Below are 115,343 nucleotides of genomic sequence, written 5' to 3' on the forward strand. Positions count from 1 at the left end.
AGGTCCCGACGGCAGGTCGGGCAGAGCCCGACGCCGGGCTCGACCACCGCGTCGCACCCGCCGCACGGGGCGGGCAGCAGCAGGTCGACGAGGGCCCGGGCGAGTGCGGTGATCACCTCCCCGATGCTGCGCAGCCGCGGACCGGACCGCCACGACGGGCACCCGGCCTGTGGACGGAGGGGCGCCTGGGGACGGACCGCTGGGCCGGACGGCTCAGCCGGGGTAGGAGGGCACCGACGAGTTCGACCCGCCCGGCACCGAGCTCCACACGTCCCCGCCGCTCGCGGGCAGCGACCACAGCCCGCCCTGGTCGACGACCAGCACCGGGCGCTCGGAGGCCGCGGCGACCGCCGTCACCGGCGGGGTGAGGTTCGTCGTGGTGGGGCTGTCGAGCTCGAGCCCGTCCACGGAGGCGGTCTGGACGGGCAGGCCCGGGGCCGTGCCGACGGCCACGAGGCGGTCGGTCTGCGCCCAGGCCACGTCGAGCACGCCCCCGAGCGCCTCCCCGACCGGCCCGGGCCGCAGGACGCGCACCGACCCGAGCCGGGCGCCGCCGCCGGGGTCGCGGACGACGGTGGCGATGACGACCCGGCCGTCGGAGACGAGCGCGACCTTCGTGCCGTCCGGGGAGAGCCGCAGGGCGGTCGGCGGCCCCAGCCCGGTCAGCGGGGTGGTGTCGAGCGCGACCGGGGTCACCGTGCCGCTCGAGTCGGGCCCGCGGACGGCACGGACCGGGACGCCGTCGACGACCGTCCAGACCTCGGTCCCGTCCGGCGACCACGACGGCTGACCGACGGCACGTCCGACGACGGTGGTCGGGGTGACGGCGGCCCCCGACCGTCCGACGAACAGCCGCATGACGCCGTTCTCGAACCCGACGACGGCGACGTCGCGACCGTCCGGCGAGAGGCTCGCGCTGCGCGCGTCGTCGACGCCGGTGACGAGGTCGGGGCTGCTCTCGCGGGTCGTGGTGGTGCCGGCCGACTCCGGGACCGTCAGCACCCGACCGCCGGTGGTGACGACCGCGGGGGACGGGGCCGGGGCGGGGGTGGCCGGGCCGTCGCCCGGGAGGTCGCGCCGCTCCCGGATCGAGGGCGGGAGCCCGGCGAGGACGTCGGCCACCCCGAGCTCGCCGCGCCCCTCGAGCAGGGGTTCGCCGTCCACGGTCAGCGCCACGCGGTCGACGCCGACCCCGGCGAGGGTGAGCACGATCTGCTGGGCGATCTCGGTGCGCCGGGCGGCGTCCAGCGCCTCGACGGGCCCGACGCGCGTGAGGTCGACCGTCGTCACGCCGTCCGGGGTGGTGCCGACCGCCGAGCGCAGGAGCGCCCCGGGCGGCAGCGCGGACAGGGCGGCGCCGCGCAGGTCGTCCGACGGGCCGGAGAGCAGCTCGTCGAGCACGCGCGAGGACACCGAGCGCGCCGGGCTCGTGGCGAGGTAGCGGGTCTCGCTCACCGGCGCGCCGCCGACCGGGGCGAGGAACCAGATCCGCACCGGGCGGGTGTTCGCGCGCAGGTCCGCGCGCCGCACGATCGTCCCGGGCGGGAGCCCGGAGATGCGCCAGACCCCGTTCGTCGCGGTGAGCCGCACCGTCAGGTCCACCAGGCCCGGGGCGGCCACGAACGCGCCGTCCGGGCGCAGGGTGCCGAGCTTGTCGGCCCGGATCCGCACCACGGCCTCCTCGGACTGGCCGTTGCCCTGCTCGAACACGGTGTCCACGCGATCGGACACCACGGTCGGCGAGGCCCCGTCGTCCCACCCGCCGGCGGCGGCCGGGCCGAGGAAGGCGCGGGCCGCGCTGTGCCGCTCCGCGGTCGCGCCGGAGGCGAGGATCCAGCCGCGCACGATCTCCAACGGCCCCGCGCCCCGGGCCGGTCCGGACGGCGCGCTCGGCTCCGCGGGGTCGCCCACCCGGCGCAGCACCGAGACGTCCGACGACCCCGGCACGGTGGCGCAGCCGACCAGCAGCAGCGCGATCAGCCCGAGGACGGCGGCGAGGCGCGAACGGCTCACCGCGGGTCCTCCCCCGGGTCGTCCCTGTCGTCCCGGTCGTCCCGGTCGTCCGGGACCGCGACCGGGAACTCCCCGGTCTCCGGCGGCGGCAGGGCCGTCCCCGTGGTGCCCGCGGCCTCGTGGATGCCCGGCTCGGCCTCCGCGGGCGCGGCGGAGACCGGGATCAACGGCAGGGGGCTGGTCCGCAGCAGGGCGCCGTGGACCCGCGGGAGGGTCAGCCGGAACACCGCGCCGTGGTCGGTCTCGCCCCAGGCCTGCAACCAGCCGCCCTGCAGCCGCGCGTCCTCCAGGCTGATCGCGAGCCCGAGCCCCGTGCCGCCGCTGCGCCGCTGGCGGGACGGGTCGGCGCGCCAGAACCGGTTGAACACCAGCCCGGCCTCGCCCGGCTTCAGCCCGACCCCGTGGTCGCGCACGACCACCGCCACCGCGTGCTCGTCCGCGGCGACCCGCACCTCGACCGGGCGGCTCTCCCCGTGGTCGATCGCGTTGGCCAGCAGGTTGCGCAGGATCCGCTCCACCCGCCGGGGGTCGACCTCGGCGACGGCGGGCTCGGTGAGGTCGAGCAGCAGCGGTGTGGCGGTCTCGTCGACGAGGTGGCGCACGGTCTCGGCGGAGCGGCGCACCACGTCCCGCACGTCGACCTGCTCCAGCGCCAGCTCCGCCATCCCCGCGTCGAGCCGGCTGATCTCGAGCAGGTCCGCGAGCAGCGACTCGAACCGGTCGAGCTCGTCGACCAGCAGCTGAGCGGACCGGCGGGCCACGAGGTCCATGTCCTCGGCCTGCGCGTGCAGCACCTCGGCCGCCATGCGCACCGTCGTCAAGGGGGTGCGCAGCTCGTGGCTGACGTCGGAGGTGAAGCGCCGCTGCAGCCCGCCGAACTCCTCGAGCTGGTGGATCTGCTGCTGGATGCTCGCGGCCATCTCGTTGTAGGACTCCGCGAGGCGTGCCACCTCGTCGTCGCCGTAGACCGGCATCCGCTCGTCGAGGTGGCCGTCGGCGAACCGCTCCGCGACGTCGGCGGCCTGGCGCACCGGGCGCACGACCTGCCGCGTCACGATGCTCGAGATCGCCGCGAGCAGCCCGAGCAGGGCCAGCCCGGCCAGCGCGAGCGTCGACTGGATCAGCGCCAGGGTCCGCTGCTCGGCCGAGAGCGGGAAGATGAGGTAGAGCTGCAGGTTCCGCCCGGCGGTGCGCACGGGCTGCCCGACGACCAGCGCGGGGACGTCCGGCCGGCCCGCCTGCGCCACCGTGACGTACTTCGTCGCGAGGAAGCCCTTGAGCACCGGGTCGCGCAGCTGCGGCGGCACGACGTCCGCCGGTCCCGACGACGGGTCGATCGCCTCCGGGTCCCCCGCCGCCCCGGGCGTGCCGATGGCCTCGGTCCCGGCGACGAGCACCGCCTCGAACGCCCCGGCGTCGCGGTCGGAGCCCGACCCGGACGAGGTCAGGCGGTCGAGGGCGTCGTCGAGCGTGGTCTGCGTGCCGTCGCGGTCCGGGTCGACGCGCGCGAGGTCCCGCTCGAGGTTCAGCCGGCTGATGTCGGCCTGCACCAGCGCGGCCTGCTGCTTGCCCTGGAGGAGCCGGTCGGCGATCTGGGTCTGCAGGACCAGGCCGAGCACGAGGACGACCACGGTCGACATCGCGACCGTGGACAGCACGACCCGCAGCTGCATCGACCGTCGCCACAGGACCCGGACGGCCCCGACGCGCTCGGCCAGGGCCAGGTCGGCGCGGCGGCGCAGCCGGGCGAGACGGTCAGCCACGAGGCCGGCCGATCAGGGTGGTCCGGCCTTGTAGCCGACGCCGCGGACGGTCAGCACGACCTCGGGGTGCTCCGGGTCCTTCTCCACCTTCGAGCGCAGCCGCTGCACGTGGACGTTGACCAGCCGCGTGTCCGCCGCGTGCCGGTAGCCCCAGACCTGCTCGAGCAGCACCTCGCGGGTGAACACCTGACGCGGCTTGCGGGCCAGCGCGACCAGCAGGTCGAACTCCAGCGGCGTCAGCGGGATCGGGCTGGTGCCGCGGCGCACCTGGTGCGCCGGGACGTCGATCGTCACGTCGCCGATCTGCATCTGCTCGCTCGGCTCGGTGGGGAACTGCCGCAGCCGGGCCCGGATCCGGGCGACCAGTTCCTTGGGCTTGAACGGCTTGACGATGTAGTCGTCCGCGCCCGACTCCAGCCCGAGCACGATGTCCACCGTGTCGGTCTTCGCGGTCAGCATGACGACGGGCACCCCGGACTCGGCCCGGATCGCCCGGCACACGTCGATGCCGTTCATCCCGGGGAGCATCAGGTCGAGGAGCACCAGATCCGGCGCCGCCTCCCGGACGGTCGGCAGCGCCTCGGCACCGTCGGAGACGATCGTCGTGTCGAAACCCTCGCCCTGGAGGACGATCGTCAGCATCTCGGCAAGCGAGGAGTCGTCGTCCACGACGAGGATCCGGGAACTCATGTCTCAATGGTGTCACTTCTCACCGACGATCCGGGAGCGAATGCGTCTCCCAGCACGGCATCCAGCACGGTGTCAGCCGTCCGGGTGAGCGCCTCCTCACCCGACTGCCGATTCTCGGTCACCCACCAGGGCGCCAACCACTGCTCCCGGGCCAGCGCGTCGTACACCTCGGCGCAGCGACCCTGCAGGTCGGCGTCCGCCTCGAAGGAGTCCGGGTCCCGGTCCGGATCGGCCGCCGCACGGTCCCGCACCCGCTGGGCGGCGAGCTCCGGCGGCACCCGCACCAGCACCTGCGCGTCCGGGGCGGGCACCCCGAACCGCTCGATCTCGGTCGCGTGCACCCACGCGGCGAAGGGGCCGACCGACTGGTGCAGGCGGGCCGAGCCGTACGCCGCGTTCGACGCCACGTACCGGTCGACGAGCACCACGTCGCATTCCCGACGACGGGTCGCGAGCTCCTCGCGCGCGGCCCGGCGGTCCAGGGCGAACAGCAGGGCCATCGCGTGCACGGACGTCCCGGTGTCGCCGTGGGCGCCGCGCAGCGCCTCCCCGGCCAGGGCAGCGTGCACGTCGTCGTCGTAGCGCGGGAAGGCGATCGTCGCGACGGTGGCGGCGCGGCGGGTGGCGGCGTCGCGCAGGGCCGCCACCAGGGTCGCCTTGCCCGCCCCGTCGAGCCCCTCGACGGCCACCAGGACGCCCACTGCCCCACCCGCTGCCTCGCCCACGGACGGCCACGCTAGCCAGGCGCTCCGTGTGACGAGGGTGCGGGCCGGGCGAGTGCGACACCACGCAGGTTCGCGAGCCGCCGGAGCTGCGTCACGTCGCACTGGGAGTGGGCGGGGCGCACCTTGTCGCGGCGAATCCCAACGACAAGACGAGCGGCGCACCTTGTCGCGGGCACCCGACATCCGGGCGGCACCTTGTCACTGGGAATCCCAACGACAAGGCGAGCGGGGCGCGGCGGGAACCCGCGACAAGGTGCCCACCACGCGCCGTCCGGAACGAGCGAAGGGCCCCTCCGCTCGATCTATCCGAGCGGAGGGGCCCTTCGGTCAGTTCACGTCAGCCCGCGGGAACTCAGTACCGGTAGTGCTCCGGCTTGTACGGGCCCTCGACGTCGACGCCGATGTACTCGGCCTGCTCCTTGGTGAGCTTGGTCAGCTCCGCGCCGAGCGCCTCGACGTGGACCTTGGCGACCTTCTCGTCCAGGTGCTTCGGCAGGCGGTAGACGCCGATCGGGTACTCGTCCTTCTTCGTGAAGATCTCGATCTGCGCGATCGTCTGGTTCGCGAACGAGTTCGACATGACGAAGCTCGGGTGCCCGGTGGCGTTGCCGAGGTTCAGCAGCCGGCCCTCGGACAGCAGGATGATCGAGTGGCCGTCGTCGAACTTCCACTCGTCGACCTGCGGCTTGATGTTGATCCGGTTCGCGCCGGACTTCTCGAGCTTCTCGACCTGGATCTCGTTGTCGAAGTGGCCGATGTTGCCCAGGATCGCCTGGTGCTTCATCCGCTTCATGTGGTCGAGGGTGACGATGTCCTTGTTGCCGGTCGTCGTGATGACGATGTCGGCCTCCTCGATGACGTTCTCGAGGGTGTTGACGTCGTAGCCCTCCATGAGCGCCTGGAGCGCGCAGATCGGGTCGGTCTCGGTGACGGTCACGCGGGCGCCCTGGCCGCGCAGCGACTCCGCCGAGCCCTTGCCCACGTCACCGAAGCCGGCGACGACGGCCTTCTTGCCGGAGATCAGCACGTCGACGGCGCGGTTGATGCCGTCGATGAGCGAGTGGCGGCAGCCGTACTTGTTGTCGAACTTCGACTTGGTGACCGAGTCGTTCACGTTGATCGCCGGGAAGAGCAGCTTGCCCTCGTTGGCGAACTCGTAGAGCCGGTGGACACCGGTCGTGGTCTCCTCGGTGACGCCCTGGATGCCCGAGGCCACCTTGGTCCAGTGCTGCGGGTCCTCGGCGAGCGAGCGGCGCAGGGTCTCGAGGACGACCTGGTACTCGGCCGGGTCCTCGGCGGTGACCGACGGGACGACGCCGGCCTTCTCGAACTCGACGCCCTTGTGGACGAGCATGGTGGCGTCGCCACCGTCGTCCAGGATCATGTTCGGGCCGCGGGTCTCGCTGTCGCGCCACGCGAGCATCTGCTCGGCGCACCACCAGTACTCCTCGAGCGACTCGCCCTTCCAGGCGAAGCACGCGATGCCCTTCGGCTCCTCGGGGGTGCCGTGCGGGCCGACGACGACCGCGGCCGCCGCGTGGTCCTGCGTGGAGAAGATGTTGCAGGAGGCCCAGCGGACCTCGGCGCCGAGCTCGACCAGGGTCTCGATGAGGACCGCGGTCTGGATCGTCATGTGCAGCGAGCCGGAGATGCGCGCACCGTGCAGCGGCTTGGCCTCGGCGTACTCCCGGCGCAGGGCCATCAGGCCGGGCATCTCGTGCTCGGCGAGCCGGATCTCGCGGCGACCGAAGTCGGCCTGCGAGAGGTCGGCGACCGCGAAGTCGATCCCGTTCTTCTCGGCGTACTTCTCGTGCGTGGTCCCTACTGCTGCCATGACTCCTCGTTCACTCGGTGGCTTCGGATGAATGACCCGATCTCGGTCCGTCACCGACATCGCGGGGCGAGCGAGCGGCCCGTCACGACGGTGAGCACGGTCCTCCATCGGTCGGAGGCGCCCTTGCTTGGTGCGGAATACCCGTCGAGCGTGGCGGACGCGAGGGTCCGTTGCAGCGCCACTCGAGGGCTCCGTCGCACGTCACGTGCGTTCGATTGCCGTGGAAAAAGACTCACACAGGCCGTCAGGACGGTCAAGGCGAACGGCCCCGCCCTCACCCGCGCGGAAGAGGTCCCCGCAGGTGGACGCGGGGTAGTCCCGGATCGTCTGCCGGATCACAGTTCGCCCCGTCACATCGCGTCCGCTCCGGGCGATCCGTGCCCGCGCGAACGGTATGACCGGCGCCACATCGGACGTAGGCTCGGCCTCTCCCGTCGTGATCACCCAGGAAGGCCCGACCCGTGCTCGGACAGATGCAGAACCGGCCGCTCGCCCTGCCCCACGTGTTCCACCGGGCCGAGCAGATGTTCGGCCACAAGACGCTCACCGGGATCGGCGTGGGCGGAGCGGTCACCACCGGCACCTACGCCGACTGGGCCCAGCGCGTGCGCCGTACCGCGGCCGCCCTCGACGAGCTCGGCGTCTCCCCCGACGCCCGGGTGGGCACGTTCTGCTGGAACACCCCGACCCACCTCGAGCTGTACTTCGCCGTGCCGTGCACCGGGCGGGTGCTGCACACCCTGAACATCCGGCTCTTCCCCGAGCAGCTCGTCTACATCGTCAACCACGCCGACGACGAGGTCGTCTTCGTCGAGCGGGCGCTGCTCGGGCAGCTGTGGCCGCTGGTGGACCAGATGCCGAACGTGCGGAAATTCGTCGTCATCGACGACGGGTCCGACACCGAGATCCCCGACGACGCGCGGATCGTCGACCACGCGCAGCTCCTCGCGTCGGTGGAGCCGTTCGCCGGCGACTTCGTGGTGGAGGACGAGAACCGGGCCGCCGCGATGTGCTACACGTCCGGCACCACCGGCAACCCGAAGGGCGTCGTCTACTCGCACCGCTCGACGGTGCTGCACTCGATCGCGGTGCTCATCGCCGACGTGGCCGGCCTGATCGAGCGGGACGTCCTGCTCCCGATCGTGCCGATGTTCCACGCGAACGCCTGGGGCACGCCGTACGCGGCGGTGTTCTGCGGCGCGTCGATGGTGATGCCCGGCCCGAACATGGTGCCGAAGGCGATCGCCGGGATGCTGCGCGACCACGACGTCACGGTCACCGCGGGCGTGCCGACGATCTGGATGGGTGTGCTCCCCGAGCTCGAGCGCGACCAGGTCCCGCACCTGCGGATGGTGCTGTGCGGGGGCTCGGCGGTGCCGCGGTCGCTCTCCGAGGGCTGGCGGGAGAAGATCGGCCTGCCGATCACCCAGGCCTGGGGCATGACCGAGACCAGCCCGATCGCCACCACCGGCATGCTGCGCTCGGTCCACGACGGGCTCTCCGACGACGAGCTCGCGGACGTCCGCGCCACCCAGGGCCAGGCGACCCCGCTGGTCGAGCTGCGCCTGGCCGACCCGGACACCGGCGAGATCCAGCCGTGGGACGGCGAGGCCTCGGGCGAGCTGCAGGCCGCCGGCCCGTGGATCGCCGCCTCCTACTACCTCAACGAGGACGGCGGGAAGCAGTTCACCGCCGACGGCTGGCTGCGCACCGGGGACGTCGCGATCATCGACCCGAACGGCTTCGTGCGGCTGGTCGACCGCACGAAGGACCTGGTCAAGTCCGGCGGCGAGTGGATCTCCTCGGTGGACATGGAGAACCAGATCATGGGCATGCCCGAGGTGGCCGAGGCCGCCGTCATCGCGGTGCCGGACGAGAAGTGGTCCGAGCGTCCGATGGCCTGCGTCGTGATCCGCTCGGGCAGCGAGCTCACGGCCCAGCAGGTCAAGGACTACCTCGCGACGAAGGTCGCGAAGTGGCAGATCCCCGACGACGTCGTCTTCATCGACGAGGTCCCGAAGACCTCCACCGGCAAGTTCTCCAAGAAGACGCTGCGCGAGAAGTTCGCCGCCGAGAAGGGCTAGAACGTCCGTCCCCGACGGCGGGTCGCGCCGCGACCCGCCGCCGGGAGGGGCCTACTGCTGCTCCGAGGCGACCGTCGTCTGCGGCAGCTCGCCGCGCTCGCGCTTGCCGAGCACGGAGTTCCGGCGCGAGTACGCGAAGTAGATGATCACGCCGAGCACCATCCAGCCGATGAACCGGATCCAGGTCTCGACGGTCAGGTTGATCATCAGCCACAGGCAGGAGATCACCGCGAGGGTCGCCACGATCGGCAGGCCCTTCACGACGAAGCTGCGGGGCAGGTCGGGCTGCTGCTTGCGGAGCACCCACGTGCCGATCGCGACGAGCACGAACGCGAACAGGGTGCCGATGTTGACCATCGACTCCAGCTCGTCGGCCGGGAAGAAGCCGGCGAGGACGGCGCAGAGCACGCCGATGATGATCGTGATCGTCACCGGGGTACCGCGGGAGCCCGTCCGCGCGAGGTTGCGCGGGAGCAGCCCGTCGCGGCTCATCGCGTAGAACACGCGGCTCTGGCCGAGCATCAGGACCATGACCACCGTGGTCAGACCGGCGAGCGCGCCGACCTCGATCACCGTCGAGGCCCAGTTGGCGCCGACCAGCGTGAACGCGGTGGACAGGGTCGCCGAGTCGCCGCTCGGGGGCGTCTGGAGCTGGGTGTAGCTGACCATGCCGACCAGCACCAGCGACGTCGCGACGTAGAGGACGGTCACGACGCCGAGCGAGCCGAGGATGCCGCGCGGGAGGTCCTTCTGCGGGTTCTTCGTCTCCTCGGCCGTGGTGGACACGGCGTCGAACCCGATGAAGGCGAAGAACACCAGCGAGGCCCCGGCGAGCAGGCCGTAGATGCCGTACGTCGACCCGTCGCTGCCCGCGATCAGCGAGAGCAGGGACGACTTGACGCCGCCACCGCTCTCCTGCTCGCCGCCGGCCGGCGGGATGAACGGCGTGTAGTTCGCGGACCGGATGTAGAACGCGCCGACGACGATGACGAGCAGCACGATCCCGACCTTGATCGCGGTCATCACGGAGGACACGGCGCTGGAGAGCTTGATGCCGAGCACGAGCACCACGGTGAGGACCGCGATGATGAGCATCGCGCCCCAGTCGATGGTGAGCCCGCCGAGGTCGACCGTGGCGGCCGTGCCGTCGCCGGTGAACAGCTGACCCAGGTACTTCGCCCAGCTCGTGGAGACCACGGCCGCGCCGAGGGCGTACTCCAGGACGAGGTCCCACCCGATGATCCAGGCGATGAACTCGCCGAACGTCGCGTAGGAGAACGTGTAGGCGCTGCCCGCGACCGGCACCGTCGAGGCGAACTCGGCGTAGCACAGGCCCGCGAACCCGCAGGCGATCGCGGCGATCACGAAGGAGATCGCGACGGCGGGACCGGTGATGTCCCCGGCCACCCGCGCGGTGATCGTGAAGATGCCGGCGCCGATCAGGACGGCGACGCCGAAGACCGTGAGATCCAGCGCGCCGAGTTCACGGCGGAGTTTGCTGTCCGGTTCGTCGGTGTCGCGGATCGACTGCTCGACCGACTTCGTGCGGAACAGACTGTTCGCGCGCGGTGACGGTGTGGTCGTCGCCATGGCCCCGGCCCCCTCCCTGTGTGATCCGTGTGCAGTGGGCGGGACCCTACTGGGCGACACCGACACCCGTCGTGTCGACGCGGCGACTGGTAGCAACCTGTTGCGCCACGCGGAGGGGTGACTAGGAGGGGCGCCAGCCGTCCCCGGCCGCGAACACGAGCGCCGGACCGCCGACCGCGGCCACGTCGACCGACAGGTCGTCCGAGGGCAGCCACACCGCCCGGCCCTGGGACACGGTCGTCGTGCCGCCGGCGCTCTCGATCTCCACCTCGCCCCGGATCACCACGGCGATCCGCGGGCCGTCGAGACCCAGGCCGGCCGACCCGTCGTCCGGAAGATCCAGGCGGACCAGCCGGAAGTGCTCGCTGGGGGCATGGAACACCGACCGCGGGCCGTCGACCTCGGGGCGCAGCAGGGGCGGCGGGCCGCAGCGGAAGTCGAGGATCCGCAGCAGCTCCGGCACGTCCACGTGCTTCGGGGTGAGCCCGGCACGCAGCACGTTGTCGGAGTTGGCCATCAGCTCGACGCCGCAGCCGGACAGGTAGGCGTGGGGCGAGCCGGCGGGCTGGAAGAGGCACTCGCCCTCGGCGAGGACGACCCGGTTGAGCAGCAACGCGGCGAGGACGCCGGCGTCGCCCGGGTAGCGCTCCCCCAGGTCGAGCAGCGTGCGGACCTCGCGCTCGAACTCGGGCGTGCCGCTCTTCAGCAGCGTCACGCAGGCGTCCAGCAGCTCGGGGACGAGCTGGTCGACGGTGCGCTGCGGCAGCGTGATCCAGGTGGTGAACACCGCGCGGAGCCCGTCCGCGTCCGGCTGGGCGGCGAGCAGTTCGGTGTGGTGGCGCAGGCCTGGCACGTCCAGGGCGCGCATCAGGCGCAGCGTCTCGCGGGCGTCGCGGAACCCGGCGAGCGCGTGGAACTCCTCGAGCGCGCAGAGGATCTCCGGCTTCGGCAGGGCGTCGCGGTAGTTCCGGTTCGACGCCGTGCGCGGGACCCCGGCGGCCTCCTCGCGCGCGAACCCGGCGACCGCCTGTTCGGCCGAGGGGTGGGTCTGCAGCGAGAGCGGCTCCTCCGCGGCCAGGACCTTGAGCAGGAACGGCAGCCGTCCACCCCAGTGCTCGGCTCGCTCGGCGCCGAACGCACCCTCCGGGTCGTCGGTGAGCGCGTGCAGCAGGGTGCGCCCACCCGGCAGCCGGGAGGGGTCGTCGACGTGGGCGCCGAACCACAGCTCGGCCTGGGGATGCGGCGACGGGACCTGCTCACCGAGCAGGGCCGGGATGTGCGTGCGCGAGCCCCAGGCGTAGGGCCGCACGGTCCCCTCGAGCCGTTCCACTGCCGCGTCTCCCCCTGCCGTCGTTCCTGCTCGGTGTCCGTCGTTCCCCGGGTGCCGGTGCCCGGAGGGCGGGGCCTCAGGCCCCGATGCCGGGTACGGCGCCCGGGTCCCGGTCCGCCGGGTCGGCTCCGACGGTCCCGGTCGCGAGGCCCAGGTAGAGCGACGCGAGGTCGAGCCGCAGCGCCAGCACCCCCGCGCGCACCGCGTCCTTCCCGACGCCGGGCCCGGCGAGCTCGAGGTCGTCGAGCTCGAGCGTGTCGGCCGCGGGCCATCGCCGCTCGGCGTCCTGCGCCAGCCGCCGGGTGGGCACGTCCTCGGCCACGGTCACGACGACGAGACGCGGCGGCGGCCCGTCCGGCCCGGGGTCGTCGAACGGGTCGGCGAAGATCGAGTCGGCGGCGGTGCCGCCGTCGAGGCGGGCGGCGAGGGCCGGGACCCCGACGGCCGCGTCCAGTCCGCCCGCGTGCGCGACCGTCCCGGCGTGCGCGGCCAGGGCGGTGGCCCCGTACCCGGCGACGGCCGCGGCGGTGCGATCGGTGCCCCACAGCAGCGGGGTGTGGTCGGCGAGCCGCAGGGCGAGCGCCTTGGCGGGCGCGACGAAGGCCTCCGCGCGCGGACCGCTGCGTTCGGCCTCGTCGTCGAGCCGGTCGGCGAGGGCCTCCCCGTCGACCTCGAGCAGCCCCAGCTCGCGGGCGGTCACGTAGGCGGCGGCGAGATCGGTCGGGCCGCCGAGCCCGTCGAGCACCGGCACCCGCGGGACGACCTGCACGGCGCGCCCGGCGGCCGCGGCCGGGGCCGGTCCGTCGGGCGGACCGGTGAGCACGACGTGGGCGTTGCGGCGCACCGCCCGGTCGACCGCCTCGGCGATCGCCGCGTCGGCCGGGTCCCGCTCCGAGCCACGGTGCGAGACCACCACGACGTCGAGCGGACCGAGCCACGGCGGAGCGGAGCCCGTGACGACGACGGGGCACGGGCACGTGGGTTCCAGCAGCGCCGCGGTGACGGCCGCGACCGCGCGTTCCGGGCCGGGCCGCGCGATCAGGACCAGCGCGCGGGGCCGCAGACCGCCGAGGGCGCCGATGCCGGACTCCTGCGCCGCGGACCAGGTCGCCCGGACCTGGGCGCCCGCCGTGGCGGCGGCGCGCAGCACCCCGGCGCGGTCCGCGTCGAGCAGCCGGCCGGTGTCGTCGAGCAGGGCCTCGTCGAGCACCCGGGTCACCCGCCCGTGGTCTCGCCCGACCCGCCGTCGGGACCGGGCCCGTTCGCCGCCTCGGAGAGGAGCAGCACCGGGATGCCGTCGGTGACCGGGTACTCCCGGCCACAGGCCGAACAGGTCAGGGCGGACGCCGCCGGGTTGGTGGGCGTCCCGGGGCGCAGCTCGCCGTGGTCCGGCGCCGGGCAGGCGAGGATCTCGAGCAGGGCGGGGTCGAGGCCGAGCGGACCGGCGGTGCTCATCGGCGCACCACCGCGAGGACCTCGTCGCGCAGCGCGGCGACCGCGTCGGCGTCGGACGCCTCGACGTTCAGGCGCAGCAGCGGCTCGGTGTTCGACGGCCGCAGGTTGAACCAGTCGCCGTTCTCGAAGGCCACCGTCAGCCCGTCGAGCGTGTCGACGGTGACGTCCCCGCGGTCGGAGTAGAGCTGCTCCACCTCTGCCATCCTGGCCTGCGGGTCCTCCACCGTCGAGTTGACCTCACCGGAGGCGGCGTAGCGCGAGTACTGCGCCATGAGCTCGGAGAGCGGCCGGTCCTGCTCCCCCAGCGCGGCCAGCACGTGCAGGGCGGCGAGCATCCCGGAATCGGCCCGGAAGAAGTCGCGGAAGTAGTAGTGGGCGGAGTGCTCGCCGCCGAAGATCGCGCCGGTCTGCGCCATCGTCGCCTTGATGAACGAGTGCCCCACGCGGGTGCGGACCGGCTTCCCCCCCGCCTCGGTGACGATCTCGGGCACCGCCCGCGAGGTGATCAGGTTGTGGATGATCGTCGACCCCGGCTCCTTCGCGAGCTCCCGGGTGGCGACCAGGGCGGTGATCGCGCTCGGGCTGACCGCCTCGCCGCGCTCGTCGACGAGGAACACGCGGTCGGCGTCGCCGTCGAAGGCGAGCCCGGCGTCGACGTGGCCGAGGTTCGAGACGTCGCGCTGGAGGTCGACGAGGTTGTCCGGGTCCAGCGGGTTCGCCTCGTGGTTCGGGAACGTGCCGTCGAGCTCGAAGTAGAGCGGGTGCACGTCGATCGGCAGCGGGTCGAACACCGCGGGAGCCGTGTAGCCGGCCATGCCGTTGCCGGCGTCGATCACCAGCGACAGCGGCCGGATTCCCGAGAGGTCGACCAGACCGCGCAGGTACTCGGCGTATCCCGAGAGCATGTCCTGCTGGGTGACGCTGCCCTTCGCCGCGGCGTCGGTGGGGATCTCCCCGGGCCCGCGGTCGAGCATCGCCGCGATCTCGTCGAGGCCGGTGTCCTGCCCCACGGGGCTCGCGCCGGCCCGGCACAGCTTGATGCCGTTGTACGTCGCGGGGTTGTGGCTCGCGGTGAACATCGCGCCGGGCGCGTCAAGCGTGCCGGAGGCGTAGTAGAGCATGTCCGTGCTGGCCAGCCCGATCTCGACGACGTCCACGCCGAGCGCGGTGACCCCGTCGGCGAAGGCGGCCGCGAGCTCGGGCGAGGAGTCCCGCATGTCGTGCCCGATGACGATCCCGTTCGCCGGCGGCCCGCCGGCCTCGGAGATCAGCAGCCGGGCGAAGGCGGACCCGACGTCCCGCACGAACGCGGCGTCGAGCTGCTCGCCCACCAGACCCCGGACGTCGTAGGCCTTGATCACCTGGCTGACGACGCGCGAGCGGGCGGCCTGCGCGGACTCCGTGCCTGCTGAACTCGTCACACCCGCAGGGTATCGGCCACCCCCGACGGCCTGCGGGTCGGCAGGCACCCGATCAGGTGGCCCGGTGGGCTCAGGCCGACGGGTCGGGCAGCACCCGCAGGTGACCCCGGCGCCCGGTGCCCGACACCGCCCCCAGGCCCACGGCCTCGGTCGGCGGCTCCGCGCGCCCCGCCTCCCGGACGGCCTCGGCGAGGGCGGTCAGGTCGTCGGCGCTCGGCTCGGACGGGAACTCGCCCTCGTAGCGCACGACCTCCCAGCCCCGGGGGGCCGTCAGCCGCACGGCGTGGAACTCGCAGAGGTCGTACGAGTGCGGCTCCGCACTGGTCGCCAGCGGACCCACGACGGCCGTCGAATCGGAGTAGACGTACGTCAGCGTGGCCACGGCCGCACGGCCGCACCCGGTCCGTGAGCACTTCCGCACTCCTCGCACGGACCGAGACGATAGACGCCTCCCCCGGCGACGCCGCGCAGGCACGCTCGGCGCGTCGGGTGACGGGGGTGTCGACCCCTCGCCGCGCCGGGGGCGACGGGGCGCAGGTTCTCCGACGGCCGATCCTGCGTGGCGTCGCACTCGCGCGGAACTGACGTCGTCGGACGCTGCCCGGGGCGTAGGCTCGCCGCTCATGGCGAGGGGTGGCATCCGCACCGGTGGCCGCGCGGGCGGGTCGGGCGGGTCCCGGTCGGAGGCACGGTCGGAGGCACGGTCGGGCGGGTGGACCCCGCGGCGGCGCGATCGCCGGGGCCGCGGGATGCGCGCACCGCTCTACCCCGCGGGCGCGCCCGCCGCGCGCACGCGCGCGGAGCGGTTCGACGCCGTGGTGCTGGAGGCCCTCGAGCCGATCGAGGACCGCTGGGGCGCCGAGCTGGAGGAGCTGGACGTCGCGGTCGACGACGTGCCCGACGTGGCGGCGGCCGGCCCGGACGACGACGGCGTGGTCGGCGACGGGGAGATCCCGCTGGCCCGCCTCGTGCCGGCCGGCGTCGACCGCCGCGGGGCCCCGACCCGCGCCCGGATCGTCCTCTACCGCCGGCCGCTGGAGGTGCGGGCGCTCGACGGCGAGGACCTCGCCGACCTGCTGCACGACGTGCTCGTCGAGCAGGTGGCCGAGTACCTCGGCGTCGAGCCGGACACGATCGACGACGCCGAGGAGTAGCCGGGGTCAGCCGTGGACTAGCCGTGGACTAGCCGTGGACTAGCCGTGGACTAGCCGTGGACTAGCCGTGGACGACGGCCTCGACGTTGTGCCCGTCGGGGTCGCGCAGGAACACGGCGTAGTAGCCCGGGTGGTACTCCGGCCACTCCCGCGGCGCGTGCAGCACCTCCACCCCGGCGGCGACCGCGGCCTCGTGCACCGCGTCGACCGCCGCCCGGTCGGGCGCGCGGAACGCGACGTGCAGCTCCCCGCCGACCGGGCCGCCCGGCGCGAGCCAGAACTGCGGGACGCCGTCGGGCCCCGCGAGCCCGACGACCGAGCTCGGCCCGGCCGGGAAGCGGGCGGCCTCCCGGAACCCGAGCGGCGCGAAGATCTGCAGGTAGCGGGCGGCGGAGGCGTCGACGTCGGCGACCGGGAACCCGAGGTGGTCCATCACACCGGCGCACGGTAGCGGCGCCCCCCGACGGTCAGTCCAGACGAGTGCGCGAGGGCAGGGCCGAGAGGACCGTGAAGAGCACCAGCGCGAGCTGCAGCAGCAACAGCAGGCTGCGTAGCGTGGTGTCGCGGTCGATCACGACCGGTCCGCCACCGGAGGGCACCGGCACCCCGACCAGGTGCCCCCAGGCGGGGACGATCTCGGCGGGCGCTCCGCCCACCGTCGCGTTCCAGCCCGACTCCCGCTCGGCCGCGAGGACCACGAGCCGGCGGTCGGCGCCCGGGGAGATCAGCACTCCGACCGACGGCGGCGTCCCGGGCAACGGCGAGATGCCCGACGGGCGGCGCGGTGCGGCCTTCGCATCGGTCGCGTCGTCGGAGACCGGCGGCTCCAGGATCACCGCGCCCGCGGCCGGCAGCCCGATCCCGAGCACGACGCGCCCGTCGAAGGTCGGCGCGGCCGCGCTCAGCAACGGCGAGCCCGCGCCAATCGCCCGCTCGGCGACACCGCGGTCGGGCAGCACGACGGCGGCCGTCCCGGACGCGGCGAGCTCCGCGGCGCCGGCCTGCACGGTGGCGGGGTCGCCGGAGAGCAGCGCGGTCACGTCGCGGGTCAGGCGGGCGGGTGCGGCACCGACCGGGACGAGGTCGTCGTCGCCGTAGCGGGGCAGGTCGGCCCCGGAGCGGCGGGTGGCGTCGGTGTCGAGCGAGAACCCCGGGCCACCGGGCCGCGGCGCGAGCCCGACGTCGACCACCGTCGCGCCCGACGCGGTGAGCCGGCCCGCGAACTCCGGGTCGAGGGTCGCGGCGGGCCGGGCGGCGAGCGCCCCCGCGGACCCGACGAGCACCGTGCACACCGCGAGCGCCACCCCGGCGGCCGCCGCCACGGGGACCGCGGCACCCCGGGCCCGCCCGCTGCTCGCGGCGGTGGAGCGCGTCCGCAGCCGGGACCCGATCGACGTCCCGACCCGCGAGGCGGCCGAGCGCGCCCCGCCGCCGACCCGCGTCAGGACCCCGTCCGGCCCGAGATCGATCGAGGGGTCTCCCAGCTGCCGCGGCGCGGGCCGGTGCCGCGGCCCGCTCCGGCCGGTGACGAGCGTGCCCAGCGGCACCGCCCGAGCCTCCGCGACCAGGGCCAGCAGCGACCACAGCGCGCCGCACGCCGCGAACGCCAGCGCGGGTCCGGTCCACCCGGGGCGGGGCTCGCCCCCGGACAGCGGGGCCAACGACACGGTGCCGACGATCCCCGCGGCGACGATCCCGAGGAGCATCACCCCCAGCCCCGGGACCATGCTGCGCCGCGGGGCGAGCAGCGCCCCGCCGACCGCGACGACCAGCACGATCAACCCGACGACGGGCAGCGAGCCGGCCCCGCCCGGGTCGAGGGAGAGCACGTCGAGGGTGCCGGCGAAGCGCTCGCCGACCGGCGACCCGGTGCCGTGGAGCAGGACCTGGGGCGCCCGCAGGAGCGTGGAGGGCCAGGGCAGGAGGAGCAGCACCGGCAGCACGACGACGGCGGCGAGGGCGACCGTACGTCGGCGCGCCGTCCCGGGCGGGGCGGGGACGACGACGAAGCCGATGACGACGACCACGAGCACCATGAGGTGCACCAGCGGGGCGAACGCGGAGACGACGGCCAGCAGCAGCGACGTCCCCGCCGCGGCACTCCACCACGACGTCCGTCGCCCGCGCGCCCCGTCGCCCGTCGCGATCGTCCGGCTGCCCCGCAGCACGGCGACCACGCCCGCGAGCACCAGCGGCAGCAGCACGACGACGACCACGCCGTCGAGCCGCCCCTGCGCCACGGCCGCGCCGGTGATCCCCAGCAGGGCGTAGACGGCGGCCCCGAGCGCGCGCAGGACGCGGCCGACGCGGATCGGACGGGTCGCGACGTAGGCCGACAGCCCCGCGAGGGGCAGCGCCCCGAGCAGGAGCAACGACACGGCGACCGCCGGGCCGGACGACCCGGCCACCGGCCAGAGCACCCCGCCCACGACCCCGACGACGGCGAGCGCGGTCGAGGCCGGCGCGGCCGTCCCGCCGGCCACCGGGTGCCACTCGGCGAGGTACGCACTCCACAGCGGGCCGAGCTCGGGCAGGGCCCGGAGGCGCCCTCCGGCGAGATCCAGGCCGAGGCGCGACCGGTTCGCCAGCAGCGACACCACGGTCAGGGCCAGCACCATCAGCAGCGGTGGGGCGAGGAGGAGTTCCCGCAGCACCCGCCCCGGGGTCACCGGGACGACGACGAGACGCGGGTCCGGCTCCGGGGCGGCCGTCCCGTCGCGCGGGGCGGGGATGCCGACGAGGGCGGTCGCGGCCTCGGGGTCGGGCTCCGCGGTGCGGTGCCGGCCGCTGCGCGGGGCGCCGATCAGCTCGGTCGGCCCGGCCTCGCCGTCGGCGACGGGGCCCGCGAGCGACACCGCGACGGACTCGCCGCCGGGGCGTCGCAGCCCCGCCTTGCGCCGGGAGGAGCGCTTCGGCGCCGTCGCGCCGGCGGGCAGCGCGCCCTGGCCGACGAGCAGCGCGCCCTCGTCCGGGCCGTCCGTCGCGGCCGCGGCGGAGGCCGGGGCGCGGGTGGGGCGGTCGGCCCAGTCCGGGAGCCGGCCGAGGTCGAGGTCGTCCCGGACGCGGTTGCGGACGATCCGGGTCAGCCCGCCGGACACGGCGTTGCGCAGCCGGGTGGTGCGGCTGGTGAGCAGGCCCCGCACGTCGCCGGCCCCGCCGTCGAGGGCCTGGCGTCGGCGGCGCGCCTCCCCCAGGTCGCCCAGGTCGGCGAGCAACCGGCCCATCGCGCCCAGCTCGGCGTTCGCCGCCCGCGGACGTCGCAGCAGCAGGAAGCCGATCGCCCGCAGCACCGCCAGCAGCGGCAGCCGGACCAGACCGACCGCGTAGCCGGCCGCGGAACCGTTCGCGAGGACCGTCACCATCCCGTTGCGACGGTCGGTCGTCCGCAGCCCGCCGTCGGTGCCCACGGCGTCCAGGTCCCGGGCGCCGGTGCTCGCGGCCCGGGCGTGGTGGAGCCGGGCGGAGGGGACGCAGAGCACCAGCCCGCCGGCGCGGTTGAGCCGCCACCCGAGGTCGACGTCCTCGCGGAGCAGGCCGAACGCGGAGTCGTACCCCCCGAGCGCGTCCCACTCGTGGCGGCGGACCAGGGCGCCGGCGGAGCCGACGGCGAGCACCTCGGAGTTGGTGGCGAACTGGCCGAGGTCGAGCTCGTCGGATCCGATGCCGGTCTGCCGGTGGCCGGACGCGTCGGTGGACAGGCCCGCCTCGACGACGAGCCGCGGGTCCTCCCAGTCGAGCTGCAGCGGGCCGAGCATCGCCACCGCCGGCGAGGCCTCGGCGACGGAGAGCAGGACGTCGAGACAGGAGGGCTCGGGCGCGGAATCGTCGTGCAGCACCCACAGCCAGTCGCCCGAGCTGCGCTCGGAGGACCGGCCCCACCGCCGGTCGGCGTCGGCGACCGCCGCGGCCACCGCGCTGCCGAACGGGGTGTCGCGCGGGAGGTCGAGGACGACGTCGACGCGGTTGGAGGACCGGAGGAGGTCGGCGGTCGAGTCGCGCGATCCGGTGTCGACCGCGACGACGCGGCGTGGCCCGACCGTCAGGCGGCCCAGGGCGCCGAGGGTCTCGGGCAGCCAGGCCTCGCCGTCGTGACAGACGAGGACCGCCAGGACGGGCGCCGTCGGGGCCACCGCGCACCTCCCGCCGTCGGGGTCACCGCCCGGCGGGCCGCCGGACGGTTCCCGAGACTAGAAGGGGGGTCCGACAGCCCGGACAGGGGTCGGCCACGCGACCCCGCGGGAGCGTGCCGAGCGTCAGACGACGCGGCGCTTGAGCCGGCGCCGCTCCCGCTCGGAGAGCCCACCCCAGATGCCGAACCGCTCGTCGTGCCCCAGCGCGTACTCGAGGCACTCCGCGCGCACCTCGCAGCTGTTGCAGATCTGCTTGGCCTCCCGGGTGGATCCGCCCTTCTCGGGGAAGAACGCCTCCGGGTCGGTCTGCGCGCAGAGTGCGCGTTCCTGCCACTCCTGCTCGTCCTCGCCGGCGACGGCGAACAGTTCCCCCAGGACGTCGCGCGGTCGACCCGACCCCACGATCCCCCCGACCGCGTCGCCCGCCCCTCCGAAGTTCACGCTGCCCAGCACCACCGACCCGCTCTCCGCACCGTTCACACGGCCTCCCTCACCGCTAGCACTCCCCAGCTGGCGGAGCGCCGGCCCCGCGCCGGCGTGTACGTCGCAGGGAATTACACCGGTGTCGTTCCATGTGGGTCAAGCCGGGTCCCCTGGGCGGCCGCATGTCGCGACGGACGGTCGTCACGTGCGGTGAACGTGTTCTCGACGTTCATCGACGCTGCGTGGCCGCACCGGGGTCCCCGACCTGGGACACTCGGTCCCGTGGCCAGCCTGCGCTCCGGTCGGAGTCTCACCCGGACCAGCCCCATCTTCCTGGGGCTCGTCGCCGCGACGGTGGCGGGGTGCGTCCTCACGCTGTTCGACTCCGAGATCGCGATCACGGCCGGCGTCGTCGTCATCGTCCTCGCGGGCTGGGCGGTGTCGCTGTGCCTGCACGAGTTCGCCCACGCGCTGACCGCCCACCGCTGCGGCGACCCGTGGGTCCGGGCGCGCGGCTACCTCACCCTCGACATCACGAAGTACGCGAACGTCGGCCTCACCTTCGTCCTGCCCCTGCTGTTCCTGCTGATCGGCGGCATCCCGCTGCCGGGCGGGGCGGTCTACATCTCCCGCGGGTCGCTGCGCGCCCGGTGGGCGTCCAGCCTGGTGTCCGCGGCCGGGCCGCTGGTCAACCTCGTGCTGGCCGTGCTGCTCGCCCTGCTGGTGCCGTTCGTCCCGGTCTACCTGGCGGCGGGCCTGTCGTTCCTGGCGCTGATCCAGGTGCTCGCGTTCGTGCTGAACATCCTGCCGATCCCCGGTCTGGACGGCTGGGGCGTCATCGACCCGTACCTCTCCGAGCGCACGCGGCAGCGGGTCGCGCCGTTCACGCCCTACGCGCCGCTGCTGCTCTTCGTCGTGCTGATCTTCTTCCGCCCGGCCGCGGAGGCGCTGTTCGACCTGGCCACGTTCGTCTACTCCTCCACCGGCGGCGACTCCTCGCTCGCCGAGGCCGGGCGCGCGATCTTCTTCTTCTGGCAGCGCTGAGGAGTTCCCGACGCCGGGTCGTACCCCGGCCCCGGCGACCGTCGGGGGTCGGGAGGACGATCAGCGGCGTGAAGGTCACGGTTCTGGTCGGGGGCGTCGGCGGCGCGCGGTTCCTGCAGGGGGTGCTCGCGGCGCTCGGCGACGACGACGAGGTGCGCGCGGTCGTCAACGTCGGCGACGACATCTGGCTGCACGGTCTGCGCGTCTGCCCGGACCTCGACACGTGCATGTACACCCTCGGCGGGGGCATCGACACGGCGAAGGGCTGGGGCCGCGCCGGGGAGACCTGGTCGGTGAAGGCCGAACTGGAGGCCTACGGGGCCGACCCGACGTGGTTCGGGCTGGGGGACCGCGACGTCGCGACGCACCTCGTGCGCACCCGCATGCTGCGCGCGGGCTACCCGCTCTCGCAGGTCACCGAGGCCCTGTGCAACCGCTGGCGCCCCGGCGTCGCGCTGATCCCCGCGAGCGACGACCGGATCGAGACCCACGTCGTCATCGACGACCCGGAGACCGGCGAGCGGCGCGCGGTGCACTTCCAGGAGTGGTGGGTGCGGCACCGCGCCGTGCCGCGCGCGCACGGGTTCGCCTCCGTCGGGCGTGACGCGGCCACCGCCTGCCCCGCGGCCCTCACCGCGATCGCCGACGCCGACCTCGTGCTCCTGGCCCCGTCCAACCCCGTCGTCAGCATCGGCACGATCGTCGACGTGCCGGGGCTGCGCGCGGCCCTCGCGTCCGCTCCCGGCCCCGTCGTCGGGGTGTCCCCGATCATCGACGGGCACGCCGTACGCGGGATGGCGGAGCCCTGCCTCGACGCGATCGGCGTGGAGGTCTCGGCCGAGGGCGTCGGGCGGCACTACGGGGCCCGGACGACGGGTGGGCTGCTCGACGGCTGGCTGGTGCACGCCACGGACACCGCGGACGTGCCGGGCGTCGCCGTGCGCTCCGTGCCGCTGCTGATGAGCGACCCGGGGACGACGGCGGCCATGGTCCGCGAGGCGATCGACCTGGTGGGCCTGGGTGTCTGAGGTCCCCACCGACCACGCCGCCCCTGCGGGCCTCACCGCGTGGGGCGTGCCCGGGCTGCCCGAGTTCCGCCCGGGGGACGACCTCGCCGTCGCGCTCGCCGACGCGCTGCGCGGTCAGGTGGCCCACGGCGACGTCGTCGTCGTGACCTCCAAGGTCTTCTCCAAGGTCGAGGGGCGTCTGGTGGCCGTGCCGCGCGACCCCGGGGAGCGCGACACCGCCCGGCGGAAGCTGATCGACGACGAGACCGTCCGTGTCCTCGCCACGAAGGGCCGCACCAAGATCGTCACGAACCGCCTGGGGATCGTGCAGGCCGCGGCCGGGGTGGACGGGTCGAACGTGGAGACCGACGAGGTGGCGCTGCTGCCGGTCGACCCCGACGGGTCCGCGGCCCGGTTGCGAGCGGACCTGGCGTCGGCGCTGGGCGTCGACGTGGCGGTGGTCGTCACCGACACCATGGGCCGCTGCTGGCGCCTCGGGCAGACCGACGCCGCGATCGGCTCGGCCGGGCTCGTCGCGCTCCACGGGTACGGCGGCGCGATCGACCGGCAGGGCAACGAGCTGCTGGTCACCGAGGTCGCGGTCGCCGACGAGATCGCGGCCGCGGCCGACCTGGTCAAGGGCAAGCTCGGCGGTGTCCCGGTCGCGATCGTGCGCGGGCTCGACGCCCTGCGCGGCGACGGCCCGACGGCGGGTGGGCTGGTCCGGCCCGTCGAGGAGGACCTGTTCTGGCTCGGCACCGCGGAGGCGATCGCCCGCGGGCGGCGGGAGGCGGTCCCGGCGCGACGGTCGGTCCGCGCCTTCGCCGCCGACCCGGTCGACGCGGACGCGGTGCGGCGCGCGGTCGCGGCCGGGCTGACCGCGCCGGCGCCGCACCACTCGCGGCCGGTGCGGTTCGTGTGGTTGCGCGACCCGACCCGTCGTCGGGACCTGCTCGACGCGATGGGCGCCCGCTGGCGCGCCGACCTCGAGGCGGACGGGTTCACGTCCGAGCAGGTCTCCCGCCGGCTGGCGCGCGGCGACCTGCTGTACCGCGCCCCGGAGCTCGTCCTGCCCTTCCTGGTGCGGGGTCCCGACGGCGGGTCCCACGACTATCCCGACGCCCGCCGCTCCGCCGGCGAGGCCACGATGTTCACGGTCGCCGGCGGCGCGGCGGTCCAGGGGCTGCTGGTGGCGCTGGCGGCGGAGGGCCTCGGGTCGTGCTGGGTCGGGTCGACGATCTTCGCGGCCGACGTCGTGCGGTCCGTGCTGGACCTCCCGGAGACGTGGGAACCGCTCGGCGCGGTCGCGCTCGGACATCCGGAGCAGGAACCGGAGCCGCGCCCCGAGCCGGCCGTCGACGAGCGGCTGGTCGAGCGGTGACCGTCCACGACGACGCGGTCGCGGTGCTGTCGGGCTGGGCCGCGCCCGACGCGGACCAGTCCGCGATCCGCCACGCCCTGCTCGCCTACCTCGCGGCGTGCCCGGACGCGTGCGCACGGTCGTGCGCCACGGGCCACCTGACCGCGTCCGCGCTGGTCCTGGACGCCGCCGGGGAGCACGCGCTGCTCACGCTGCACCCGCGGGTCGGGCGCTGGCTGCAGCTCGGCGGGCACATCGAGGCCGACGACCCGACGCTGCGCGACGCGGCGCTCCGCGAGGCGACCGAGGAGTCCGGCATCGACGGGCTGACGATCTCCGACGCCCCGGTCCACCTCGACGTCCACCCGGTGACCTGCTCCCTCGGCGTGCCGACCCGCCACCTCGACGTGCGCTACCTGGTGCGGGCCCCCGAGGGCGCCGTCGCGGTGCGCAGCGACGAGTCCACCGACCTGCGCTGGTGGCCGCTCGCGGAACTGCCCGACGACGTGGCCTTCGGGCGGTCGCTGCCGACGTAGGCGGAACCGTGCGACGCTGGGCGCAGTCGAAGGAGGTGTGATGACCGACTTCCTCGCCTGGCCCCGCGCCGTCCTCACCCTCGAGGACTGGGAGGCCCTGCCCGACGAGGTGCACCGACGGTGCGAACTCGTCGAAGGAACCCTCCTCGTGACCACCTCGCCCGCGCTCGGGCACCAGCGTGTCCTCCGCCGGCTGCTCCGTCGGCTCGAGGACGCCCTGCCCGACGGGCTCGAGGTGCTCCCCGGGACCGAACTGCTCTGCGACGCCGGACCGCCCGCGACCGTCCGGCGGCCCGACCTGGCGGTGTTCCGCGCGGGCCTGCCCGACCGGATGCCGCACCTCCTGCCACCCGACGTCGTGGGGGTGGTGGAGGTCCTCTCCCCGGGGACGCGGCGAACCGACCGCGTGGCGAAGGTCTACGACTACGCCGAGGCCGGCGTGGGCTGGTACCTCGTCGTCGACCCCGACTGCGCCGCGATGACGCTGTTCGTCCTGCCGGCCGACGGTACGGGTCCGTACGACTGCGCCGAGCGCGACGAGCCCGTCGTCGAGCTCCCCGGCGTCGGGGCCGTCAGCCTCGGCTGACCTGCCCGGCCGCGAGCACGTCCCGGGCGTAGGCGGCGACCCCGAGCGCGTGCCGGTCCAGGAGCGCCCCGAGGGTCTCGCCGACATCCGGCCCGGCGACCGCACGGTGCTGCTCGGCCATCGACCGGGCCGCCGGGGAGTCCACCGCCTCCCCCGACGACCAGGTCCGCGCCCAGGCGAGGCCGAGTTCGTCGAGGGCCTCGTCCAGGTCCACGGTCTCGCCGAACCCGTCGAGGATCTCCGCCGGGGTGGTGGCGGTCCCGTCCAGCGTGGCGCGGACGGCCGCGACCTGAAGGTCGATCCGGTCGCGTACCGCCTCGAGGACCGGCACGAGCGCACCCGGGTCCGCCGACCCGTCGTCGGGAAGACCGAGCTCGCGCGCGAGAAGCGTCCGCTGCAGCTCCACCACGTCCGCGCGGGACCACAGCCCGGGCCGCAGCTCCGTGATCGGCAGCCCACTCGCCCGCGCGACCTCGGCCGCGCTGAACTCGTCCACGCTCACCACTCCCGGAAGTCGCGCGGCGAGTACCGCGGGCCGAACCGCGGGCGCTTGAACCCGGACGCCTCGATGTAGCGCACCGCGCGCTGGCGCTGCGGGGCGTAGCAGGCGAGGACCTCGAGCATCCCGGCGTCGTCGAGCTTCCGTCCCACCAGCGCGTAGCCGACGGTCGAGGGGATGTGGAAGTCGCCGACCGACACCGCGTCCGGGTCGCCCCACGCGCGCTGGGCGACCTCCGCGGCGGTCCAGACCCCGATGCCGGGCACCTTGCGCAGCAGAGACCGCCCCTCGACCCCGCGCAGCTCGACCGCCTTCTCCAGGCGGTGCGCCACCGTGGCGGAGGCGAGGATCGCGCGCCGCCGGGACTGGTCGACGCCGGCCCTGTGCCACTCCCAGTCCGGGATCGCCTTCGTCTCCCGCGGCGACGGCGGCACCCGCATGCCCTTCGGTGCCGGTCCGGGCGCGGCACCGCCGAAGCGCCAGCAGAGCTCGCGCCACGAGCGGTGCGCCTCGGTGCCGGTCACCTTCTGCTCCAGGACCGCCGCGAACAGCTGCTCCCACACCGCGCCGCAGGCGCCGAGGCGCAGCCCGGGCAGCCGGTGGCGGGCGTCGGCGACGAGGGGATGGTGACCGACGAAGCCGGAGTCGTCGTCGTCCGCCCCCAGCAGCGCGGGCAGGCCGTCGAGCGCCCACTCGGCGCCGTCGCCCCACGCGTCCGCGACCACCTCCGACCCGACCCGGCGGATCCGCGTGGTCGCCGGGCCGGCCGGCGTCGAGCACACCCGCCAGACGACACCGGTCTCGTCGATGCGGCACGTCGGATCGCCCCGGCCGTGGCGCAGCGGCCCGATCAGCGCGGGGATGTCCAGCACGTAGCCCGGCGCCCAACGGCGGGTCCGGGCGGTACCGGTCTCGAGGAGGGCCTCAGCCACTCCCCGAGAATCGCAGACCGCCGTCCGGGATGCTGAGACCGGGCCAGAGCCGGACGCCGTCGCACAGCTCGCAGCCGGCACCGACCGTCACGTCGTCGCCGACCACCGCGTCGGTCACCACGGTCTCGTCGCCGATGACCGCGCGCGGGCCGATGACCGAGCGGGTGACGACGACGTTGTCGCCGATCCGGGCGCCGTCCATCACCACCGAGCCGATGACGCGGGAGCCGTCGCCGACCACGACGTCGTGCCCGAGGGTCGTGCCGTCGGACACCGAGGCCGTCGCCGCGGTCTTGGCGCCCTCGAGCAGCAGCGCGGTGCCGACCGGGCCGGGCAGCGCCGACGTCGGCGCGATGCCCTGCACCAGGTCGGCGCAGCCGCGCACGAAGGCGGCCGGGGTGCCGAGGTCGAGCCAGTAGGACGACTCCACGTGACCCTGCAGCCGCCGCCCGTCCCGGAGCAGGCCCGGGAACGTCTCCCGCTCGACGCTGACCGGCCGCCCCTCGGGGATCGCGTCGATCACCTCGCGGCGGAAGACGTAGCACCCGGCGTTGACCTGGTCCGTCGGCGGGTTGAGCGTCTTCTCCAGGAACGCCTGGACGCGGCCGGTGTCGTCGGTCGGGACGCAGCCGAAGGCGGTCGGGTCGGGGACGCGCACCAGGTGCAGCGTCGCGTCGGCGCCCGCGGTCCGGTGCTCGGCGAGGACGGCTCCGAGGTCGACTCCGGACAGGATGTCGCCGTTGAAGACCATGACCTCGTCGTAGGAGCGGTCCAGCGCGGCCGCCGCGTGCCGGATGCCGCCGCCGGTACCCAGCGGCTCCGGCTCGGGCACGCACTCGATGTCCAGCCCGAAGGCGGACCCGTCGCCCAGGTACTCCGCGAACACCTCGGCGCGGTAGCTCGTCCCAAGCACCACCCGCCGGATGCCCGCCGCGGCGATCCGCGAGAGCAGGTGGCCGATGAACGGCACCCCCGCGGTCGGCAGCATCGGTTTCGGCGTCGAGGCGGTCAGCGGGCGCAGTCGGCTCCCCTGACCCCCGACGAGCACGACCGCCGCCGTCCCCTCGGCCGTTCCCCCCGTGGTCGTCACGTCCGTGACCTCCCGCTCGCTGTCGTCCTGCCCCGGCGTGACGACGACGTCGCGTCCGGGCGCTAGTCTGACGTGCACTCGGCACGACACCGGTCCGGGTCCGCGAGGCCCACCGGCCGGGCCGTAGCCACCGGGATCGGGGCAGGAGCAGCGTGGTGGAGCCGTCGAACGCGTGGGACCGTGCGCAGGAGGCTATCGCCCGTGCGCAGCAACGCAACGCCACGGTGGTGACCCCGGACAGCGCGGAGTCACCCTTCGACGCGTCGGCCACGCAGATGATCCCCCAAGCTGCCCTCCGTCCCGGTGACCGTCCGGTCACGCACGGTCGGGTTCCGCGGCCGACGGCCACCCGGCCTGACCGGGACGGGCGTCATCGTCAGCCGCCCGGCTACGCGCCGCGCGAGCCCGAGACCACCCCGGTCGAGGTGTCCGACCCGACGCTGATGCGGCCCGTGCCGGCCGAGGCGCCCACCGTGCGCACCTCCGCGACCCGCCCCCCGACGGCACCCTTCCCCGCGCAGGACCACGGGCACGACGCCGGGCCGCGCCCGGACGACGCGCCCACCACGCCGCCGGTGGGCGTCAAGGTCCCGTTCTGGAAGCGGCTCTTCCGCCGCTGAGGGTTCCCGACGTCGGGTCGGGTCAGGACGTGCCGCGTGTGCTCCACCGGGCACGCAGGCCGAGCGCAGTGCGCAGCCCGGCCCGCAGCGGGGCCCACCGCCGCCCGCGGTAGCGGTCGGCGAGGAAGCGGTAGGCGCTGCGGTGGTGCTCGCGCAGCATCCGGGCCGACGTCGGGTGGTCGGCGTTCGTGGCGTGCCCGCCGGTGTGCACGACCTCCGCATCCGGGACGTAGACGTTGAGCCACCCGGCACGCCCGAGCCGGTCGCCGAGGTCGACGTCCTCGAAGTACATGAAGAACCGCGGGTCGAACCCGTCGACGGAGTCCCACGCCTCGCGACGCAGCAGCACGCACGAGCCGGACAGCCAGCCCGCGGTCCGCTCCGCGACCGAACCCTCCTGGCGGTACGAACGCGTCCAGGGGTTCGCCGGCCAGACCGCGCCGAACACCGCGTGGCCCACCCCGCGCCCGAGCGAGGGGAGCAGACGGGCGGAGGGGTAGACCTCGCCGTCGGTCCGGATCAGCGGCCCGAGCGACCCCGCGCGCGGCCACCGGGCGGCCGCCTCGAGCAGCAGGTCCAGCGCCTTCGGGCCCAGCACGATGTCGGGGTTGGACACGAGCACCCACCCGACGTCGGCGCCCAGTCCCGCGACCGCGCGGTTCGACGCGGCCCCGTAGCCGAGGTTCTCGCCCATCGGCAGCAGCTGCGCGCGGCCCCGGGCGGCCTCCGCCTCGGGCACGCCGTCGGTGGAGCCGTTGTCGGCGAGCACCACGGTCACCGGGCGGGAGGTCGCGTCCTCGAGCGAGTCGAGGAACGCGGGCAGCGAGTCGCCCGGGGAGTAGGTCACCACGACGACCGCGAGTCCGTCTCCGTACTGCGCGGTCGAGCTCCGCTGCGCTCCGTCTCCGTCGGGCATGCGCCCCATCCTCGCCGGACCCGAACCGCTGTCGGGAAGGAGGGTCTAGCGGAGGCGTGTCTCGTCGGTGGCGGGCAGCGCGACCGGCCAGTACTGCCACGACCCCGGGCCGAGCCCGCCCGTGTTGGCCGTCCCGGTCGCGCGATGACCGGTGTTCACGCCGCGGGGCATCTCGGGCTCCTGCGCGCGGCGCACCGCACGATCCATCCGCGACCGGAGGCGGTGCCGCTCACGACATGCGTCGATCAGGAGCCCCACCGCGACGAGAGCGAGCAGGGCGAGCAGGACCGTCTCCAGCGCCATGTGAGGTGAACGCGTGGTGCGCCGAGAGGTGACGGTTCATCGCCGAGATGCCCCGGGAAATCGTCGATCCGGAGTCGGATGATCACGCGCGGCGGCCCGGCGCGCCGGGCGGCCCCGTCGGCCCTGTCAGCGGCCGAGCAGCGCGGGGTGCCGGGTGACCGCCGCGTGCAGGGCCTCGCGCCAGTCGTGCAGCGGCTCGAGCCCGGCCGCCGACCACGCTGCCGGGGAGAGCACCGACCAGGCCGGACGCGGTGCCGGACGCGGGAACTGGTCGGTGGTGCAGCCGCGCACCCGCTGCGGGTCCGCCCCCAGCTCCTCGAAGACCGCCCGGGCGAAGCCGCACCAGGTCGTGGCGCCGCCGCCCGTCGCGTGCAGGGTCCCGGCGGGCGCATCCGAGCGCCCGAGGTCGACCAGGGCGGCCGCGAGGTCGGCGGACCAGGTCGGGGAGCCGTACTGGTCGTCGACCACGTCGAGGGTGTCGCGCTGGGCGGCCAGGCGGGCCATCGTCGCGACGAAGTTGCTGCCGGTGTCGCCGTAGACCCAGGCGGTCCGGACGACGTGGTGCGCGTCGAGGGCGTCGCGGACCCGCTGCTCCCCCGCCTCCTTCGTGCGCCCGTAGACGCTGCGGGCGCCGGTGGGGTCGTCGGGCTCGTAGCCCGTGCCGGGCGGTCCGTCGGGCCCGCGCCCGTCGAAGACGTAGTCGGTGGAGACGTGCACCAGGCGCGCCCCGTGCCGGGCGCAGGCCGCGGCGAGCAGGCCGGGTGCCTCGGTGTTCACCGCGTACGCGGCCCGGGCGGCGTCGGGGTCGGTCTCGGCGAGGTCGACGGCGGTGAACGCGGCCGCGTTCAGCAGCACCCGGGGTTCGTCGGTGCCGTCCGCCCACTCCTTCACGGCCGCCTCGACCGCCGCGCCGTCGGCGATGTCGAGGTCGGCGCGCGTGAAGGCGGAGAACCGCTCACCGCTCGCCGTCAGCACCCGGACGAGGTCGGTCCCCAGGGCCCCCGCCGCTCCCGTCACCATCCACCGCACCTGGTGCTCCTCCCGCCGGTCGTGAAGATCGTTCCCCGGCCCCCACGGCCGGGTGACGCTGTGCCATCCTCCGACGCGCCACGGCGGGTCCGGACGGGTGGTGCCCGGGAAACCCGGGTGAGGCCGTCTAGCCTGCTCTGCAGGTGCGGGCGTGCGACGACGATGTCTCTCGTGAGGGTCCTCCGGCGACCCCACCCCGCCGGCCCAGACCGAACCGACCCGATCCGCCCGACCGAAGGCCCGACCCGCCCCGACCCGACGAGCAGCCCGAGGGGAGACGCCCGTGGAGGACGACCGTGGCCGGCCCCGTCGGGACCCGGCGCGTCGCTTCGGGCCGTCCGCGGGACGCCCGCAGCCACGGGACGTCCCGCCGCGGGCCGCGTCCGGCCCGGCACCGGGCAGCAGTCCGTCGGCCCGCCTGCGTCGTGGCGACCTGCGTGAGATGCGCCCGGCCGCGGCGGGGATCGGCCGGCCGCCGTCGTCGGTGTCGCTCCGCGAGAGCCCGACCCGGGACGTGGGCGCCCCGCCGCCCCCGCCACGTCCCCGGACCGCGCCGGGCGGCCCGCCCCGGCCCGGGGGCCCGTCGAGGCCCGCGCCGCCCGCCGCGGACGGACCCCGCCGCGCGCCGTGGCGGCTGCTGCGCATCGTCGTGACGGTGGTGTCGGTGCTGGTGCTGGCGGTCAGCGGGACCGCGTGGGCCGCGCTGTCGGGCAGCTTCGCGTCCTCCGGGGCGCTGTCGAAGAAGGGCACGGCGGCCGACGGCGCCACGGACGTCCTGCTCGTCGGCACCGACTCCCGCAACGACGCGCAGGGCAATCCCCTGCCGCGCGACGTGCTCGCCCAGCTCGACGCCGGGTCCGCCGACGGCGAGCTGAACACCGACTCGATGATCCTGGTGCGGGTGCCGAACGACGGCAGCCGCGCGGTGGCCTTCTCGCTGCCCCGCGACAGCTACGTGGGGCTGCCCTGGTCGTCGGGCAAGGGCAAGTTGAACTCGGTCTACCCCGGCGCGAAGGCCGCGATGGCGGAGCAGCTCGTGTCCGGTGGGGACAGCGATCCGCGCGACGTCGACGTCCGCTCCTCCGAGGCCGGCCGCGCGGCGCTGATCGAGACCGTGCAGGAGCTCACCGGGATCGGCGTGGACCACTACGCCGAGATCAACCTGCTCGGCTTCTTCAACCTGACCAACGCGATCGGCGGCGTGGACGTCTGCCTCAAGAACGCGGTCGACGACGACTTCTCCGGTGCGCACTTCGCCGCCGGCCCGCGGTCGGTCGCGGGTCACGACGCGCTCGCCTTCGTCCGGCAGCGTCACGGCCTCCCGATGGGCGACCTCGACCGGGTCCGTCGCCAGCAGGCGTTCCTGGCGGGGCTCTCGCACAAGGTCCTCTCCGCCGGGACGCTGGCCGACCCGGTGACCCTGTCCCGCCTGCTCGACTCCGTGAAGCAGTCGGTGGTCCTCGACGGCGGCTGGGACCTGCTCGGCTTCGCCCAGCAGATGCAGGGCGTCAGCGGCGGGGCCGTCACGTTCATGACGATTCCCACGCAGGGTGGCGTGAGCACGAACGCCGGGGACGCGCTCAAGATCGACGAGTACGAGGTCCGGCAGTTCGTCACGGACGCGATCGGTCCGAAGGACACCCCGGTCGTGCCCACCGGACCGGCCCCGGCGACGATCCCCGTCGACGTCCGCAACGCGTCCGGGACCGGCGGGGCGGCCGCTCGCGTGGTGCAGATCCTCGGGGCGCAGGGCTACACGCAGCTGCGCTCGGGCAACGCCGACGAGCTCGCCAGCTCCTCGGCGATCGCGTTCGGCCCGGGCGGTGACGCCGGCGCCGGGGTGGTGGCCCGTGCCCTCGGCGGTCTCCCCACCCGTCCCGATGCGTCGCTGCCCCCGAACTCGGTCCAGGTGCTGCTCGCCCCGGACTACGCGGGACCGGGCGCCGTGACCACCCCGAGCGACGCCGCGGACAGTGCCCCGCCGCCGCCCCCGCAGCCGCCGATCACGGCGGACGGGATCGCCTGCGTCAACTAGGCCCGGGTTAGGCTCGCCGCCCGATGACCGTCACCGACGCCCTGCTGGCCCCCGTCCTCGCCGCCGACGCCCGCCGTCCGCTGATCACCTTCTACGACGACGCGTCCGGTGAACGGCTCGAGTTCTCCGGCGAGACGCTCGCGAACTGGGTGGCCAAGACCGCGAACCTCCTGCGCGACGAGTGCGACGTCGAGTCCGGGACGCGCGTCGCGGTGGCGCTGCCCGCGCACTGGCAAAAGGCGGTCGCGCTGCTCGGCGCCTGGTGGGTCGGGGCGCACGTCACCGACGACGACCCGGAGGTGGCCCTGGTCGACGCCGAGCACCTCGACACGCCAGCGGGGCTGGTCGTGGGGTTCTCGCTGGACGCGTTCGGGCGCCCGCTGGCCGACCTGCCGACCGACGCGGTCGACTACGCGTCCGAGGTCCGGATGCACGGCGACCACTTCACGCCCGACCCCGTGCCCGGGGACGCCCCCGCCCTCGGCGAGGCGACGGTGGACGAGGTGGTGGATCTGTCCCGACGACGGGCCGCGGAGCTCGGCTGGTCGTCGGAGACGCGCCTGCTCTCGACCGCCGACTGGCCCGTCACGGTCTCCGGTGGCCTGATCGACGGCCTGCTCGCCGTGCTCGCGGCGGGTGGCTCGCTCGTACAGGTCCGCCACGCCGACCCGGCGACGCTCGATCGGCGCGCCGGGTCGGAGAAGGCGAACGAGCGGCTCGGCTAGCCGCGCAGCACCTGACGGGCCATGACCATGCGCTGGATCTGGTTCGTGCCCTCGTAGATCTGCGTGATCTTGGCGTCGCGCATCATGCGCTCGACCGGGAAGTCCGTGGTGTAGCCGGCGCCGCCGAACAGCTGCACGGCGTCCGTCGTCACCTCCATCGCGGTGTCCGAGGCGAAGCACTTGGACGCGGACGCGATCAGCCCGATGTTCTTCTCGCCGCGCTCGGCCTTCGCCGCGGCGACGTAGACGAGGTGGCGGGCCGCCTCGATCTTCATCGCCATGTCGGCCAGCATGAACTGCACGCCCTGGAAGTCCGAGATCGACTTCCCGAACTGCTTGCGGTCCTTCACGTACTCGACGGCGGCGTCCAGCGCGCCCTGCGCGATGCCGACCGCCTGCGCGCCGATCGTCGGGCGCGTGTGGTCGAGCGTGGCGAACGCGGTCTTCAGACCGGTCCCGACCGCACCGATGATCCGGTCGCCGGGGACCCGGCAGTTCTCGAAGTGGATCTCCGTCGTCGGCGAGCCCTTGATGCCGAGCTTGTGCTCCTTCGGGCCCACCGAGAAGCCGGGGTCGTCCTTGTGGACGACGAACGCGGAGATGCCGTTGGCGCCCTTCTCCGGGTCGGTCTTCGCCATGACCGTGTACCAGTCGGAGACGCCGCCGTTGGTGATCCACGCCTTCGTGCCGTTGAGGATCCAGTCGTCGCCGTCGGCCTGCGCCCGGGTGCGCATCGAGACGGTGTCCGAACCGGCCTCCCGCTCGGAGAGCGCGTAGCTGATCATCGACTCACCGCTCGCGACCGACGGCAGGACTTTCTGCTTCAGCTCCTCGGAGCCGGACAGGATGATCGGCATCGAGCCGAGCTTGTTCACCGCCGGGATCAGGGAGGCCGAGGCGTCGACGCGCGCGACCTCCTCGATCACCATGCAGGCGACGATGGAGTCGGCGCCCTCACCCGAGTACTTCTCCGGGATGTGGATGGCCTGGAAGCCGGCCGCGGTCAGCGCGTCGCGGGCCTCCTGCGGGAACCGGGGCGTGGCGTCGACCTCCGCCGCGAAGGGCTGGATCTCCTTCTCGCACAGCGCGCGGACCGACTCGCGCAGCGCGGCGCGCTCCTCGCCCAGGTCGTAGACGTCGAACTCCGGGTTCACCGCGTACTCCTTCTGCCGTCACTCGCTCGTGGTCCACGCTACCTCTCGATGCTAGGACGTCCTACCGTTCGCACCGATGGCCCGTGTCTCACCGCCACCGGTCACCGACCTGCCACGGAGCGCGATCCACGGTGGCGTCGCACCGCATCGCGGTTCGAGCACGCCGTCGAGCAGTAGCGCTGCCGACCGGTGCGGGAGACGTCGGCGAAGACGCGCTCGCAGCCCTCCACCGCGCAGCGCCCGAGCCGGTGCATCCCGCGCCCGGCGAGGTGCAGGGCCGTGCCCATCGCGATCAACGAACACAGCACCCGCCCGACCGGGAGGTCGGCGTCCCGGAAGTGCAGGTGGTAACCGTCGTCCGCATGGTCGGTCATCCGGGGGTGATCGCAGTACTCGGCGAGCAGACCGTTGGTGAGGTGCGCCCGGACGGCCGGTTCGGTGGCGTCGACGACCCGCACCCATCGCTCGAGCACCGCACGGGTGCGCTCGATGTCGTCGTCCGCGGTCCCGTCGACGACGAGCCCGGCGTCCCGGCACCGTCGGACCAGATCCTCGTGGCCCGACGGCGGGTCGTTCGCCAGGTCGGCCGCGAGCAGGACGGCGTCCCGGCCGTAAGGGTTGAGATGCACAAGACCATGACAGCACGCTCGACGTCATGACTGCTGACCACCGTTGGACGATCACCTCGAGCCACCCCACGAGCGAGGGACTCGTGCGCTACCAGCGCTGCGCCTGCGGGGCGCACCGCGTGCTGTACCCCAGCTGCGGGGCCACCTCGGCGGCGACGAGCTCGATGGCGTCGAGGTCGGCGAGGTCGAGCACCTGGAGGTAGGCCCGGGTGGCACCGGTGCGCTCGCGCCAGGTCCCGATCGCGTCCACGATCTGCGCGGGCGTGCCGGCGAGCGGGTTGTCGGCCAGCTGGTCGGCGCCGACCCCGAGGGCCTCCCCGCGCCGGGCGACCTCGGCGTCGTCCTTCCCGACGACCAGGGTGTGGGCGAACGAGCGGATGATCGACGCCGGGTCGCGTCCGGCCTCGCGGCACGCCTCCGCGACCCGTTCGACCTGGGTGGCGGCTTTGTCCAGCGGAGTGAACGGCAGGTTGAACTCGGCGGCGTGGCGGGCGGCCAGAGCGGGCGTGCGGCGCGGACCGGTGCCGCCGACGATCACCGGGAGCGGCTGCTGCGTCGGCTTCGGCAGGGCGGGCGAGTCGACGACGGTGTAGTGCTCGCCGGTGAAGGAGAAGGTGTCCCCGGACGCCGTCGACCACAGGCCCGTGACGATCGCGAGTTGCTCGGTGAGCCGTGCGAAGCGCTCGGAGGTCGACGGGAACGGAATCCCGTAGCCGGTGTGCTCGGCCTCGAACCAGCCGGCGCCCAGGCCCAGCTCGACCCGGCCGCCGGACATCTGGTCGGCCTGCGCGACCTGGATCGCCAGCGGCCCGGGCAGCCGGAACGTCGCCGACGTGACCAGCGTGCCGAGCCGGATCCGCTCGGTCTGGACGGCGAGGGCGGACAAGGTCGTCCACGCGTCGGTCGGGCCGGGCTCGCCGGAGACGTCGCCCATCGACCGGTAGTGGTCGGAGCGGAAGAACGCGTCGTACCCGGCGTCCTCCGCGGCGCGGGCGACGCGGAGCAGGTCGGCGTAGGTCGCGCCCTGCTGGGGTTCGGTGAAGATCCTGAGGTCCACACCGACCACCGTAGGTCGCGAGGCGGGTCATGGTCCGGCTCGGCTGGTGTAGGTGTGGCCGGTCGGGGTGGTGGTGCGCACGGTGTGCGGTTGGTCGCCGAGCCCGTCGGCGAGCACCTCGGTGTCCCAGCCGGGGAGTTCCTTGACCTGGTTGCCGCGCACGCAGACCCCGCGCCCGTTGCCCAGGCTGGTCGGCCCGCCGGCCCGGGAGCGGCGGATGTGGTCGGTGTGCCGGATCGGTGCCCCACAGAAGGGGTCGCGGCACATGCCGTGGTCGCGGAGGGCGATGAGGGTGGCGAGGAACCCGTCGAACAGTCGCCGTCGCGGGTCGCCGCCGACCAGGCCGCCGTGGCCGGGGTGGGCGAACAACCGCCGCCACCATCTCTTGCCTGCGGTGTGGTTGAGCAGGTCGGTGACGATCCCGCCGGGCAGCGGCCCGTGCCCGACCAGCTCGCCGGCGGCGGAGCTGTCGAGGTCGGTGAGCGCGTCGAGCGGCAGCACGATCCCGACCTCGACGTCGACGTCCTCGGCCAGCACCTGACCGGTGAGCCGTTCGACGAGGGTGTCGGCGATGATCTGGTCGCGGGTGCGGTCGTCGGTGTCTCCGGAGGCGATGAGGCCGTCGGCGTACTTCCGGAGTGCGGTGATGCAGGAGACGCCCTGCTCCACCGGCAACAACCCCGACAAGGTGCTCATGGTGTCCGGCGCCGGCCGGAGCGTCACCCGCCGGTCCTTGCGGGCGGTGCGGCCGCGGGCGGTGAAACCGGCCGGGTCGGCCTCGTAGGCCAGCCGCTTGACCGTGGCCTCGGCTTCCTTGCGGCCCTGGTCCTCCAGCCCGGCCTCGGCGCACTGCTTGTCCACCAGCCGGCGGACTTGGGCGTCGAGATGGCTGGTCGACGAGACGATGTGCTCGGCGAGCCGTTCGGGAATCCGCCCCGCCGCCAGCAGCCCGCGGGTGCACGGCAGATCCACCGCCAACGCCCGGGCGACCTCCAGGCGCCGGGACCCGACGTGCGGGGAGACGTGACAGGCCAACGCGATCTGGTCGGCGATACCCTTCCCGACATCCCGCGGGTCGAGCTTGCCGTCGGCGAGCAGCGCGGCCTGGGCCTCGACCTGGGCGGTGGCGAACCCGACCATCGCGGTGTGCTGCGCGGCGGCCACCGCCGACCGCAACTGCTCGAGCACCGCGATCCGGTCCACCCACTCCGCGTCGTCCGCGGGAGCGGGGTGATCGGCGAGTTCCCCGAGGCGCGCGAGCAGCCCGGTCAGCTCTACGCTGACCGACCCGTCGACCTCGTTCGAACTCATGTGCGAAGGATAGCGACACCCCCCGACAGTCACGCCGCTATCGGTCGAGGACCTCCAACGAATAGCTGGCGGTGCGGCGGTCCCAGGTCATCGCCCGGGCTTCGACGATCACCACCGCATCCAGGTCCGCCGTGAACTCGACCTCGAGCACCTCCTCACCCGCGACTCCGGTGTAGGCCTCCGGCTGGCGGAGGGACACGTCTCCGCGCAACCGCGGGCGGACCGGGTCGTCCTCCACGACCACGAGATCGTCGAGCAGACCGACGAGCCGGTGTGGCAGGAGGAGATCCTCCGCCCATTGGCCGGCGTAGTAGGGCCATCCGACGTTCGGCGCCCGGAGGTTCCCGACGTCCATCTCCAGCGGTGCGTGGTCCGGGTAGCGGATGACGAGGTCATTCCCCGTCCGCCGGTACGTGCCGCCCGCCGAGGTCGTGACGCTCCACCGGTCCCGGTCCTCCCAGGCGATCTCGCACTCCTCGTGGACGAGGCCGGTGGGCGGCGGACCGTCCGCACGGAAGGGCGAGTAGTGCCGCGGCAGTTCCGATGGCGGCGGGCCCTGCACCGAGACGTACTCGGCGACGGCACGGAAGCGTCCCCGCGGCGACGTGGCCGAGCTACGCAGCAGGCGACCGAGCACGTGGACGTCGGGGGGACGGGGCACGTCGGGGGTCACGAGGTCTCCGATCTCACGGTCGCCCACAGAGGATTTCCTGATCGTTCTCCTCGTACGCGGAGGCCGAGTAGGTGCCCTGGGGGAACGTCACCGTCCCGAAGACCTCCGTCCGATAGCGGTACAGGGAGCCGGCTTCGCACCCGGCCACGACCGTCTCCCGATGATCCTGTGCGAAGGCGGCCGGCCCCTTGGTCGTCGTCGGAGGCTGCTCGGCGATCAGTTCCCACCCCCAGAAGCGCTGTCGGTAGGTCCTGCCCGAGACGGTGTTCGAGACGACCGGCACCGTGCGACAGAAGCTCTCGATGCGAGTGTGGATCTCCTCGGACGCCCTGCTGTAGTGCGGGCGGTTGACACGCACGCCGCAGTCCTCCGCCGCCGCGGGAACCGGGGCTGCGAAGGACGGGGCAGCGCTCGTGAGCAGGGCTACCGCGACGAGGACGACGACGAGCGAACGGTGCACGGTGGGCTCCGGGATCAGCGGGGGTCGTTCGCCTCCTCCGACTCCGTCCGGTCGGCCCCGGATCCACTCGTCACCCCGACGGAGCAATCGTGGCGGTGCCGGGAACCGATCGGCCTCCTCCGTACTCTGAGTCCGCGAAGGGGGTGGTGCGGGCATGGCGCAGCTGACGGACTCGACGATCACGGAGGCCGCCTCCGTCGCCGATCTCCTGGCCGCCGCGGTCGAGGCGCTCGGCGGCGCGGAGCGCGAGGGCCAACAGCGCATGGCGGCCGCGGTCGAGCGGGCGCTGCGCACCGGCGAGCACCTGGCCGTGCAGGCCGGGACGGGCACCGGGAAGTCGCTGGCCTACCTCGTCCCGGCGATCCGCCACGCGCTCGAGGCCGACCAGGCGGTCGTCGTCTCCACCGCCACGATCGCCCTGCAGGCCCAGCTGGTCGACCGCGACCTCCCGCGCCTGACGAAGGCCCTCGAGCCCGTCCTCGGGCAGCGGCCGTCGTTCGCGATCCTCAAGGGCCGCGGCAACTACCTGTGCCGCCACAAGATCGAGTCCGGGGCGCAGGCCGAGGACCCGGGCGACGAGCAGCTGTTCGACCCGTTCCAGGTCTCGGCGCTCGGCCGCCAGGTCACGCGGCTGCACGAGTGGGCCGAGCAGACGAAGACCGGCGACCGCGACGAGCTCGTCCCCGGCGTCCCCGACCGCGCCTGGCGCCAGGTCAGCGTCACCGCCCGCGAGTGCCTCGGCGCCTCGCGCTGCCCGGTGGCCGAGGACTGCTTCTCCGAGCTCGCACGACACAAGGCCGGCGCGGCCGACGTCGTCGTCACCAACCACGCCCTGCTCGCCATCGACGCCATCGAGGGACGGGCGGTCCTGCCCGAACACGACGTCGTCGTGGTCGACGAGGCCCACAACCTCGTCGACCGGGTCACCTCGGTCGCCACCGGAGAGCTCACCGGGTCGAGCGCCACCGCCGCCGCCCGCCGCTGCGCCAAGCTCGTCGACCAGGCCCTCGCCGACCAGCTCGTCGACGCCGGCGAGGGGCTCGACACGGTGCTGCTGGACACGCCGGTCGGTCGCTGGGAGCACCTCCCGGAGCCCGTGGGACGCATGCTCTCGGCGATCCGCAACGCCGCGTGGGCGTGCAAGCAGGCCCTCGGACCGGAACGGGAGAAGGGCGCGAAGGAGAACGACACCGACGCGGCCAACCGACGGTTCGCGACGGCGATGGTCGAGGAGGTCCACGACGTCGCCGGCCGCCTCCTCGCCGCCTTCGACCGCGAGGACCCGGCCACCCGGCCCGACGTCGTCTGGCTCTCCGAGCGCGAGCTCGGATCGACCACCGTGCGGGCCCTCCACGTGGCGCCGCTGTCCGTGGCGGGACTGCTGGCCCACCGGCTGTTCGGCCAGTCGACGGTCGTACTGACCAGCGCGACCCTCGTGCTCGGTGGCTCGTTCGACGCCCTCGCCCGCCAGTGGGGGCTGCCCGTCTCCGCGAAGAGCGAGGTTCCCGACGACGGGTCCGGGCACGGCAACGATCCCGCGACCAACCTCGTCTGGCACGGCCTCGACGTCGGGTCGCCCTTCGCCCACGGCAAGGCGGGCATCCTCTACGTCGCCCGGCACCTCCCACCGCCCGGCCGTGACGGACTGTCGCCCGCCGTGCTCGACGAGATCGACGGCCTGGTGCGGGCCGCCGGCGGCCGGGCGCTCGGGCTGTTCTCCTCGATGCGCGCCGCCAAGCAGGCGACCGAGGACCTCCGCGGCCGGTGGGACGGCACCGTGCTCTGCCAGGGCGAGGACTCGACGAACACCCTCGTGCAGAAGTTCGCGGCCGAGACCGGCAGCGTGCTGTTCGGGACGATCTCGCTGTGGCAGGGCGTCGACGTGCCCGGCGAGTCGCTGCAGCTGGTGATGATCGACCGGATCCCGTTCCCGCGTCCCGACGACCCGCTCGTCGCGGCCCGGCAGCGCGCGGTCGACGCCCGCGGCGGCAACGGCTTCCTCACGGTCTCGGCCACCCACGCCGCGCTGCTGCTCGCGCAGGGCGCGGGCCGCCTCCTGCGCGGCACGGGCGACCGCGGCGTCGTCGCGATCCTCGACTCCCGCGTGGCGACGAAGCAGTACGGCGGCTTCCTGCGCGGGTCACTGCCGCCCTTCTGGACGACGCAGGACCCGGCTGTCGTCCGCGGGGCCCTGGAGCGCCTCCGCGGGGCCTGAGCACCTACCGCGCGCCGAGCAGCGCGTCGGCGAGCAGGCCCGCGGCCTCCGGGGACCGGCGCAGGAACAGTTCCGGCTCGATCAGCTCCAGCTCCATCACCACGGGCTCGCCGTCGATCCGCACCAGGTCGACCCGCGCGGCGTGTACCGGGGCCGGGGAGCAGGCGAGCGCCGCGTCGGCGACGGCGAGCTCCCGCGTGGTCGGCTCGTGGTCCTCCAGGCGACCGCCGTGCCGCTCGTGCACGAGGAACCCCCCGGCGGCGGGGAACTTGCGCACCGCGTGCGACCACCGGTCGCCGAGCCGGATTAAGGACACCTCGCCCTCGGTGGCGATGGACTCCACCGCCGGCTGCACCAGGGCGTCGCCCCCGACGACGAGGTCGGCGAGCACCTCGTCGAGCTCCGGGCCGAGCCCGCGGTGCGTCCCGCGCCCACCCGCCGACACCGCGGGCTTCACGACGACGCGCGACGGGCCCAACGGCTCCGGGGTCGACCCCGCCGGCACGAGCCGCGTCGGCACCACCGGCACGCCGGCGTCGGCGAGCTCGACGAGGTAGCGCTTGTGCGAGTTCCACTCCAGCACCTCGAGCGGGTTGCACAGCACGGTCGCCCCGGCCACCCGGCGCGCCCACGCGAGGAACTCGTCGCGCCGTTCGGTGTAGTCCCAGGTGGTCCGCACCGCGACCAGGTCGGCGTCCGCCCACCCCACCGCGTCCTCGGGCGCGTCCCAGGGTTCCGCGCGAGCGTCGGCGCCCCGCTCGTGGAGAGCGGCGAGCAGCGGCCGGTTCTCGGCCTCGATGCGCTCGGAGAGCACCCGGGTGCTGGCGACGATCACGGAGACGCCCATGGCGTCACCCTCCCGCAGCGACCTGCCCGATGCAGGTGACCGTGCCCGGCGCCACCTCGGTGAAACCGGCGTCACGCACCGGGGCGACGCCGTACCGCGCCCAGGCCTTCTCCGGGTCGTCGAGCGCGGCGCACCAGGTGTCCCAGTCGGCCTCGGAGGCGGTCCGGACGGCGGGTGCGGCCACGTCGGCCGGGTCCGAGCCGGTCCACGCGACCACCGTCGCCAGGATCATGCTCGCGTGCCCGACCTGGGCGGCCGCCTTGCCGGTCGACTGCTCCACGCGCGGGTTCAGCCAGATCACCGGACGCCCGTCGTCCACCCGTGCAGGGGCATCGTCGGGAAGGTCCGTCCCGCCGATCTGCAGGCGCCGCACCTCGTGCGGGACCTCGTCCACGGGGCCCGGCACGAGCGCGCGCACCAGCTCGGAGACCGTCACGCCGGGCACGTCCTGCACCGCCCGCCAGTGCGCGGTCCGGGCCCGACGGGCCAGCTTGCGGATGCGTCCCGCCCCGCACCACGCCGCCACGGCGTCGTACCACTCCCCGCCCGGCGCGGATCGCTCGTCGGTGCACAGCGCCAGGGCCGCCGCGGCGGCGGCTTCGAGCAGCGCGGTCGGGGTGGGCGGCTCCTGGCGCTCGATGCGCAGGATCACCGGCATCGCGCGCACCGGCCCGTCGGGGTCCTCGTCGACCTCGGGCGCTGCACGATCCGTCGCCCACGGACACACGCGCGCCGCCAGCGGCTCGAGGGCGGCCAGGCTCTGCCGCTCGCCCGGCTCAGAGGGGGACACGGCGCAGGAGACCCTCGGCGGCGTCGGCCACCTCGATCTCGTCCCGGGTCACGCCCAGCACGAAGAGGACCGCGTCGAGGAACGGGGTCGACAGCGCCGTGTCGGCCGCGGCGGCCACGACCGGCTTGGCGTTGAACGCGATGCCCAACCCGGCGGCCGCCAGCATGTCCAGGTCGTTGGCGCCGTCGCCGACCGCCACGGTCTGCTCGACGGGCACGTCGTAGCGCGCCGCGAACTCGAGCAGCGACCGCGCCTTGCCGGCCCGGTCGACGACCTCGCCGAGGACCTTGCCGGTCAGGTGCCCGTCGACGATCTCCAGTTCGTTCGCCGCCGCGTGGTCGAGGCCGAGGTCCTCCACCAGGTAGTCGATGACCTGCGTGAACCCACCGGAGACCACGCCGCAGCGATAGCCCAGGCGCTTGAGGGTGCGCACCGTCGTGCGCGCACCCGGGGTCAGCTCGAGCGCCATCGCCACGTCGTGCAGGCACGAGGCCGGGAGGCCCTTCAGGGTGGCCACCCGGCGGTGCAGCGACTCGGTGAAGTCGATCTCGCCGCGCATCGCGGCCTCGGTGACCTCGCGGACCTCGGCCTCCCGCCCGGCGTGCGCGGCGAGCATCTCGATGACCTCGCCCTGCACCAGGGTGGAGTCGACGTCGAAGACGATGAGCCGCTTCGCGCGCTGGGCGATCCCGACCCGCTGGACCGCGACGTCCACCCCGGCGCGCTGCGACGCCCCGACCAGGGCCTGGCGCAGCGCGGTGTCCGAGGGCGGCGAGACCCCGGGCACCGAGATCCGCAGCTCCAGTCCGGTGACCGGGTAGTCGGCCACCCGGCGGACACGGTCGATGTTCACCCGCAGCGCCGCTAGCGTGCGGGCGACCTCGGCGAAGTGCGCGGCCGTGATCGGACGCCCCAGGACCGAGACGACGTGCGTCGAGTACGGGTGCACGGACGACGCGTCCCCGCCGGTCTCGACGGTGACCGCGAGCCCCAGGGCGGGGATCGCGACGTCGAGGCTGGCGGCGAGACGCGTGGGGCTCCCCGTCACCCCGACGAGCGCGGACAGCGACAGGTGCCCGTTGATCGTCGCCTGCTGGACGTCGAGCATCTCCGCGCCGTGCTCGGCGAGCACGGTGAACAGCGTCGCCGAGACACCCGGGAAGTCCGGGCCGGTGACCGTGACCACCAGCGTGGTCCGCGGCAGGACCGCCGGGGCCGGACCTGTGTCCGGCCCGGCGGCCACGTGCTCGTCCCCCGACGAGCGGCTCACTTGTTCCGGGGGTCGCTGCCGGGGAGGTGCTCCTGACCGACCTTGCCCGTGGCGGCCTCACCGATGCTCGAGTGCCCGCCACCGATGTGCGCCTCGAGCCGGATGCGCTCGGTGAGGTGCGGGTAGTGCAGCTCGAACGCCGGCCGCTCGGACCGGATGCGGGGCAGCTCGGTGAAGTTGTGCCGCGGCGGCGGGCACGAGGTGGCCCACTCCAGCGAGTTGCCGTGGCCCCACGGGTCGTCCACGTCGACCGGGCGCCCGTAGCGGTAGCTCGCGAAGACGTTCCAGATGAACGGCAGCGTCGAGGCGCCGAGGACGAACGCCCCGACCGTCGAGATCGTGTTCAGCGTGGTGAACCCGTCCGAGGGCAGGTAGTCCGCGTAGCGACGCGGCATGCCCTCGTTGCCCACCCAGTGCTGCACCAGGAACGTGGTGTGGAAGCCGACGAACGTGGCCCAGAAGTGGAACTTGCCCAGACGCTCGTTCATCATCCGGCCGGTCATCTTCGGGAACCAGAAGTAGATGCCGGCGTAGGTCGCGAACACGATCGTGCCGAAGAGCACGTAGTGGAAGTGCGCGACCACGAAGTACGAGTCCGAGACGTGGAAGTCCAGCGGCGGGGCGGCCAGCAGGACGCCGGTCAGCCCGCCGAAGAGGAACGTCACGAGGAAGCCGACCGAGAACAGCATCGGCGTCTCGAACGTCAGCTGCCCCTTCCACATCGTGCCGATCCAGTTGAAGAACTTGATGCCGGTCGGCACGGCGATGAGGAACGTGGTGAAGGAGAAGAAGGGCAGCAGCACCGCGCCCGTGGCGTACATGTGGTGCGCCCACACGGCGACCGAGAGGGCCGCGATCGACAGCGTCGCGTAGATCAGCGTCTTGTAGCCAAAGATCGGCTTGCGGCTAAAGACCGGGAAGATCTCCGAGACGATGCCGAAGAAGGGCAGCGCGACGATGTAAACCTCGGGGTGCCCGAAGAACCAGAACAGGTGCTGCCAGAGGATGACCCCGCCGTTGGCCGGGTCGAAGATGTGCGCCCCGAGATGCCGGTCGGCCAGCAGGCCGAACAGGGCCGCCGTCAGGATCGGGAAGGCCAGCAGCACGAGCACGACCGTCACCAGGATGTTCCAGGTGAAGATCGGCATCCGGAACATGGTCATGCCCGGGGCGCGCATGCAGACGATCGTCGTCACGAAGTTGACGCCACCGAGGATGGTGCCCAGACCGGAGACGGCGAGGCCGACGATCCACAGGTCGGCGCCGTAGCCCGGGGTGTAGAGCGAGTCCGACAGCGGCGAGTAGGCGAACCAGCCGAAGCTGGCGGCGCCGCCGGGGGTGAAGAACCCGGAGACGACCATCGTCCCGCCGAAGAGGAACAGCCAGTACGAGAAGGAGTTCAGCCGCGGGAACGCCACGTCCGGCGCGCCGATCTGCAGCGGCACGATGTAGTTCGCGAAGCCGAAGAGGATCGGCGTCGCGTACAGCAGCAGCATGATCGTGCCGTGCATGGTGAACAGCTGGTTGTACTGCTCGACCGACAGGATCTGCAGGCCCGGCTGGGCGAGCTCGGCGCGCATGAGCAGCGCCATCAGCCCGCCGATGAGGAAGAACGCGAAAGACGTGACCATGTACAGGATCCCGATGTCCTTGGGATCCGTCGTCTTCAGCATCCGACCGATGAACGAGCCGCGCTTCGTCTCCCGCGCCGGGTACGGCGTGGTCGCGATCGGCTTCGGTGCGACGGCCGTCACGGATGCCTCCTGCCCACGGGTGCCTCCTGATCAACGGCACGGGTGTGCCGTACTGCGTGACCCGGCGATCGTAACCGCCGGTGAGCCTCGCGGCTCACCGGGAGAGCGTATCCACGACGCCCTGTCGTACGACAGTCGGGAGGACCGTCCGGGCACCCGGTCCGGGAACGACGAAGGCCCGCCGACCGGGTGGTCGGCGGGCCTCTCGATCCGCGGGTGGAGCTGAGGGGACTCGAACCCCTGACCCTCACACTGCCAGTGTGATGCGCTACCAGCTGCGCCACAGCCCCAACGCGACGGAACGTTACACGGCGGGTGAACGGCTCCCGACGGCGGGGGTGGGCGCTACCCCAGGGCCGTGCTGAGCGCCGGGTCGTTGGCCTGGACCAGGCGGCCGTCCACCGTGATGGTCGGGGTGCCGAAGCCGGTGCTGCCGCCCGAGGTCTGCTGCAGCGCCGGGTCACTCGACGCCTGCTGGTAGTTCTGCGCGACAGCGGCACCGTAGGTGTTCCCCCGCACACAGGCCTCGTAGCCGGGTCCGACGCCCGCGCTCTGCCCCAGCGTCACGAGGTCGTCCACGGTGTAGCCGGCCCCGCCCTCCTCGGGCTGGCGCTCGTAGAGCGTCTTGTGCAGCGTCGGGAACCCGCCGTTCGCCGCGGCGCACATCAGCGCGTTGCCGCCGAGCGTGGAGTAGCCGGGCGGGTTCGAGTTCTGCTCGAGCAGGTTGACCATGTGGTAGCGCACGGTCACCCGGTTCGCGTTCAGCGCCTCGACGAACCGGTCGCCGTAGACGGACTCGAACTGCTTGCAGGCCGGGCAGAGGGCGTCCTCGTAGACGTCGATCGTCGTCGGGCCGTTGCCCGCGACGATCGCGCCGCCGTCGACACGCGTCTGGTAGGTCGCGTTCACCGGTGTGACCGGTTGGTTGACCGGCAACGAGGCGTTCTTGTTGGACTGCGCCGAGATGACCGCGACCGCGATCACCCCGATCAGCACCACCAGGGTGACGACGGCGATGATCGTCGGGGTCCTCGACCGCCCGACCGTCGGGGCGGAACCGCGACCCCGTGCGCGCTGCTTGGCCATGGACACAACCGTAGCCAGCCCCGATCAGAACTCCGTACGGCCCTTCTCCTGCTCCAGGAGCGCGTCCAGATCCTTGAGCCGGTCCATGGTCGCCACGGCCCGCGCGGTGCGCTGGTTGCCCCGCAGCAGGTTCTGGTGGCGGTGCACGAAGTCCCAGTAGCCCGCGGTGAAGGGGCACGCCTTCTCCCCCACCCGCACCTTCGGGTCGAAGGCGCACCGCCCGCAGTGGTCGGTCATGCGGTTGAGGTAGGCCCCGCCGGAGGCGTAGGGCTTCGTCGCGAGCCGCCCGCCGTCGGCGTGCTGGCTCATCCCGACGACGTTGGTCGGCATCACCCACGCGAAGCCGTCCACGAACGACGTCGTGAACCACTCGGTGAGCTGGTCGGGCCGGTACCCGCGCTGCAGCGCGTGGTTGCCGAGGATCATCAGGCGCGGGATGTGGTGCACCCAGCCTCGATCGCGGAGCTCGTTCATCGTGTGGCCCAGGCAGGCCGCGGTGACGGCGTCCCCGTCGAGCTCGGTCCAGAAGTCCGGCAGCGGGCGCTTCGCGTCGAGCTCGTTGGAGCGGTGGTAGTCCCGCCCGAAGTGCCAGAACAGGTGCCAGATGTACTCGCGCCACCCCAGGATCTGCCGGACGAAACCCTCCACGGAGTTCAGCCGGGCCGTCCCGTCGTGGTAGGCCTCCTCGGCGGCGTGCACGGCGTCGAACGGGTGCAGGACGCCGAGGTTGAGCGGCACGGACAGCAGCGAGTGCGCCATCGTCGGGTCCTTGGCCAGCACCGCGTCCTCGTACGGCCCGAACGGGTCCAGCCGGTGGTCCACGAACCGCTTCAGGGCGCGGCGGGCCTCGTCCGGGGTCACCGCGAACCGCCGCGGGCCGTCCTCCCCGACGGTCGGCAGGTCCAGCGCGTCGAGGTCACGGCGGACCCGGTCGTCGATGTCGTCCTCGGTGGGCCACCACGGGTCCTTCACCCCGAGCGTCTCGCGCTTCGGCGGCTCCTCGCGGTTGTCGTGGTCGAGGTTCCACTTCCCCCCGACCGGCGACTCGCCCTCCATCAGCACGTCGAACCGCTTCCGCTGGTTGCGGTAGAAGTTCTCCATCGTGAACGAGCGGTCCTCACCCGCCCACGCCGCGAACTCCGTCTTCGGCCGCGCGAACGTCGTCGTGGGGAGGACCGCCGCGACGAGTCCCTCCTCGCGCAGCCCGTCCACGAAGTCCTTGGCGGCCCACGACGTCGGCTCGTGCACGACGACGGGTCGGCCCACCTTCTCCAACGCCTCGCGGTAGGTGGTCGTGCGGTGGTGGGTCGAGCGGTCGCCGAGCTGGTCGTCCAGGTGCCGCATGCCGGACAGCAGCAGGTGGAGCTTCTGCCGGTGGTAGCGGCGGCGACGCAGCACCGCGGACGACTCGACCAGCACGACCTCGCGGTCCGCGTGCTGGGGCAGGCCGTGCACGGCGGGGCCGAGCTGGTCACCGAAGACCCACAGCGGCGCCTCCGGATCGACCCCGTCCAGCGCGGCGTCGATCTCGCCGCCGTAGGTCTCCCGGACCCCGCTCGGCACGCTCTTCGGCCCGATGCTCATGTGGCGCTCACGTCCGGCGGGTGCCCGGCCCCTCCGCCCGCGAACCGAGGAGCAGCCAGACGAGCAGGGCGAGCGCCGCGACCCCGCCGGACACCCCGAACGCCGCACCGAAGCCGAGGCCCTCGGCCAGCGCCCCTGCCGCGATCGGACCGACGATCGCGCCCACGTCCGAGGCCATCTGGAACCCCGAGAGCGCGGGCCCGCCGGACCGCCCCGACCCGACCAGGTCCGCCACCGCCGCCCCCTGCGCGGGCTGGAGCAGTCCCGCGCCGGCGCCCGCGACGAGCGAGGCCACCAGGAGCACCCCCAGGCTGGGGAACAGCCCGAGGCACGCGGTCCCGACGGCCACCATGGCCAGCCCCGTGACGACCACCGGCCGCCGGCCCCGCCGGTCCGACAACCCGCTCGTGGCGAGCAGCATCACGCCGTCCCCGACCGCGAACACCGTCAGCGCGATGCCCGCCCACAGCGGCTCCCGACCCAGCGCGACCGCGACGAACAGGGGCACCAGCGCGACCCGCACGCCCTGCACCGCCCAGCCGGTCGCGAGGCCCGAGGCCAGTGCCGCCCGGTAGACGGGGGACCGCAGGGCGCCGACGAGCGTCAGGGGCGGCACGTCGGGGTCGTCACGACGGCGGCCGACGGCGCTGGACCGCGCCAGCAGGGTCCCGACGACGGCCGTGGCCAGCACCAGCGCGAGCGCGTAGACCACGAACGGCGCGCGGACGTCGACCGCCACCAGTCCGCCGCCGAGGGCCGGCCCGCAGATCCCGCCGAGCAGGAACGCTCCGGTGAAGAGCCCGCTGAGCTGCCCGCGGCGGCCCTCCGGGGCGAGCCGGAAGATCAGGGAGAACGCCGAGACCGAGAACATCGTCGAGCCGATCCCGCCGAGCCCCCGGAAGACCAGCAGCTGCACGTAGCTCGTCGCCAGGGCGCAGGCGCCGGTCGACACGGCGACCACCAGGAGGCCGGCGAGGTACATGGGGCGCTCGCCGACCCGCGCGACCAGCCGCCCCGACACGGGCGCGAACAGCAGCCGCAGGACCGGCAGGGCGCTGACGACGGCGGCCGCTGCGGTGACGCCGACCCCGAAGGTCTGCGCGAACACCGGCAGCGCCGGCGCGACGATCCCGTAGCCCGCGGCGACGAGGAAGCTGCCGGCCAGCAGCGCCCAGACCTCCCAGGGCAGGGCTGCACGGCGCTCGGCCGCGAGGGACATCCACGTCCTCCTCCGCGAGCCGTCGGCCCGCCTCTCGCTCCGCGGAGATCGACGCTACGCCGGGTCCCGCCGCCGCCGCGTCACGGGCTCCGACGCGCGCGAGGTGGACACCACGCAGGTGCCCCGGCGCGCGGACCTGCGCCACGTCGCACTCGGCGCGGCGGGCGACCCGCGAGGGCTCAGAGCCCCAGGGCGAAGGCGAGCATCGGGCCGGCGATCGGCGTGGTCGTCGTCGTGGTCGTCACCGGCGGCGTGGTGCCACCGGGCGGGGTGACCGTGCCCGACGGCGTCGTGGTGCCCGTCCCGCCCGTGGTCGTGGGCGCCGTGGTGCCGCCCGTGGTGGTCGGGGGCGGTGTCGTCGGCGGCACCGTCGTGGTGGGCGGCACGGTCGTCGGCGCGGTCGTCGGCGGAGCGGTCGTGGTCGACGGGGGCGTCGTCGACGGCCTCGTCGTCGTGGTCGGCGGCGTCCCCGTCGGACCGGTCGGACCGGTGGGCCCGGTCGGCGGCGTCACCGGCGGCACCACCGGCGGCGTGGTGTCACGCGGCGGGGTCGTGGACGACGCCGTCGTCTCCTCCGGCGTCGTCGAGGTGGGCCCGGTGCTCTCCGGGGTGGGCGACGACCGCACGGCCGCCGTCCGCCCGCCGGAGTCGTCCGCGTCGCCCGGGTCGTCGGAGCCGGACGAGCCCTCGTCGGCGAAGGCCGGGACGACGGGCGCGATGGGCAGGAACGGCGGGAACCCCCGTGGCCCGGAGGCCGGGGAGGCGGCCACCTCGGCCTGCGGCTCCTGGCGGACGACGTGCGACTCCCCCGCCCAGATGACGAGCCCCGAGGCCAGCGCCAGGGTGGCGGTCGCGGCGGCGAGGACACCCGCGCGGCGGGCGCGGGGACCGGGGACCACCGCGAAGGGGGTGACGCCCTGCGCCCCACGGGCGTGCACGGCCGGACCGACCGCGACGGACGACGACCAGGCCGTGGGGCCGGTGTCACCCGGGACCGACGGGCTCTCCGACCAGGAGGCCACGACCGGCACCAGCCGGGCCGCCGCGGCGTCGTCGGTCACCGGGGTGTCGTCCCGTCCGAGCCGGTTGAGCCGCTCGGAGAGAGCCGTCGCGGAGGGCGGGAGCGGCCCGTCGGCGGCGGCGAGCAGGGCGAGCAGCGGGCCGGTCAGGGGATCCGCGTCGTCCGGGGCCGACCGGCTGGTCGGCACCGTCACCACGTCGTCGGAGTCGGGGTCCGCCCCGGGACCGGCCACCTCGGCGAGGGTGCGGGCGAGCGCGCGGACGTCCGCGGCGCGCCGCGCGGCGGCGTCGTCGGTCCCGCCCACCACCGGCAGGGGGCCGGAGAGCGAGGCCGTCAGGCCGACGAGCCACGCCTCGGGGCCGGACCGGTCGACCAGGATGCTGGCCGGCCCGATCGCGCCGTGCTCGACGTGGTGCGCGTGCGCGTGGGCGAGGGCGGAGGCCAACTGGGCGCCCATGCGCGCGAGGTCGGCCGCGGGCACGGGTCCGTCGCGCAGCACCAGCGGCAACGGTTCGCCGGCGACGCTCTCGAGCACCAGCGTGCTCTCGGTGTCCGGGGCGAGGCCGTCGACGTCGTAGACCTCGAGCAGGTGGGGGTGGTGCAGGCGGGCGAGGTGGCGGACCTGCTCGATGCGGTCGGACAGCGCGTCGCCGGACGCCGGGGGCAGCGTGACCAGCCGGACCTCGCGGCCGAGAATCTCGTCCACCCCGCGGACCGCGGCGTCGGCCGCGCCGGTGACGAGGACGTCCGTGGGGGCCTCCACGGTCCCGGCACCGTCGGTGTCGACGCGGGGACTCTCCGTGTCGGGCTCGGGCCTGCCGTCACCGTCTCGGGTCGACTCGGTCGTCTCGACCGTTTCGTCGGCGGTCACGACGCTCCCCCTGCCTCACGGCGTGCAGCACTGGTGCCAACCAGATACCTCGGCCGGGTGACCGTAGCGTCCCGACCGGATGATGGTCGACACCGTTCGGCGAACTGCTCGACGCGACGAGGATCTCGTCCGTGTGCCGTCACGCGGAGGCCGTGCGGACGTCCCACGCGGATACGACGAAGGCCGGGGAGCGGTTGCTCCCCGGCCTTCGTCATGGGGGTGGAGGTGCCGGGAATCGAACCCGGGTCCTCCGAACACCTGTCAGGACTTCTCCGTGCGCAGTCTGCGTCGTCTCTACTCGGGTCCGCCGATCGTGCAGACACGCCGGCGTGACGACCCCAGTCACTGTCTGGTGTCCCACCGGGCCCCGTGACCGGGCCCGATGGTGGAGTCCCCTGGCTGATGCCGGCGACCGGGTCGGGAACGAACCCGGGCCGACAGACCTCAACCCGCTACTTAGGCAGCGAGCTGGAGGTCGCGCTGAGTACTGTTCTCGGCGCTTATTTTTTTGCGACGGGTGGTTATCGAGATCATCGTCGCCTTCCTCGGCACGCTTCCCCTGATCAACCGTCCGGAGTCGAAACCAGTCACCCCCTTCTCCCACCGAGGTTCCCGGCAGGACTGCCCATCATAACGTCCGCCCGGCCCACGATCATCCGTGGCGCACCAACGCCGCCGGTGCGTCGTACAACACCGACCGCAGGAAGGGCTCGCCCAGCCGGTCGTCGGCGGCGGCCCAGCCCCGGATCGCCTCGAGCTGGCGCCAGTAGCCGTAGGGGATGTTGGGGAAGTCGGTGCCGAGCACCACCCGGCCCGCCCCCGCCAGGTCGACGAGCCGCGCCGACCAGTCGGCGGGCAGCGGGGCGAACCCCTCGGTGAACGGCGTCCCGACCATCGTCGTGTCCAGGCGCACCGCGGGGTGCCGCTCGACGAGCCGCAGGGCCGCGTCGTAGTCCGGCAGGCCCGCGTGGGCGAGTACCAGCGGCAGACGCGGGTGCCGGTCCATCACCTCGCCGATGATCTCGATCCCGGTGTGCCGGCCGGGGATCGGCCCGTCCCCGCAGTGCGCGATCACCGGGATCCCGGCCTCGGCGAGCATTCCCCATGCCGGGTCGAGCAGCGGGTCGCGCGGGTCGTAGCCGCCGACCTGGACGTGCGCCTTCACCAGCCGGACGCCGCGGTCGACCGCGTCGGAGAGGTAGGTCGTCACCGACTCCTCCGGGAACAGCGTCGCGGTCGGGACCGCCTCCGGGACCTCGGCCGCCCAGTCGAGCGCCCACCCGGTCAGCCAGGCCGCCATGTCGGGCTTGTGCGGGTAGACCAGCGGGGCGAAGGCCTCGACGCCGAACGACCGCAGGGTCGCGAGCCGCTCGGGCTCCGGCGCGCGGTAGTGGATCGGCCAGTCGTAGCCGTAGTTCGAGACGGCGTCGTCGAAGTAGGCCCAGACCTTCTGCAGCATCCGGTCGGGCAGGAAGTGCACGTGCACGTCGACCAGCCCCGACCGGCTGTCGGGACCCAGGCGCAGCGACCGGACCCAGGGCGCGACGTCCTCGTCCGAGGTCAGCGGGACCTCGAGGGCCGGGGTCACCACCCCTTGATCCGGCGCCCGACGATCCGCTCCGCCTCGCGCTTCGCGTCCCGCTCGGCCATGGCCTGCCGCTTGTCGTGCGCCGCCTTGCCCTTCACCAGGGCCAGCTCGATCTTGCACAGGCCGCCGGAGAAGTACACCGACAGCGGGACGAGCGTCATGCCGCCCTCGCGGGTCTTCCCGATGAGCCGCTCGATCTCCGCCCGGTGGAGCAGCAGCTTGCGGTGCCGGCGTGGTTCGTGGTTGGTCCAGGACCCGAAGTCGTACTCCTGGATGTGCAGGCCGCGCAGCCAGACCTCGCCGTCGGTGACGGTGGCGAACGCGTCGGCGAGCGAGACGCGCCCGGCCCGCAGGCTCTTCACCTCGGTGCCCTGCAGCGCGATGCCGGCCTCGTACACGTCGAGGACCTGGTAGTCGTACTTCGCCTTGCGGTTGGTGGCGACGACCTTGCGCCGCTCCTCGGGCCGGTTCGACGACGCCTTCTTCGACGCCTTCTCCTTCGAGCGGCCCGAGTCCGTGGGGACGGCCGTCTTGGCCACGAGGGTCCTCCTCCTCAGTTACGCACGTACAGGCGCAGGGTGACATACCCGGTCGCCGTCGCGATGGCCGCGCCGATCACGAGCAACAAGGGTGCAACGAACAGGAGCACGTCGCTCATTCCGACGGCGGGGATCGCGTTGGAGATCAACCGCCCGGCGAGCAGCCGGTCGATGAAGAAGAGCTTGCCGAGCACCAGGCCCACCGTCGCGAGGACGGCCCCGACCACGCCGGTGATCACCGCCTCGATGAGGAACGGCACCTGCGTGTACCAGCGGGTGGCACCCACGAGGCGCATGATCCCGACCTCCGTGCGCCGCGTGAACGCCGAGACCTGGATCGTGTTCGAGATCAGCAGCAGCGCCGCGAGCGCCTGCACCGAGGCGAGCCCGAAGGCGGCGTTGCGGACGCTGCCGAGGAAGGTGAAGAGGTCCTCGACGAGGCGGCGCTGGTCGACGACGTTCCGGACGCCGGGTCGGTCGGTGTAGGCCGCCACGAGCGCGTCGCCACGGGTCGGGTCCTTCAGCGTCACGCGCAGTGTCGCGGGCAGCGACTGCGGGCGGACCAGCTGCAGGATCGACTGGCCGGCGTAGATGCGCAGGAACCGCTGGAAGGCCTGGTCGCGGGACTCGTAGGTCACGCCGGCCACGAGCGGGTCGCCCTGCAGCTGCGTGCGCAGCCCGGTGCACACCGGGCTCGAACAGTCCGGGTCGCCGGCGCTGGTCGGCTCGTCGAGGGCGACCTGGACGGCGAGCTGGGAGTAGTAGAGGTCCTGGGTGCGGTCGATGGTGCGCACCGCGAGCAGGCCGGCACCGAGCATCCCGAGCGAGATCGCCGTCGTCAGCATCATCGCCACGCTCATCGTGACGTTGCGCCGCAGCCCGGCGAGCGCCTCCCGCCAGACGAAGGCCATGCCGTTCACCGGCGGGCCCCGTAGACGCCGCGGGCGTCGTCGCGGGCCAGGCGGCCGAGGTGCAGCTCCACCACCCGGCGGCGCATCGCGTCGACGATCTGACGGTCGTGGGTGGCCATGACGACCGTGGTGCCGGCGCGGTTGATCCGGTCGAGCAGCAGCATGATGTCGTCGCTGGTCTCGGGGTCGAGGTTGCCCGTGGGCTCGTCGGCGAGCAGGACCAGCGGCCGGTTCGCCAGGGCCCGCGCGATCGCGACGCGCTGCGCCTCACCGCCGGAGAGCTCCGCGGGCATCCGGTCGGCCTTGCCGGTGAGGTCGACCAGCTCGAGCATCTCCGGTACGACGGTGCGGATGGTGTGGTCGGACTTGCCGGTCACCTCGAGGGCGAACGCGACGTTGTCGGCGACGCTGCGGTTGGGCAGCAGGCGGAAGTCCTGGAAGACGCAGCCCATCCGCTGGCGCAGCCGCGGCACCTTGCGGTTCGGCAACCGCGCCACGTTCCAGTTCGCGACGTAGACGCTGCCGCGGGTGGGCGTCTCCTCGCGCAGCAGCAGGCGCAGCAGCGTCGACTTCCCCGAGCCCGAGGGGCCGATCAGGAAGACGAACTCGCCCGCCTCGACGTCCACCGAGACGTCGTCGAGCGCCGGCCGCGCGGACGTCGGGTAGATCTTCGAGACGTTCTCGAGCCGGAGCACGGGGCGCGATGCTACGCGGCGGGGAGGATCTTCCCGGACGGGCGAACCGTCGTGACCCGTCGTCGCGACCTGCTAGGCGGCGGCCTCGGTCTGCTTGCGCCAGCGGATGCCGGCGTCCAGGAAGTCGTCGATGAACCCGTCGAGCACCTGGGAGGTCTGCGAGGTCTCCTGGTTGGTCCGCAGGTCCTTCACCATCTGGTAGGGGTGCAGCACGTAGGAGCGCATCTGGTTGCCCCAGGACGAGCCGGAGTCCTTGAGCGAGTCGAGCAGCGCGCGCTCCTCGGCGCGGCGGCGCTCGAGCAGCTTGGCCGCGAGCACCGTCATCGCGGTCGCCTTGTTCTGGAGCTGAGAGCGCTCGTTCTGGCAGCTGACGACGATGCCGGTGGGCATGTGCGTGAGCCGGACCGCGGAGTCGGTGGTGTTGACGCCCTGCCCGCCGGGGCCGGACGACCGGTAGACGTCGACACGGAGGTCCTTCTCGTCGATCTCCACGTGGTCGGTGGACTCGACGACGGGCGCGACCTCGACCCCGGCGAAGCTCGTCTGCCGGCGGCCCTGGTTGTCGAACGGCGAGATGCGCACGAGCCGGTGGGTGCCCTGCTCGACGCTCAGGGTCCCGTACGCGTACGGCGCGGAGACCTTGAACGTCGCGGACTTGATGCCCGCCTCCTCCGAGTAGGAGGTGTCGTAGACCTCCGTCGGGTAGCCGTGCCGCTCGGCCCAGCGCAGGTACATCCGCATGAGCATCTCGGCGAAGTCCGCGGCGTCCACCCCGCCGGCCTCGGCCCGGACGGTGACCAGCGCGTCGCGCTCGTCGTACTCGCCGCTGAGCAGGGTGCGGACCTCGAACGCGCTGATGTCGCCGTGCAGCGACGCGCGCTCGGAGTCCGCCTCGGCGGTCAGCTCGGCGGCGTCGGAGCCGGACTCCTCGTCGGCCATCTCGTAGAGCGTGGCCAGGTCGTCCAGGCGCGAGCGCAGCGACTCGGCCTTCCGGAGATCGGCCTGCTTGTGCGTGAACTCGCTGGTCAGCTTCTGCGCGGTCTCGACGTCGTCCCAGAGGTCCGGGGCCGCGACCTGCGTCTCGAGCTCGGCGACCTGCCGCCGCAGACCGTCGAGGTCCATCGCCGCCTCCACCGAGTCGAGGCTGGCGGCGAGGTCCTTGAGCTGGGTCGCGGTCGAGTCGTCCACGACCCCAGGGTAATCCCGGGGTCACGGACGACCGACACCTCAGTGGTGCTCGCGCAGGTGGTCGGCCAGGACGTCGCGGCCGAACTCGTGGCCGGGCACCCGCCACACCGAGTGCGCGTGGTTCACGTCGCGCTGCGTGTTGTCCCACTCGGCGAGCAGGCCCGGCCCCTCGAGCCGGTAGTAGTGCGGGTCGCCGCGCTCCACGCCGCCGGCCCACGCGAAGTGCACGCCGCCGAGGTCGAGACGCTCGTACTCCCGCTCGACCAGACCCTCCGGCATGCGGTCGAGGTAGACCGCGACGACCGCACGCAGCACGTCCCGCTGCGCGCTCGACAGATCGGTGGCCGCGACCCCCTTCGGCCGCGCCGCGAACTCGGTCGCGGCGCGGTCGGCCTCGGTGACGCCGAGCCGGCTCTCGAGCCCGTCGTGCATCGACCACAGGCGGTCCTCGAGGGTCTGGTCGTCGAAGTGGCCGCGCCACAGGTCCGGCAGCGGGATCAACCGGTCGCCGGGCGAGACCTCGACGCGATTGGCCCCGATGATGTCGGCCGGTGCGGTCGACGTGAGGACCGCGCGCTCACGCTGCGACGCGTCGAGGGCGTGCAGCAGCGCGCGCCCCGCGTCCTCGATGCCGCCGAGCGGGCGCAGCTCCTGCCCGCCGAGCAGCGGGGAGACCATCGGGTCGGCGCCGAGGAAGCACGGCGAGCCCGCGACCGCCGCGCCGTCGACGACCAGGTGGTTCACCGACACGTGGTGGCCGCCGAAGCGCCAGCCCCAGGGCGCGTCCCCCTCCGGGTCGCCGAAGACCCGCAGGTAGTACATCCCCGGGTCGCGGCCGCGGTCGCGCGCGAAGCCGGTCGCGAAGCCCTCGGTGCGGTCGAGGACGTTCTCCAGCCCCATGATCGTCGAGGCGCTCACGTACGCGGCCTCGGACAGCCCGGCGGCGAGCAGGCGCATCGCGCCGCGCTGCTGGTGCGGGAGCTGCTCATGCAGGGTGAGCCCGCCGTGGTCGGTGGGCGTGTAGTACCACCGCAGGCGCTCGGCCTCGGCGGCCTTCGACCCCGGCCACTCCCACGAGCCCTGGGCGGCCTGCTCGTCGTCGAGGGTCTCGATCCAGGCCGCCGCCGCCTCGGCCATGGCCGAGGCGACGGACGCGGGGGTCGGACTCACGCGATCCGCTTGACCCGGGAGATGACGAGGCCGTCGGCACCGCCGACCAGCAGGTCGTCGAGCTTGCCGGCGAAGTCCACGAGGTGCGGCGCGGCGAGGTGGGCGTCCAGCTTCTCGCCGGAGGTCCAGTTCTCGTAGAAGAAGAACGTGGCCGGGTCGTCCTCGGCGACGTGCAGGTCGTAGTTGACGTTGCCGTCCTCGGCCAGCGTCGTCGGGATCAGCGCCTCGAGACCGGCCCGCAGCTCGGCCTCCTTGCCCGGCTTCGCCGTCATGCGCGCGATGACCGTGAGCAGGCTGCGGTCGTCCTGGGTCGGCGTGCTCGCCACGGGGGTCTCCTTCGTCGGTGAGGGGTGACGGCCGTCATGCCATCACCCCTCGACCCGACGCGCAGCCCGACCTGCCCGAACAGGCGGGCCCCGCTCTAGAAGGTCAGGGCCGCCAGCGCCTCGCGGTGCTCGGCGGAGGACCCGAACAGCGGGGCCCGGCGACGGGCGCGCTTGTAGAAGAAGTGCGCCTCGTGCTCCCAGGTGAAGCCGATGCCGCCGAAGAACTGGATCATCGCGCCGGTGGCGTTCCAGGCCGCGTCCGACGCCTTCGACCCGGCGACCGCGACCGCGATCGCCGTCCCAGGATCATCGGTGTCCAGCGCGTGCGCCGCGAAGAGCACCGCGTGCTCGGCCATCGTCACCGCGACGTGCAGGTCGGCCAGGGCGTGCTTGAGCGCCTGGAACGACCCGACGGGGACGCCGAACTGGTTGCGGTCGCGGTCGTAGGCGACGGTGCGGGTGAGCGCCTCGCGCGCCACGCCCACGAGGTCCGCGGCGTTGAGCACCGCGCCGCGCGCGAGCAGCGCCTGCACGGCGACGGTGTCGCCGGACGCGAGCGGCTCGGCCGGCGTGTCCGCGAACTCCAGCGCGCCCACGCGGGCGGTGCCGTCGTAGGTGTGCTGGTCGCGCACCGTCAGGCCGGACGCGCCCGCCTCCACCAGGTACAGCCCGGGCGTGCCGGAGGCGTCCGTCGCGGCGACGACGATCAGGCCGGCGACGGCGGGGTAGTCGACCGGGGAGGCCGAGCCGTTGAGCCTCCCGTCGTTGACGTCCACCGTGATGCCGGAGCCGTCCCAAGCCCCGCCCTCACCACGCAGCGCGACCGTGCCGACGGTCTCCCCCGCGGCGAGCGCCGGGAGCCAGCGGGACTGCTGCTCGGCCGACCCGGCGATCCGCAGCGCCTCGGCGGCGAGCACGGTCGCGAGCCACGGGCCCGGCGCGACCCCGGCGCCGAGTGCCCGGGCGACCACCTGGGCGTCGACGAGGCCGAGCCCGAGTCCGTCGTGCTCCTCGGGGACGAGGACGGCGAGCGCCCCCTGGTCCGCGAGGCCCTTCCACAGCGTCAGCGGGTGGCCGTCGCCGTCCGGGTCCTCGACGACGCCGCGCACGGCCTCGAGGTCGAAGCGGTCGGCCAGGAACTCGGTCACCGTCGAGGCGAAGGCCTGCTGCTCGTCGGTCAGTGCGAAGAACACGCGCCGTCTCCTCTACCGCGGCAGGCCGAGCACGCGCTCGGCGACGATGTTGCGCTGGACCTGCGACGAGCCGCCCCAGATCGTGACCGACCGGGACCAGTGGTCCTGCGCGTGGAACGGGGACAGGTCGACGTCGGGCCGCGGTGCAGCGAGCGTCGCCTCCGGGCCGAGGACGTGCTCGAAGGCCTCCCAGAGGTCCTGGAACGCCTCGGACCACTGCAGCTTCGTCATCGAGGACTCCGAACCGAGGTCCTTGCCCTGCTCGACCTGGGTGAGGATGTGCATCGCGTGGTAGCGCAGGCACTCCAGCTCGACCAGGCAGCGGGCGAGCTCCTGACGGGCCACCGGGTCGTCGGCGCGGCCGAAGCGCTTCGCCTGGGCGACGATGTCGTCGTACTGCCGCCGGAACTCCGTGTACTGCCCGACGCCCGAGGCGCCGCGTTCGAAGGACAGCAGCAACATCGCGGTGCGCCAGCCCTGGCCGATCTCGCCGAGGCAGTCGGTCGCCTTGACGCGGGCGTCGGTGAAGAACACCTCACCGAACTCGCTGGCGCCGCTCATCTGCTTGAGCGGGCGGGCCTCGACGCCGGGCTGGTTCATGTCGATCAGCAGCATCGACAGGCCCTTGTGCTTCTCCGAGCCCGCCTCGGTCCGCACTATCGTGAAGATCTTGTCGCCGTGCATGGCGTTCGTCGTCCAGATCTTCTGGCCGTTGACGACGTACTCGTCACCGTCGAGCACACCGCGGGTCGCCACCGCCGCGAGGTCCGACCCGGCGCCGGGCTCGGAGAAGCCCTGGCACCAGATCACCTCGTTGCGCAGCATCGGCCCGATGATCTCGGCCTTCTGCTCCTCGGTGCCGATCGCCATGATCGTCGGGGCCAGGAAGGTCAGGCCCAGGACGTTGACGGTCTGCGGCGCGTGCGCGCGCACCGTCTCCTCGTCGTAGATGGCCTTCATGCCGGGGGTGCCGCCGCGGCCGCCGTACTCGACGGGCCACTGGATGCCGGAGAAGCCCGCCGCGGTCTTGCGCGCCTCCCACTCGCGCCGCTTCTCGAACGACTCGGTGTCGGAGAGCGTCGCCCAGTAGCCCGGCCGGGTCCACTCGGTGGGGATGTTCTCGGCGAGCCAGGTGCGCAGCTCCTGCCGGAACTGCTCCTCCTCCGCCGTGTAGGTCAGGTCCACGGCCCGCACTCTCGCAGGTCCACGGCGAGCGTGCACTACCGGTGGGTAGGTCTGATCAACAGGTCAGGATCCCCCGCTGCTCCTTGAGGGCGAGCACCCGACGGACGGCGTCGTGCGCCCGCTCGGCGAAGGCGGGTTCGCGCGCCGCCGCCGTGATCGCGTCCAGCATCGGGGCGAGATCCCCGGGCCGGATCGTGAGCACCAGGTCGCCGCCCGCAGCCAGGAACTTCGTGGCCCGCGCGCCGACCGGGGTGTCCTCCAGCGCGGCCGCCGCACCCACGTCGTCGGTCATGACGACGCCGGTGAACTTCAGCCGGTCCCGCAGCACGTCCTGCATCACCCGCGACGAGAACAGCGCCTGGTTGTCCGGATCGATCTTCGCGTAGCGCGCCGAGGACATCATCACCAGCGGCGCGCCCGCCTCGATGCCCGCCGCGAAGGACTGCAGCGACGGCGAGTCCGGGCCTGTCGTGGAGTCCACCACCCCGCCGGCGAAGTCGGTGTTCTGCCGCACCTCCCCGAGCCCCGGGAAGTGCTTGAGGGTGGGGGCGACGTCGGCGTCGCGCATGCCCCCGACGAAGGCCCGCACCCCGGCCGAGGCGGTGGGCACATCGTCGCCGTACTGGCGGTCGAACTTCCCGACGGGGGCGTTGGCCTCGCCCAGTGCCGGGTTCACCACGTCCGCGACCGGGGCCAGGTTCACCGTCACGCCGACGTCCCGCAGGGCCTCGCCCCAGCCCTTCGCCTGCGCGCGGAGCCCGTCCGCGTCGCGGCCCTGGACGAGCGCCGTGGGCATCGTCGGGAAGCCCGGGCCCTCCAGCTCCTGGACCTGTCCGCCCTCCTGGTCGGCGGAGACGAGCAGGGGGACCTCGCCGCCACCCGTTGCCTGCGCACCGGTGACCACCTTCGTGACGGCGTCCGCGCTCGCGCTCTCGCCGTCGGTCAGGATGATCCCGCCCGGTTCGAGGCCGAGCGCCGTGCGCGCGGCCGGGCTGATCCCGCCCGCCGGGACCCCGATGACGACGAGCTGGGCGAAGCGCTGCTCCTCGCTCAGCCGGTCGTAGGTGCGGGTGGCGCACGAGGCCGGGGCGGCGGTCGACGTCGGGGCGGCCGCGGCGGTCGTCGTCGGGGCCGGGGCGGCAGGCGCCCCGCCCGCCGGTTGGCCGCCGCACGCGGCGACGAGGCCCAGGGTGGTCAGCAGGGCGGCGGCACCGGCGCGGGAGCGTGACATCGGCGCCCAGGCTAGGGATCCCCCGCGTCCCGGGAGGGCGAGGGTGGGCGGCGGCGCGCCGGATCCGACACGATGCGGTGTCATGAGCACCACGCGGCGCGCGGTGACCCTGCACGGGCACCGGATGGCCTGGTCGGAGGCGTGCCCGGAGGTGGCCTCGGATGATCCCGAGGTGCTGGTGCTGCTGCACGGCGTGGCCGGCAGCTCGTCCACGTGGAACCCCGTGCTGGAGCGCCTGGCCGACGAGGGCTGCCGGCACCTCGTGATCGCGCCGGATCTCCTCGGGCACGGCGAGTCGGCGGGGCCGGCCGGCGACTTCTCGATGGGCGCCTACGCGAACGGCCTGCGGGACCTCCTGGCGGCGCTCGGGCACCGGCGCGTCACCGTCGTCGGGCACTCCCTCGGCGGCGGGGTGGCGATGCAGTTCGCCTACCAGTTCCCGGAGATGTGCTCCCGGCTCGTGCTGGTCTCCTCGGGCGGGCTCGGCCGGGGCGTCAGCCCGACGTTGCGCCTCGCCTCCCTGCCCGGCGCGGGGATCGTCCTGCCGGTGCTCGCGCGGACCGGCCTGCTCGGGCTGGGGGTGTCCGCCCTGCGCGCGGCCGCCGCGCTCCCGCTGCCGCCGGCGGAGAAGGTGTCACTCGTCGAGTACGCCCGCCACGCCGCCTCGCTGACCGAGCGCGCCCACGCCGACGCGTTCGTCGACACCATCCGCGGCGTCATCGGCCCGGCCGGCCAGCGGGTCAGCGGCACCGACCGGCTCTACCTCACCGAGGGGCTCCCGACGATGGTCGTGTGGGGCCGACGCGACCCGATCATCCCGGTCGGGCACGCCTACCGGGCCGCCGGCCTCATGCCGGGGGCGCGCCTCGAGGTGTTCGACGGCTCCGGGCACTTCCCGCACTGCGACGAGCCGGCGCGCTTCGTCGAGCTGCTCACCGGCTTCTGCGACGCGACCACGCCGGGCGAGATGTCGGCCGCGTCGATCGGGGCGAAGCTCGTCGGTTAGACGTTCCGGCACTGGTAGGCCAGCGCCGGCGGGACGTTGCGCCAGACGATCGGGGTCACCCGCACCTCGTCGAAGCTCTCCTGCAGCAGCTCCCGGAAGCGGCGCTGGGTCGGCAGGTTCATCACGTGCGCGTAGGCGAAGGTGGTGAACACCCCGCCGGGCACGAGCACCCGGTTGACCTGGTCCATGATCGCGCGCTGCGCCTCGCGGCTGAACAGCGTCCACGGCAGCCCGGAGACGATCGCGTCGACCCGGTCGATCCCGACGTCGGCCAGCAGCTTCTGCAGGTCCTTCGCGTCGCCGGGCACGACCTCGAGCCACGGGAGGTTCCGCTGCAGCAGCGCGACCATGCTGCGGTCCAGCTCGATCGCGACGTGCCGCGCGTCCGGGTGCAGGCGACGACGCAGCGCCTGCGAGACGACGCCCGTGCCCGGGCCGAGCTCCACCACCGTCGACGGCACGTCCGCCGGCGCCACCGAGGCGAGCAGGTCGCACAGGGCCCGCCCGCTCGGCGCGACCGCCCCGATCACTCCCGGGCTCCGCACGGCGGAGGAGACGAACGTCAGCAGGTCACGGGCAGCTGTCACGTCGGCAGGGTGTCACCTCGTCGGTCGGTCGACCACCGGAGGTGACCCGGTCGCCGTCAGCCGCGGATCGAGTAGGCGAGGGCGATGCGCTGCAGGATGAACACGACCAGCAGCAGGATCAGCATCGACAGGTCCAGGCTGATGTTGCCGATGCGCACGGCGGGGATGAGGCGCTTGAGCAGGTTCACCGGCGGGTCGGTGACGCGGTACATCATCTCGAGCCCGACCGCGGTGCCCCCGGCCGGCCGCCAGTCGCGGGCGAAGCCGCGGACCACCTCGACCACCAGGCGCCCGATCAGGAACAGGTAGAACAGGAAGAGCACGTAATAGACGAAGAGCATGACGATCTCGGACGCACTCCCCTGCATGCCTCCACTATGGCCTGCGGCGTGTGAGGACCAGGATCCCGGGTCATGATCCTCCACATCTGCACCCGCTCCGACTGGACGGCCGCGGGCGAGGCCCTGACGCCCCCGTCGCTGGCGAGCGAGGGGTTCGTGCACTGCTCGGACCCGGGCACGGTGGCCCTGCCCGCCACCCGCCTCTACGCCGGTCGCGAGGACCTGCTGCTGCTCGAGGTCGACCCGTCGCTCGTCGGCGTCCCCGTGCGCTGGGAGCCGGGGGTGCGCGCCGGCGGGGTCGTCGAGACCTCCGGCCCGTGGTTTCCGCACGTCTACGGACCGCTGCCGGTGGCGGCCGTCGTCGCGGTGCACGAGTTCCCCCCGGACCCCGACGGGTCCTTCCACCTCCCGGCGTCCCTCGCGGAGCGCTGAGGGGGCTGCCGGCCTGATCGACGGGGCGACGATGGCGACCTGCTCGCACAGGATGCGTGCAGGGCGCCATCCACGCCGCCACCCCGACCGTCGCAATGATCAACAGGTACTCAGCGCTGCTCCGGGGCGACCCCGGCAGCACTGAGTACCCGCTCGACGAACGAGCCCCCACAATCAGGAACGACGAAGGGCCCCGCACCAGAGTGCGGGGCCCTTCGTGGTGGTAGCGGGGACAGGATTCGAACCTGTGACCTCTGGGTTATGAGCCCAGCGAGCTACCGAGCTGCTCCACCCCGCGCCGTCGCCGTGCTTTCCGGCGATGACGACAAGACTACCGGTTGGTGAACCGGCGACACGCAGGGGGGTCGGTGTCGACGACGAGCGTGTCCCGTCCCCGACATCCAGCGACAGCCGTGGGCCACCGTCGACATCCCCGGGCCGGCCCGACCCGCCGTCGGGAACGGACGAATAGGGCGTGGCCCAACTGCGGGCCACCGGCGACACCCACGGCCGGGATCCCGCGAACGACGAAGGGCCCCGCACCGGAGTGCGGGGCCCTTCGAGGTGGTAGCGGGGACAGGATTCGAACCTGTGACCTCTGGGTTATGAGCCCAGCGAGCTACCGAGCTGCTCCACCCCGCGTCGCAGTAAGAACACTACGCGACGGGGTGGAGCGGTCGATCACCCGGGGGTCCCCCCGGTGGCGGCCCGGTACTGGTTGATCGCGGTCGCCAGGTCCTGCTGGGCCTGCCCGATGCCGGCGAAGTCCCCCTGCTGCTGGGCGGTGCGCAGCCGGTCCAGCGCGGCGTTCATCGCGTTGACCGAGGAGATGACCTGCGCCGACGCCCCGGCGGCGGGTGCACCCGCGGCCGGCGCCTGACCCGTCGCCGGGGTCTGGCCGGTCGCCGGCTGCTGCGGCTGCCCGGCCCCGCCCGGGGTCGCCGTCGCCGTGCCCGCCGACCCGAAGACCTGGGTCAGCGCCTCGGCGAGGGTCGGGGCGTAGCCGATCCGGCCGCCGAAGCTCACCAGCACGCGGGAGAGCTGCGGGAACGACGACTCCTGGTTGGAGCGCTCGATGTAGACCGGCTCGACGTAGAGCAGGCCGCCCGCGATCGGCAGCGTCAGCAGGTTGCCGTAGAGCACCTGCGTGCCCTGCTGGCGCAGCAGGTTGAGCTCCGTGGAGACCTGCGGCGACGACAGGAACTGCGTCTGCACCTGCTGCGGCCCCTGGGTCTGCGTGTCCGTCGGGAGCTGGAGCAGAGTCATCTGCCCGTAGCTGCCCGGGTCCGAGCTCACCGACAGGTACGCGGAGAGGAACTCGCGCCGCAGGCTCACCAGGGCCGTCGTCAGTTGGAACTGCGGGGTGTTGACGACGCCGCGGCGCGGGTCGTCCGCCAGCAGGTAGTACGGCGGCTGCGGGTCACCGGCGGCGGCCGCCGCGTCCGACGTCGGGTCGGACGGCACGTCCCAGAAGGACACCGTCGAGTAGAACTCGTTGGGGTCCGAGACGTGGTAGCGGGTCAGCAGGTCGCGCTGGACCTTGAAGATGCCCTCGGGGTAGCGGTAGTGCTCGCGCAGCTCCGGCGGCACCGCCGAGGCCGGCTGCACGACCCCCGGGAAGACCTTCTCCCAGGTCTGCAGCACCGGGTCCTGGGGGTCGTTCTCGTAGAGGTCGACCTTGCCGGTGTAGGCGTCCACGGTCGCCTTGACCGAGTTGCGCATGTAGCCCGCGGTCTGCGGGGCGAGCTGCGCCTGGCCGACGGAGTCGCGGGTCGCGTCGGAGAGCGGGACCTGCTGCGCGTACGGGTAGCGCGGCAGCGTCGTGTACCCGTCGACGATGTACTTGATCTGCCCGTTCACGACGGCGGGGTAGACGTCGCTGTCGAGCTCCAGCCAGGGCGCGACCTTCTGCACCCGGGTGATCGGGTCGCGGTTGTACATGATCCGCGAGTTCTCGCCGATCGACGAGTTGAACAGGATGTTCCGCTCGAAGCCGTAGTAGGTGAAGAACGCCAGGCGGCTCAGCGGGTTGGACAGCGGAACGCCGCCCGTGCCGGTGTAGGTGTACTGCCGCGAGTCGGTGTCGTACTCACGCGGCGCGGCGCCCGGGTCGGCGCCGACGATCGCGTAGTCGTCCGGCCCGTTGACCAGCTCGCCGTAGTAGATGCGCGGCTGCTGCAGGCCGAACGGGCCGGGGGTGTCCACGTCGGAGACCTGGAACTGCGGGTAGCCGCCCTGGCCGCCGTTGGTGTCCAGCGGCGCGTTCACCGTGTTCGCCGGCGCGGCGACGAACCCGTTGCCGTGCGTGTAGACGAGGTGCCGGTTGATCCAGTCCTGCTGGTTGCCGACCAGGTTGTCAGGGTCGATCTCGCGGGCCGCGACCACGTAGTCCTGGAGCTGGTTGTTCACCGAGTACCGGTCGACGTCCAGGGTGGCCGGGAAGCCGTAGAAGTTCCGTCGCTGCTCGAGCTGGGTGAAGGTGCGCGAGAGCCGGTTCGGGTCCAGCAGCCGGATGTTCGGCACGGTCGCCTGGTCGGTGGAGACCGTCTGCTGCACCCCGGCGGCGTTCTGGTCGGTGACCCCGGCGTAGGGCTCGATGTTGACGTTCGTCAGGCCGAACGCCTGTCTGGTGGCCTGGATGTTGCGGTCGATCGAGACCGCCTCGCGCTGGTTGGCGTTCGGCCGCACCGAGAACTGCTCGAGGACCGCCGGCCACGCGGCGCCCACCAGCACGCTGGAGAGCACCAGCAGCGCCAGGGCGATCGCCGGGATCTGCAGGTTGCGCAGGAACACCGCGGCGAAGAACGCCGCCGCGCAGATCACCGCGATGAGCAGCAGGATCAGCTTGGCCGGCATCGCGGCGTTCAGGTCGGTGTAGCTGGCGCCGAAGAAGTTCGCCCCGCCGATCGAGGCCTTGCGGTCGGAGAACAGCAGGTCGTAGCGGTCGAGGAAGTACGCGACCGCCTTGAGCAGGACGAAGACCCCGGCCAGGACGGCGAGGTGGGCCCGGGCGGCGGTGGCGAGCGAGCCGTTGCGGCCGGCCAGTCGGATGCCGCCGAAGACGTAGTGCGCCACCAGGGCCGCGACGAAGCTGACGCCGATCCCGACGAACAGCCACGACAGCACCGCCCGCCAGAACGGCAGCGCGAAGACGTAGAAGCCGATGTCGTGGGAGAAGACCGGGTCCACGACCCCGAACGGCGTCTGGTGCAGGAAGAGCTGCGTGGTCTGCCAGTCGCTCTGCGCGGACAGCGCGGCGATCACGGCGACGAGCAGCGGGATGCCGATCGCGAACAGGCGCAGGTGCGACAGGACGACCGTGCGGTACCGCGCGACCGGGTCCTCCGGCCCCGCGACCGGGACGAACACCGGGCGGGTGCGGTAGGCGATGTAGAGGTTCAGCGCGAGCAGGCCGCCCATGAACACCGCGGCGACGACGGCCTGGATGACCCGCGTCGCGAGGACCGTCGTGAAGACGTTGCGGAAGCCGACCTCGCCGAACCAGGCGAAGTCGACGTAGATGTCGACCAGCCGGAACAGGGCGACGAGGACCACGAGCACGATCGCGCCCAGGACGAGCAGCGACTTCGTGCGCCGGGACAGCTGCGGGTTCCCGGTCGCCGGCCGGTTGGCCACGGGCGGTCACACTCCAGAGGATGGTCGGGGCGGGCACGGCGGGAGCGCGTCCGCTGGGAGAACTCTATTGCGAACGTGTGGGTTCCCTGTGGCCGGACTCGTCCGGTTCGCCTTCCGTGCGCGGTCGGGCCGTGGGGCGCGTCTCAGCAGGTCGGCGGGGTCCGGCCGGCCGCGACCGCCTCGACGGCGGCCACACCCTCGCGCAGGTCGGACACGCGCGCCAGGGTGAGTCCGTCCGGGGCGGTCCGCACCGCCTCCGAGCAGTTCCCCGCCGGCACGAGGAACGTGGTCGCCCCGTCGGCGCGCGCCGCGTCCATCTTGAAGCGGATTCCGCCGATCGGACCGACCCGACCGGAGGCGTCGATCGTGCCCGTCCCCGCGATGTCCCGGCCGCCGGTGAGGTCCCCGGGGGTCAACTTGTCCACGATCGCCGTGGCGAAGATCAGCCCGGCCGACGGACCACCGACGTCGGCCAGCCCGATCCGGATCGAGGCCGGTGCGTCGACCACCGCCGCCGCGGTGATGCCGAGGTAGCCCTTCGACACGTCCCCCGGCCGCGGCGCGACGGTGGCCGTCACCGTCGACTGCTGCTCGCCCCGGCGCACGACCAGCGGCAGCGGGCTGCCGGGGCGGGCGGCCCCGACCGCGTCGACCACGTCCTGCGGGGTGGACACCGGCCGGCCCGCGATGGAGACGATCCGGTCGCCCTGCGCGAGCACGCCCACCGACGGCCCCGGGGTGGTGACGTCGCCGACCTCGACCGAGCTCGGGTAGCCGAGGTAGCGCAGCGCGGCGTCCTGCGCGTCGTCCTCGGACTGCGTGAACTGCCGGGTGTTCTCGGCGTCGACCTGCTGGCTCGACTGGCCGGTCGGGTACACCTGCTCCCGGGGGACGACCTCGTGCGAGCCGGTCAGCCACATCGCGACGGCCCCGAAGAGCGTGACCTGGCTGGTGACGGCGACCGTCGTCATCCGCAGCTGACCCGTCGTCGGGAAGGTCGGGACGGGTCCGGTCACCTCGATGATCGTCCGACCGTCCTGGGCGCCGAGGACGTCGAAGGTCGGACCGTCGCCGAGGGCGACGAACGGCACGCGCACCGTCGCGCCGGTCAGGCCCAGGACCGCGGCGAGCACGAGCCCGAGGGCCAGGGTCGCGCGCAACCGGGTCACGGGCGGCGAGGGTAGTGATCGCTCCTGTGGGGCGCGGATGAGGGCTCACCGGGTGTTCGCTGTGGGCGTTCCGTGCGGTCCCCGCGGGACGGGCCCGCCGTCCACGCTCGCGCGTACCGTGGACGCCATGAGTGACCTGCCCTTCGGATTCGGCCCGTCCGACCCCGACGACGAGCGCCGCAAGGGGGCCGGCGAGGGCGGGTCCGGCCAGGGTGGCCAGGGCTTCGGCTTCGGCCCGGGCGGCAATCCCTTCGGCGCCCTCGGCGGCGGCCCCGGCGGCCCGGGCGGTGCCGGTGGCTTCGACATCGGCCAGCTCGGCCAGATGCTCAGCCAGCTCGGGCAGATGCTGTCGGCCTCCGGCGGCGCCGGTGGCGGCTCCGGCCCCGTGAACTACAAGCTGGCCGCCCAGATGGCGCACCAGCAGATCACGGTGAAGGGCGCGCCCACCGCGGAGCAGAAGAACGCGATCGTCGAGTCGGTGCGGCTCGCCGAGCTGTGGCTCGACGACGCCACGACGCTGCCCTCGGGCGCCGCGACCGTCACCGCCTGGTCCCCGGACGACTGGGTCGACGCCACGATCCCCACCTGGCAGCGGCTGTGCGACCCGGTGGCCCAGCGCGTCGCCGGCGCGTGGGTCGAGGGCCTGCCCGCCGAGGCGCGCGAGATGGCCGGGCCGATGCTCGGGATGATCTCGCAGGTCGGCGGGATGGCGTTCGGGTCGCAGCTGGGCTCGGCGCTCGGCCAGCTCGCGGGCGAGGTGCTGACCTCCTCCGACGTCGGCCTGCCGCTCGGCCCCGAGGGGACGGCGGCGCTGCTGCCCGACGCCGTCGCGCGCTTCACCGAGGGCCTCGACCGGCCCGCGGGCGAGGTGCTCGTCTTCCTGGCCGCACGCGAGGCCGCCCACCACCGCCTGTTCGGCCACGTGCCGTGGCTGCGCCAGCGCCTGCTCGCGACCGTCGAGGAGTTCGCGCACGGCATCTCGATCGACACGTCGCGGATCGAGGAGCTCGCCCGCGACCTCGACCCGTCGAACCCCGCCGCGATCGAGCAGGCCATGTCCTCGGGGCTGTTCGAGCCGCAGACCACCGAGGCCCAGAAGGCCGCGCTGGCGCGGCTGGAGACCCTGCTCGCGCTGGTCGAGGGCTGGGTGGACCACGTCGTCGCCCAGGCGATCGACGACCGGCTGCCCGGCGCGGGCGCCCTGCGCGAGAGCATGCGTCGCCGCCGCGCCTCGGGCGGCCCCGCCGAGCAGACCTTCGCCACGCTCGTCGGGCTGGAGCTGCGCCCCCGTCGGCTGCGCGACGCCGCGGAGCTGTGGCGCCGCCTCGGCGAGGAGCGCGACGTCGCCGGCCGGGACGCCGTCTGGGCCCACCCCGACCTGCTCCCGACTGCGGAGGACCTCGACGACCCGGCGGCCTTCGTCCGCGGCCGGTCGGAGCTCTCCGGGGACTCCGCCGAGGGCTCCTTCACCGACCTCGACGACCCGATCGCCCGCCTCGAGGCGGAGATGAAGGCCGAGCAGGAGAAGAAGGACGGTCCCGACGACGGGTCGTCGCCGGGGTCATCGGGGTCATCGGGGTCCTCGGGGTCCTCGGAGGGCTGACTCAGCCCTCCTCGTCCGGCTCGGGGCCGATCTCCAGGCCCGCGCCGGCCGACAGCCCCTCGAGGTAGCCGATCGCGCGCTCGTGACGCGGGTAGCGCGCCTCGAGGGCGCGGAACGCGGGGCCGTGGCCGGACTCGCGCAGGTGCGCGAGTTCGTGCACCAGGACGTGGTCGAGGACCCACCCCGGCACCTCGCGGAGCCGTTCGCTGACCCGGATCGTGCCGTCGCTCGGGGTGCAGGACGCCCATCGGGTGCGCATCGGCGCCACCCAGCGCACCGAGACCGGCCGGGGCCACCGGCCGTCCGGGCCGACGGCGTCGAGGTGCTCGTGGGCCAGCCGGTCGGCGCGGGCGGCCAGGTCGGCGTCGCCGGCGGTCCGCCCCGGGCGGCGCCGCGCCTCCGACCGCTCGATCCGCGCGAGCATCTCGCTCACCCAGCGCTCCTCCTGCGCCCGGCTCATGGAAGCCGGGATCGAGACGACGACGGTGTCGCCCTCGCGCCGGGCGTCCACGGTGCGCTTCCGCCTGGCGCTGCGCTTCACGACGACCCGGGGAGCCTCCACGGCGGTCCACCGTAGGTCAGTGGATCCGGAGGCCGCCGTCGTGCGTCGGAACGGGTGTGACGACCAGCCCTGTCCCGCACCTGACCACCGCTCCGCGGTGGCGCGACGCCACCACCGCCCAGTTCGGCGACCACCTCGACGCGCCCGTCCTCGAGGGCCTGGACCCGCCGTTGCGCGTCCTGCTGGCTGCTCTGCGGAGCTCGCCCGACGGGGCGGTCGCCACCGCGGTCGCGCGCGGGGCGCGGCCCGAGGACGTCCGGGAGGTGCTCGCCGAGCTGGGCGCCGCCCGGCTCCTGCGTCCGCCGGGCGAGCGCACGGTCCGGCAGGCCTACGTCCGGGTGCACGGCGCGGGCCGGACGGGCGTCGCGATCGCCACGGTGCTGGCCGCCTCCGGCGTCGGGCGGGTCGCGGTGCGGGCGTCCGGTCCGGTGGGGCCCGGCGACCCGGGAACGGGCCTGGACCACGGTGAGGTCGGTCACCCGGCGGTCCTCGCAGCGGCGGCCGCCGTGGCCCGGGCCGCGCCCGGGGTCGCGGTGGCCGAGCCGACCCGCCGTCGTCCGGACCTGGTCGTGCTCACCGGGGCGGCCGTCGCCGACCGCGCGGTGACGGCGCCGCTGCAGGCCCGCCACCAGCCCCACCTCGCGGTGACGGTGCACGACCCGGTGGGCGTGGTGGGGCCGCTCGTCGTGCCAGGACGCACGTCGTGCCTGCGCTGCGCCGACCGCCACCGCGAGGACGCCGACCCCGCCCGGGGCGACCTCGACGCGCAGCGGGCGGACCTCGCGACGTCGGTCCCGGTGGCCCTGGCGACGGTCGTCGCGGGCCTCGTCGTCGGGCAGGTGCTCGAGTACCTGGCGGGTCGGCCGGCCCTGCGCGAGGCGGTCGAGGAGGTCGACCCGACCCGCGGCACGTGGGTCCGTCGGGCGTGCCCACCGCATCCCTCGTGTCCGTGTACCGGCGCACCTCCGCGCGCCCCGGCCGCGCGGGCGGGGGAGAATCGGGGGCGTGTCCGATGAGATCCCGCGCCGCACGGTCCAACGATCCGCGCGACTGGCCTCCCTGCCGCTGGGGTTCGCCTCGCGCACGGCGGCCGGCTGGGGTCGCCGCCTCGCCGGCGGGGACGCCGGCGAGATCTCCGCCGACGTGGCCCGCCGCGGCGCCGAGCAGCTGTTCGCGGTGCTCGGGGAGCTCAAGGGCGGCGCGATGAAGTTCGGGCAGGCCCTGTCCGTCTTCGAGGCCGCCGTGCCCGACGAGCTGGCGGAGCCCTACCGCGAGGCCCTGACCCGGCTGCAGACCGCGGCGCCGCCGATGCCGACCGCCCGGACCCACCGGGTGCTCGCCGAGCAGTTCGGGCGGGGCTGGCGGGAGCGGTTCCGCGAGTTCGACGACACCCCGGCCGCGTCCGCGAGCATCGGGCAGGTGCACCGCGCGGTGTGGGGCGACGGACGCGAGGTCGCCGTCAAGGTCCAGTACCCGGGCGCGGAGGAGGCCGTGATGGCCGACCTGCGCCAGCTGCAGCGCTTCGCGCGCGTCATCCAGCCGATGGTGCCGGGGATGGAGATCAAGCCCCTGCTCCAGGAACTGCGCGACCGGATGGCCGAGGAGCTCGACTACCGCGACGAGGCCGACGCACAGCGCGCGTTCGCCGCCGCGTTCGAGGGCGACGAGCACGTGGTGGTGCCCCGCGTGGTCGCGTCGGCGCCGAAGGCGATGGTCTCGGAGTGGATCACGGGCACGCCGCTCTCGCAGGTCATCCGGGTCGGCGAGCCGGACGAGCGGGACCGGGTCGGCACGCTGCTCTCCACGTTCCACTTCTCGGCGCCCGCCCGGGTCGGGCTCCTGCACGCCGACCCGCACCCCGGGAACTTCCAGGTCCTGCCCGACGGCCGGCTCTGCGTGATCGACTTCGGGGCCGTCGCCCGCCTGCCCGACGGGCTGCCCCTCGAGCTGGGGCAGATGCTCGCCCTCGCCGTCGAGGACCGCTCCGACGAGTTGCTGGACCTGCTGCGCGACCTGAACTTCGTGCTGCCCGACACCGACATGTCCGCGGAGCGGGCGATGGCCTACCTCGGGCCCCTGGTCGACCCGCTGCGCACCGAGAAGTTCCACTTCACCCGCGAGTGGATCCGCGGGCAGGCCGAGCGGCTCGGTGACCTGCGGCGCCCCGAGTTCGAGACCGGTCGCGGACTGAACCTGCCGCCGCAGTACCTGTTGATCCACCGGGTGACGCTGGCCTCGGTGGCGGTGCTGTGTCAGCTGGACGCCGAGATCGGGCTGCGCTCGATCTTCCGGGACTGGCAGCCCGGCTTCGACGTGTAGGGGCGAGGGACCCCCGGGTGGTCGGGGGTCCCTCGCCGGGACGGGGCCGGGGGCGTCACGCCACGCCGGCCGCCGCCCGGGCAGCCGCGATCTCGGCGTCCCGCGCGAGGTCGGCCTTCGACGGCCGGCCCCGGGGACGCTTGCGCGCGATCACGGCGCCGCGGTCGAGGATCTCGCCGCCCCACACCCCGGTGAACTCGCGGCGCTCCAGGGCTCCACTGAGGCAGGCCCGACGGATCGGGCAGGCCGCGCAGAGCACCTTGGCCTGCTCGAGCTCGGCCGGGCTGTCGGAGAACCAGAGGTCGTCGGGCTCCGTGCGGCAGGGCAGGGAGACCGACCGGGTTATGTCGGGGGCGGTGGGCACGGAGTACATGAGTCGGACCTCCAACGGCGGGGGTGTTCGTCTGGTGGTCACCCGGACCGCGGAGCCGACGTCCTGTGGGACGACGACGAAGGCCGCGGACCGGAGTGGGTCCGCGGCCTGGGAGAGCGTTCGGTGTCAGCCCTGGGGCTGACAACCGATCAGGCGCGGACGCTGAGGGTCGAGAACGACGTGACGCTGCGGGGCGGGGGAGCCGGCCGGGCGGGAGCCCGGGAGTCCCGTCGCCGGGGACACCTCTCCCCCTGTGACCGGACCTGCCGGCACGGCCGCGAACGCGCGGGTGCGGATCAACGCATCGGGCGCGGTGCGGTACCAGCTGCAGACGTCCGCCGTCGCGAAGACGCTGACGGCGCTGGAGACGGGCATGCCCGTGAACACGTTCTTCATCGGTGGCACACCCCCTCGTCTCGACCCCGGACACGTGCGCGCCGGGAGTGCTGACGAACCTAGGGGCCTCCGTGTGGAGGCCGCAACGGAATTAACCGGAGATTCGCCGAGAAAGTCGTCAGCCCGCGTGCTCGCGGACCATGGTGAGGACGTCGTCGCCGTAACGCTCCAGCTTCGAGGCCCCGATCCCGGGGATCGTGACGAGGCCCTTCGTGTCCTGTGGACGCTGCTCGGCGAGCGCGACCAGCGTGGCGTCGGTGAACACGACGTAGGCCGGCACCGAGCGCTGCTTGGCCTCGTTCGAGCGCCAGCTGCGCAGGGCGTCGAGCAGCTCGACGTCGACGTCGGAGGGGTGCTCGGTGCAGCGCCCGATCTTCTGGGCCGCCGCGTCGGCGAGCACCTTGCCGCAGACCCGGCACCCGGCCTTCGCGACCTTCGCCCTCGGGCCGCCGTCGACCCCGGACCCCGGCTTGCGGGCGGCCGGGTGGTCCTCGGGCACCAGGCCGTAGAGGAAGCGGCTGCGCCGACGGGAGCGGCGGCCACCGGACTGCCGCGCCAGCGCCCAGGAGAGCCGGAGGTGCACGCGTGCGCGCGTCACGCCGACGTAGAGCAGGCGGCGCTCCTCCTCCACCGCCTCGTCGTCGCCGTCGGCGTGCTGGATCGGCAGCGTCCCGTCGACGAGCCCGACCAGGAACACCGCGTCCCACTCCAGGCCCTTCGCCGCGTGCAGCGAGGCCAGCGTGACGCCCTGCACGGTCGGCGGGTGCTGGGCCTGCATCCGGGTGCCCAGCTCCGCGAGGAACGCGCCGTAGGTCGCCTCGGGGACCGCCTCGACCAGGTCGCTCGCGAGCTCGGCGAGCGCGCGCAGCGACTCCCAGCGCTGGCGCTGCGCGCCGTCGGCGGCGCTGCCGGCGGGCGGGACGTCGGTGAGTCCCTGCTCGCCCAGCACGGCACGGACGGTGGTGACGACGTCGGCACCGGCGACCCCCTCCGGCCCGCCCTCGAGCCGGGTGCCGAGGGTGCGCAGCGTCGCGATCGCGTTCTTGACCTCGGTCCGCTGGAAGAACCGCTCGCCGCCGCGGACCTGGTAGGGGATCCCGACGTCGGAGAGTGCCTGCTCGTAGACCTCGGACTGGGCGTTGATCCGGAACAGCACCGCGATCTCGGCAGCGGGCACACCGTCGTCGATCAGCTCCCGGATCTGCTGTGCGGTGGCCGCCGCCTCGGCGGGCTCGTCGTCGTGCTCGGCGAAGTCCGGCGTCGGCCCGGGCGGGCGCTGGCCCTCGAGGCGCAGCCGGGTCCCGGCCGCGCGACCGCGGGCGGCGCCGATGACGGTGTTCGCGGCCGCGACCACCTGCGGGGTGGACCGGTAGTCGCGCACCAGCCGGACGATCTCGGCCTCGGGGTGCCGGCGGGGGAAGTCGAGCAGGTAGGACGGGCTCGCGCCGGCGAACGAGTAGATGGTCTGGTTCGCGTCGCCGACCACGGTCAGGTCGTCCCGCCCGCCGAGCCAGGCGTCGAGCAGCCGGTGCTGCAGGGGCGTGACGTCCTGGAACTCGTCGACGACGAAGCAGCGGTAGCGCTCCCGGAACTCGTCGGCGACCTCCGCGGTCTCCTCCAGGGCCCCGGCGGTGTGGATCAGCAGGTCCTCGAAGTCGAGCTGCTCGGCCCGGTTCTTGAGCTCCTCGTAGGTCGCGTAGACCTGCGCGACCTGCTCGACGGGGGCCGGGGAGTCGCGCTGGGCCCTCGCGGCGGCCTCGGCGTAGCGGTCCGGGGCGATCAGGCACGCCTTGGACCACTCGATCTCGCTCGCGAGGTCCCGCAGCGACTCGCGGTTCGTGGCCGCTCCCGCCCGCTGCGCGGCCTGCCCCACGAACCGGACCTTGTTCTCGATCAGCGGCCACGCGTCGCCGCCGACCGCCCGGGGCCAGAAGTAGCGCAGCTGGCGCAGCGCCGCGGCATGGAAGGTGCGGGCCTGCACCCCGCCGACGCCGAGATCGCGCAGCCGGGTGCGCATCTCCCCCGCGGCGCGGGCGGTGAAGGTCACCGCGAGGACCTGACCGCCACGGACCTGCTCGGTGCGCACCAGGTGCGCGATCCGCCGGGTGATCGTGCGGGTCTTGCCCGTGCCGGCGCCGGCGAGCACGCAGACCGGACCGCGCGGGGCGACGACGGCCGCCTTCTGCTCGGGATCCAGTCCGTCGGTCGCACTCCGGTCCGCCGCCACGTCCTCCATCGTCTCAACCGCCCCCGACATCGTGGGGCCCGACCGGCCGGGCCCGTCGTCGGAACTGGCCCGGGGTCTCGCCCGCGAGCCGGGCGAACTGGCGGGTGAACGCGGGCTGGTCGTAGAACCCGCAGGCCAGCGCGATCCCGGCCAGCGGGAGGTCGGTGGTGGTGAGCAGGGACCGGGCCCGGTCGATGCGGGCGCGGAGCACGAACTGGGTCGGGGCGAGCCCGAACACCGCCCGCATCCGACGTTCGAGGGCGGACGTCGACAGGCCGGCGGTGGCCGCCAGCTCCTCCACGCGCGGAGGGTCGTCGAGGCGGCGGGCGACGAGGTCGACGACGCGCGACAGCGCGGGCATCCCGGGGTCGGTCTCGTCGGCCGAGCGGAGGTCCTCGGACACGCTGACGACGCCGACCGCGACGCCGTGGGCCACCACCGGCACCTTCGTCGTCAGGTACCAGCCCGGGACCCCGCCCTCGCGGCGGATCAGTTCGAGCTCGTGGCGCAGGACCCGGCCCTCGGCGAGCACCCGCCGGTCCTGCTCCTCGTAGCGCTCGGCCAGCGCGGGCACGAACAGCTCGGGCGCGCGGCGGCCGACGACGCCCGAGCGGTCCCGCCGGTTCGTGCGCCGGACGAAGGCGTCGTTGACCTCGGTGTAGCGCCCGTCGGCGTCCTTCGCGCAGAACATCACGCCCGTCAGCTCGGCGAACAGCGCGACGAGCGCGTCGGCGGGCACCTCCACCCGGGGCATCCTCCTCGCGCGTTGGTGCCCCGCGGCGGCCGGTGCGCCGGATTCGGACAAGAAGACTGTCGGGGGTCGGGTGGACAGTGGACCCATGAGCGAGCAGGTCGTGCTGGGCAGCCCGGTGATCGACGACGCGATGGTCGGGCGCGCGGAGGCCCGGGCCGCGCGGTGGTCCGCGGCGAGCGACGATGCGGGTCACGACGCCGCGACCCGTCGGCTCGCCTCCCTCGTGCACGATCCCGCCGGGGTCGACTTCGCGATGCACTTCGTCGACCGGGTCGCCCGCCCGGAGGACGACACCGTGGCCGCGCGCGAGCTGGCCCGGATCGCCGGCCGCGGCGCTACGCTGCCCGGGTTCGCCTCCGCGCTCGACCGTCTGATGCTGCGGGCCGGGGCCGCCCTGGCAGCCCGGGCGCCGCGGCTCGTCGTCCCGCTCGCCCGGCGCCGGCTGCAGCAGCTCGTCGGGCACCTCGTGGTCGACGCGTCCGGGCGGGCGCTGCGGCGGCGCCTCGCGGCGGCCCGGGCGGACGGGTTCCGGCTGAACCTCAACCTGCTCGGCGAGGCGGTCCTCGGTGAGGACGAGGCCGACCGGCGGCTGGCGCGCACGCTGGACCTGATCCGGCGTGACGACGTGGACTACGTGTCGGTCAAGGCCTCGTCGGTGGCCAGCCAGCTCGTGCCGTGGGACCTCGAGGGCAGCCGCGACCGGCTGGTCCGGCGGCTCACGCCGCTGTTCGAGACCGCGCGCGACCACGGCGTCTTCGTCAACCTGGACATGGAGGAGTACAAGGACCTCGACCTCACGGTCGCGCTCTTCACCGCCCTGCTCGACCAGCCGTCGCTGCGGGGGTACTCGGCGGGGATCGTCCTGCAGGCCTATCTCCCGGACTCCGTCGCCGCACTGGAGCACCTCGCGGCCTTCGCCCGACGCCGGGTCGACGCCGGGGGCGCGCCGGTGAAGGTCCGGCTGGTCAAGGGCGCGAACCTGGCGATGGAGGGGGTGGACGCCGCGCTGCACGGCTGGCCGCAGGCCCCGTACGCCACGAAGGCCGAGGTCGACGCGAACTACGTGCGCCTGCTCGACCGGGCGCTGCGCCCGGAGCTCGCCGACGCGCTGCGGATCGGCGTGGCGAGCCACCACCTGCACCACGTCGCGCTGGCCGTCGAGCTCGCCGCGGCCCGGGGCGTCTCCGCCCAGATGGACGTCGAGATGCTGCAGGGGATGGCCCCGGCGCAGGCCCGGGCGGTCGCGGCGGATCTGCCGGAGTCGGGGTTGGTCCTCTACACGCCGGTGGTGCACGCCGAGGACTTCGATGCGGCGGTCAGCTACCTCGTCCGCCGCCTGGAGGAGAACGCCGGGCACGAGAACTACCTGTACGCGATGTTCTCCGACGACGGTCCCGCCTCCTACCTCGGCCGGTTCCGCGCGTCGGTCGCCGAGCACGACGCCGTGGCCGACTCCCCGCGCCGCACCCAGGACCGGTCGACGGAGGTCCCCGTCGTCGGGACCGCGTTCCGCAACGAGCCTGACACCGATCCGTCGCTGGGCGCGAACCGCGACTGGGCCCGGCGGGCGGTCGGGGCCGCACCCGCCGTCGTGGGCGCGCCGGAGCTGACCGACCCGGCCGATGTGGACGCCGTGGTGGACCGCGCCGCGGCGTCGACGTGGCGGGACGTGCCTCCGGCCGAGCGCGCCCGACTGCTGCGCGGGGCGGCCCGCTCCCTGGCCGTGGCCCGCACGGACCTGCTGACGACGATGGTCCACGAGGCGGGCAAGACGGTCGCGGAGGCCGACCCGGAGATCTCCGAGGCGGTCGACTTCGCGGCCTACTACGCCGACCGGGCGCTGGAGCTCGATCCTGAGCGCTTCACCCCGGCCCGGGTCGTCGTCGTGACCCCGCCGTGGAACTTCCCGGTCGCGATCCCGCTCGGCGGCTGCCTCGCGGCGCTGACGGCGGGTGCCGCCGTCGTCATCAAGCCGGCACCGCAGGTCCGGGCGTGCGCGGAGGTTGGGGTGGCCGCTCTGCACGCGGCCGGGATCCCGGCGGACGCGCTGCAGCTGGTGCACACCGACGAGGGCGACGCCGGGCGCCGGCTGGTGACCCATCCCGACGTCGAGCGGGTGGTGCTCACGGGTGCGAGCGAGACCGCGGCCCTGTTCCGCTCCTGGCGCCCGGACCTCGCCGTCGTCGCGGAGACCAGCGGGAAGAACGCGCTGGTGATCACGCCGGCGGCCGACCCGGACCTCGCGGTGGCCGACCTCGTGCGCTCGGCGTTCGGGCACGCCGGCCAGAAGTGCTCGGCGGCCTCGCTCGCGATCCTCGTCGGGTCGGTGGCCGACCCGCGCTCGAAGGTCGGGCGACGCTTCCGCCGTCAGCTGCTCGACGCCGTGCGCACGCTGCGGGTCGGTCCGGGCACCGACCTGTCGTCGACGATGGGACCGCTGGTCGGTGAGCTCTCGCCCAAGCTGGAGCGGGCGCTGACCACGCTGGAGCCCGGGGAGTCGTGGCTGGTGGAGCCGCGCCGGGTCGAGGTGGGCACGTGGACTCCAGGGGTGCGTGAGGGTGTCGCCCCCGGCTCGTGGTTCCACCTCACGGAGTGCTTCGGGCCGGTCCTCGGGCTGATGAGTGCCACCACTCTCGACGAGGCGATCGAGCTCCAGAACGCGACCGGCTACGGGCTCACCGGGGGCCTGCACTCGCTCGACCGGGACGAGGTCGAGCACTGGATGGAGCGGGTCGAGGTCGGCAACGCGTACGTCAACCGGCACATCACCGGGGCGATCGTGCAGCGGCAGTCGTTCGGGGGGTGGAAGGGCTCGGTCGTGGGGCCCGGCGCGAAGCCCGGGGGCCCGAACTACGTCGCGCAGTTCGGGACGTGGGCCGACGTCGCCATGCCGGAGTCCGCCCCGCTCGGGCGGGCGGCCTCCGGGCTGCTCGCGTCGGTCGCGTCGGCGGTGCCCGCGGAGGACCTCGCGTGGCTGCGGGCGGCGGCGGGCTCGGACGCGTACTGGTGGCGGGAGGAGTTCGGCGTGGAGCACGACCCGACGGGCATCGCCGCGGAGGCCAACGTCTTCCGGTACCGGCCGCTGCCGGGGCTCCGGGTGGTGGTCGGCGACGGCGCGGCCGACCGCGACGTGGTGCGGCTCCGCCTCGCGGGCGCCTGCGCGGGCGTTCCGGTCGCCGACGTCACCCCGGAGGTCGTGCCGGCGCCGGGAGAACGTCTGCGGGTCGTCGGGGCGGCGACGGACGCGCTGCGGCGCCGCGCGGCCGAGGTGGGCGCATCGCTGGTCGAGGGGCCGGTGCTGGCCGACGGTCGGCGGGAGATGCTCACGGTGCTGCGCGAGCAGGCGGTCAGCATCACCCGGCACCGTTTCGGTCACGTGGAAGCCTGAGGCGGTCGCGCGCGTTGTGCCGGACATGGCGCAGATGACGATGTACACGACCAGCTGGTGCGGGTTCTGCCGACGGCTCAAGAGCCAGCTCGACCGCGAGGGCATCGGCTACGAGGAGATCGACATCGAGCGCACGCCGGATGCCGCGGAGATCGTGACGCGGATCAACGGCGGCAACCGCACGGTGCCCACGGTCGTCTACCCGGACGGCTCCGCGGCGACCAACCCCAGCTTCGGCGAGGTGAAGACGGCCCTCGCGAAGGCGGAGGCCGCGTCGGGCGCGTGAGCCGTGGTGAGCGAAGGGCCCCTTCGGTCGATCTATCCGACCGGAGGGGCCCTTCGCTCGTTCCGGGGCCGGTGGGCGATGGGCGCCCTTCGCCGGTCTAGTCGAGCGAGGGGACCCTTCGCTCCACCGGGGCCGACGGCGCCGACGTCGGCCGACGCACCAGGACGACGACGAGGACGGCGGCCGCGAGCGCGGCCACACCCGCCGTCAGGAAGACCGCGTCGAGGCCGTCGGTGTAGCCGGACGAGCGGGGGTCGGTCGGGTCGGCGTGGCCGGCGAACACGGTGCCCAGCACCGCGAGGCCGACGGCGAGCCCGAGCTGGCGGAAGGTGTTCACCGCGGCGCTGCCGACGCCGGCCTTCGCCGGCGGGAGGATCGCGAGGGTCGCGGAGACCAGCACCGGGGTCGCGAGTCCGACGCCGAGACCGCTGACGACGAGCCCGGGGAGCAGCGCCCAGGGCCCCGAGCCGTCGCCGACGACCGTCAGGAGCAGCACCCCGAGCCCGATCAGCGCGAGACCGCCGCCGACCGGACGCGCGGGTGACCCGCCGTGGAGGAACCGTCCCGCCGCCGCGGACACCACGAACGCCGCGACGGACAGCGGCACGACGGCGAGCCCCGCCCGGATCGGCGAGAGCGCCAGGACCTCCTGCAGCCACAGCGAGACCAGCGCGAGGTGCGCGAACGCCGCGCCGGAGAATACCGCCGCCGCGACCATGAGCGCGGTGAACGAACGGTTCCGGAAGAGGGCGAGCTCGAGCATCGGATGCTCGGCCCGGCGCTCGACCAGCACGAACGCGCCGACCGCGACGGCGGCGAGAACCAGGCTCAGGACCGTGGTCGGTGCGCCCCACCCGGTGTCGCCCGCCTCGATCAGGCCGTAGACGAGGCCCGTCGCGGCGACGGTGAAGGCCGCGGCGCCGGCGAGGTCGATCCGGACGGCGCCGGTGATCCGGGCGTCCCGGGCCAGCACCGCGAGGGTCAGCGCGACCGCGATCGCGGCGACGGGCAGGTTGACCAGGAAGATCGCCCGCCAGCCCCACGCCTCGGTCAGCAGGCCGCCGACGAGCGGTCCGCACGCCGCGGCCAGGCCGTTGACGGCGGCCCACACGCCGAACGCCGTACCACGGTCCCGGCCGTGGTAGCTCGCGGCGATCAGCGCGGCCGTCGTCGCGAACATCGCCGCGCCACCCGCGCCCTGCACCACCCGCGCGGCGACCAGGGCGCCCGCGCTCGGGGCGACTCCGCAGGCCAGCGAGGCGACGGCGAACACGACCAGGCCGGTCAGGTACAGCCGGCGCCGCCCGAAGCGGTCCGCCAGCGAGCCCGTGACCATCAGCAGGGCGGCCAGCGCGAGCGCGTAGCCGTCGATCACCCACTGCAGGTCCGCGAAGGACGAGTCCAGCGACCCGGCCATCGCGGGCAGGGCCACGTTCACGATCGTCACGTCCACGAGCAGCATGAAGGTGCCCAGGCAGATCGCCACCAGGGGCCACCAGCGAGACATGTCGTTCCTCCTCGGTTCTCGCTCGACGACCGGTGTCGCCAGCTGCGACGATCCTCGACACCACGCGTCGGTCCGAACGAGCCGAGGAGGCCGGTCCGGCGGTCATCGACATCGACGAGGACGTCCACGGTGGAACTCGACGTGCTGGACCGGGCGCTCATCCAGGCGCTGCAGATCGACGGGCGGGCCCCGTTCCGGCGGGTCGCCGAGGTGCTGGGGGTCTCCGACCAGACCGTGGCGCGCCGCTACGCCCGCCTCCGCTCGGCCCAGGCCCTGCGGGTGATCGGCGCGAGCGACCCCGCCGTCGTCGGCGAGGACCAGTGGATGGTGCGCGCCCGGTGCACGCCCGACGCCGCGTCCGAGGTCGCCGACGCCCTCGCGCGCCGCCCGGACACGTCGTGGGTGAGCCTGACCTCGGGCGGCACCGAGGTCCTCTGCTCGTGGCGGGCGTCGGAGGCGGACGGGGATCTGCTGCTGGGTCGCCTCCCCCGCACGCCCCGGGTGCTGGACGTCTCCGCGCACCAGGTGCTGCACGTGTTCTACGGCGGGGCGCGCGAGCCCTACACCAAGGTCGGCCCGTTGACCTCCGACCAGATCGGCGCGCTGACCGCCGCGTCACCACCGGCCGACCGCACGCCGGTCCTGGACGAGATCGACCGCCGGATGCTCCGTCTGCTGCGGGTCGACGGGCGGGCGCCGGTCGAGGACATGGCGCGGGCGTGCGGGACGTCGGCGTCCACGGTGCGGCGGCGGCTCGCCGACCTGCGGGCCGCCGGGGTGCTCTACCTGGACGTCGACGTCGCCCCGGCGGTGCACGACCAGCCGCTGCGCACGATGCTCTACCTCGCGGTGCTGCCGGACCGTCTCGACGAGGTCGGGCGGGCGCTCGCGGCCCATCCGGAAGTACCGTTCGCCGCCGCGACGACGGGCCGGACCACCGTGTACGCGTCGGTGGCGACGACGGGCCCCGCCGCCTTCTACCGGTACCTGACGACGTCCGTGGCCGCCCTCCCGGGCGTCACCGCGGTCGAGTCGGCCCCGGTGATCCGGACGGTCAAGGCGGCGGACACGGTGTACGCCGCGCGCTGATACGTCGTCCGGATGTGACGTCCGGTGTCAGCGTGGCCGCACTGCTGACATCCGGACGAGCTCAGCCCGCCGTCGCCCACGCCTCGAGCATCGCCCGGGCGATCGACACCCCGCCGGGCAGGATGAGGTCGCGCCCGTCGCCGGCCTCGAACGCGGTGCCGCCGACCCCGCGGGCGCCGGATCCCTCGCCCTCGCGGGTCATCCAGTCGCCGGCCTCCAGGGCCTCGCGCAGGTCGGCGCGGGTCACCCAGCGGGCGTTCTCGATCTCGCCCTCCTGCAGGCGCAGGGACTGCTCGGGGTCCGCGACCGCGGAGAACCCGATCATCAGCGAGCGCGGGAACGGCCACGGCTGCGAGCCGAGGTAGGTGATCGTCGAGACGGTCACCCCGACCTCCTCGGCGCACTCGCGGGCCACGCACGCCTCGAGGGACTCCCCGGCCTCGACGAACCCGGCGAGCACCGAGTACCGCCCCTCGGGCCAGATCGGCTGGCGGGCCAGCAGGACCCGGTCGGCACCGTCGTGGACGAGACAGATCATCGAGGGGTCCGTGCGGGGGTACTCCTCGTGGTCGTTCGCGGCGCAGAGCTGCGCCCACCCGGCCTTGATCGCCCGCATCGGCGAGCCGTCGCGGGCGCAGAACCGGGCGCGCTCGTGCCACGAGAGCAGCGCCACGGCCGTCGTCAGCAACCCGGCCGACCGGGCGTCGAGATCGCCGCCGGAGACCCGGAGGTCCCGCCAGAGCTCGGTGGAGGTGAACCCGGAGCCGGCGTCGTTGGCCGCGTCGGCGTCGGGCACCCGCACACCCCAGAACGCTGTCCCCTCCTCCTCACCCAGGAGGACCGCACCGTCGGGAATGGCGTCCCCGAAGTCGCGGGACGGGGAGTCGACGAGCTGCAGCGACCCGTCCGGCTGCTCGCTGACCGGGGTGCGCCCCTGCGGGTCGACCCGCACCACGCGGGCGAGCGGCCACGTCGCGGCGACGTGGTCGGGGTCGCCCCGCACCTGCTCGCGGCGGTCCACCGTGGAGCGGGAGAGCCGGGGCAGGGAGTCGAGGTGGAACGCCGCCCGCATGTCCGGGCCGGCAGTGGAGGCCGACGGAATCGTCACGGGACCCTGATACCACCGAGGGCGCGCAACGACTCGGCCGACCGGGCGGCGTCCGCCACCACCACACCGGTGAACCGGGACGGGGCCAGGAACTCGACGGCCGCGGCCGCGACCTCGTCGGGGGTGACCGCCTCCAGGCGCCGGGGGTGCTCGCGCACCCACCCGGAGTCCAGCCCGACCCCGGCGAGACCGGCGAGGGTGGACGCCAGCCCCGCCTGCGTGTTCAGCGAGATCAGCAGCGAGCCGACCGCGTAGCGCCGGGCCGACTCCAGCTCGCTCTCGCTGGGCGGGACCACCGCGGCCCGGCCGAGCTCGTAGCGCATCTCGAGCAGGGCGGGGGCGGTCACCTCGGAGGCGCAGTCGGTCTCGACGAGCAGCGCGGCGCCGTACGGGTCGAACTCCAGCGACGACGACGCGTGGTAGGTGTAGCCCTTGTCCTCGCGCAGGTTCTCCACCAGCCGCGAGGAGAAGTAGCCACCGAAGGCCAGGTTCGCCAGCTGCAGGGCGGGATAGCGCGGGTCGGTCCGCGCGACCGCGGCGGCGGAGAGCCGCAGCTGGGACTGCACGGCGCCGGGGCGGTCGACGAGCAGCAGCTCCGAGCCGTGCAGGGCCGGGAGCGAGGGCAGGAGCCCGGCCTCGCCCGGGGCGTCCCAGGACGCGAGCGCCGCCTCCGCCGCGGCGACGGCGGTCGTGGGGTCGATGTCGCCGACCAGCACGAGCACCGAGCCGCGCGGCACGACCTTGCGCCGGTGGGTCGCGAGGAGGTCGTCCGGGGTGACCGACGCGACGTCGTCGACCTCGGGCATCTCGCGGGTGACCGGGTGGTCGCCGTAGCGGTGGCGCTGCAGCGCCCGGCGCGCGATCACCGACGGCTGCGCGGACGCGACCTGGATGCGCTCGGCGAGCCGCTCGCGCTCCCGGGTCACCTCGTCGGCGGGGTAGGTCGCGCCGGCGAGCACGTCGGCGAGGACGTCGAGCAGGGTGGGCAGCCCGTCGGCCAGGGCGTGGCCCGCGGCGGCGAGCCGCTCGGGGTCGACCGAGAAGCCCATCTCGCCGCCGACGCCCGCGAGGTCGTCGTCGAGCGAGACCCGGCTGCGTCGCGTGGTGCCGGAGAGCACCGTGGACGCGAGCACCTCGGCGACGGCGGCGTAGCGCGGGTCCTCGGAGCCCTCGCCGGAGAAGGGGATGCGCAGCCGCACCTCGACCATCGGCACGCCCGGGCGGCGGACCGCGATGACGCGCAGACCCGTCGTCAGGACCGTGTCGGCCTCGTCGGGGGCCGGGACCTCCGGCTGCGGGCGCAGCGGCGGCAGCTCCCGGGGCCCGGCCTCGGTGCGGCCGATCTCCTCGGCGGAGCGGCGGTCGGCGGTGGTGGGGGCGGTCATGCCTGGGCTCCCGGGGTGAGGACGAGCAGGGCGCGGGAGTCCGGGCGCAGGGCGGCCGCGGCCTCGGCGACGGCCTCGGGGGTGACGGCGGCGATCTCGGCGGGCAGCTCGTCGGAGAGCTCCGCCCGACCGTGGACGAGCTCGGCCGAGCCGAGGGCCAGCATCCGGTTCATCAGCCGGTCGTGCTCCCGGTAGAGGGCGCTGGCCCACCGGGCGGTGACCCGGCGCAGCTCCTCGGGCTCCGGTCCCTTCTCCGCGAGCAGCGCGAGCTCGGCGTCGACGGCGTCGACGACCTGCCGCGGGTCGACGGAGTCCGGGTGCACGGCGGTGACGGTGAAGGTGTCGGGGTCCCGCGCGTCGAGCGGCGCGCCCATGAGCCCGGCCGCGGCGGAGACGTCGGTGACCAGACCGTCGCCGTAGACGAGGCGCTGGGTCAGCCGGGCGGCCTCGCCGTCGGTGAGCAGGCTCCCGAGGACGGCGTGGGCGAGGTAGCCGCGCAGGTCCGCCGCGGGGTCGGGCAGGCGGTAGCCGAGCGCCAGCGCGGGCAGGGGCGCGTGGGGGTCGACGACGGACTCGTACCGCTCGCCGTCGGGAACCGGCTCGCCGAAGGACGGCCGGGCGGGCACCGGGCGCGCCGGGATGTCCCCGAAGTGGCGCTCGACCAGCGCCGCGGCGTCGTCGGGGTCGAAGTCGCCGACGACGGTCAGGACGGCGTTGCCCGGGGCGTAGTAGGCGTCGAAGAAGGCCGCGGCGTCGTCCAGGGTGGACGTCTCGAGGTCGCGGAAGTCCCCGTACCCGTTGTGGGCGTTGGGGTAGGTCGAGTACAGCACCGGCGGCAGCAGGATCCAGGGGAAGCCGCCGTAGGGCCGGTTGAGCACGTTGAGGCGGATCTCCTCCTTCACCACGTCGATCTGGTTCGCGAGGTTCTCCGCGGTGAGCTTCGGCGCACGCAACCGGTCGGCCTCGAGGAAGAGGCCGCGCTCCAGGGCGCCGGCGGGGAGGATCTGGAAGTAGTCGGTGTAGTCCTGGTGGGTGGAGCCGTTGAACACCCCACCCGAGCCCTGGACGTGCCGGAAGTGCGCGAGCTTCTCCAGGCTCTCCGAGCCCTGGAACATCAGGTGCTCGAAGAGGTGCGCGAAGCCGGTGCGCCCCTCCGGTTCGCTGCGGAACCCGACGTCGACGTGGACGGCGACCCCGACGACGGGGTTGGTCCGGTCGGGCGCGAGGAGCACCCGCAGGCCGTTGCCGAGGGTCAGACGCTGTCGCTCCGCGCCCGGCGACCGCGGGGCGGCCGGGGCTGTCGAGGTGGGGGCCGTACTCACCCCACGACCCTAACGGCGACGGTGGGTGCGCTGGGCGGGGACGGCGTTCCGGGCGGATCGACCGGCGGCGCGACGGGTCGGTCGGGTCGCACGGCGGGCGGGTGCAGGCCGACGGGCGGGCGTCGTCCGGCGAGCCAGGGTCACCACGAGCGATCCGGCGCCGAGCGCCGCGGCGACGGCGAGGGCGAGTTCGAGGCGCGCGACCAGGGGGGAGACGGTGTCGCCGCCGACGTCGGTCGTCGTGGGGGCGCCGTGGCCCCCCGTGCCCGCGACGGCGAGCGGGGCGACGATCGCGCCGTCGGCGGGGACCTCGACGGCGACCGGGAAGCCGGGGCTGCGTCCGCACCCGTCGAGGACCGCCGCGCGCAGCACCCCGCCGACGTCGACGGTGACCCGGTCGTGCGGGTCGGGCGACAGGCAGGACGCGGTGGCGACGACGACGGCGGTGGCCGTCACCGGCGGCGCGACCGGAGCGGCCGCGGGCGCCGGGGCGAGGCCGATGACCTGCGCGAGGGCGGGCACGCGCGGCACGACGAGCGCGACGACGGCCATCGCCCCGAGCGCCAGCGCGACGAGCAGCACGAGGGTGCGGGTGGAACGCTGATCACTCTCGGCGACCCGGGGACGCGCGAGCGTGGAGGCGCGTGACGGGAGCCCGTCGACCGAGAGTGACACGGGTGGGATTCTGCTCCCGAGGCGCCGGACCCGATGGAGGGATCCCCGGCTGTACCCACCGCGACCGGCTGGTACACCTACCCGCCGCGATTCCGTCCCGACCGGCGCATCGACCACCGGTCGGCGGTGGCCCCCCGCTGACGGTGGGTGCCGGCTACGGGGACCCTTCCGGAACGAACGAACGGCACTCTCGCTGCATCTACGCGCGCGAGAGTGCCGTTCGATCAGGGTCGACGGCCACGAGCGGCCAGCAGCCGCCACAGGTGTGCCACGGACTCCGCCCCGCGCAGCAGCAGGGGCAGCACGGCGCGCTCGTCCGGGGCGTGGATGCGGTCGCCCGGCAGCATCACGCCGAGGAAGGCCAGCGGGGCGCCGAGGGCCTCGGTCAGCAGCGCCTCCGGCCCGCTGCCGCCCTCGCGGGCCGGGAGGACCTCGGCGCCGAGCGCGATGCCCATCGCCTCGCGGATCGAGGCGACCAGGTCGGAGTCGAGGTCGCAGATCAGCGGGGGCACGCCGGGCCCGCCGGTGGAGACCTCCGCGTCGATCCCGGCCGGGACGCGGTCGGCGACGTAGCGCTCGAGGAGGGCCTTGATGCGTGCCGGGTCCTGGTGGTCGACCAGCCGGAACGTCATCTTCAGCGTCGCCGAGTGCGGCACGATCGTCTTGTGGCCCGGCCCGGCGTAGCCGCCGTGCAGGCCGTTGACCTCGGCGGTCGGGCGGGCCCAGAGGCGCTCGTAGGTCGACCAGCCGGCCTCGCCGGAGGTCGCCATCGCCCCGGCCGCGGATCCCGCGAGCCACGCGGGCTCGTCGAACGGCAGCGCCGCCCAGGCCGCGCGTTCCTCGGCGGTCGGCTCGCGGACGTCGTCGTAGAACCCCGGGACGGCGATGTGGCCGTCCTCGTCGTGGAAGGTCGCGACCAGCCGGGCGAGCTCGGTGACCGGGTTCGGCACCGCCCCGCCGAACTGGCCGGAGTGCAGGTCGACCGAGGCGCCGCGGTAGACCACCTCGAGGTCGACCAGGCCGCGCATCCCGCAGCACACGGTGGGCGTCTCCCGGTCGACCATGCCGGTGTCGGTCACGACGATCTCGTCGCACGCCAGCGCGTCGCCGTGCGCGGCGAGGACCTCGGCGAGGTGCGCGGAGCCGGACTCCTCCTCCCCCTCGACCAGCAGCTTCAGCGACACCGCGGGCGCGCTCGCCCCGGTCGCCGCGAGGTGCGCCCGGACGCCCAGCAGCACCATCGCGATGTGGCCCTTGTCGTCGGAGGCGCCGCGCCCGCGCAGCTCCTCCCCCACCACCTGCGGGTCGAACGGGGCGAAGGACCACCCGTCGTCGAGGTCGGCCGGCTGCACGTCGTGGTGGCCGTAGACCAGCACGGTCGGCGCGGCGGGGTCGGCGGCGGGCCAGTGGGCGTAGACCGCGGGCAGGGCCGCGGTGTCCGACCACACCTCCACCGTCGGCCACCCGTCCCGGCGCAGGGTGGCCGCGAGCCACTCCGCGGAGCGGGCCACGTCGCCGTGGTGGTCGGGGTCGGCGCTGATCGACGGGATGCGCAGCCACTCGGAGAGCTCGGCGACGAAGGCGTCGGCCCGGGCCGCCACCTCGGTCTGCTCGACGGTTCCGGAGAGCGGCTCGATCGTGCTGGTCACCCGCCCCACGCTAGTCCGCGACGAGGGCCCGGATCTCGTGCCGCCGCACCACCGCGACCACGAGGAGCAGCACGCCCAGGATCACCGGCGTGTACCAGAAGCCGACGGAGAGGAAGAACAGCTGCGCGATCGTGGCGCCGACCATCAGCGCCGCGAGGCACGCGGCGGCGAGCGCCGTGACCCGCGGGACCAGCAGGCCGATGCCGCCCGCGATCTCGAGGACGCCGACGACGTAGCGGAGCACCTGGCCGCCCGGGAGCTCCGCGAAGAGCTGGATCGCGTACGCGTCGCCCCAGAGCTTCGGCAGGCCGGAGCCGACGACGAACATCAGGGCCAGCAGGACCTGGAGGACCCACAGGCCGATCGTGACGGCGCGCGAGCGGGAGGCGGCAGGGGCGGCGGTGAGGGTGCTCATGGGGACGATCCTGCTGCTCAGCGCGTCGTGGTGTCAATACCGTAGTTCAGAGTTGTTTTTTCGTACTGCACCTCGGGCGGGATCGTGCGCGACCATCGGCGGGTGACCTTCTCCCGCCCGCCGGCCTTCACCACGCGCCCGACCCTGGAGGGCACCGTCGGGATGGCGGCGTCCACCCACTGGGCGGCGTCCGCGACCGCGATGGGCGTGCTGGAGCGCGGCGGGAACGCCTTCGACGCCGCGGTGGCCGCGGCCTTCGTCCTGCAGGTCGTCGAGCCGCACCTCAACGGGCCCGGCGGGGACCTGACCGCGATCTTCACGACGGCGGGTGAGGAGACCCCGCGGGTCCTCGACGGGCAGGGCCCGGCACCGGCCGCGGCCTCCGCCGCGCGGTACCGGGACGAGGGCCTCGACCGCGTCCCCGGCTCGGGCGCGTTGGCCGCCGCGATCCCGGGCGCGACCGACGCCTGGCTCCTCCTGCTGCGCGACCACGGGACCTGGGAGGTCGCCGACGTCGTCGCGCCGGCGATCGACTACGCCCGCGACGGCTTCCCCGCCGTCGCGCGGGTCGGCTCGACCATCGCCGCGGTGGCCGACCTGTTCACCGGGCACTGGCCCTCGAGCGCCGCGTTGTGGCTGCCCGGCGGCCGCCCGCCCGCGCCCGGGCAGGTGCTGCGCAACCCGGCCTGGGCGGCGACCCTGAACCGGCTGGCCGACACCGCCCAGGGGCCGACGCGCGAGGCCCGGGTCGACGCCGTCCGGACCGTCTGGGCCGAGGGGTTCGTCGCCGAGGCGATCGAGGCGTTCTGCCGGACCCCGCACCGCCACGCCTCGGGGACCGACCACGCGGGCGTGCTCACGGTCGCGGACTCCGCCGGCTGGCGGGCGTCGGTGACCGACGCCGCCGTCGGGACCTTCCGGGGGTACCGCGTGGCCAAGACCCCGCTGTGGGGGCAGGGTCCCGCTCTCCTGCAGATGCTGGCCCTGCTCGAGCCGGACCCGCCCGACCCGTCGACCGAGGAGGGCGCGCACCGCGTCCTGGAGGCGATCAAGCTCGCGCAGGCCGACCGCGAGGCCTGGTTCGGCGACGCCTCCCCGATCACGGTCGACGAGTTGCTCGACCCGGACTACGTCGCCCGGCGGCGGACACTCATCGCGGACGAGGCCTCGTCCGACGTCCGACCGGGCGGGGTCGGCGGGCGGGACCCGCGCCTCGCGGAGCTCGCGACCGCAGGCCTGGCCCCGGGGGTGTCGGGCGGGTCGGCGGTCGGCGAGCCGACGGTGACGATCGGCGGGGAGCCCGGGGCGAGCGGTGCGACGGGAGAACCCCGGACGTCGTCGCACGGGGAGATGCGCGGCGACACCTGCCACCTCGACGTCGCGGACCGGTGGGGCAACCTCGTCTCGGCGACGCCGTCGGGCGGGTGGCTGCAGTCCTCCCCGACGATCCCGGAGCTCGGCTTCGCGCTCGGCACCCGGCTGCAGATGACGTGGCTCGAGGAGGGCCTGCCGTCGACGCTGACGCCAGGGCGTCGGCCGCGGACGACGTTGACCCCCACCCTCGTGCTCGACGACCGCGGCCCCCTCGTCGCGGTCGGGTCACCGGGCGGCGACCAGCAGGACCAGTGGCAGCTGCTCTACCTGCTCCGCACCCTCGTCGGCGGGTGGTCGCCGCAGGCCGCGATCGACGCCCCCGCGCTGCACACGACGTCGTCGCCGGGCTCGTTCTGGCCGCGCGACCGGGAGCCGGGCGGGGCCGTCGTCGAGGACCGGCTCGGTGACGCGGTCATCGCCGGCCTGGAACGGCGGGGGCACCGGGTGACGCGGGCGGGCGACTGGTCGCTGGGCCGGCTCTCGGCGGTCGGGATCGACCGCGACCGTGGGGTGCTGTGGGGCGCGGCCAACCCGCGGGGCATGCAGGGGTACGCGGTGGGAAGGTGATCGACATGGCCTCCCTCCTGCGCCGTCGCCGCCGCCCCTCCCCGGACACCTCGGCGGCCCTGCTCGCCTACCCGCTGCTGGGCATGGGGGTGCTGCACTTCGCGGTGCCCGCCCCGTTCGACACGATCGTCCCGCCGTGGATCCCGGGCGGCGCCCGGTTCTGGACCTACGCGAGCGGGGTGGCCGAGCTCGCCGTCGGGACCGCGGTGGCCGTGCCGCGCACCCGGCGCCTGGGGGCGACGGCCGCCGCCGGGCTGTTCCTCGCGGTGTTCCCCGCCAACGTGCAGATGGCGTGGGACTGGCGTCGGCGGCCGTGGCCGTGGCAGGCGGTCGCGATCGGGCGGCTGCCGCTGCAGTACCCGATGATCGCGCACGCGCTGCGGGTGCGGGCCGAGGCCTAACCGGGCAGCCCGAGGACGTCCGCCGGGTCGTGACGGCGGGCGAGGGCGGCGAAGCGGGCCTCGTCGCCCGCGCCCGGCTCGGCCGCGAGCAGCGCGGGCCCGGCACCGTCGGCGTCCAGGACGATCTCGGTGACGACGCCGACCGCCTCCGGTCGGCAGCGGAAGGCCCACCAGAGCTCGGGATCGGGGTGGGCGCCGGCCAGGTGGTGGACGACGCCGTCACCGGTCACCAGCGTGACGCCCCGCAGACCGCCCGCGCCCGGGGCGTCGGCGACCGTGTCGCCCCGCCGCGGGACCCGCACGGTCCCGCCGGTCGCGGCGACGACCCGCCGGACCTGCGCCCAGGAGGCGCCGACGCCGGCGTGGACCAGTCCGTCGCGCAGCTCCACCCGGTCGACCCGGGCGAGCGACAGCGCGACGGCGGGTCGGCCGGTCCGGCTCGGGGGCTGCGCGGTGTGCGGATCGAGCACCACGACCTCGGTGTCCTGCTGCGCCGCCCAGGTCAGGGTGGCGACGACGTCCGCGGTGCTCGTCGCGCCGACCACCGCGACGACCCGCGCGGGTGGCCGGCCGAGGGACGTGGCACGCAGCAGGTCGACCGCGCCGTCGGCGGTCCAGGACGGGTTGACCGGGCCGTCCACGAGGTCACCGAGTTCGAGGGCGGCGCGGGCCACCCGACCGGAGGCGCCGTCGTGGCTCGGGCGCGGACTGATCGTCACGCCCGGTGCATCGCTCACGACCCCGGAAGGGTTATCCGGATTCCGGCACCGATCGGGTGAGCACCCCGGACGGGTCGTGCCGGAGGAGGGTCGCGGTGACCCGGTCCTCCTCGGCGTCGGTCAGTGCCGGTCGGCGTGCCAGCACGGTGACGTCCCAGGGGTCGATCTCGACCTCGGTGACGACCCCGGCGAGCTCGGGCCGCACCCGGTAGGCCCACCACAGGTCCGGGTCCCCGGCTCCGGCGCCGAGGCGGTGGACCACCCCGTTGCCGGTGACGAGCGTGACGCCGAGCTTCGTCAGCGCTCCCACACCGTGGGCGACGGTGCCCGGGCGGCGCAGCAGCGCCCGTGGCCGCCGGGGCCCGCCGGGTCCGGGCGCGTCCTGCTCGACCCGCGCCGCCTCGCGGTGCAGCGCCGACCAGGCGGCGCCGACCCCGGCGCGGACGCCCCGTGTGCGCAGGTCCGTCGACACCCCGTCCACCCGGCTGAGCGAGAGCGCGAGGACCGGCCGGGCACCCGTCGTCGGGAGGGTGTCCATCCGGCGCGGGCGGGGGTCGAGGACGACGACGCCCACGTCGTGGGCCGCCGCCCAGCCCAGGGTGGCGGCCACGTCGTGCGTGCCGGTCGCCCCGACCACCGCGAGGACGCGCCGCAGCGTGCCCGCGGTCGGGTCCCCGGCGAGCTCGATCGCGGCACCGGTCGAGGACGGAGCGTGGACCGGGCCGTCCAGGAGCGGCTCGAGCTCCGCTGCGGCCCGGCCGGCGCGTCCCCCGTGGATCGCGCGCCGCGGCAGCTCCTGCGGTCCGATGGTCATGACGTCCCCCTGTCGACCCGGTCCGGTGTCAGCGCAGCCCGAGCCGGCGGCCGCCGAGCACGGCGTCCGGGTCGGTCCGCGCGACGACCGCGGCGAGGCGCTCGCGGTCCGCGTCGCTCCAGCACGCCCCGGGTCGGGCGGCCAGGGTCTGCGGGGAGGCATAGTTCGCCGGCACCGTGCCGGCCGACCACGCGGCGAGCGCGTCGACGATGCCGTGACCGACCGCGGGCACGATCCCGGCGAGCTCGGGCACCATCGGCGCGACGACCCCGACGGAGAACGGCGCGCGGGCCGCGACTCCCTGACGGCCGCGCAGCGCGGCGCCACCGGTCTGGCGCAGCTCCACGACGATGACCGGCAGCTCGTGCTGCGGGCCGGCGACCTCGAGCAGGGCGTCGATCGTCGCGTGGGTCATCCCGTCGAGGAAGCCGCCGGTGATCCACGACGGCATCGGGTCGGTCGGGTCGCAGTGCACGGCGTCGACGGCCGCGGCGGGCAGCACGTCGACCGTGTCGACGATCGGGGTGGCCACCCGACGCATCGGCGAGAGGACCTCGAGGCCCTCGATCTCCGGGCCGAGGTGCGCCACGCGCAGGTGCACGACGGTGCGCCCGCGCAGCGGCGGCGGGGCACCGTCCATGTCGGGCATCCGCAGGATCGCGATCGAGGTCGTGGTGTTCTCGGTCAGCCCGGCCTGCCAGTCCCGCCAGGCGTGCAGGACGGCGGGGGCGTCGGCGCCGTCGAAGAAGATCGCGCCGCCGTAGAAGGTGGAGAGCTCGACGAGCTCCACGGTCATCTCGACGACGATCCCGGCCGCGTCCTTCCCGCCCAGCATCGCGTCGAACAGCTCGTCGCCGGCGCGGACCTCGCGGACCTCCCCCTCGCCGGTGACGACCTGCATCGCGCGGACGCGGTCGGAGCCGAGACCGAAGCGGCGGATCATCGGGCCGATCCCGCCGCCGGTGCAGAAGCCGACGACACCGACGTCGGTCGACGAGCCGGTGACACCGGCGAGGCCGTGCGGGGCGGCGGCCTCGACGAGGCGGGCCCACTTCACGCCGGCGCCGACCGTGGCGGTCCGGGTGGCGGGGTCGACCTCGCACCGGTCGAGGCGCTTCGTCGAGACGATCAGGGTGCCGCGGTGGGAGAAGTCGGCGTGCCCGGTGGCGACGACCGCGACCCCGAGACCCCGGGCGCGCGCCCAGCGGACCGAAGCGGCGACGTCGTGCGCGTCGGTCGCCCCGACCACGCCGACGGGCTCGTGCACCGGGGCCAGGTTGAAGCCGGCGATCTCGGCGACGACCTCGACGTCCCCGGGATCCCACACGGGTCCGGTCACGGCTCTGCGCAGGTCGGCGAGCTCGACGTCGGAGGTGGTGGCGGCGCGGGTGGCGAGCTCGGTCATGGTGGACTCTCCGTGGTCAGAACAGGGCCGCTCGGGTGAGCAGCCGGTGCAATGACCGTAGAGTTGCCACGCAGAGTGACACAAGACGCAGTTAGGTCAGGGATCTTTCACGCTGCGTCGTCGGAGGGTCTCACCATCCGTGACCGGACTACCCGCGGGGACGGATCCGCGCGTTCGGGAGCGCGGGGGCGTGCAGCCGGGCGCTGCGACCGTCGAGACCGACGTAGCCGGCGACGTGCCCGTACCGCTCCTCCGGGGCGTCCTCCCACGCGGCACGGAAGGCGACGATCTCGTCGTGGGTCCGGGCGATCAGGTTCCACCACATGACGATCTGCTCGCCGAAGGGCGTGCCGCCGAGCAGGAGCAACCGCGCCGAGTGGTCCCCCGGGTTCGTGAGCTCGATCCGTTCCCGCCCGGGTGCCAGGTAGGCCAGCTCGGCCGCGGAGACGGGACGTCCGGCGACCGTCACGGCGCCGGTGTCGAGCAGGACGCCGTGCTCGAAGGTCGGGTCGACGTCGAGCCCGACGGTGGCGCCGGGCTCGAGGAGCAGCTCCGCACCGAGCAGTGGGCTGAACGTCTCGACCGGGCTGGTGATCCCGGCCAGCTCGCCGAGGAAGACCCGCAGCGTCGCGCCGACCAGGTCGACCGCGTCCGGGGCGTGGTGGGCGAAGGCGCGCGGGGTGTCGCGGTGGGCGTCGGGCAGGGCCACCCAGAGCTGCACCCCGTGCAGGACCGTGGTGCCCGGCGTGGACACCTCGGAGTGGCAGACCCCGTGCCCGCCGGTCATGAGGTTGAGCTCGCCGGGCCGCACGATCGCGTGCACGCCGTGGGAGTCGCGGTGCTCCACCTCGCCGGTGAACAGCCAGCTGACGGTCGCCAGCCCGGTGTGCGGGTGCGGCGGCACGTCCATCCCGCCGGTCGCGGCGACGTCGTCCGGACCGTAGTGGTCGACGAAGCACCAGGCGCCGATCAACGACCGCTGCCGCTGCGGGAGGGTGCGGCGCACGGTCATCGCGCGGGGCCCGCCGAGGGGTACCTCGCGGGGCGTGAGGATCTCGACGACGGCGTCCGGCTGGGCGCTGCCGTCGCAGAGGACCTCGTCGGGCGCCGTCTCCACGTTGCTCACCCCTCCGATCATCCTCCGCCCCGGACCCGGCTGACAGGCGTGCCTCCGGGGCCGCTCACCGCACCTCGGGGTCGCCGTCGTCGAAGCCGGTCTCGTCGGGGTCGGCCTCGTCGTCGGTCCAGCTGGCGCCGGACACCGCGTCGTCGCCGACCGGCTCGCGGACCTCCACCGGCACGCTCGCGACCAGCGCCCGCAGCCCGGCGGCGTCGAGCAGGTCGGCCGGGGTGACGGTGCGGTCGTCGCGGACGTAGTGCAGGGCCGCCCGGACCCGCTCGACCGGGGTGTCGGTGAGGGCGGCCCACGCCAACCGGTACGCCGCGAGCTGCACCGACAGCGCCGGCATCGCCTCGGTCCCGGGCGGCGCGCCGGTCTTCCAGTCGACCACGGTGGCCCCGCCGTCGGGGTCGGCGAAGACGGCGTCGATCCGGCCCCGCACCAGCGTGCCCTCGACCTCGGTCTCGAACGGCACCTCCACCGCCACCGGTGTGCGGGTCGCCCAGCGGCTGGCGGTGAACCGGTCCTGGAGCACGGCGAGGTCGGCCGCCGCCTCGGCGTCGGCGTCCGCGGCGTCGTCGGCCGCCCCGGGCAGCTCGTCGAACTCGAGCAGCTCGGTACGCGCGAACCAGCGCTCGACCCACGCGTGGAACTCGGTGCCGCGGCGCGCGCGGGGGTCGGGCGGGCGGGGCACCGGGCGACGGAGGCGCCGGGCGAGGGCGTCCGGGTCGGCGGCGAGGTCGACCAGCTGGCTGACCGAGAGCTGCGGCGGCAGCAGGACCCGGGCGTGGCGCTCGCGGGCGGCGGCGCGCTCGGCGAGCAGGACGTCGACGTCGGAGGCCCAGCCGTCGGGGTCGGTCTCGTCCACGGGCGCCGCCGGCTGCTCGCGGGCCGCACGGACCATGGCCGCCCCCTCCTCGACCGCCGTCCGTCGCTCGGCCAGCGGGTCGACCGGCCAGGCCTCGGCGCGCACGGTCTCGGCGAGCGGGTTGTCCGTGCCCTCCTCGGGCGGATCGGCCCACGTGTCGACGACGGCCCGCCCGGCCCCGGCGAGCTCGCCGACCTCCGCCAGGAAGTCCGACGGACCGCGCGGGGTGGCCCCGGACTCGGGCCACCAGTGCCCGGAGACCAGCAGCGTCCGCTCGGCGCGGGTGAGCGCGACGTAGAAGAGCCGGCGTTCCTCGACGAGCCGCCGGTCGTCGAACTCCCGCTCGTGCCGCTCGAGACGCTCGGTGAGGTCCTTGCGGTCGGTGACGCCCGCCACGTCCAGGGAGGGCAGATCGGGCCGGTCGCCGCGCAGGTCGACCGGCAGCGACGGGATCGTGGTCAGCCACGAGCCGCTGAGCTTCGGCCCCGGGAAGACCTTCGCGCAGACGTGCGGGACCGCCACGATCTCCCACTCCAGGCCCTTGGCGGCGTGCACCGTCAGGATCTGCACGCGGGTGCCGCCGAGCGCCGGGTCGGTGCCGGCGGCGACGTCGACCTCGCCGGGCGTGAGGCCGTCCTCGGCCTCCTCCGCGGCGTCGAGGTAGGCGAGCAGGGCCGTCGGGGTGGCCGTGCCCCCGGAGGCCGCGGCGCCACCGGAGAAGTCGGCGACGACGTCGGCGAACGCGTCCAGGTGCGCCCGCCCGGTCACCCCGGGGCGCGCGACCGCCTCGACGTCGAGCAGCAGCGTGCGCTCGACGTCGGCGACCAGGTCGACGAGCGGGGCGGTCACCCGGCGGCGGAGGCCGGCGAGCTCCCGGGCCAGCCGGGTGATCCGCTCGAGGCCCGCCGGGGAGTAGCGCTCCCGGGGACCCGGGTCGTCGAGCGCGTCGACGAGCCCGGCCCGCTCGGCGTGCTCGCCGGGCAGGGCGTCGGCGATCGGGTCGGGCGCGGCCGCGGTCGGCAGGTCGGGCGGGGTGGGGGGCGCGGCCAGCTCCCGCGCCCGGCGCCACAGGGCGGCGAGGTCGGCGCCGCCGATGCGCCACCGCGCCCCGGTCAGGAGCCGCACGGCGGCTCCCCCGGCGAGCGGGTCGACCACGAGGCGCAGGGCCGAGACCAGATCGCGCACCTCGGGCTCGTCCAGCAGGCCCCCGAGCCCGACGACCTCGACCGGCAGGCCCCGCGCCCGCAGCGCGGCGGCGAGGTCGGTCATGTCGGCCCGGCGCCGGACGAGCACCGCGCTCGTCGGGGCGGGCTCCCCGGCGTCCAGCGCGGCCCGCCAGCGGTCGGCGATCCCGTCGGCGAGCCAGTCGCGCTCGGCGAGCACGTCGGGATGCAGGGCGACCCGGACGTCGCCCGGGGCGGCCCCGGTGAACGCCCGCAACTCGCCGACGCCGTCGAGGGCCTGCGGAGCGCGCAGCGGCTCGACCACGCCGTTGGCCAGCTCGAGCACCTCGGGCGGGTTCCGGAAGCTCGTGAGCAGGCCGAAGCGGCGCGCCGCCACCCAGTCGCCGTCCGGGTCGGGCCGCGGGAAGTCGGTGACGAACCGCGGCAGGTTGGCCGCGCTCGCCCCGCGCCACCCGTAGATCGACTGGAACGGGTCGCCCACCGCGGTGACGGCCGTCGCCTCGTCGCCCGCGAACAGCGCGCGCAGCATGATCCGCTGGGCGTGCCCGGTGTCCTGGTACTCGTCGAGCAGCACCGCGCGGAACATCGACCGCTCCGCCTGCCCGACCTCGGGGTGCTCGTCGGCCAGCCGTGCCGCCGCGGCCATCTGGTCGGCGAAGTCGAGGCACCGCTCGGCCTGCTTCCGGGCGGCCAGCTCGGCCACCAACGGGAGCAGCGCGACCCGGAACCGCTGCCGCTCGACGTACTTCGCCAGCTTCTGCGGCATCGCCGCCCGCTGGCCCTTCGCCGGGGGCGCCGACTCGATGACCCGGCACAGGTGCTCGGTGTGCGCGCGCAGCGCCTCCGGGTCGGCGAGGTGCTCCCCCAGCTCCCCGGCGAGCGCCAGGACGTACTGCGTCACCGTCGTCGGGATCAGCGCGGTGTCCAGGTCGCGCGCCCACGAGGACACGACGCGGTGCGCGAGCTGCCACGAGGCGGTCGGCGAGAGCAGCCGCGCGCCGGGGTCGGTCGGCAGCCGCAGCCCGTGCTCGGTGAGCAGGCGGCCGGCGTACGCGTGGTAGGTCGACACGGTCGGCTCGAGGGTGCGCACCAGCACCCGGCGCTCGCCGGTGGGGTCGATCTCGTCGAGCAGCGGGTCGGACGCGAGGCGCCGCAGGCGCTTCCGGATGCGGTCGGCCAGCTGCCCGGCGGCCTTGCGCGTGAACGTCAGGCCGAGGACCTGGTCGGGCCCGACGATGCCGTTCGCGACCAGCCACACCACCCGCGCGGCCATCGTCTCCGTCTTGCCCGACCCCGCACCCGCCGTCACCAGCGCGGACGCGAACGGCGCCGCGATCACCTCGGCCTGCTCGTCGGTGGGCCGACGCAGGCCGAGCCGCTCGGCGAGCTCGACCGGGTCGATCACCGCGTTCGTCGGTCCGGTCATCAGTCCCGTCACGGCACCTGCCTCCCCGAGGAGTGCACCGGGCAGGCGGTGCGCACCGGACACCGCGGGCACGCGTCGTTCTCCTGCCCGACGAAGCGCGGCCCGGAGGTCAGCCGGGCCGCCGTCGCGACCTGCTCACGCCAGTGCTCGACCCCCTCCTCGTCGAGCGGTGGCTGCGCCCGGGTCTTCGCCTCGGCGCCGTCGCGCTGCAGGTAGATCAACCGGGCGCCGCCGGGGACCGACCGTGCCGCCGAGTCCGCCGGACCGCCGAGCCGCTCGCTGAAGGCGCCGAGCGCCACCGCCAGCTGATAGACCGCGAGCTGCGGGTGCTCCTGCGCGGCCGGGGCGCTGATCGGGGTCTTGCCCGTCTTGACGTCGACGATCACCGGACGGCCGTGGTCGTCCACCTCGAGCCGGTCGACCCGGCCGCGGATGCCGACGCCCTCCGCCAGCCGCGCGGACACCGACTCCTCCACCGCCACCTCGGTCAGCTCCCGCCGCGACGAGTCCCGCCAGGCCAGGAACGAGCGCAGCATCGAGCGGCAGTTCGCCAGCTCCCGCCGCGAGAACCAGGGGGCGCCGGCGTCCACCGACGCCCACGCCACGTCGAGGGCCTCGTCGAGCTCCCGCTCCCCCGCGCCCTCGGCGGCCCGCTGCACGAGTGCGTGCACCAGCGAGCCGGTCACCGACGCCAGGGAGTCCGAGTCGTCCCCGCCGTGCGCCTGCAGCGCCCAGCGCAGCGGGCAGGTCAGGATCGTCTCCACCGCGCTCGGGCTGACCGCGACCGGCGCCCCGGGCTCCCGCAGCGGATCGGTGGTCGACACGTCGAGCAGGCCGTACCACTCGTCGGGGTCGGCGCCCGGGACGCCGGCCTCGGCCAGGCGCGCCAGGTGCGCCGCGGCGCGGGACCGGCGGGCCGGGTCGGTGTCGGCGTCGGTGACCGCGCGCCGCAGGTCCCCCACCAGCTCGGCGAGGACCAGCGAACGGCGGGGCCGCGACCGGGGCCGCGGCGTGTCGTCGGCCGCGACGTGCGGCGCGACGTCGTCGAGGAACCGCGACGGCGTGACGTCCTCGGCCTCCACCGCACCGACGTGCACCGCCCGCCGCGCCCGGGACAGCGCGACCGCGAACAGCCGCCGCTCCTCGTCGAGCAGCGGGACACGGGTGGACAGCGCCGGGTCGTCCGGGACGCCCGACAGCACGTCGATCATCCGCTCGACGCCCAGCAGCGTGCCGCGCCGTCGCAGGTCCGGCCACACGCCCTCCTGGACGTCGGGCACCACGACGACGTCCCACTCCCGGCCCCGCGACGCGTGCGCGGTGAGCAGGGCGACCGCCTCGCCGTCGGGGGCCCGCGGGGCGAGGGAGTCGCTGCGGATGCGCTGCTCGTCGACCTGCGCGACGAACCCGGCGACGGTGCCGCCCGGCAGCTCCTCGGTGTACCGCCCGGCCCGTTCGACGAGGGCGACGACGGCGTCGAGGTCGCGGTCGGCCTGGGCGCCCACGACCCCGCCGCGCTCGCTGACCGCGACCCAGCGCCGCTGCAGCCCGCTCGCCGACCACACCGCCCACACCACGTCGGGCACGCTCTGCCCGGCCCGGATCGCCTCGACCGCCGTGCCCAGCAGCCGCACGATCCGCCGCAGCGGGGCGACGTCGCCGTCGGGCAGCAGCGCGAGCCGGTCGGGCCGGCCGGCCAGGTGGTCGACCAGGACGTCCACGATCAGCTCGTCGCTCGACCGGGACCCGTCGCCGCCCCCGCCCTCGTGCAGCCGCAGCAGACCGCGCCGCAGCCGGCGCAGGCCGAGCGGCTCGGCGCCGCCGAGGGGCGAGACCAGCAGCGCGAGCGCGGTGTCGGCGTCCAGCGCCTCGGCCGGCGGGGCCACCGCGGCCGCTGCCCCCGCGCGCAGGAGGGTGAGCACCGGGGCGACGGCGGGCAGCGCGGCGAGGGGAGTGTCGTCGGCCGGGACCGCGAGGGGGACCCCGGCCGCGAGCAGCGCCCGGCGCAGGGGCGGCAGGGACAGCGGCACGGACCGCACGACCACGGCGAGCCGCGACCACGGCACCCCGTCGACGAGGTGGGCCCGACGCAGCGTGTCGGCCACCCACGCGGCCTGGTGACCCGCCGTCGCGAAGACCGAGACGGTGGCGGCGCCGGACTCCGGCTCCTCCCCCGGCGGGCCGGTCCGCGTGCGGGCCGGACCGGTGCCGCGCAACGGCTCCACGACCCGGGCGACCGCGTCGCGCACCGCGGGCGATCCCCGGTGGTCGACGTGCAGCACCGCCGTGGCCCGCCCGGACGGGTCGGCGTCGCGCAGGAGGGTCGGTGCGGCGCCGCGGAAGCCGAGCACGGACGAGTCGGGGTCGCCCGCCAGCAGGTGATCGTCCGCCGCGGCGCCGAGCACCCGGGCGAGCTCGAGCTGCTGGGGGTCCATGTCGTGCGCGTCGTCGACGACGAGGTGCCGGACGGCCGCGCGCTCGGCCTCGAGGAGCCCGGGATCGTTCGCGAAGGCGTCGAGCACGGCCGCGACCAGCTCGGCGGCGTCCAGCGGCGGCGCGGAGGCCAGCGGGTTCGCCGAGCCCGCCGCCGCGCGGAGCAGCGTGACCTCCTCGTAGGTCTGGTAGAAGCGCGCCGCCGCGACCCACACCGCGACGTCGTGCTCCTTGCCCAGCGCCCGCAGCTCCCGCGGCCCGAGACCGCGCTCCGCGGCGCGCAGCAGCAGGTCACGCACCTCGGCCGCGAACGCGGGCGCCTCGAGCGCGGGCACCAGCCGCGCGGGCCACCCCGACCCCCGCCCCGCGCCGTCGGCCTCGCCGGCCAGCAGGTCACGCACCATCGCGTCCTGCTGCGCGCCGGGGAGCAGGCGCGGCGGCGCCTGGTCCTGCCGCGCGGCGTGCCGGCGCAGCACCGCGAACGCGTAGGAGTGCACGCTGCGGACCAGCGGTTCCCGTGCCGCGGTCAGTCCCGCGCCCACCTCCCCGGCCAGGACCCGGCGGCGGGCCGAGATCCGCTCGCGCATCGCCGCGGCGGACCGCCGGTCACCGACCAGGACGAGCGACGCCGCGTCGGGATCGGCGTGCAGCAGCCGGGCCACGCGCTCGGCGAGCAGCGTCGTCTTCCCCGTGCCCGGCCCGCCCAGCACGCGCAGGAATCCGGCGTCGTGCTCCAGGACCCGCCGCGACCCGTCGTCGAGCAGGAGATCCGCGGGGAGACGGGTGGCCGCCCGGAGGAGGCGGGGAGCGCCGTCGAGGGTCATGCTCCCGAGGGAACCACGACCCCCCGACAGTCACGCCACCGGCAGACCTACCGGCGGGGCACGACCCCCGTCGACCACAGCGCGACCGCGATCGGCACCGGCTGGGCGAACAGCCGCAGGAAGCGCATCCGGTCGGAGTTCAGCCCGAGCCCGTCGCGCCGGTGGCGCCACTGCGCGACGTTGCCGGGGAACACCGCGGCGAAGAACGCGGCCGCGACCGTCCCGACCCTCACGCGCTCCCGCGGGAACGCCACCAGGGCCGTCCCGAGCGCCACCTCCGCGCACCCGGAGATGACGACGGTGTCGTCGACGTCGATCGGCACCCACGGCGGCACCTGCGCCCGGAACCCCTCGCGCGCGACCGTGAGGTGCGAGAGCCCGGCGCCGACGAGGAAGGTGCCCAGCCCGACGCGGGCGAGGTCCTGCAGGGGCGAGGTCATGGCCGCCGGGTGCCCCGACCGGCGCACGGCGCACACTCTGCGGCGTGGAGGAGGCCCGTCACGAACGCATCCGGGAGCTCGTCGCGTCGATCCCGGAGGGCTCGTGGTGCAGCTACGGCGACGTCGCGGCGGCGGCGGGCGAGCGCTCGGCGCGGGTGGTCGGGACGGTGCTGCGGGAGGACGGCGCGGACGTCCCCTGGCACCGCGTGCTGCGCACCTCCGGCACCCCGGCCCCGCACATTGCCGTCGAGCAGATCCGGCGGCTCACGGCCGAGGGGGTGCTGGTCGTCGACGCGAAGGCCGCGCAGGACCAGCGGCACGTGTTCGAGTGACCGCTCACTCCACCGGCTCCGCCGGCGCCGGGCGGAGCAGCTCGAGCGCCCACGTCGCCACGCCGATCAGGGCCACGACCGCCCCGAGCGCGCACACCCCCGCCCAGCCCACGGTGGCGTACAGCCCGGAGGTCAGCGCCGACGCGATGCCGCCGCCGATGAACGCGGAGACCAGGAACGCGCTGGTCACGCGGCTCCGCGCGTTCGGGCGACGGTGGTAGATGGCGTGCTGGTGGCTGATCTGGAGCAGCTGCTGGGCGAGGTCGAGCACGACGATCCCGGCGAGCAGCGCGACCAGCGACCCCCCGCCGAGCGCCAGCAGCCCCCAGCTCGCGAGGAGCAGCACCAGCCCGACGGTGACGGTCCGCCGTCCGTGCCCGCGGTCGGCGAACCGGCCGGCCCAGATCGCGGCGAGTGCCCCGGCGAGTCCAGCGAGCCCGAACAGCCCGATCACCCCGGACCCGTACGAGTACGGCGGCGCGGCCAGCAGGAACGACAGCGAGGTCCAGAGGATGGTGAAGCAGCCGAACCCGACGGCGCCGAGCAGCATCCGCCGCCGGACCAGGGCGTCGTGGCGAACGATCGACCCGACCGAGGCCAGCAGCGACGGGTACGGCGCGCTCGCCGCCACCGGGACCTTCGGCAGGGCGAGCCGCACCAGCCCGGCGAGCACCACCATGACCACGGCCGCCAGCACGAACACCAGCCGCCAGCCGCCGACCTCGGCGACCAGTCCGGCGACCGTGCGCGCGAGCAGGATGCCGACGAGCAGCCCGCTCATGACGGTGCCCACCACCGACCCGCGGTTCTCGTCCGAGGCCAGCGACGCCGCCATCGGCACCACGATCTGCGCCACCGCCGAGGTGACCGCCACGATCGCGACGGCGGCCAGCAGCACCCCGAGCGACGGTGCCGCCGCCGCGCCGACCAGCAGGACCCCGGTCACGGCGAGCAGGCCGCTGACCAGGCCGCGGCGCTCCAGGATGTCGCCCGCCGGCACGAGGAACGCGAGCGCCAGCGCGTAGCCGATCTGCGACGCCGTCACCAGGTAGCCCGCCGTGCCCTCGCCGACCCCGAAGGCCTGCGCGACGACGGGGAGCAGCGGCTGGGCGTAGTAGATGTTCGCCACCGCCGCGCCGCACACGACGGCCAGCAGCAGCACCGTGGGGCGGCCGAGGTGGGTGGGCGGGGCCTCCGCCTGGGCGCTCATCGTGAGCCACCCTAAGCAGCTGCCGCGACCGGTCGCGCGCGATCGCGTGCCACGTCACCGGTGCTGGCGGCGGCTCCCTCCGTGCCAGTCCTCCACCAGCCCGGCCTCCCCCGGCGCCACCCCGAACGACGGGAGCTGCGGGCGCTCGCGCAGGCTGCGCTTGAGCTCGGTGAACCCGGGGAAGCTCGCGAGCCCGACCACGTGGTCCCAGAGCTCCTCGGCCTGCTCCTCGTCGGGACGGCGGCTGATGACCGGTCCGAAGAACGCGAGCCCGTCGGGCGGGGCGATCTGCATGATCGGGGTGCCGACGTCGCGGCCCACCAGCTCGAGCGCCTCGTCGGTCTCGGCCCGGATCGTGGCGTCGTACCCGTCGTCGTCGAGGGCCGTGGCGAGCTCCGGCGGGAGTTCCACGCCGGCGAGGATCGGCGCGACGAAGTCGTCGTGGCCGGCCGTGTCGCCCGCCCGCTCCGGCACGGCCTCCTGCTCGAAGATCGCGCGGCCCAGCCCCTCGTAGAGGCGGGCGACGCCGTCGTTGCCGTGCACCTCGCGCGTGGCCGCGCACACCCGCAGCAGCCGGAGGCCGAACGTGTGCCCGGCCTCGTACTCGGGCGGGAACTGCGCGTCGTAGTCGACGTGGGCGTTGAGCAGGCGCAGCGAGATGAAACGCCACTCGACCGCCAGGTCCCGACGGCGGGCCACGGTGCGGACCCAGCCGCTCGTCAGCCAGCAGAAGGGGCAGACCGGGTCGAACCAGTACCGGACGTCGGTGGAGGCCACGCCGCCACGCTAGTGCTCGATGAGGATCCGCAGGATGATCACGATCAGGCCGATGACGAACGCGACGGAGGCGCCGAGCAGGGCGGCCCACCATCGCCGCAGCGCACGCCACCCGCCGACGCCGCCGAGGACGACGAGCAGGAGCAGCCCGAGGTCACCGACGAGGTCGAGCGCCTCCGTGGGCCCCTCCCGCCCGCCGATCCCCGCGAGCGCGTACACGCCCACCACGATCAGCGGCGGGACCGCGAGCAGCAGGTACTGGGCGGCGTGCGCCGTCAACGAGCGGAACCGCCGGCCCGAGGGCAGGGCCCGGTCCTCGTTCACGGCGGCGAGGACGGAGGCGAACAGGTGCGCCGCGAACGTCGCCACGAGTGGCCCGACGACGACCTGGGCCGCCGTGACGAAGTCCTCGACCCCGTCGTCCTCCGCCACGGCGAGCACGGTCAGCAGCACCACGGTGCCGTACACCGCCACCTCGACGTCGAGGGCGAACCGCCCCCACGCGACGAGCTCGAGCCGCTGCCGCCCGATCCGCACCACCGCCGTCCCCCTTCGACGGCGGACACGCTAGCGGCGCGCACGACGATGCGGCGAATATGACGTCCGGTGTCAGCATGGCCGCACTGCTGACACTCACGAAGACCCGTACACCGCCAGGTGCCGCTGCGCTACCTCGTCCCACGAGTGCGACCCCGCGAGCGCGCGACCCACGACCGTCCGGGCCGGGTCGGCGGGGTCGCCGCCCTCCAGCGCCGCGGTCAGCTCGGCGGCGATCCCGTCCGCGTCCGCCGCGAACCGCACGGCGCCGGCGAACACCTCCCGGAGCACCGGCAGGTCCCGCGCGACGACGGGCACGCCCGCCGCCAGCGCCTCCATCGCGGCGAGCCCGAAGCCTTCCTTGGTCGACGGGAACGCGAAGGCGGACGCACCGGCCACGAGCCCGGGGAGCTCGTCGTCGGGAACGGGTCCGAGGACGACCGGCTCGACGCCCAGCGAGTCCGCGAGCGCGAACACCTCGTCCCGGTAGGACCGGTAGTCGAAGAGGGTGTCGCCCCCGGCGACGACCAGCGGGGCGTCCACCTGCGCCATCGCGCGCACCAGGTCGAGCGTGCCCTTGCGCGGCTCGATCCCGCCGACCGACAGCACGTAGCGCCCGAACCGCCCGCGCCACGGCGTCCCGTCGGCCGCCGCGAAGCGCGCCGCGTCCACCCCGTTCCCGACGACGGGTGCGGTCCGGCCCCAGCCCGCGGTCACCTCGGCGGCGACGGCGTCCGACACGCACAGCAGCTGCGCCGGCTCGACGAGGGCGCGCTCGTGGCAGGCGACCAGCGACGGCGTCGTGAACTGGTCCAGGTGGTGGACGGTCCGCACCAGGCCGGCGTAGCCCCACGCCGCGCCCTCGGCGTTCGCGGTGAGGCAGTCCTGGGCGTGGCGGACGTCGGAGGGGCCCGCGTCCGCCAGGCCGGCGGCGAGCAGGGAGATCGAGCGCAGGATGCGGTCGCCGACCGACTCGCCGTCGACCTCGGGCACCTCGACCAACCGGATCGGCACCCCGACGGGGCGGAAGAACGCCGAGTCGCCGCCCCGGGCCAGCGCCCACACCTCGACGTCGTGCCCGGCGCGCACGAGAGCCTCGGCCAGCGCCAGCGTGTGCACGACCCCGCCGCGGGGCTTCGTCGAGTAGGTGGAGAGCCGGATCCTCACGAATAGGCCCCGGGCCGGCGCTCCTCCAGGTGGTGCAGCACGGCGCGGGCCGCGTCGACCATCGCGGACGGATCGACCTCGGCGACCGCGAGACCGCCCTTGGACCAGGTGCGGGCCAGGATCTCCCCGCCCGGCCCCACGACCTTCGCCCGCCCCAGGAAGTGCAGCGCCCCGGAGCGGCCGCTCTGGTTCGCCGAGAGCCACAGGACCTGGTTCTCGGCGGCGCGGGACTGGTCGTAGAGGTCGAACAGCCGGGCCTGCCGGTCCTGGGCCATGCGCGGCGCGCGGTTGGTCAGCGAGGTCGGCCAGGCCGAGAGGCACGCGATCGTCGTGGCCCCGTCGAGGGCCAGCGCCCGGGCCGACTCGGGGAACGTCTTGTCGTGGTCGATCAGCATCCCGAGCCGCCCGACCGGGGTGTCGAACGCGGTGAACCCGCACCCCGGCGTGAACAGCTTCGCCACCCCCGCCGGGTGGTGGACCTTCCGGTGCCGGCCGAGGATGCCGTCCCCGCACAGCGCCACCGCGGCGTTGTAGAGCTCCCCGCCCGGCCCCTTCTCGCAGTACCCGAGACAGACCACCATCTCCTCGGCCAGCGAGATCACCGACCGGACCGCGTCGCCGTTGGGCTCCAGGGCGGGCGGGAGGTCGACGGCGTCGAGGTCGTCCGGGCGCAGGTCGGTCAGGTACCCGCCCAGGGCACCGTCGGGAAGGGCCAGCAGCTTCACCCCGGCGTCGCGGGCGTGGGAGATCACGACGCCGATCCGCTCCAGGTCGAAGTCCAGGTCGCGGGTGAAGTGGGCCGCCGCGGCGGCGATGCGGAGGGGCGGGGTCATCGCGACGGCTCTAGGCCGGGACGGCGGCGTAGCTCGCCTGCCGCCGGTCGCGCAGGTGGCCCATGAAGCGGCGGGCGGAGTCCACCGCCTCGTCGACGTCGATCGACGCGACCGCGAGCCCGGCCTCGGTCCCGGTCGTCGCGAGCACCTCGCCGCCCGGGTCCACGACCTTGGCGCTGGCCACCAGCCGCATGCTGCCGTACTCCCCGGCCTGGTTGGCCGAGACCCAGACGATCTGGTTCTCCAGCGCGCGGGCGCGGTCGAACAGGTCGAAGCGCCGGGTCCAGCGGTCGTCGGCGAGCACGGGCGCCTGGTTGGTCCGCGAGGCCGGCCACGCCGACATGCACACCACGACCCGCGCCCCGTCGTCGGCCAGTGCCCGGGCGGCCTCCGGGAACGCCTTGTCGTAACAGATCATCATCCCCATCCGCCCGACCGGGGAGTCGAACGCGGCGAACCGGTCCCCCGCGGCGTAGGAGTTGTTCTCGTTCAGCGGCTGGTGGACCTTGCGGTGCCGGCCGAGGACGCCGTCGCCGGTCACGGCGACGCAGCTGTTGTAGGGCCGCCCGCCCGACGCCGCGTCCCCACGCTCGCAGTACCCGGCCGTGACGACCATGTCCCCGGCCAGGTCGATCAGCCGCGCGATCTCCGGGCCGTCGCCGTCGAGCTGCGGCGGCTCGTCGTCGTGGTCGCCGTGCAGGGAGGACAGGTAGCCCCCGAGGGCGGCCTCGGGCAGCGCGAGCAGCCCGGCCCCGGCCTCCCGTGCCTGCGCCACGAGCTTCTCGACGCGCCGGAAGTCCTCGTCGAGGTCGCGCACGAAGCCCTCGGCGGCAGCGGCGAAGGTGATGGTCATCGGTCGGTCCTCTCGGGGGCGGTGGCGGGTCCCAGGCCGGTGACGGGGCCGGCGACGGCGGTCGTCGTCTCCCCGTCCGGCCAGCGCAGGGCCACTCCGGCGGTGTCGGTCAGTTCCCCGCACTCGTTCCCGACGGCGGGTCCGGCGGCCGGGAGCGGGGCTCCCGGCTCGTCGGTGGTGAGCAGGGCGAAGCCCGGGAAGCAGGTGACCCAGTCGGCCACGCCGACCCCGTCCGGGCGGGGCACGGCCGCGACGTCGAGGACGGCGCCGGTGCCGCTCGCCTCGGCGAGCATCCCGAGGGTCCCGACGAGGCCGGCCATGCTGACGTCCTTCGCGGACGCCGGGCGGTACGCGGCGTCGGGGCCGATCGCGCCGACCATCGCGCGGAGGTCCTCCGGGCGGCGTCGGGACGTCGTGTCGAACTGGCGGCCGGTGTAGCCGGGGCGCCAGGCCCCGTCGAGGTCGGCGGTGAGCCGCACGCGATGGCCGACGCGCCCGCCGCCGGCGGGGACCGGTGTCGGCGTGCTGCCGAGCGCGGTGACGGCGAGCGAGGCGGGGACGTCGACGGTCGTGTGGCCGCCGAGGACCGGGACGCCGTAGGCCGCAGCGGCCGCCCGGAGTCCGTGCAGCACGCGTCCGACGGCCGCGGCGTCCCGGCCCCCGACGGCGTCCAGGAGCCCGACCGGACGCGCACCCATGGCCGCGAGGTCGTTGACGTTGACCAGCACGCCGCACCAGCCGGCCCACTCCGGGTCACGCTCGACCATCGCGGGCAGGATCGCGTCGCAGGCGGCGACGACGTCGCTGCCGGGCACCGGCGCCCCGTCGTCCCCGACGAAGCCGGCCGGCGCCATCCCCGCGACCAGGTCGCCGAGCGGGGCCTTGGTGGCGTCGACGAGGCGCTGGACGCGGTCCATGGGTCGACGCATCCGCAGGTGTGGGACGTCGGGCGCGCCCGGCACCGTCACCGCCCGCACGGTCTCCCAGCCGAGCCGGGTGAACAGCGGGCCGTTCGCGGCCTGGACGTCGGCCTCGAAGCGCAGCACGCCCGCGGCCTCCGCCCGGGCGACGGCGGCGCGGATCAGGGCGGCGCCCACCCGCACGCCGGCGCGGCGGCGGCCGCCGACGCTGACGGCGAGGCGGCTGCCGGTCCACCAGCCGAGGTCCGGTTCGCCGGGGACGGCGGGGCCGAGGCGGACCCCACCGAGCGGCTCGCCGTCGGCGTCGCGGGCCAGCAGCACGATCGCGCGGGGGTCGGCGTCGGTGTCGTCGAGGTCGGTGCGGCGCCCGCCGAACAGCCCCTGCTCCTCGACGAACACGGCCCGACGCAGGGCGCGGTGGGCGATGACGTCCGAGTGCGCGGCGTCCGCGGCGGAGGCCTCGCCGATCGTGACCTCCCGCGGCGCGGGCCGGCGGGCGAGACCCCCGAGGATCTCCTCCGCGAGGCCCAGGGTCGACCGGAGTCCGGCGGGCTGGGGCACCACGAGGGGCGGCAGGGACCGCGTCATGTCAGCCTCCCGCCGCGGACAGGGCGCTGCACGCACCGCAGGCGGCGCACCCGGCGGCCTGGTCGGCGCCCCGCATCCCGGCGGCGCGCAGGAGCGCGGCCACCCGGGCGGTGACGTCGGCGAGCAGGGCGGGGTCGGGCGCCGGGTCGCCGTCGGCGAAGGCCAGCGTGCCCGGGATCGGGCGGTAGGGGACGACGAAGGGGTAGACCCCCGCGTCGATCAGCTCGGCGGCGCCCGCAACCAGCTCGTCGGGGTCCTCGCCGAGCCCGACGATGAGGTAGGTCGAGACCGCGTTGCGGCCGAACAGGCGCACGCTCTCGCGCCACGCGGTCCAGTACTGGGACAGCGGGACGGTGGCCTTGCCCGGCATCCACCGGCGGCGCACGGCGTCGTCGAGGGACTCGACGTGGATGCCGATCGCGTCCGCACCGGCGTCCTTGAGCGCCTGCAGGGCGGCGAGGTCGTCCGGCGCCGGGGGTTCGCACTGCACCTGGACCGGCAGGTCGGGCACGGCCGCGCGGACCGCCGCGGTGCAGCGGGCCAGGTGGCGCGCTCCGCGGTCGCGGCCGTTCGACGTGCCCGTCGTCATGACCATCTGCCTGACGCCGTCGAGCCGGACCGCGGCCTCGGCGACCTCGGCGAGCTGGGCGGGCGTCTTCACCGCGGTGGTGGCCCCGCTGCGCAGCGACTGCTCGATGGCGCAGAAGCGACAGCGGTCGGCTGCGTCGTCGTCGGTGCCGTAGCGCACGCAGGTCTGCACGACCGTCGTCGCGAGCACGTCGTTCCCGTGCAGCCGCGCGACCTGCTCGTAGCGCACGCCGTCGGCGGTCGTCAGGTCGTAGAAGGCGGGGCGGGCGACGGTGTCGACGTCGACGCCGAGGTCGGTGACGCCGCCGTCGGGACCGGTCCGCACGAGCCGGCCGTCGCGCAGGCGGAAGGGGCTCGCGGGGTTGATCGGGAGGGTGGTCTTGAGCCCGTCGACGAGCAGGTGCCCGTCGTCGGAGGGCCCCGCGCCGCCCGGGCGGCGCAGCGGGATGGTGGCGCCGAGATCGACCGCGACACCGCGGACGGCCACTTCGGAACGGACGTCGAGACCGGAACGGGATTCGGCGGGAGCGGACAACGCGGGACCTCTCATGTGCGACGGGGTCGCAGGTGAGCACTAGATGCGGCTATAGCCACATCTAGTGCTCACCTGTGCTCACAGCTGGTAGGTCGAGTTGATGATCGCGCCCTTGCGTGCGTAGTAGATGAGCGCGTCCTGGACGTCGAGCGGGTGCGTCGGGATGACGCCCTCGATCAGGTCCTCCTCGCGGGCCCCGTGCAGCGACAGCCCGAAGCGGCAGCAGTACGCCTTGCCGCCCTCGGCCATGAAGGTCTTGAGCTGGTCGTTGATGTTGTGCTCGCCGGGGAAGGCCGAGCTGCCCGTCGTCGGGAAGCCGCGGGTGGCCAGGCAGTTCAGCGAGCCGGGGCCGTAGAAGTAGATCGCGGTCTCGAAGCCCTTGCGCAGGGCGCGCGTGGCCTGCAGGACCGCGACGAAGCTGACCGAGGACTCGTGCGCGATGCCGTGCACGAGGGTGAAGTAGGTCTCGCCGTTCTCGGCCTGCAGGTCGGGGAAGACCTTGGTGCCGCCGTAGATGCTGGACCCCTCGGGCAGGGAGGGGTGCGGGATCTCCTCGAGGCTCTTCTGCTCGACGTCGGACAGTTCGGCCGTGGTCATGGCGCTCCTTGATCGCAGGCGGTGGAGGATGCTGGGGCGGGCGGGTCGATCCGGACCCGGCCTCGTGGTGACAGAGCCAAACAACGGTCCATGACGGAAGTGTTTCCACGTGACTACGGGCCCGTGACCGAATTCGGCCTCCGTGACCGGCGGGTTTCGAAACATTCGGCAATGTCGCGGCAGTCCGACGGCAACCATTCGGAAACGATTCCTCCCGACTCTGCTCGGCAGCATCCGCACCTGCTGAGAGGAACGACCGGTCATGACCGTCACGCCCCTGCGCGGTATCCGGAACGGCACCCCGTCCGAGCTGGACGGGGTCCACCGACCCGTCGTGGTCGTCGGCGGCGGGCAGGCCGGGCTGTCGATGAGCCGCTGCCTGCAGCGCGCGGGCGTGGAGCACCTCGTCCTCGAGCGCAACGAGGTCGGGCACTCCTGGAAGACCTACCGGTGGGACACCTTCTGCCTGGTCACGCCGAACTGGCAGTGCAAGCTGCCGGACTTCCCCTACGGGGAGGGCGGCTACGGCGGCACCGACCCGCACGGGTTCATGGTCCGCACCGAGATCATCGACTACCTCGAGGCCTACCGGGCGTTCATCGACCCGCCCCTGGTCGAGGGCGTCGGGGTCACCCGGGTCTCCCGCGACGACCACGGCACCTACGTCCTGGAGACGACGGCGGGCCGGCTGACCGCCGACCAGGTCGTCATCGCGACCGGCGGCTACCACACCCCGATCACCCCGCCGCTGTCCTCGCCGCTGCCCGCGGGGATCACACAGGTCCAGTCCGAGCACTACAAGAACGGCTCGCAGCTCCCGCCCGGGGAGGTGCTCGTCGTGGGGTCCGGGCAGTCCGGCGCGCAGATCGCCGAGGACCTGCACCTCGAGGGCCGGCAGGTGCACCTCGTCGTCGGGAACGCCCCGCGCGTGGCCCGCTTCTACCGCGGCCGCGACGTCACCGACTGGCTCGACGACCTCGGCTACTACAAGATGCCGGTCACCGAGCACCCCCGCCGCGAGGCGGTGCGCGCGCAGGCCAACCACTACGTGACCGGCCGCGACGGTGGACGCGACATCGACCTCCGCGCCCACGCTCGCGACGGGATGAAGCTCTACGGCCTGATGACCGACCACCGCGACGGCGTCCTGCACTTCGCGCCCGACCTCACCGCGAGCCTCGACCACGCCGACGAGGTCTCGGAGTCGATCAAGGACACCATCGACAAGCACATCGCCGCGAAGCAGATCGACGCCCCGGTGGAGGACCGCTACACCCCGGTGTGGGCGCCGGCGGAGGACCCGACGTCGTTGGACCTCGCCTCCTCCGGCATCACGAGCGTCGTGTGGTGCATCGGGTTCCGGCAGGACTTCTCGTGGATCGACGTGCCGGTGTTCTCCGGCCGCGGCACCCCCGGCCACTCTCGCGGTGTCACCTCGGCCCCTGGCCTGTACTTCCTGGGTCTGCCCTGGCAGTGGACCTGGGGCTCGGGCCGGTTCTCCGGGGTCGGCGACGACGCCCGGTACCTCGCCGAGCGCATCCGCTCGCAGCGCGGGCTCACCTCCTCCGGCGGCCGCGGCGACGTCTGCAACGTGCTGGCCCTGGGTTCCTGATCGCCTCGTTCCGAGCGAAGGGCACCTTCGGTCGAATAGACCGCCGAAGGGCGCCCTTCACCAGGAGACGACTGCCGGCCCCGGGATGAGCGAAGGGCACCTTCGGTCGGATAGACCGACCGAGGGGGCCCTTCGCTCGGGTTCCTGACGGCGGGTTCCTGACGGCGGGTCGGTCCATCGGCGCGCGGGCACGATGACGCGGTGACGATCCGGCTGCTGGCCCCGTCTCGGTGCGCGACGCCGAGTGCCGCGAGCTGCTGCCGGCCGCGCCGCGGGTGCGGGGGCCTGCGCCGTGATCATCGAGCACTCCCGGCTCTCGGCGACCGATCCGACCGCCGAGGGTGCTCGTTGATCGGTGCCGGCTGGTAGACCGGCGGGCGTGATCGACGAAGTCCGGCTCGACCTGCCGGTGCGGGCAGCGCTGCCGTCGCTCGGCGCCGCGCTCGCCGAGCACGGGACGGCGGTCCTGATCGCACCTCCGGGCACGGGCAAGACGACACTCGTGCCGCTCGCCCTGGCCGGCGAGGTCGAGGGCCGGGTGCTCGTCGCCGAGCCACGACGGGTCGCGGTGCGGGCGGCGGCAGCACGGATGGCGTCGTTGGTGGGGGAACGCGTCGGCGAGCGGGTCGGCTACGCCATCCGCGGGGAGCGGAAGCCGGGGTCCCGCGTCGAGGTCGTGACGACGGGTCTGCTCGTCGCGCGGCTGCAGCGCGACCCGGAGCTCGGCGGGGTCGACGCGGTGATCCTCGACGAGTGCCACGAGCGCCACCTCGACACCGACCTGGCGCTCGCCTTCGCCGTCGACGCCCGTGTCCTGCGCCCGGACCTGCGGCTGCTCGCGACCTCCGCCACCGCGGCCTCCGACCGCCTCGCCACCCTGCTCGACGGTCCCGTCGTCACCGCACCGGACCCGCTGCACCCCGTGGACGTCGTGTGGAGCCCGCCCGCGAGGCCGGTGCCGCCGCCCCGCGGCATGCGGGTCGAGCCGGCGCTGCTCGACCACGTCGGCGCGACGACGAGGCGGGCGCTGACCGAGGCCGACGGGGACGTCCTCGTGTTCCTGCCCGGGCGCCGCGAGATCGACGAGGTGGCGCGGCGGATCGGCGGCGTCGACGCCGAGGTGCTGACCCTGCACGGCGGGCTGGACGCCGCCCACCAGGACGCGGTGCTGGCCGGGGCGTCACACCGCAGGGTCGTGCTCGCCACCGCCATCGCCGAGACCAGCCTGACGGTGCCCGGGGTGCGGGTCGTCGTCGACGCCGGGCTCTCCCGCCGCCCGTGGACCGACCACGCGCGCGGCCTGGACGCGCTCGTGACGGTCCTCGCGTCGCAGTCGTCGGCGACCCAGCGGGCCGGTCGCGCGGGTCGGGAGGCACCCGGTGTGGTCTATCGATGCTGGTCGGAGGCCGAGCACGCCCACCGCGACCGCGACGACGCCCCGGAACTCGCCCAGGCCGACCTCGCCGGCTTCGCGCTCCAGCTCGCCCGCTGGGGCACGCCGGACGGGAGCGGGCTCGCCCTCCCGGACCCGCCGCCCACGACGGCGTTCGCCACGGCCCGGGGGCTGCTGCACGGGTTGGGTCTGGTCGACGACGGTGGGATCACCGACCGCGGGCGGGCCGTCGCCACGGCCGGCGTCCACCCGCGGCTCGGGCGGGCTCTGCTCGACGGGGCAGCAGCCGTGGGCGAGAGGACGGCGGTCGAGGTCGTGGCGTTGCTGGCCGCCGAG

At 74.5% G+C, this 115,343-nt stretch carries 100 protein-coding genes, 3 tRNA genes and 1 other RNA gene (2 of these 104 running past the window's edge); 24 read left to right on the top strand and 80 right to left on the bottom strand.

What is annotated here, in order from left to right:
* From QRT03_RS14515 to ahcY, 6 genes are all read right to left on the bottom strand, one after another.
* Positions 1 to 116 carry the beginning of a ComF family protein gene (locus tag QRT03_RS14515; RefSeq protein ID WP_286053595.1) on the bottom strand. It extends 727 nt beyond the left edge of the window, so the window shows 116 of its 843 coding nt (coding positions 1–116); it begins with the start codon at positions 114 to 116; its stop codon lies beyond the left edge, outside the window.
* Positions 117 to 213: 97 nt separating this feature from the next.
* On the bottom strand, positions 214 to 2,013 hold the full coding sequence (locus QRT03_RS14520) for an LpqB family beta-propeller domain-containing protein (protein ID WP_286053596.1): 1,800 nt from the start codon (positions 2,011 to 2,013) through the stop codon (positions 214 to 216).
* Positions 2,010 to 3,776 (bottom strand): MtrAB system histidine kinase MtrB, encoded by a 1,767-nt coding sequence (gene mtrB, locus QRT03_RS14525; RefSeq protein ID WP_286053597.1) that lies wholly within the window; start codon positions 3,774 to 3,776, stop codon positions 2,010 to 2,012. Before mtrB ends, QRT03_RS14520 begins: the two co-directional genes overlap by 4 nt.
* A 12-nt stretch (positions 3,777 to 3,788) precedes the next feature.
* Positions 3,789 to 4,466, bottom strand: coding sequence for an MtrAB system response regulator MtrA (gene mtrA, locus QRT03_RS14530; RefSeq protein WP_286053599.1), 678 nt, complete (start codon positions 4,464 to 4,466; stop codon positions 3,789 to 3,791).
* Complete coding sequence (locus QRT03_RS14535) at positions 4,463 to 5,167, bottom strand: dTMP kinase (RefSeq protein ID WP_425604854.1); 705 nt, start codon at positions 5,165 to 5,167, stop codon at positions 4,463 to 4,465. The genes mtrA and QRT03_RS14535 overlap by 4 nt, the downstream gene beginning before the upstream one ends.
* Positions 5,168 to 5,543: 376 nt before the next feature.
* Positions 5,544 to 7,025, bottom strand: coding sequence for an adenosylhomocysteinase (gene ahcY / locus QRT03_RS14540; protein WP_286053603.1), 1,482 nt, complete (start codon positions 7,023 to 7,025; stop codon positions 5,544 to 5,546).
* Between the two features lie 461 nt (positions 7,026 to 7,486).
* On the opposite strand from ahcY, the gene QRT03_RS14545 reads away from it, so the two are divergent.
* Positions 7,487 to 9,109 (top strand): long-chain fatty acid--CoA ligase, encoded by a 1,623-nt coding sequence (locus QRT03_RS14545; RefSeq protein WP_286053605.1) that lies wholly within the window; start codon positions 7,487 to 7,489, stop codon positions 9,107 to 9,109.
* 51 nt (positions 9,110 to 9,160) lie between these two features.
* Here QRT03_RS14545 and QRT03_RS14550 read toward each other — a convergent pair whose 3' ends face one another.
* The 6 genes from QRT03_RS14550 to QRT03_RS14575 form a co-directional block, all read right to left on the bottom strand.
* Positions 9,161 to 10,699: an APC family permease gene (locus tag QRT03_RS14550; protein ID WP_286053606.1), complete on the bottom strand. Its 1,539-nt coding sequence runs from the start codon at positions 10,697 to 10,699 to the stop codon at positions 9,161 to 9,163.
* Positions 10,700 to 10,820: 121 nt separating this feature from the next.
* Positions 10,821 to 12,029 carry a mannose-6-phosphate isomerase, class I gene (gene manA, locus QRT03_RS14555; protein ID WP_286053607.1) on the bottom strand — a complete coding sequence of 403 codons (1,209 nt, stop codon included), beginning with the start codon at positions 12,027 to 12,029 and terminating at the stop codon, positions 10,821 to 10,823.
* A 76-nt stretch (positions 12,030 to 12,105) separates the two neighbouring features.
* On the bottom strand, positions 12,106 to 13,248 hold the full coding sequence (locus QRT03_RS14560) for a phosphoheptose isomerase family protein (RefSeq protein WP_286053609.1): 1,143 nt from the start codon (positions 13,246 to 13,248) through the stop codon (positions 12,106 to 12,108).
* On the bottom strand, positions 13,245 to 13,484 hold the full coding sequence (locus QRT03_RS14565) for a Trm112 family protein (protein WP_286053610.1): 240 nt from the start codon (positions 13,482 to 13,484) through the stop codon (positions 13,245 to 13,247). The genes QRT03_RS14560 and QRT03_RS14565 overlap by 4 nt, the downstream gene beginning before the upstream one ends.
* The gene (locus tag QRT03_RS14570; RefSeq protein ID WP_286053611.1) at positions 13,481 to 14,905 is read right to left on the bottom strand and encodes a phosphomannomutase/phosphoglucomutase; all 1,425 of its coding nucleotides are present in this window, start codon (positions 14,903 to 14,905) and stop codon (positions 13,481 to 13,483) included. Before QRT03_RS14570 ends, QRT03_RS14565 begins: the two co-directional genes overlap by 4 nt.
* Before the next feature lie 70 nt (positions 14,906 to 14,975).
* The gene (locus tag QRT03_RS14575; RefSeq protein WP_286054367.1) at positions 14,976 to 15,326 is read right to left on the bottom strand and encodes a DUF3499 domain-containing protein; all 351 of its coding nucleotides are present in this window, start codon (positions 15,324 to 15,326) and stop codon (positions 14,976 to 14,978) included.
* Positions 15,327 to 15,654: 328 nt separating this feature from the next.
* On the opposite strand from QRT03_RS14575, the gene QRT03_RS14580 reads away from it, so the two are divergent.
* Positions 15,655 to 16,059 (top strand): metallopeptidase family protein, encoded by a 405-nt coding sequence (locus QRT03_RS14580; RefSeq protein ID WP_286054368.1) that lies wholly within the window; start codon positions 15,655 to 15,657, stop codon positions 16,057 to 16,059.
* A gap of 61 nt (positions 16,060 to 16,120) precedes the next feature.
* On the opposite strand, the gene QRT03_RS14585 is transcribed toward QRT03_RS14580, so the two are convergent.
* The 3 genes from QRT03_RS14585 to QRT03_RS14595 all read right to left on the bottom strand — a co-directional run bounded on the left by QRT03_RS14585 (position 16,121) and on the right by QRT03_RS14595 (position 20,564).
* Positions 16,121 to 16,492 (bottom strand): VOC family protein, encoded by a 372-nt coding sequence (locus QRT03_RS14585; protein WP_286053612.1) that lies wholly within the window; start codon positions 16,490 to 16,492, stop codon positions 16,121 to 16,123.
* 34 nt (positions 16,493 to 16,526) lie between these two features.
* Positions 16,527 to 20,189 (bottom strand): glycosyltransferase, encoded by a 3,663-nt coding sequence (locus tag QRT03_RS14590; RefSeq protein ID WP_286053613.1) that lies wholly within the window; start codon positions 20,187 to 20,189, stop codon positions 16,527 to 16,529.
* Positions 20,190 to 20,312: 123 nt separating this feature from the next.
* Complete coding sequence (locus QRT03_RS14595; protein WP_286054370.1) at positions 20,313 to 20,564, bottom strand: WhiB family transcriptional regulator; 252 nt, start codon at positions 20,562 to 20,564, stop codon at positions 20,313 to 20,315.
* Positions 20,565 to 20,894: 330 nt separating this feature from the next.
* Between QRT03_RS14595 and QRT03_RS14600 the strand changes: the two genes are divergently transcribed.
* The 5 genes from QRT03_RS14600 to QRT03_RS14620 all read left to right on the top strand — a co-directional run bounded on the left by QRT03_RS14600 (position 20,895) and on the right by QRT03_RS14620 (position 25,145).
* Positions 20,895 to 21,656: a site-2 protease family protein gene (locus tag QRT03_RS14600; protein WP_286053614.1), complete on the top strand. Its 762-nt coding sequence runs from the start codon at positions 20,895 to 20,897 to the stop codon at positions 21,654 to 21,656.
* A gap of 68 nt (positions 21,657 to 21,724) precedes the next feature.
* On the top strand, positions 21,725 to 22,684 hold the full coding sequence (cofD, locus tag QRT03_RS14605; RefSeq protein WP_286053615.1) for a 2-phospho-L-lactate transferase: 960 nt from the start codon (positions 21,725 to 21,727) through the stop codon (positions 22,682 to 22,684).
* Complete coding sequence (locus tag QRT03_RS14610; RefSeq protein WP_286053616.1) at positions 22,677 to 24,044, top strand: coenzyme F420-0:L-glutamate ligase; 1,368 nt, start codon at positions 22,677 to 22,679, stop codon at positions 24,042 to 24,044. The genes cofD and QRT03_RS14610 overlap by 8 nt, the downstream gene beginning before the upstream one ends.
* Positions 24,041 to 24,559: an NUDIX hydrolase gene (locus tag QRT03_RS14615; protein WP_286053617.1), complete on the top strand. Its 519-nt coding sequence runs from the start codon at positions 24,041 to 24,043 to the stop codon at positions 24,557 to 24,559. Before QRT03_RS14610 ends, QRT03_RS14615 begins: the two co-directional genes overlap by 4 nt.
* 40 nt (positions 24,560 to 24,599) lie before the next feature.
* Complete coding sequence (locus QRT03_RS14620) at positions 24,600 to 25,145, top strand: Uma2 family endonuclease (RefSeq protein ID WP_286053618.1); 546 nt, start codon at positions 24,600 to 24,602, stop codon at positions 25,143 to 25,145.
* On the opposite strand, the gene QRT03_RS14625 is transcribed toward QRT03_RS14620, so the two are convergent.
* The 3 genes from QRT03_RS14625 to manB are packed head-to-tail and all read right to left on the bottom strand — an operon-like array spanning position 25,132 to position 27,666.
* Positions 25,132 to 25,641, bottom strand: a complete 510-nt coding sequence (locus QRT03_RS14625) for a hypothetical protein (RefSeq protein ID WP_286053620.1) — start codon at positions 25,639 to 25,641, stop codon at positions 25,132 to 25,134. The two genes, QRT03_RS14620 and QRT03_RS14625, sit on opposite strands and share 14 nt — an antisense overlap.
* A gap of 2 nt (positions 25,642 to 25,643) precedes the next feature.
* Entirely contained in the window at positions 25,644 to 26,576 is a 933-nt protein-coding gene (locus QRT03_RS14630; protein WP_286053621.1) for a DNA-3-methyladenine glycosylase family protein, read from the bottom strand.
* Positions 26,569 to 27,666, bottom strand: coding sequence for a mannose-1-phosphate guanylyltransferase (gene manB, locus QRT03_RS14635; protein ID WP_286053622.1), 1,098 nt, complete (start codon positions 27,664 to 27,666; stop codon positions 26,569 to 26,571). Before manB ends, QRT03_RS14630 begins: the two co-directional genes overlap by 8 nt.
* Before the next feature lie 425 nt (positions 27,667 to 28,091).
* Between manB and QRT03_RS14640 the strand changes: the two genes are divergently transcribed.
* Complete coding sequence (locus QRT03_RS14640) at positions 28,092 to 28,286, top strand: hypothetical protein (RefSeq protein WP_286053623.1); 195 nt, start codon at positions 28,092 to 28,094, stop codon at positions 28,284 to 28,286.
* Positions 28,287 to 28,308: 22 nt separating this feature from the next.
* Here QRT03_RS14640 and QRT03_RS14645 read toward each other — a convergent pair whose 3' ends face one another.
* The 3 genes from QRT03_RS14645 to rfbD form a co-directional block, all read right to left on the bottom strand.
* Positions 28,309 to 29,211: a glycosyltransferase family 2 protein gene (locus QRT03_RS14645; RefSeq protein ID WP_425604843.1), complete on the bottom strand. Its 903-nt coding sequence runs from the start codon at positions 29,209 to 29,211 to the stop codon at positions 28,309 to 28,311.
* A 36-nt stretch (positions 29,212 to 29,247) separates the two neighbouring features.
* Positions 29,248 to 29,505 carry a hypothetical protein gene (locus tag QRT03_RS14650; protein ID WP_286053626.1) on the bottom strand — a complete coding sequence of 86 codons (258 nt, stop codon included), beginning with the start codon at positions 29,503 to 29,505 and terminating at the stop codon, positions 29,248 to 29,250.
* A gap of 126 nt (positions 29,506 to 29,631) precedes the next feature.
* Complete coding sequence (gene rfbD, locus QRT03_RS14655; RefSeq protein WP_286053627.1) at positions 29,632 to 30,525, bottom strand: dTDP-4-dehydrorhamnose reductase; 894 nt, start codon at positions 30,523 to 30,525, stop codon at positions 29,632 to 29,634.
* Positions 30,526 to 30,817: 292 nt separating this feature from the next.
* Here rfbD and QRT03_RS14660 point away from each other — a divergent pair, with 292 nt between their 5' ends.
* Positions 30,818 to 32,569, top strand: a complete 1,752-nt coding sequence (locus QRT03_RS14660) for an LCP family protein (protein WP_286053629.1) — start codon at positions 30,818 to 30,820, stop codon at positions 32,567 to 32,569.
* Positions 32,570 to 32,592: 23 nt separating this feature from the next.
* Complete coding sequence (locus tag QRT03_RS14665; protein WP_286053630.1) at positions 32,593 to 33,294, top strand: TIGR03089 family protein; 702 nt, start codon at positions 32,593 to 32,595, stop codon at positions 33,292 to 33,294.
* Here QRT03_RS14665 and QRT03_RS14670 read toward each other — a convergent pair.
* The 6 genes from QRT03_RS14670 to QRT03_RS14695 all read right to left on the bottom strand — a co-directional run bounded on the left by QRT03_RS14670 (position 33,291) and on the right by QRT03_RS14695 (position 38,578).
* Positions 33,291 to 34,448 (bottom strand): acyl-CoA dehydrogenase, encoded by a 1,158-nt coding sequence (locus QRT03_RS14670; protein ID WP_286053631.1) that lies wholly within the window; start codon positions 34,446 to 34,448, stop codon positions 33,291 to 33,293. The two genes, QRT03_RS14665 and QRT03_RS14670, sit on opposite strands and share 4 nt — an antisense overlap.
* A gap of 101 nt (positions 34,449 to 34,549) precedes the next feature.
* On the bottom strand, positions 34,550 to 35,077 hold the full coding sequence (locus QRT03_RS14675) for a CGNR zinc finger domain-containing protein (protein ID WP_286053632.1): 528 nt from the start codon (positions 35,075 to 35,077) through the stop codon (positions 34,550 to 34,552).
* Positions 35,078 to 35,165: 88 nt separating this feature from the next.
* Positions 35,166 to 36,134, bottom strand: coding sequence for an LLM class F420-dependent oxidoreductase (locus QRT03_RS14680; protein ID WP_286053633.1), 969 nt, complete (start codon positions 36,132 to 36,134; stop codon positions 35,166 to 35,168).
* Between the two features lie 27 nt (positions 36,135 to 36,161).
* On the bottom strand, positions 36,162 to 37,445 hold the full coding sequence (locus tag QRT03_RS14685) for a DUF222 domain-containing protein (protein ID WP_286053634.1): 1,284 nt from the start codon (positions 37,443 to 37,445) through the stop codon (positions 36,162 to 36,164).
* A 37-nt stretch (positions 37,446 to 37,482) separates the two neighbouring features.
* Positions 37,483 to 38,118 (bottom strand): hypothetical protein, encoded by a 636-nt coding sequence (locus QRT03_RS14690; RefSeq protein ID WP_286053635.1) that lies wholly within the window; start codon positions 38,116 to 38,118, stop codon positions 37,483 to 37,485.
* A gap of 13 nt (positions 38,119 to 38,131) precedes the next feature.
* Positions 38,132 to 38,578 (bottom strand): hypothetical protein, encoded by a 447-nt coding sequence (locus tag QRT03_RS14695; protein ID WP_286053637.1) that lies wholly within the window; start codon positions 38,576 to 38,578, stop codon positions 38,132 to 38,134.
* A gap of 154 nt (positions 38,579 to 38,732) precedes the next feature.
* Here QRT03_RS14695 and QRT03_RS14700 point away from each other — a divergent pair, with 154 nt between their 5' ends.
* Positions 38,733 to 40,793, top strand: a complete 2,061-nt coding sequence (locus tag QRT03_RS14700; protein ID WP_286053638.1) for an ATP-dependent DNA helicase — start codon at positions 38,733 to 38,735, stop codon at positions 40,791 to 40,793.
* Between the two features lie 4 nt (positions 40,794 to 40,797).
* Here the strand turns inward: QRT03_RS14700 and QRT03_RS14705 are convergent, their stop codons facing one another.
* The 20 genes from QRT03_RS14705 to QRT03_RS14800 form a co-directional block, all read right to left on the bottom strand.
* The gene (locus QRT03_RS14705) at positions 40,798 to 41,640 is read right to left on the bottom strand and encodes an ATP-grasp domain-containing protein (RefSeq protein ID WP_286053639.1); all 843 of its coding nucleotides are present in this window, start codon (positions 41,638 to 41,640) and stop codon (positions 40,798 to 40,800) included.
* Between the two features lie 4 nt (positions 41,641 to 41,644).
* The gene (locus QRT03_RS14710) at positions 41,645 to 42,397 is read right to left on the bottom strand and encodes a peptidyl-tRNA hydrolase (protein WP_425604855.1); all 753 of its coding nucleotides are present in this window, start codon (positions 42,395 to 42,397) and stop codon (positions 41,645 to 41,647) included.
* 19 nt (positions 42,398 to 42,416) lie between these two features.
* Positions 42,417 to 43,634: a phosphoserine phosphatase SerB gene (gene serB / locus QRT03_RS14715; protein WP_286054371.1), complete on the bottom strand. Its 1,218-nt coding sequence runs from the start codon at positions 43,632 to 43,634 to the stop codon at positions 42,417 to 42,419.
* 62 nt (positions 43,635 to 43,696) lie between these two features.
* The gene (gene ctaD, locus QRT03_RS14720) at positions 43,697 to 45,454 is read right to left on the bottom strand and encodes an aa3-type cytochrome oxidase subunit I (protein WP_286053641.1); all 1,758 of its coding nucleotides are present in this window, start codon (positions 45,452 to 45,454) and stop codon (positions 43,697 to 43,699) included.
* A 217-nt stretch (positions 45,455 to 45,671) separates the two neighbouring features.
* A tRNA-Ala gene (locus QRT03_RS14725) sits at positions 45,672 to 45,744 on the bottom strand.
* A 55-nt stretch (positions 45,745 to 45,799) separates the two neighbouring features.
* Positions 45,800 to 46,540: a DsbA family protein gene (locus QRT03_RS14730; protein WP_286053642.1), complete on the bottom strand. Its 741-nt coding sequence runs from the start codon at positions 46,538 to 46,540 to the stop codon at positions 45,800 to 45,802.
* A gap of 24 nt (positions 46,541 to 46,564) precedes the next feature.
* On the bottom strand, positions 46,565 to 48,124 hold the full coding sequence (locus QRT03_RS14735) for a cryptochrome/photolyase family protein (protein ID WP_286053643.1): 1,560 nt from the start codon (positions 48,122 to 48,124) through the stop codon (positions 46,565 to 46,567).
* A 7-nt stretch (positions 48,125 to 48,131) separates the two neighbouring features.
* On the bottom strand, positions 48,132 to 49,343 hold the full coding sequence (locus QRT03_RS14740) for an MFS transporter (RefSeq protein ID WP_286053644.1): 1,212 nt from the start codon (positions 49,341 to 49,343) through the stop codon (positions 48,132 to 48,134).
* A 179-nt stretch (positions 49,344 to 49,522) separates the two neighbouring features.
* The gene (locus QRT03_RS14745; protein WP_286053645.1) at positions 49,523 to 51,127 is read right to left on the bottom strand and encodes a protein kinase family protein; all 1,605 of its coding nucleotides are present in this window, start codon (positions 51,125 to 51,127) and stop codon (positions 49,523 to 49,525) included.
* A gap of 325 nt (positions 51,128 to 51,452) precedes the next feature.
* Positions 51,453 to 51,830, bottom strand: a transfer-messenger RNA (tmRNA) gene (gene ssrA / locus QRT03_RS14750).
* A 57-nt stretch (positions 51,831 to 51,887) separates the two neighbouring features.
* On the bottom strand, positions 51,888 to 52,823 hold the full coding sequence (locus QRT03_RS14755) for an amidohydrolase family protein (RefSeq protein WP_286053647.1): 936 nt from the start codon (positions 52,821 to 52,823) through the stop codon (positions 51,888 to 51,890).
* Positions 52,820 to 53,362 carry an SsrA-binding protein SmpB gene (smpB, locus tag QRT03_RS14760; protein WP_286053649.1) on the bottom strand — a complete coding sequence of 181 codons (543 nt, stop codon included), beginning with the start codon at positions 53,360 to 53,362 and terminating at the stop codon, positions 52,820 to 52,822. Before smpB ends, QRT03_RS14755 begins: the two co-directional genes overlap by 4 nt.
* A gap of 14 nt (positions 53,363 to 53,376) precedes the next feature.
* Positions 53,377 to 54,273 carry a permease-like cell division protein FtsX gene (ftsX, locus tag QRT03_RS14765; protein ID WP_286053650.1) on the bottom strand — a complete coding sequence of 299 codons (897 nt, stop codon included), beginning with the start codon at positions 54,271 to 54,273 and terminating at the stop codon, positions 53,377 to 53,379.
* A gap of 5 nt (positions 54,274 to 54,278) precedes the next feature.
* Positions 54,279 to 54,968 carry a cell division ATP-binding protein FtsE gene (gene ftsE / locus QRT03_RS14770; protein ID WP_286053652.1) on the bottom strand — a complete coding sequence of 230 codons (690 nt, stop codon included), beginning with the start codon at positions 54,966 to 54,968 and terminating at the stop codon, positions 54,279 to 54,281.
* Positions 54,969 to 55,040: 72 nt separating this feature from the next.
* A complete protein-coding gene (prfB, locus tag QRT03_RS14775) occupies positions 55,041 to 56,156 on the bottom strand; it encodes a peptide chain release factor 2 (protein WP_286053655.1) in 1,116 nt (371 codons plus the stop codon).
* Positions 56,157 to 56,195: 39 nt separating this feature from the next.
* Positions 56,196 to 57,326: a DUF3500 domain-containing protein gene (locus QRT03_RS14780; protein ID WP_286053656.1), complete on the bottom strand. Its 1,131-nt coding sequence runs from the start codon at positions 57,324 to 57,326 to the stop codon at positions 56,196 to 56,198.
* Positions 57,323 to 57,652, bottom strand: a complete 330-nt coding sequence (locus tag QRT03_RS14785) for a putative quinol monooxygenase (RefSeq protein WP_286053657.1) — start codon at positions 57,650 to 57,652, stop codon at positions 57,323 to 57,325. Before QRT03_RS14785 ends, QRT03_RS14780 begins: the two co-directional genes overlap by 4 nt.
* A 95-nt stretch (positions 57,653 to 57,747) precedes the next feature.
* On the bottom strand, positions 57,748 to 58,845 hold the full coding sequence (locus tag QRT03_RS14790) for an acyl-CoA dehydrogenase family protein (RefSeq protein ID WP_286053658.1): 1,098 nt from the start codon (positions 58,843 to 58,845) through the stop codon (positions 57,748 to 57,750).
* Positions 58,846 to 58,857: 12 nt separating this feature from the next.
* Positions 58,858 to 60,030 carry an acyl-CoA dehydrogenase family protein gene (locus QRT03_RS14795; protein ID WP_286053659.1) on the bottom strand — a complete coding sequence of 391 codons (1,173 nt, stop codon included), beginning with the start codon at positions 60,028 to 60,030 and terminating at the stop codon, positions 58,858 to 58,860.
* Between the two features lie 55 nt (positions 60,031 to 60,085).
* Positions 60,086 to 61,261, bottom strand: a complete 1,176-nt coding sequence (locus tag QRT03_RS14800; protein ID WP_286053661.1) for a glycoside hydrolase family 3 N-terminal domain-containing protein — start codon at positions 61,259 to 61,261, stop codon at positions 60,086 to 60,088.
* 82 nt (positions 61,262 to 61,343) lie between these two features.
* On the opposite strand from QRT03_RS14800, the gene QRT03_RS14805 reads away from it, so the two are divergent.
* Positions 61,344 to 62,267, top strand: a complete 924-nt coding sequence (locus QRT03_RS14805) for an alpha/beta fold hydrolase (protein ID WP_286053663.1) — start codon at positions 61,344 to 61,346, stop codon at positions 62,265 to 62,267.
* On the opposite strand, the gene QRT03_RS14810 is transcribed toward QRT03_RS14805, so the two are convergent.
* Positions 62,264 to 62,854 carry a class I SAM-dependent methyltransferase gene (locus tag QRT03_RS14810; RefSeq protein WP_286053664.1) on the bottom strand — a complete coding sequence of 197 codons (591 nt, stop codon included), beginning with the start codon at positions 62,852 to 62,854 and terminating at the stop codon, positions 62,264 to 62,266. The two genes, QRT03_RS14805 and QRT03_RS14810, sit on opposite strands and share 4 nt — an antisense overlap.
* A gap of 56 nt (positions 62,855 to 62,910) precedes the next feature.
* A complete protein-coding gene (locus QRT03_RS14815; RefSeq protein WP_286053666.1) occupies positions 62,911 to 63,222 on the bottom strand; it encodes a YggT family protein in 312 nt (103 codons plus the stop codon).
* A 45-nt stretch (positions 63,223 to 63,267) separates the two neighbouring features.
* On the opposite strand from QRT03_RS14815, the gene QRT03_RS14820 reads away from it, so the two are divergent.
* Positions 63,268 to 63,627 (top strand): DUF952 domain-containing protein, encoded by a 360-nt coding sequence (locus QRT03_RS14820; RefSeq protein WP_286053667.1) that lies wholly within the window; start codon positions 63,268 to 63,270, stop codon positions 63,625 to 63,627.
* A gap of 221 nt (positions 63,628 to 63,848) precedes the next feature.
* Here the strand turns inward: QRT03_RS14820 and QRT03_RS14825 are convergent.
* From QRT03_RS14825 to QRT03_RS14840, 4 genes are all read right to left on the bottom strand, one after another.
* Positions 63,849 to 63,925: transfer RNA gene (locus QRT03_RS14825), tRNA-Met, on the bottom strand.
* 267 nt (positions 63,926 to 64,192) lie between these two features.
* Positions 64,193 to 64,269 (bottom strand) — tRNA-Met (locus tag QRT03_RS14830).
* Positions 64,270 to 64,308: 39 nt separating this feature from the next.
* A complete protein-coding gene (locus QRT03_RS14835; protein ID WP_286053669.1) occupies positions 64,309 to 67,263 on the bottom strand; it encodes a UPF0182 family protein in 2,955 nt (984 codons plus the stop codon).
* 143 nt (positions 67,264 to 67,406) lie between these two features.
* Entirely contained in the window at positions 67,407 to 68,432 is a 1,026-nt protein-coding gene (locus tag QRT03_RS14840; RefSeq protein WP_286053670.1) for a YlbL family protein, read from the bottom strand.
* 127 nt (positions 68,433 to 68,559) lie between these two features.
* Here QRT03_RS14840 and QRT03_RS14845 point away from each other — a divergent pair, with 127 nt between their 5' ends.
* Positions 68,560 to 70,035: a zinc-dependent metalloprotease gene (locus QRT03_RS14845; RefSeq protein ID WP_286053671.1), complete on the top strand. Its 1,476-nt coding sequence runs from the start codon at positions 68,560 to 68,562 to the stop codon at positions 70,033 to 70,035.
* A 1-nt stretch (position 70,036) separates the two neighbouring features.
* Here QRT03_RS14845 and QRT03_RS14850 read toward each other — a convergent pair whose 3' ends face one another.
* Positions 70,037 to 70,597, bottom strand: coding sequence for a M48 metallopeptidase family protein (locus QRT03_RS14850; protein WP_286053673.1), 561 nt, complete (start codon positions 70,595 to 70,597; stop codon positions 70,037 to 70,039).
* 56 nt (positions 70,598 to 70,653) lie between these two features.
* On the opposite strand from QRT03_RS14850, the gene QRT03_RS14855 reads away from it, so the two are divergent.
* Positions 70,654 to 71,613: a TOMM precursor leader peptide-binding protein gene (locus QRT03_RS14855; protein ID WP_286053674.1), complete on the top strand. Its 960-nt coding sequence runs from the start codon at positions 70,654 to 70,656 to the stop codon at positions 71,611 to 71,613.
* Positions 71,603 to 72,916, top strand: coding sequence for an ABC1 kinase family protein (locus QRT03_RS14860; RefSeq protein ID WP_286053675.1), 1,314 nt, complete (start codon positions 71,603 to 71,605; stop codon positions 72,914 to 72,916). The genes QRT03_RS14855 and QRT03_RS14860 overlap by 11 nt, the downstream gene beginning before the upstream one ends.
* Before the next feature lie 55 nt (positions 72,917 to 72,971).
* Here QRT03_RS14860 and QRT03_RS14865 read toward each other — a convergent pair whose 3' ends face one another.
* From QRT03_RS14865 to QRT03_RS14875, 3 genes are all read right to left on the bottom strand, one after another.
* Entirely contained in the window at positions 72,972 to 73,289 is a 318-nt protein-coding gene (locus tag QRT03_RS14865; protein ID WP_286053676.1) for a WhiB family transcriptional regulator, read from the bottom strand.
* Between the two features lie 514 nt (positions 73,290 to 73,803).
* Complete coding sequence (locus tag QRT03_RS14870; RefSeq protein ID WP_425604844.1) at positions 73,804 to 75,921, bottom strand: ATP-dependent DNA helicase UvrD2; 2,118 nt, start codon at positions 75,919 to 75,921, stop codon at positions 73,804 to 73,806.
* Positions 75,922 to 75,925: 4 nt separating this feature from the next.
* On the bottom strand, positions 75,926 to 76,666 hold the full coding sequence (locus QRT03_RS14875; RefSeq protein ID WP_286053679.1) for a helix-turn-helix domain-containing protein: 741 nt from the start codon (positions 76,664 to 76,666) through the stop codon (positions 75,926 to 75,928).
* A gap of 85 nt (positions 76,667 to 76,751) precedes the next feature.
* Between QRT03_RS14875 and QRT03_RS14880 the strand changes: the two genes are divergently transcribed.
* Positions 76,752 to 80,054: a bifunctional proline dehydrogenase/L-glutamate gamma-semialdehyde dehydrogenase gene (locus tag QRT03_RS14880; RefSeq protein WP_286053680.1), complete on the top strand. Its 3,303-nt coding sequence runs from the start codon at positions 76,752 to 76,754 to the stop codon at positions 80,052 to 80,054.
* 25 nt (positions 80,055 to 80,079) lie between these two features.
* The gene (locus QRT03_RS14885) at positions 80,080 to 80,340 is read left to right on the top strand and encodes a mycoredoxin (protein WP_286053681.1); all 261 of its coding nucleotides are present in this window, start codon (positions 80,080 to 80,082) and stop codon (positions 80,338 to 80,340) included.
* Positions 80,341 to 80,437: 97 nt separating this feature from the next.
* Here the strand turns inward: QRT03_RS14885 and QRT03_RS14890 are convergent, their stop codons facing one another.
* Complete coding sequence (locus QRT03_RS14890) at positions 80,438 to 81,847, bottom strand: DHA2 family efflux MFS transporter permease subunit (protein WP_286053682.1); 1,410 nt, start codon at positions 81,845 to 81,847, stop codon at positions 80,438 to 80,440.
* Between the two features lie 129 nt (positions 81,848 to 81,976).
* On the opposite strand from QRT03_RS14890, the gene QRT03_RS14895 reads away from it, so the two are divergent.
* Positions 81,977 to 82,936, top strand: coding sequence for an Lrp/AsnC family transcriptional regulator (locus QRT03_RS14895; protein ID WP_286053683.1), 960 nt, complete (start codon positions 81,977 to 81,979; stop codon positions 82,934 to 82,936).
* A gap of 61 nt (positions 82,937 to 82,997) precedes the next feature.
* Here the strand turns inward: QRT03_RS14895 and nudC are convergent, their stop codons facing one another.
* The 6 genes from nudC to QRT03_RS14925 form a co-directional block, all read right to left on the bottom strand.
* Positions 82,998 to 84,008: an NAD(+) diphosphatase gene (gene nudC / locus QRT03_RS14900; protein ID WP_286054372.1), complete on the bottom strand. Its 1,011-nt coding sequence runs from the start codon at positions 84,006 to 84,008 to the stop codon at positions 82,998 to 83,000.
* Positions 84,009 to 84,040: 32 nt separating this feature from the next.
* On the bottom strand, positions 84,041 to 85,429 hold the full coding sequence (locus tag QRT03_RS14905; RefSeq protein WP_286053684.1) for a M16 family metallopeptidase: 1,389 nt from the start codon (positions 85,427 to 85,429) through the stop codon (positions 84,041 to 84,043).
* Positions 85,426 to 86,751, bottom strand: a complete 1,326-nt coding sequence (locus QRT03_RS14910) for a M16 family metallopeptidase (RefSeq protein WP_425604845.1) — start codon at positions 86,749 to 86,751, stop codon at positions 85,426 to 85,428. The genes QRT03_RS14905 and QRT03_RS14910 overlap by 4 nt, the downstream gene beginning before the upstream one ends.
* A 9-nt stretch (positions 86,752 to 86,760) precedes the next feature.
* Positions 86,761 to 87,426 carry a hypothetical protein gene (locus QRT03_RS14915; protein ID WP_286053685.1) on the bottom strand — a complete coding sequence of 222 codons (666 nt, stop codon included), beginning with the start codon at positions 87,424 to 87,426 and terminating at the stop codon, positions 86,761 to 86,763.
* Between the two features lie 224 nt (positions 87,427 to 87,650).
* On the bottom strand, positions 87,651 to 89,075 hold the full coding sequence (locus QRT03_RS14920; protein WP_286053686.1) for a M20/M25/M40 family metallo-hydrolase: 1,425 nt from the start codon (positions 89,073 to 89,075) through the stop codon (positions 87,651 to 87,653).
* Between the two features lie 10 nt (positions 89,076 to 89,085).
* The gene (locus tag QRT03_RS14925) at positions 89,086 to 89,490 is read right to left on the bottom strand and encodes a DoxX family protein (RefSeq protein WP_286053687.1); all 405 of its coding nucleotides are present in this window, start codon (positions 89,488 to 89,490) and stop codon (positions 89,086 to 89,088) included.
* Between the two features lie 162 nt (positions 89,491 to 89,652).
* Between QRT03_RS14925 and QRT03_RS14930 the strand changes: the two genes are divergently transcribed.
* A complete protein-coding gene (locus tag QRT03_RS14930; protein WP_286054374.1) occupies positions 89,653 to 91,431 on the top strand; it encodes a gamma-glutamyltransferase family protein in 1,779 nt (592 codons plus the stop codon).
* 5 nt (positions 91,432 to 91,436) lie between these two features.
* Positions 91,437 to 91,832, top strand: a complete 396-nt coding sequence (locus QRT03_RS14935; RefSeq protein ID WP_286053689.1) for a DoxX family protein — start codon at positions 91,437 to 91,439, stop codon at positions 91,830 to 91,832.
* Here the strand turns inward: QRT03_RS14935 and QRT03_RS14940 are convergent.
* The 7 genes from QRT03_RS14940 to QRT03_RS14970 all read right to left on the bottom strand — a co-directional run bounded on the left by QRT03_RS14940 (position 91,829) and on the right by QRT03_RS14970 (position 103,065).
* On the bottom strand, positions 91,829 to 92,569 hold the full coding sequence (locus QRT03_RS14940) for an FAD-binding protein (protein WP_286053691.1): 741 nt from the start codon (positions 92,567 to 92,569) through the stop codon (positions 91,829 to 91,831). The genes QRT03_RS14935 and QRT03_RS14940 overlap by 4 nt on opposite strands.
* 13 nt (positions 92,570 to 92,582) lie before the next feature.
* Positions 92,583 to 93,365: an FAD-binding oxidoreductase gene (locus QRT03_RS14945; protein WP_286053693.1), complete on the bottom strand. Its 783-nt coding sequence runs from the start codon at positions 93,363 to 93,365 to the stop codon at positions 92,583 to 92,585.
* A gap of 28 nt (positions 93,366 to 93,393) precedes the next feature.
* A complete protein-coding gene (locus QRT03_RS14950) occupies positions 93,394 to 94,770 on the bottom strand; it encodes an FAD-binding oxidoreductase (RefSeq protein WP_286053695.1) in 1,377 nt (458 codons plus the stop codon).
* A 148-nt stretch (positions 94,771 to 94,918) separates the two neighbouring features.
* A complete protein-coding gene (locus QRT03_RS14955) occupies positions 94,919 to 95,896 on the bottom strand; it encodes a pirin family protein (RefSeq protein WP_286053697.1) in 978 nt (325 codons plus the stop codon).
* Between the two features lie 55 nt (positions 95,897 to 95,951).
* Positions 95,952 to 99,368, bottom strand: coding sequence for an ATP-dependent helicase (locus QRT03_RS14960; protein ID WP_286053699.1), 3,417 nt, complete (start codon positions 99,366 to 99,368; stop codon positions 95,952 to 95,954).
* Between the two features lie 8 nt (positions 99,369 to 99,376).
* Complete coding sequence (locus QRT03_RS14965) at positions 99,377 to 102,625, bottom strand: ATP-dependent helicase (protein WP_286053700.1); 3,249 nt, start codon at positions 102,623 to 102,625, stop codon at positions 99,377 to 99,379.
* A 47-nt stretch (positions 102,626 to 102,672) separates the two neighbouring features.
* The gene (locus tag QRT03_RS14970) at positions 102,673 to 103,065 is read right to left on the bottom strand and encodes a DoxX family protein (RefSeq protein ID WP_286053701.1); all 393 of its coding nucleotides are present in this window, start codon (positions 103,063 to 103,065) and stop codon (positions 102,673 to 102,675) included.
* Between the two features lie 44 nt (positions 103,066 to 103,109).
* Here QRT03_RS14970 and QRT03_RS14975 point away from each other — a divergent pair, with 44 nt between their 5' ends.
* Positions 103,110 to 103,397, top strand: a complete 288-nt coding sequence (locus tag QRT03_RS14975; protein WP_286053702.1) for an MGMT family protein — start codon at positions 103,110 to 103,112, stop codon at positions 103,395 to 103,397.
* Between the two features lie 4 nt (positions 103,398 to 103,401).
* On the opposite strand, the gene QRT03_RS14980 is transcribed toward QRT03_RS14975, so the two are convergent.
* From QRT03_RS14980 to QRT03_RS15020, 9 genes are all read right to left on the bottom strand, one after another.
* Positions 103,402 to 104,607 carry an MFS transporter gene (locus QRT03_RS14980; protein WP_286053703.1) on the bottom strand — a complete coding sequence of 402 codons (1,206 nt, stop codon included), beginning with the start codon at positions 104,605 to 104,607 and terminating at the stop codon, positions 103,402 to 103,404.
* A 54-nt stretch (positions 104,608 to 104,661) separates the two neighbouring features.
* Positions 104,662 to 105,384 carry a mycothiol-dependent nitroreductase Rv2466c family protein gene (locus tag QRT03_RS14985; RefSeq protein WP_286053704.1) on the bottom strand — a complete coding sequence of 241 codons (723 nt, stop codon included), beginning with the start codon at positions 105,382 to 105,384 and terminating at the stop codon, positions 104,662 to 104,664.
* Between the two features lie 9 nt (positions 105,385 to 105,393).
* Positions 105,394 to 105,924, bottom strand: coding sequence for a hypothetical protein (locus QRT03_RS14990; RefSeq protein ID WP_286053705.1), 531 nt, complete (start codon positions 105,922 to 105,924; stop codon positions 105,394 to 105,396).
* Between the two features lie 93 nt (positions 105,925 to 106,017).
* Positions 106,018 to 107,088, bottom strand: coding sequence for an MSMEG_0565 family glycosyltransferase (locus QRT03_RS14995; protein WP_286053706.1), 1,071 nt, complete (start codon positions 107,086 to 107,088; stop codon positions 106,018 to 106,020).
* The gene (locus QRT03_RS15000; RefSeq protein ID WP_286053707.1) at positions 107,085 to 107,921 is read right to left on the bottom strand and encodes a carbon-nitrogen hydrolase family protein; all 837 of its coding nucleotides are present in this window, start codon (positions 107,919 to 107,921) and stop codon (positions 107,085 to 107,087) included. The genes QRT03_RS14995 and QRT03_RS15000 overlap by 4 nt, the downstream gene beginning before the upstream one ends.
* A gap of 10 nt (positions 107,922 to 107,931) precedes the next feature.
* Positions 107,932 to 108,774, bottom strand: coding sequence for a carbon-nitrogen hydrolase family protein (locus QRT03_RS15005; protein ID WP_286053708.1), 843 nt, complete (start codon positions 108,772 to 108,774; stop codon positions 107,932 to 107,934).
* On the bottom strand, positions 108,771 to 110,282 hold the full coding sequence (locus tag QRT03_RS15010; protein WP_286053709.1) for an MSMEG_0567/sll0787 family protein: 1,512 nt from the start codon (positions 110,280 to 110,282) through the stop codon (positions 108,771 to 108,773). The genes QRT03_RS15005 and QRT03_RS15010 overlap by 4 nt, the downstream gene beginning before the upstream one ends.
* A 1-nt stretch (position 110,283) precedes the next feature.
* Positions 110,284 to 111,357, bottom strand: coding sequence for an MSMEG_0568 family radical SAM protein (locus tag QRT03_RS15015; protein WP_286053710.1), 1,074 nt, complete (start codon positions 111,355 to 111,357; stop codon positions 110,284 to 110,286).
* Between the two features lie 126 nt (positions 111,358 to 111,483).
* Positions 111,484 to 112,002 carry an MSMEG_0572/Sll0783 family nitrogen starvation response protein gene (locus QRT03_RS15020; protein ID WP_169182070.1) on the bottom strand — a complete coding sequence of 173 codons (519 nt, stop codon included), beginning with the start codon at positions 112,000 to 112,002 and terminating at the stop codon, positions 111,484 to 111,486.
* Between the two features lie 262 nt (positions 112,003 to 112,264).
* Here QRT03_RS15020 and QRT03_RS15025 point away from each other — a divergent pair, with 262 nt between their 5' ends.
* A complete protein-coding gene (locus QRT03_RS15025; protein WP_286053711.1) occupies positions 112,265 to 113,614 on the top strand; it encodes an MSMEG_0569 family flavin-dependent oxidoreductase in 1,350 nt (449 codons plus the stop codon).
* Between the two features lie 379 nt (positions 113,615 to 113,993).
* Positions 113,994 to 115,343, top strand: partial view of an ATP-dependent helicase HrpB gene (gene hrpB, locus QRT03_RS15030; protein WP_286053712.1) — the 5' portion only. It continues 1,179 nt past the right edge of the window; only the first 1,350 of its 2,529 coding nucleotides appear in the window; it begins with the start codon at positions 113,994 to 113,996; its stop codon lies beyond the right edge, outside the window.

The sequence above is a fragment of the Actinomycetospora termitidis genome, assembly GCF_030286555.1.
GTDB classification, from domain to species: domain Bacteria; phylum Actinomycetota; class Actinomycetes; order Mycobacteriales; family Pseudonocardiaceae; genus Actinomycetospora; species Actinomycetospora termitidis.

Coding starts and splice junctions, on each gene's coding strand:
- QRT03_RS14870 (WP_425604844.1), bottom strand. CDS start 75,921: ATGGAGGACGTGGCGGCGGACCGGAGTGCGACCGACGGACTGGATCCC.
- QRT03_RS14705 (WP_286053639.1), bottom strand. CDS start 41,640: ATGGGCGTCTCCGTGATCGTCGCCAGCACCCGGGTGCTCTCCGAGCGC.
- QRT03_RS14550 (WP_286053606.1), bottom strand. CDS start 10,699: ATGGCGACGACCACACCGTCACCGCGCGCGAACAGTCTGTTCCGCACG.
- QRT03_RS14930 (WP_286054374.1), top strand. CDS start 89,653: ATGGCGGCGTCCACCCACTGGGCGGCGTCCGCGACCGCGATGGGCGTG.
- QRT03_RS14820 (WP_286053667.1), top strand. CDS start 63,268: ATGATCCTCCACATCTGCACCCGCTCCGACTGGACGGCCGCGGGCGAG.
- QRT03_RS14815 (WP_286053666.1), bottom strand. CDS start 63,222: ATGCAGGGGAGTGCGTCCGAGATCGTCATGCTCTTCGTCTATTACGTG.
- mtrA (WP_286053599.1), bottom strand. CDS start 4,466: ATGAGTTCCCGGATCCTCGTCGTGGACGACGACTCCTCGCTTGCCGAG.
- rfbD (WP_286053627.1), bottom strand. CDS start 30,525: ATGGTGACGGGAGCGGCGGGGGCCCTGGGGACCGACCTCGTCCGGGTG.
- QRT03_RS14665 (WP_286053630.1), top strand. CDS start 32,593: ATGACCGTCACCGACGCCCTGCTGGCCCCCGTCCTCGCCGCCGACGCC.
- QRT03_RS14565 (WP_286053610.1), bottom strand. CDS start 13,484: ATGAGCACCGCCGGTCCGCTCGGCCTCGACCCCGCCCTGCTCGAGATC.
- QRT03_RS14880 (WP_286053680.1), top strand. CDS start 76,752: ATGAGCGAGCAGGTCGTGCTGGGCAGCCCGGTGATCGACGACGCGATG.
- QRT03_RS14875 (WP_286053679.1), bottom strand. CDS start 76,666: ATGCCCCGGGTGGAGGTGCCCGCCGACGCGCTCGTCGCGCTGTTCGCC.
- QRT03_RS14735 (WP_286053643.1), bottom strand. CDS start 48,124: ATGAGCATCGGGCCGAAGAGCGTGCCGAGCGGGGTCCGGGAGACCTAC.
- QRT03_RS15000 (WP_286053707.1), bottom strand. CDS start 107,921: ATGACCCCGCCCCTCCGCATCGCCGCCGCGGCGGCCCACTTCACCCGC.
- QRT03_RS14580 (WP_286054368.1), top strand. CDS start 15,655: ATGCGCGCACCGCTCTACCCCGCGGGCGCGCCCGCCGCGCGCACGCGC.
- QRT03_RS14865 (WP_286053676.1), bottom strand. CDS start 73,289: ATGTACTCCGTGCCCACCGCCCCCGACATAACCCGGTCGGTCTCCCTG.
- QRT03_RS14805 (WP_286053663.1), top strand. CDS start 61,344: ATGAGCACCACGCGGCGCGCGGTGACCCTGCACGGGCACCGGATGGCC.
- QRT03_RS14950 (WP_286053695.1), bottom strand. CDS start 94,770: ATGACCGAGCTCGCCACCCGCGCCGCCACCACCTCCGACGTCGAGCTC.
- QRT03_RS14945 (WP_286053693.1), bottom strand. CDS start 93,365: ATGACCATCGGACCGCAGGAGCTGCCGCGGCGCGCGATCCACGGGGGA.
- QRT03_RS14935 (WP_286053689.1), top strand. CDS start 91,437: ATGGCCTCCCTCCTGCGCCGTCGCCGCCGCCCCTCCCCGGACACCTCG.
- QRT03_RS14890 (WP_286053682.1), bottom strand. CDS start 81,847: ATGTCTCGCTGGTGGCCCCTGGTGGCGATCTGCCTGGGCACCTTCATG.
- QRT03_RS14700 (WP_286053638.1), top strand. CDS start 38,733: ATGGCGCAGCTGACGGACTCGACGATCACGGAGGCCGCCTCCGTCGCC.
- QRT03_RS14800 (WP_286053661.1), bottom strand. CDS start 61,261: ATGTCACGCTCCCGCGCCGGTGCCGCCGCCCTGCTGACCACCCTGGGC.
- QRT03_RS14645 (WP_425604843.1), bottom strand. CDS start 29,211: ATGGGGCGCATGCCCGACGGAGACGGAGCGCAGCGGAGCTCGACCGCG.
- QRT03_RS14980 (WP_286053703.1), bottom strand. CDS start 104,607: ATGAGCGCCCAGGCGGAGGCCCCGCCCACCCACCTCGGCCGCCCCACG.
- QRT03_RS14740 (WP_286053644.1), bottom strand. CDS start 49,343: ATGTCCCTCGCGGCCGAGCGCCGTGCAGCCCTGCCCTGGGAGGTCTGG.
- QRT03_RS14970 (WP_286053701.1), bottom strand. CDS start 103,065: ATGACCTCGCCCCTGCAGGACCTCGCCCGCGTCGGGCTGGGCACCTTC.
- QRT03_RS14730 (WP_286053642.1), bottom strand. CDS start 46,540: ATGGCCAAGCAGCGCGCACGGGGTCGCGGTTCCGCCCCGACGGTCGGG.
- QRT03_RS14585 (WP_286053612.1), bottom strand. CDS start 16,492: ATGGACCACCTCGGGTTCCCGGTCGCCGACGTCGACGCCTCCGCCGCC.
- QRT03_RS15020 (WP_169182070.1), bottom strand. CDS start 112,002: ATGACCACGGCCGAACTGTCCGACGTCGAGCAGAAGAGCCTCGAGGAG.
- QRT03_RS15010 (WP_286053709.1), bottom strand. CDS start 110,282: ATGACGCGGTCCCTGCCGCCCCTCGTGGTGCCCCAGCCCGCCGGACTC.
- QRT03_RS14965 (WP_286053700.1), bottom strand. CDS start 102,625: ATGACCCTCGACGGCGCTCCCCGCCTCCTCCGGGCGGCCACCCGTCTC.
- ahcY (WP_286053603.1), bottom strand. CDS start 7,025: ATGGCAGCAGTAGGGACCACGCACGAGAAGTACGCCGAGAAGAACGGG.
- QRT03_RS14620 (WP_286053618.1), top strand. CDS start 24,600: ATGACCGACTTCCTCGCCTGGCCCCGCGCCGTCCTCACCCTCGAGGAC.
- QRT03_RS14925 (WP_286053687.1), bottom strand. CDS start 89,490: ATGAGCACCCTCACCGCCGCCCCTGCCGCCTCCCGCTCGCGCGCCGTC.
- QRT03_RS14685 (WP_286053634.1), bottom strand. CDS start 37,445: ATGAGTTCGAACGAGGTCGACGGGTCGGTCAGCGTAGAGCTGACCGGG.
- nudC (WP_286054372.1), bottom strand. CDS start 84,008: ATGCGGGCGGCGTTCCACCTCGACTCCCTGCCCCGGCTCTCCCGCTCC.
- ftsX (WP_286053650.1), bottom strand. CDS start 54,273: ATGGCCTTCGTCTGGCGGGAGGCGCTCGCCGGGCTGCGGCGCAACGTC.
- QRT03_RS14885 (WP_286053681.1), top strand. CDS start 80,080: ATGGCGCAGATGACGATGTACACGACCAGCTGGTGCGGGTTCTGCCGA.
- QRT03_RS15005 (WP_286053708.1), bottom strand. CDS start 108,774: ATGACCATCACCTTCGCCGCTGCCGCCGAGGGCTTCGTGCGCGACCTC.
- QRT03_RS15025 (WP_286053711.1), top strand. CDS start 112,265: ATGACCGTCACGCCCCTGCGCGGTATCCGGAACGGCACCCCGTCCGAG.
- QRT03_RS14905 (WP_286053684.1), bottom strand. CDS start 85,429: ATGACCGCCCCCACCACCGCCGACCGCCGCTCCGCCGAGGAGATCGGC.
- QRT03_RS14845 (WP_286053671.1), top strand. CDS start 68,560: ATGAGTGACCTGCCCTTCGGATTCGGCCCGTCCGACCCCGACGACGAG.
- QRT03_RS14960 (WP_286053699.1), bottom strand. CDS start 99,368: ATGACCGGACCGACGAACGCGGTGATCGACCCGGTCGAGCTCGCCGAG.
- QRT03_RS14650 (WP_286053626.1), bottom strand. CDS start 29,505: ATGGCGCTGGAGACGGTCCTGCTCGCCCTGCTCGCTCTCGTCGCGGTG.